Raw genomic sequence first — 115343 nt, 5'->3', positions numbered from 1 at the left:
AACCATCAAGAACTCAGGAAAAGAGATTGTCGAAATTTCAGAAGAGCAGATGCAGCAGTTTGCCGGGAACATGCTTCAGGTTCAGAATAGAGACGGACAGAAGTTTTTGGTGATGAGCCAGACGGCCTATCAATCCTTAACACCTGAACAGGTAGCTGCCATAGAAAAATACTGTGAGATCATTTACTCAGATCTGAATACCATTGAAGTGAATGGAGGAGGAAGTGCGAGATGTATGCTTGCTGAGGTTTTCCTTCCGAAAAAATAATAATTTAATAACAATGGATTTAAATATTCTTCCGGCCTTGTTTCAATGCCGGAATTCTTTTGATTGGTTTCATTTCTTCAAATTGAGACAAAAGACAAAAAAGTTACCTAAATTTGTTCTTTAAGGAAAAAACTATGAAGATACAGCAGTACTTTTTATCATTCGCTGTTCTGTTGGGAATATTCGTTGGTGCCCAGCAGAAAACATTCTGTAACCCGATTAACATTGATTACGGCTATACACCGTTCGAAGCTTTTTCAAAACAGGGAAAGCACCGTGCTACCGCTGATCCGGTGATTGTTAATTTTAAAAATAAGCTATTCCTTTTTTCTACCAATCAGGAAGGATACTGGTACAGCGATGACATGCTGGACTGGAAGTTTGTGAAAAGAAAATTTCTGAGAGATAATAAATATATCCACGATCTGAACGCGCCCGCTGTTTGGAAAATGAAAGATACTTTATATGTTTACGGATCTACATGGGAACAGGATTTCCCCATATGGAAAAGTACCAATCCTACCAAAGACGACTGGAAAATTGCAGTGGATACTTTAAAAGTTGGGGCATGGGATCCTGCATTCCACTACGATGAGGACAAAAATAAGCTGTACCTCTATTGGGGCTCCAGTAATGAATGGCCGCTTTTGGGAACCGAAGTAAAGGTGAAAAACCTACAGTCAGAAGGCTTTGTGAAACCTATTATAAAACTAAAACCTGAAGATCACGGTTGGGAAAGGTTCGGGGAATATAATGACAATGTGTTCCTTCAGCCGTTTGTAGAAGGTGCATGGATGACCAAACACAACGGGAAATATTATATGCAGTATGGTGCTCCGGCTACCGAATTCAGTGGATATTCCGATGGAGTTTATGTCAGCAAAAACCCTTTGGAAGGCTTTGAGTACCAGCAGCACAATCCTTTTTCCTATAAACCCGGAGGTTTTGCAAGAGGAGCAGGCCACGGAGCCACTTTTGAAGACAATTACAAAAACTGGTGGCATGTCTCAACGATCTTTATTTCCACTAAAAATAACTTTGAAAGAAGACTTGGGATCTGGCCGGCAGGATTTGACAAGGATGATGTAATGTACACCAATACCGCTTACGGAGATTATCCTACTTATCTTCCGCAATATTCACAGGGAAAGGATTTTTCAAAAGGTCTTTTTGCTGGCTGGATGCTGCTGAATTATAACAAGCCTGTTCAGGTTTCCTCTACTTTAGGAGGCTATCAGCCGAATTTAGCGGTAGATGAAGATATCAAGACCTATTGGAGTGCGAAAACAGGCTATTCCGGAGAGTGGTTTCAGACAGATCTTGGCGAAATATCGACCATCAATGCGATCCAGATTAATTACGCAGATCAGGATGTTGAATTTTTGGGTAAAACACAGGGTAAGATGCATCAATATAAGATCTATGGCTCAAACGATGGAAAGAAGTGGAATGTTGTCGTGGATAAGAGTAAAAATCCCAAAGATGTTCCCCACGATTATATAGAGCTCGAAAAACCTGTCAAGACAAGGTTCCTGAAGATGGAAAATCTGAAAATGCCTACCGGAAAATTTGCTTTAAGCGGCTTCAGAGTCTTCGGAAGAGGTGCAGGAGAAAAACCAAAGAAAGTAGAAGGATTTGTTCCTTTAAGAGCCGACCCTAAAAAATATGGTGAAAGAAGAAGCATCTGGATGAAATGGCAGCAGAACCAGGATGCAGACGGATATGTAATCTATTGGGGAAAATCTCCGGATAAATTGTATGGAAGCATTATGGTGTATGGAAAGAATGAATATTTCTTCACCGGAGCCGACCGGACTGATTCTTATTATTTCCAGATCGAAGCCTTCAATTCGAATGGAATTTCGGAAAGAACAGAGATTGTAAAATCTGAATAGAAAGTAAAACGCTTTGAGAATTTCAAAGCGTTTATTTTTTATCAGTTTGATTAAGGAAAACGGCAATTTTATCAATCAGAAATGCATCATTTGGAGCCTTGTCCCAGTCCAGATGTCCACCACTGAATTCATAGGTTTCATGCTTTACTTTATTCTGAACCAAAGCAGAATCTAATTTTATCTTTTGAGATAAAGGAACGACCTGATCCCTGTTTCCATAAAAGGAAATAGTAGGCGGAGATGTTTTATTGATCCAAAAAATAGGATTCGGAATATCGAGATGGGTAATATCTGTTGGAGTTGGCTTTGATAGATCCATCATATGTTTTTCAACGAAATAATAGTCATAATAATTTTTGAAATCAGCACTATTTAAATCTGCAGGCCCTACAATATTTACAATTGCTCTAACTTTTGTTCTATGTTTATGGTCGAAAATCCTATTATATCCGTATAACATTGATAGGTGTGCGCCTGCGCTGTTTCCAAGCAAAATAAATTCAGGTGTAAACTTCATTTCCACAGATTTTTTAACTAAAAAATCCAAAGCATTATCAATGTCTCTTGTTTGACCGGGAAGAATAAAGGAATCATTATCTGCCAATGTGTAATTCATATTGGCAAAAGCATAATCAGGAAATTTCTGCATCATAGAAAGGGTAAAGAATGTAAGTTGGGACTTATCTCCACTTCGCCAGCCACCTCCATGAATAATAATAAAAACACCTTTTATTGAGTCCTTATTTTTAGGAATATAAAGATCTAATTTTTCTCCGGAACCATCTCCATACCGGATATTTTTTTCTTTTTCAAAAATGATATTCTTATCCAGTGTTATTGTATTCTCTTTGCAGCCGGTCCAGAAAAGACATACAGAAAGAAAATACAGAATGATCAGACAACTTTTATGCATAATCATAAAGATAGAAAACCCGCCGGAATTCCGGCGGGTCTTACCACAAAATAATTGATATGAAGAAATGATAATTCTATCTTGTTCTGCTTTTAATGGCGTCAGAAGCTCCTTCGATGTCTCTTACCTTTTTCACTTTCTGGTTTCCGAAATTATAAGTAAGGCTCACAGTTACACTTCTTCTGTACTGATCATTTCTGATGTAGTTATAATTTTCATTGGCCTGAAAATCTTCAATTTCCACAACGTTTGTTCTCAGTACATCATTAAGATTCACGGCAAAAGTCCAGTTGTTCCAGTTTTTTTTGATGCTCAGATCCAGGCTCATCAGATTTTTTAGCATTCCCAGTTCAATTTGCTGTTTGTCAACAAAGAAATAATTAACACCCAGGAACCAGGTTTTCTTTTTATCCAGACGGAGCGTGTTATTACTGGTAATAATTAAACTTGTTGATTTTACATTATTAGTATATACCAGTGCATTTCCGTCTTTATCTACAAATGTATCACCTGTTGTCGGGTCTTCAGCAAGGGAGCCGTTGTTAATATTATGCTGGATTCCTGCATTGAAGTTCAACGTTAAATACTGTTTGAAGAACGTCTTTTGAATTCCAACCATCGCAGACATTTCCTGCTTGTCCCCAAAATTGGTTCTGATGTAGCGCAGTACACTTTGTTCACTCACTTTGCCCCCAGCTGTTTTAGTATACCCCTGTAAAGGAACCTGAGTAATCTGATCTTTGAAATATGAGTGATTCAGAATCAGGAAATATGAATTTTTATACATATACGTCAGCTCCTGGTTGTAAGTGGACGATGCCTTTACAAAAGGATTGTTTTGTGTATAATTATATTCTGTGATATAATTTCTTACCGGATTAAGCTCCCAGAAGCTTGGTCTTCTCATTCTGCTTGAGAATGAATAGGATATATTATTTTTATCATTAATGGCATAATTGAAGCTTAAATACGGCAAAAAATTGTTGTAATCTCTTTCAATGACCTGATGCCTTTGTGGTTCCACAGGATCTTTAGGATTGTAGCTGTCTGCTGTTCCTAAACTGTTGGTGATCTCGTATCTTGCCCCTACCTTTCCGGAAAATTTATCCGAGAATTTTTTTTCAAAGGTTAAATAAAGTCCGTAAATATTTTCATCATAGATAAAGTGATTAAGCTCGGGAGTGGTTTCTATTTTGGCCAGTTCTCCGTTAGCTTTATATATATAATCGTAGGTAAGGTTCTTTGTATCGTTATCAGTTTTTGTTTTATTAAAATTCCCTCCGGCAGAGAATGTGAAGTCATTTTTTAACTTTTGGATATAATCTACAGTTCCCGAAAAATTATTGATGATCTGTGGGATATCCTGAACAATTGTTTTTTTCGTCCTTGAAAAATCTTCCCAATTGGTTATTCCCGGAAGCAACGTGTTGTTTTTTGAAAACTGAAATCTTTTGTAAATGAGATAGGCTGCATTTACATTCAGCTTACTTCCCAATGAATCAAGTTTTAATTCATAATTTAAATTAACTGAGTTATTATAATTTCGGGCATCTTCTCTGTTTTTTGTTCTTGTATAAGAAGTTTCGATTATACCCTTATCGTTTGGCTGAATCAGCGTATTAAAAAGGTCGATCGTTGAATTATAGCTTCTATTGGCCCATGAGTTCCATGATAAAGCCAGATTGTTGTTTTCATTAAGCTGATAGTCAATATTTAGATAGCCGCCGATGTTTTTGTTTGGATCATCAATATCACCTACAGATTCATTTTTCAGTTGGCCGGTTCCGTTTCTTAGGATATAGGATTGAGGTGAGATATTTTCCCCGCCGTTCAGGTTACCGCTTATCCCCAGCTTATCCTTACGATAGTTCACTGAGAAACTTGCCTGGCTCGCATTATATTTATTTTGAGTATTAGACATCCGCATATTGCCGTTGGTGCCGTCACTTATCTTTTTCTTCATGACAATATTGATGATACCGTCTGAAGATTCTACCTGATATTCGCTGCCAGGAACGGTAATTACCTCAATTTTCAGGATATTTTCTGCGGGCGTGTTTTTGAGAAGCTGTACCAAAGATTCCGCATCCATATTTGTTTTTCTTCCGTTGATATAGATCAGAGCATTATTTTTTCCTGCGATCTTTAATGTTTTATCATCCGTTGAGGACAGAAGCGGAGTTTGTTTCAATAAATCAAAAGTGGTATTTCCTTTGGCAACGGGAGATGCTGCAACATCATATACAAAACGGTCGCTCTGTTTCTTAAAAACCTGTTTTGTAAGAGTAATTCCTTCTATAGATTTCGTTTTTACCGTGTCGGATTTTTTTTCTTGGGCAAAAACTACGCTTCCTGAGATAGCCGCTGCCAGTACAATGATCTTTTTCATGATTCTTCTTATTTAAATGCCGTTGTGAGACGGAGTGGTTGTGGAGGTTGTAATTTTTATAAAACTTAAGTTCTTGATTTTATAGCATCATTGGCGGATTTCATTTCTCTTGCTTTTTTCAGTTTCTGGTTTCCGAAATTGTAGGTTACCCCAATGTTTAGGATTCTTGGATATTCGAAATTGACAACATTATTATAACTTCCGTTAGGCTGTATTCCCTGTATGCTGTTATAGTTTTGGTTAAATACATCATACACTTCCGCTACAAAGGTCCAGTTGCCCATAATCTTTTTTAAGCTTACATCAAAGCTCTGTCTTACACCCAATGTTCCGCTTTCAATTTTTACTTTGCTACCATAGTAATAATTAACTCCTAAAAACCAGTCCTTATTCGAAGAAAGACGGACAGTATTATTGATATTACCGGATATGTTGAAGTTTTTGAAATTGATAATATAAGGTTCAACAACTTCTGTCTGGCCTGCAACAGGAACCGAGGTAGGATCTTCCGTTACCGAGCCTTTATAGATATTATACCCCAGGTTTACCGAATAATTGGTTGTCCAGATTTCCTTGAACCAGGATTTGTTCATTCCTAAAGTCAGTCCAAACTGCTTGTTGTCACCATAGTTTGTTCTTATATATCTTAAAAATCTTTTGGTGGCAATTATCGTGTTTCCATTTTCATCCTTTTCCGGCCCGGTTACAGTGCCCTGCAGAGGTATTTGGTTTGAAGCATCTTTTACATAATTGAAGCTCAGGTTGGCAAAAAAAGCACTCTTGTACATATAGCTGAGTTCCTGATTGTAAAACTTAGAAGCCAGTACGAAAGGATTGTTCTGTGTATAGTTATTAGGTGTGAAATACGTTCTTGAAGGATTCAATTCCCAGAATCTGGGTCTTCTGATTCTGCTCGAAAAGCTATAGGTAAGATTATGATCTGAGCTAATGGCATAATTTAAATTAAGATAGGGAAGCAGATTGTTATAATTTCTGTCGAAGCTTGTTTTACCAAGAATCTCGCCGCTGCTTCTGGTCATTTCATAACGGGTTCCTATTTTTCCTGACAATTTCTCGCTTAGCTTTCTTTCATAGGTAATATAAGCACCCAGGATTCTTTCCTTATAGATGAAGTGATTGGTCTGATTCTCATTATTAATGATCACCCCATTTTCAATATCATCCTGTCTCGTATCATTATCCGTATTGGTGTGGTTGTAGCTTACTCCCATCAGCCATGTGCTGCCTTTAGCTGTCTTTTTCAGATAATCAATGTTCGCGGCATAATTATTAATAATTTGAGGAACGGATTGCTGCAGCGCACTGTATATATTTTTCTTATCACTATTGAGCGGAAAACTTTCATTCATGCTCATTTTATCCCTGTTGAACCATAAATAAGAAACATTAGAAGTAAGCTTACTTCCGATAGAATCTGTTTTGATTTCATAATTCAGATTGAAAGAATGATTTCTTGTTTGTGCGTTCTCATTGTTGACGGTTCTGTTCACAAGTGCGCCGTTTTGCCAGTTCGTTACATCAAGAATTGAATTGAAACTCTTATTATACCTCATGTTATAGGTAAACCCTAAACTGTGGTTCTTATTGATCTCGTAATCAATATTCACGCTTCCACCCACATTCTTGTTTGGATCATCATTATATCCGAAAGATTCATTTCTGAAAGTAGAATCTCCGTTCGATAAAGTATATCTTTCACGGTCTGTCCAGCTTCCCGTATTGAAATTTGAATTCACAGACCATTTGCTTTTTCTGAAATTAAATGAAGCTCCCGCAGAAGGATTGTTGTAGTAAGCCTGTTCATTATTCATCTTCAAAGTTCCGTTGTAGCCATCACTTTTCTTCTTTTTCATCACAATATTGATTACTCCTTCATTGGACTCTACCTGAAATTCACTTCCTGGCGTTGTGATCACTTCAATTTTCTGGATATCTTCAGATGGAGTTCCCTTCAGCATTTCGATCAGTGCCTCAGCATCCATATTGGACTTTTTATTGTTGATATAGATCACTACATCAGATTTTCCCATGATTTTCAAAGATTTTCCGTCTACGCTTGAGAGCATCGGAGTCTGCTTCAGAAGATTGAAAGTATTGGTTCCTTTCGCAATAGGTGAGGATGCTACATCATATATGAAACGGTCGCTTTGTTTTTTGAAAACCTGCTTCTTGATATTTACAGCTTCAATATTTTTTACTTTCAGGGTATCTTTTGACTGCTGGGCAGCTGCCAGCCCGCTGAAAAATAGTGCGGCAATTAGAATCTGAGTTTTCATGGTCATTATTTTTTTGTGGTTTAATAGCTTGTATCTGTTATTATTTAACATAGCAAAGATATATAATAAAAACAGTATTATGCAATACAAAGTACTTAAAATATTTATATTATTAATTTAACATTCTGATTTACAGGGTTAAAAGTTTTAAATTAAAATTCAAATACTTTTGAGTTTCTACACAATAAGACAACTGTAACAAGAATTTTGTTACAGTAAAATGTAAATTTTATGGAAAAAAAATATTATTCCCGGTCGAATCGGGCCAGCTTTTTATCTATCCAGATGGTAGCAAAAGGGAAAAACGCGGAAATTAATGCAAAGACACTGTCTTCATCATCCCACGTGTATATTTTTCTTATCGCAGGTAGAAAGATCAGGTAAAGTGTAAAAAATAATCCGTGAATGCTGCCGATAGTACTGATATACACAATAGGAAAAACGCCTTCCGGATCAATGCGTATCCAGGTCATTGCGGTGAATAGGAAAAACCACGAAACAGCTTCAGCCAAACAGATTTGCTTAAACCACTTAATGACTTTTTCCTGAGGATATTTTGAGAAAAATTTTTCGATGAATTCCATGCCTTGAGTTAAGTTGAAAGATGATAATAGCAATTTTAAAACGATCAGTTTCTAACTTCTGATATCTAGTTTCTAATATCTATTTGTAAAATTACTTATAAAAACTGCTTCCGTCCAAATATTCAAAGACTTCCGGAGGAAGCATCGGACGTACATTTTTTCCTTCCTTGATCATATTTCTGATCTCCGTGGCGGAAAGTTCAATAACCGGAGCCTTAATAACAGAAATGTTTTCATGCTGCAGGTATTCGGAATCTTTCTTTTCTCCTTCAAAAACCCTTGGATAGACAATAATATGATGATTTTTAATCAACAGATCAGAATTTTTCCATTTATGAAGACTGTCCAGGTTATCTTCCCCCATAATCAGGCTGAAGGAATAGTTAGGATACTTTTCATGAAGATAGGTAAGCGTATCTATGGTATAACTTGGCTTAGGAAGTGAAAACTCTACATTCGAAGCTCTCATTTTCGGATAGCTTTTTACAGCAAGCTGTACCATATCCAGCCTGTTGTGATCTTTCAGAAGAGATTTTTTATCTTTAAAAGGGTTTTGGGGGCTTACAACAAACCACAGTTCATCCATGTCAGAATTTTCCAGGATATAATTAGCCAGAATTAAATGTCCGATATGGATCGGGTTAAAAGAACCGAAAAATAAGCCGATTTTTTTCATGTGTCAGGGCTTAGGTTTAAGAGATTAGGGATTAGGGTTGGATTGTAATTTTGTGATAATAGCGTTAAGCATTTTTGCTATTTCAGATGTTGCTTCACTTAGCTTTTGAAAATTTTCAAGGCTTAAGTAATTCAGATTTCTTGAAATAATGAGCTGCGTTTCCAGCTCTGCACAGCTTCCCCGGGCAATTTTTAAAAATTGAATGTAACCTAAGGTTGATCTTCGTGAATGCCCTTCTGCAATATTGGACGGAATAGAAACTGCAGAGCGCCGGATCTGATTGGTAAGAGCATAAATTTCTTCTTTTAGGAAATTTTTGGTATAGGTATAAATTTCAGTTACAAAATGTACTGACTTTTGCCATACCAATAATTCTTTATAATTCCCCATAAGCCCTAATCCCTAATCCCTGAATTTCACATCCTTTATATTCAAATAATGCGTTACATTTCCTTTCCAGTGATTTTCTTCTAAGGTAAAGGCAAGATCAAACTTTTTATTTTTAAAATCTTCTACATACTGCCCAAGTTTAAAGCCTACACATTCTATATTTCTACCCGTAGATTCCTGCTTGATGTAAAATTTCAGGTGATTGTTATCTTTCCCCATTGTTTTTACATATCCGGACAGTTTTTGGTCAGTCAGGGTAAGAATAGGTTTCATATTATGAGGGCCGAATGGAGCCAGCTTTCTATGGAAGTTGATGAATTCCCTGTTAATCTCATCCACTTTGATCTCAGAATCTATCGTGATAGAAGGTTCCTGCTGGTGTTCCTGAATCTTTTCAGAAACTATTTTCTCAAATTTTATTTTGAAAGCCTCAAATTTATCCTTTTCCATCGAAAGTCCTGCAGCGGCATGATGTCCACCGAATTTCAGGAAATATTCAGAACACATATCAAGCGCTTCATGAACGTCAAAATCAGAAACCGATCTCGCAGAAGCCACCATTTCCCCATTATTGCCGTCAGTAAATACTAAAGTAGGCTTGTAATAAGTCTCAATAAGTCTTGATGCCACAATGCCAATAACTCCTTTGTTCCATTCAGGATGATAAACAATGGTAGAATACTTCGTTTGCTGCTGAGATTCAACAATTTGGTTCAGAGCAGAAAGCGTGGAATTCATATCCAGTTCACGCCTTTCATCATTAAGATCCATAATATCACTTACGATCTGGTTGGCATGTTTCAGATTGTCAGAAACCATAAGTTCTACTGCCGCTTTTCCCTGTGAAATTCTTCCCGCTGCATTAATTTTTGGAGCAATTTCAAAAACAATATTTGAAATTTCAAAGTGAGAAAGTTTATCTTCCGGAATTAATAATCTTAATCCAAGGTTTCTTGTTTTTCTGAGGACTTTTAATCCCATTTTGGCCAATACCCTGTTTTCTCCGGTCATTGAGACAATATCTGCCGCTATGGAAATGGCCAAAAGATCGGTCAGTTCGAACAATTCGGCTTCAGGGATCTTATAGATGGTATTCAATCCCTGGCAAAGCTTAAAGCCCACTCCACATCCTGAAAGTTCTTTAAAAGGATATCTGCAGTCGTTTCTTTTCGGATCCAGAACAGCTACTGCGTTCGGAATCTCTTCACCCGGAAGGTGATGGTCGCAGATAATAAAATCAATCCCCTTGTCCTGTGCATATTTTACCATGTCAGTAGCTTTGATACCGCAGTCCAGAGCAATGATCAGGGAGAAACCGTTCTCTTTGGCAAAATCAATACCTTCGGTAGAAATTCCGTATCCTTCAGAATTCCTGTCAGGGATATAATAATCTAAATATTTCTTCTCAACAATTTTGCTGAGGTAAAGATACATTAAGGCAACAGCCGTAGTTCCGTCTACATCGTAATCTCCATAAACCAGTATTTTTTCGCCATTTTCAATTGCAGTTGCGATACGTTCTACAGCTTTCTGCATATCTGCCATTAAAAACGGACTGTGTATATCGTTGAGGTTGGGTTTAAAAAATTCTCTGGCCTTTTGATAATTGTCAATTCCTCTTAGAACGAGGAGCTTAGATTCAAAAGTACCAAAACCAAGTGACGAACTTAATCTGTCCACAACTTCCTCATCGGGCTCGGGCTTGTAAATCCATTTCTGACTCATTTCACAAAAATAAGGAAAAAAAATAGCATTTTGAAATGATTAATGTTGAACTTGATTTACTGATTGTTGAAAAAAATATCTATCTTCGCGGTCCAAATTAAAAATAATCATGAAAAAAATTACACTCTGCCTTTTATTCTTAGGCGCTATAAATGCTGTATCGGCACAGAAAATTAATCTTGGAAAAGCGGCAGGCGTTGTTTCAAAAGGAGCAAAAGCCCTTACCTTTACCAATGAAGACGCAGTGAAACTGTCAAAAGAATCTGTTGACTGGATGGACAAGAACAATCCGGTTGCAGGACCTAAAGATCCTTATACACTAAGACTTAACAAGCTTTTCGGAAAACACAAATCTCAGGACGGGCTTACTTTGAACTATAAAGTTTACAAAGTAAAGGATATTAATGCTTTTGCATGTGCAGACGGAAGTGTTCGCGTATTTTCTTCATTAATGGATATCATGACGGATGATGAATTATTAGCAGTAATCGGACACGAGATCGGACATGTAAAGAATCAGGACACCAAAGATGCCATTAAATCTGCTTACTTAAAAGCAGCAGCACTGGATGCTGCATCATCAGCATCAGGGACTGTAGCAACATTATCTGATAGTCAGGTAGGGCAGATGGCCAATGCTTTTCTGGATGCTTCACACAGCAAGAAACAGGAATCCGAGGCAGATACTTACTCTTATGATTTTATGAAAGCTAATAATTATAATGTAGTAGGGGCGTACTCTGCATTTAAAAAGTTGGCTTTGCTTTCAGAGGGGAGCACTCAGACCGGTTTTGAGAAAATGTTCAATTCTCATCCTGACAGTGAAAAAAGAGCACAGGCGATCAAGAAGAGGGCAGAGAAAGACGGTTTATGGAAAGATCCCGGAACGATTGCTATTCCTAAGACGAAGCTTACCAAATAATTCAATCTTCATTTAAAATAGAAAAATTCCTCAAAGTTGTCTTTGAGGAATTTTCTTTATCGTGAATTTAATGTGATCTTAAAAAATTAAGAATACATTTTTTCTCTAAGTTCTTTTACTTTTTTGTCAGCAAGATATTCATCGTAAGTCATTTCTCTGTCGATGATTCCTGAAGGAGTCAGCTCAATAATCCTGTTACAGACAGTCTGAAGCATTTCGTGGTCATGAGATGCTAATAAAAGATTTCCTTTGAAGTTAGACAGTGAATTGTTCAACGTTGTGATACTTTCAAGGTCTAAGTGGTTGGTAGGTTCGTCCAACAAAAGAACGTTTGCTTTCTGAAGCATCATTCTGCTGAACATACATCTCATTTTTTCACCTCCGGAAAGTACTTTACAGGATTTTAAAGCTTCATCACCTGAGAAAAGCATTCTTCCCAAGAATCCTCTTACGAATTCCTCGTGACGCTCTTCGTCGTTTTTAGTGAATTGTCTCAACCAGTCAACCAGGCTTACATCTTCCTGGAAGAAATTGGTATTATCTAAAGGCATATGAGACTGGTTTGTGGTAACTCCCCAAGCCACTGTTCCTTTATCTGCCTGAACATTTCCTGCCAGAATCTCAAAAAATTCTGTGATCGCTAGAGAGTTTTTAGACAACACAGCAACTTTATCACCTTTTTTAAGATTTAAATCAATGTTTGAGAATAAAAGTTCCCCGTCTTTTGTTTTTTCAAGACCTTTTACATCTAGAATCTGATCTCCGGCCTCTCTTTCCATTTCGAAAATAATAGCAGGATATCTTCTTGAAGAAGGTTTAATATCGTCGATGTTCAGCTTGTCGATCATTTTCTTTCTGGCAGTAGCCTGTTTTGCTTTTGCAACGTTAGAGCTGAATCTTGCGATGAAATCCTGAAGTTCTTTCTTCTTTTCCTCCGCTTTTTTATTAGCCTGAGCTCTCTGTCTTGTTGCCAGCTGAGAAGCCTGGTACCAGAAAGTATAGTTACCTGTGTAAAGGTTAAGTTTGGCATAGTCTAAATCTCCAATGTGCGTACAAACCGTATCCAGGAAGTGACGGTCGTGAGAAACAACAATTACCGTGTTTTCATAGTCAGCAAGGAAATCTTCCAACCAAGAAATCGTATCAATATCAAGGTCATTCGTAGGTTCATCCAGGATCAGCACATCAGGATTCCCAAAAAGAGCCTGAGCCAAAAGAACCTTTACCTTGTCCTTGTTCTCAAGTTCGCTCATCATCTGCCAGTGCATATCATCTTTAATCCCAACATTTGAAAGCATTGTCTGAGCATCAGATTCTGCAGTCCATCCTCCCATTTCATCATAGATCACACCAAGCTCACCTGCTTTGATCCCGTCTTCATCAGAAAAGTCTTCTTTAGCATATAAAGAATCCATTTCTTCTTTTATTTCGTATAATTTCTTATTTCCTCTTAAAACAGCCTCAAGAACGGTAAACTGATCATAAGCAAAGTGATCCTGCTCCAAAACTGACATTCTTTTCCCCGGCTCCAAAGATACATGCCCTGTAGTAGGATCCTGCTTTCCTGTTAATATTTTAAGGAATGTAGATTTCCCCGCACCGTTTGCTCCGATAATCCCGTAGCAGTTTCCTTTGGTAAACATAATATTTACCTCGTCAAAAAGAACTCTTTTCCCGAATTGTAAAGATAAGTTAGATACTGTTAACATATAGTTTTGTAAATTTGGCGCAAAATTACGAAAAGAATTTGGGTATTTCGTAATAATGTAATAGTCAAGTTTTTAAATATGGGGTATTTTTTCTATATTTCATTAATAAAATAAATAGAGCGAAGTCCCAAAGAGGCGGTTTAATGAAGATTGAACGTAACCCAATCAGTATAATCACGAATTTTTTACAATGAAGATCGAAAAAACAGTAAGTATATTAAACAGAAGAGCCCGTTTTGAATATGAAATCCTTGAAGAATTTGAAGCAGGGATGGTTTTGACGGGTACAGAAATAAAATCTTTACGCTCGTCCAAAGCATCTATTACAGAATCCTTCTGTCAGTTTATTGATGGGGAGTTATACATTATTAATATGATGATTGATGAGTATAAATTGGGAACTTTTTACAATCACAAAACAAAAAGGGAACGGAAATTGCTGTTGCACAAAAAAGAATTGCAGAAACTTGAAAAAAAGTTAAAGGATGCTGGTAACACAATTATACCTCTTAAACTATATATCACGGACAAGGGTAAAGCAAAGGTGCTCATTGCGCTTGGTAGAGGGAAAAAACTCTTTGATAAAAGGGAGGCGATAAAAGATAGAGAAAATAAACGTAACCTGGACAGAATATTAAAGAAAAGTTAAAAATCATTCAAAAAACTTTGTATATAAAGAAAAATTATATTTATTTTGCATTATCAATTATTTAATCATTTAATTCTATGAAAAATCTAAAATTAGGAATTTCAGCATTGGCGCTTACTGTTGCCTCTACTGTCTTTGCGCAGACTACCAATAATCCGTGGTTGATCGGAGTTGGTGCTCATGCGGAAAACCACAAGGCAGCGCAGACAAAATTCAGTAACACGTTCTCTGCTAATAATTTAACGAAGACGATGTTCAACATGAACAACTTCTCTATTACACCTCCATTATCTAAATTAACAGTTGCTAGAAACATCGGTAAAGGTTTAGTTATTGACTGGCAGACTTCCGTAGGTAATGTTGATAATCAGAGATTTAACATGGGAAAAGAATTTTTCCTAATGACAGGTCTTGGTTTCCAGGCTAAAGCAGCTGGTCTTCTATGGAATGAAGAATCTTGGTTCGATCCATATTTGAGAGTTGGTGCTAACTATCTAAGACATGACTACACTGCTCTTACTTTCCCAAGAAACGATTACAAAGGTGAATCTGTTTCTAATGGAGATGGTGGTAACGAAAATGGTAAAGCTAATCACTTTGCACTTGCTACAGGTGCTGGTGCTAACTTCTGGGTAACTAAGAACTTCGGTCTTGGTGTTCAGGGAGATTATGTATCAACTCCAGGTGACAAATCTACAGTGGCTAACTTCTGGCAAGCTTCTGCATCGATCTTATTCAGATTTGGTAACAGAGATAGAGATAAGGATGGTATCCTAGATAAAGATGATCTTTGTCCAGATACTCCTGGTTTACCAGAATTCCAAGGATGTCCTGATACTGACGGTGACGGAGTTCCAGATAAAGACGATCAGTGTCCAGATGTAGCTGGTCCAGTTGAAAACAACGGTTGTCCTTGGCCAGATACAGATGGTGACGGTGTTATCGACAAAGATGATGCTTGTCCTACAGTTGCAGGTCCTGCTGAAAACAACGGTTGTCCTTGGCCAGATACAGACGGTGACGGAATCTTAGATAAAGATGACGCTTGTCCTACAGTTCCAGGTCTTCCAGAATACAACGGATGTCCTAAGCCTAAGAAACAAACTGCTATTGAAACTACAGAGGCACTTAAAGGTATCTTCTTTGACTTCAATAAAGCGACTATCAGACCAGAATCTAGTGCAAAACTAGACAACGCTGCTAAAATCATCAAAACTGATGGAGGTAACTATTTAGTTGAAGGTCAAACTGATGCTAAAGGTGCTGCTGAGTACAACTTGAAACTTTCTAGACAAAGAGCTGCTTCAGTAGTATCTGCTCTAGAAGCTAGAGGTGTTGATGCTAGTTCTCTTAAATCAATCGGAGTTGGTGAAACTAAAGCTACAGTTTCTGAAAAAGCTTCTGATGCTGAAAGACAAGCTGATAGAAAAGTTATCGTAACTGCTGTTGAAGATGCTAACGAGTGGAACGCAATCAAGAAAAAAGATTACGAAGATGCTCCAGTGAAAAAAGCTACTAAAAAATCTACAGCTAAGAAAAAAGTAGTTAAAAAGAGAAAATAATTAATTTTTCTAAATAATTAATACCTCCAATTTTTTGGGGGTATTTTTTTTTTGTTGACTTTTAGTTAATTTTGTTGAAAATTTAAAAATTAAAATGGGAAGAGCATTTGAATATAGAAAAGCTTCTAAAATGGCCAGATGGGATAAAATGGCCAAAACATTCTCTAAGATCGGTAAAGATATTGCGCTGGCAGTGAAAGCAGGAGGTACAGATCCTGAAGCCAATCCTGCTTTAAGAAGATGTATCCAGAATGCCAAAGGTGCAAATATGCCCAAAGACAATGTGGAAAGAGCGATCAAAAAAGCAAGTGGTGCTGATGCGGAAAACTACGAAGAAGTTACTTATGAAGGATACGGACAGGGTGGTGTTGCCTTCTTTGTTGAATGTACGACTAATAATACTACCAGAACCGTTGCCAATGTAAGAGCCATTTTCAACAAGTTTGATGGTAACCTTGGTAAGAATGGCGAATTAGCTTTCATTTTCGACAGAAAAGGAATTTTCAGTCTGGATCTGGCTCAGATTAAGATGGATTGGGACGATTTTGAAATGGAAATGATTGATGGGGGTGCTGAAGATGTGGAAAAAGATGAGGATGAAGTAATGATTACTACGGCTTTTGAAGATTTCGGTTCACTGTCACATAAATTAGACGAATTAGGAATTGAGGCAAAGAGCGCAGAACTTCAGAGAATTCCGAACAACACCAAAGAAGTAAATGAAGAGCAGTTCAAAGCCAATATGAAAATGCTTGAGCGTTTCGAAGACGATGATGATGTGCAAAATGTTTATCATAATATGGAAATAACAGATGAGCTGATGAACTTACTGTAAAAAATAACATAGCATTCATATATAGTTAACTTTCAATTAGTTTCTTTGTATAAAACTATGAAAAGAAACGTTGAGTTAGTTGTTATATCGGATGTTCATTTGGGAACTTATGGATGTAAGGCTAAGGAACTGTTACGGTATCTCAATTCTATCCAGCCTAAAACGTTAGTTTTGAATGGTGATATTATTGATATCTGGCAGTTTAAAAAGTCTTACTTCCCTAAACCTCATTTGAAAGTGATCAAAAAGATACTTTCATTAGCTACTAAAAATACACAGGTCTATTATATTACAGGCAACCACGATGAAATGTTCCGGAAGTTTACGGATTTTGAATTAGGAAAACTAAAAGTCTGCAATAAGATCTGTCTTGATATTGATCAAAAGAAAACATGGATATTTCATGGAGATGTTTTCGACGCGTCCGTTCAGCATTCCAAATGGATCGCAAAACTTGGCGGGAAAGGCTATGACCTGCTGATTGTCATCAATAATGTTGTCAATTGGTTTTTAGAGAAAATGGGCAAAGAAAAATATTCGTTTTCCAAGAAGATCAAAAATAATGTAAAAAAGGCTGTTAAATATATCGGCGACTTTGAATTGACTGCTTCCGAACTGGCCATTGACAATCATTATGATTATGTAATCTGTGGGCATATCCACCAGCCTCAGATCCGCGAAGTCATCACTAAAAAAGGATCCTGTACCTATTTAAACTCAGGAGACTGGATCGAAAACCTCTCGGCTCTTGAATATCATGATAAAGCATGGAAGATATTTTATTATGATGACCACAAAGATTCACTTAAAGACGACGAAGTAGAAGAGATCCAGGATATGGACAGTTCCGAGCTTCTGAAAATGGTAACTAATTTTTCTTAAATGAAAGTACTGTATGCATTTCAAGGCACGGGCAACGGGCATGTTGCCAGAGCGCAGGAAATAATTCCCATCCTTAAAAAATATGCTTCGGTTGACACATTAATCAGTGGTCATCAATCGCAGTTAAAGGCTGATTTTGACATTAATTTCCAATATAGAGGTATTTCTCTTCTTTATAATAAAACAGGCGGTTTATCCTATCGCAAAACGTTTACCGAAAATAAATTTCTTGAAGCTGTAAAAACAATACGGGAACTGGACCTTTCACAGTATGGTCTGATCATTAATGATTATGAGCCTTTAACTGGCTGGGCCAGTAAGCTGAAGAAGCTTCCAATGATTGAACTGAGCCATCAGGCTTCCATGAGTTTTGCGGAAACACCAAAACCAGAAAAGAAAGATTTACTGGGTGAACTGATCCTTAAATATTATGTTCCCAGTGAAAGAAAAATTGGTTTTCATTTTGAAAATTACCATCCTCAGATCAAAAAACCGGTAATCAGGCATAAAATCCGGAACCTCAACCCGGATAAAAAAGGATATTATCTTGTTTATCTTCCCAGCTTTGCAGATGAGAATATCATCAAAGTTCTAAAACAGATTCCTGTACAGTGGAAAGTGTTTTCCAAGCACAGCAAAGCACAGGTTAAAGTTAAGAATGTAGAAGTTTTCCCGATTGATGAGGTTCAGTATCTGAAATATTTCGAGAGCTGTGACGGCATTTTATGCAATGCAGGTTTTGAGACTCCCGCAGAAGCTCTTTTTCTGGATAAGAAACTGTTTGTGATCCCTATTCATAACCAGTATGAGCAGGAATGTAACGCTAGTGCTTTAAATCTTATGGGTGTCTCAAATTCTAAAGTGCTAAATCTTCAGGAAATCATGGAATGGGTGGCTTCAGACCATCATTTAAAAGTAGATTATCCGGATGATATTGAGGAAATTCTGATAAATGAAGTTTTAGTTCTTTAGAAAAATATCATCTACATCACTCATTCTTGTCATCACGGCTCTTGCGTAAGAACAGTGAGGATATACTTTCCAGTTATTTTCCCGGGCAAATTTTATAGCTTCTTCAACCAAATATTTTCCCATTCCGCGACCTTCAAATTCCGGATGTACCAGTACAAAAGAAATAATAAACTTATTTTCTTCCGGAAAAATAGTATAGGTAAGTCTTCCGACTTCTTTTATTTCATTGTTCAATGTTAGAACACCGCCGTTTCCTGATTTATTGTTTTCAAATCTCATAATTCAAAGCTTTGTTTTAAAGATGCAAAAATTGCACCGACAGGATGATTTTAATGATAAATTATCAATTGTGAATTTGCTTCGCAGTCAATTTTTTAACTTTATTAAGTACAGAAAGTATTTTTTTAACATTACTAATTGAACGATTCACTTGCGAAGCAAAATTGACCATTGAAATATCAGTTGTCTTTCCCTGTATAGTAATTATAATCCTTAATCACCACATTGATAAACTGTCTCTCCGTCATCTTCCTGGGATCTATTTCCAGTTTTAAAATGCTTTTGATCTTATCAGAAAGCCGGCTGATGATCTGGCGGTCGCCTACTTTCAGAGCTTTGGTGTAATTATCTTTGATGATCCGCATATCGTTATCACTTAATGCAATAACCTGGGGAAATGAAGGAACATAGTCTTCATGAATATTTTCTAAGATGGTATGGGAAATATTAATATTATTCTTTAAAGAGATCACCGCAGTACCGGAAGCAATATCGCCCAGCCGCTGGTTATTTTTAGAAACAATCATGGAGATCAGGCCGACAACACCGGCTGCTGAAGTATCGATCAGTCTGAAAACCCAGCGGATCAGATAATCACCAAACCCAGCCTGGTAACCATCAATTTTTACAACCCGGATTTTCATCAGCTTTTTCCCGGGAGTCTGTCCTTCCATCAGACTTTCTAAAACAACGGGATAAATATAAACAGGAAATGTAAGAACAATATAAACCGCCATGACAGACCATTGATCTAGTCCTGCCAATAAATATCCGAGATCAAAAATATTGAAGAAAAGATAAAATATAATGACCGTATAAGCAACCTTTATCAAAAGATCGATAATGAAGGCAAGCATTCTTTCCCCAACACTGGCAATATTAAATTTAATATTTACATTTTGTGAGGTATTTATCGCAATTTGAGACATAATTTTTATTATTTTAGCCTTACAATTATGAGAGAGGTTTATTTCATTAAACAAAATAAAGAAAAATGGTTGGGAATTGAACAGGTTATTCAAGGTAAAATTAAAAAAAATCCTGATGACCTGTCTTCGCTGTATATCAACCTGATCAATGACCTTTCATTTGCACAGACCTATTATCCTAAAAGCAATACGACAGTATATCTGAATCACCTGTCTTCACAGATATACCAGAAGATCTATAAAACCAAAAGAGTAGAAGAGAACAGGTTCATCTATTTCTTCAGTACAGAAGTTCCCCTGCTGGTACATCAATACAGAAGATACCTTGTGTACGCCTTTCTGTTTTTCATTTTATTTACCTCAATTGGTGTACTTTCCGGAGCTTATGATAAAGACTTTGCGAATATCATTCTTGGAGAAGACTATGTTAATGAGACCATAGAAAACATTAAAAAAGGTAATGCTGTAGGAATTTATCAAAGCGGTTCTACCTGGGGAAGCACAATTGGGATCATTTTCAACAACATTGGAGTAGGGACGAAATTATATATCTATGGGATTATGGGAGGAGTAGGGACATTGTTTGCCCTGCTTTCCAACAGTGTTATGCTGGGATCCTTTCAGTATTTTTTCTATGATTATGGTGCTCTGAAAGACAGTGCAAGAGGAATCTGGCTTCACGGTGTTTTCGAGATCTTTGCAATGGTGGTAGAAGCCATGTGTGGTCTGATTTTGGGAGCAAGCATTCTGTTTCCAAGAACGTTTTCAAGATTCAATTCCTTTAAAAAAGGATTTAAGGACTCATTTAAGATATTCCTCAGTACCATTCCGTTTACCATTTGTGCAGGGATTATCGAAGGCTATGTGACCAGACATGCTTTGAAAATGCCGTTGATGCTAAATTTGGCTATAATAATCAGTTCACTTGCCATTATAGGATTTTACTACTTTGTTTATCCTTCATTGGTTTATAAAAAAAATAATAACCACAACCATCATGATGCAGTTTTATAAAAAAAGAGAATTTGGAGCTTTCATCAGTGACAGCTTTAATTTTTTCAAATTATATGGGAAGAACTATTTTAAAAACTATATTCTGATCAACGGACTGCTGTTAATCTTAACAGTTGCTGTAGTTGTTTTTGGCTTTAAAGAAATTTTCGGACAGCTTATCGGTTCCAATACCAGTGGAGAAATCTATTATTTTGAAAGGTATTTCTCAGAAAATGCAGGAATGCTGATCGTTGCCGGAATACTGGTTTTTGTACTCTTTGTCCTTTTGGGAATAGTCAATTATCTCTATCCGGTTTTCTATCTGAAAAGGATTACTGAAGGAGCTCAAAAGATCAAGGCAGATGAGATTCTGGGTGATTTTAAACGAAATGCCGGAAGAATTGCTAAAATGTGTATAGGGATGCTGTTTATCGTGCTTCCCATAATGATGATCCTGGTGGGGTTTTCTTATGTATTGATGCTGATTATTATTGGTTTCTTCCTGATGCTGCTTGTTTATCCTACAGCATTCAATGTTTCAGCATTTCTGATGTATGATTATTTTAATACAAAAAGAGGATTTATAGAAAGCCTGAGTTATTCCATAAGATCCCAGTTTTCTTATCCTAACGGGAACGAAAAATCTCCATACTGGAAATATTGGGGAGCATCTATTATCATGTTTGTTATTATGTACATGATTACTTCTGTATTTACATTTATTCCTTTGTTCTTTGTATATGGATCACTTCTTACATCTGCACCAAATGGGAGTTTTGAAGAGAACCCTTTTACAGGAATAGCTGGAATCATTTTGTTTATATTCTATGGATTTTCAATGCTTGCTTCATTATTACTTTCCAATTTGATGTATATCAATGCGGGACTGATGTATTATGACAGCAGGACGGATCTTCACCAGAAAGTTGAACTTGAAGAAATAGAAACCATAGGTATTAATGAATAAACTTCTTTTTTTTCTGCTGTTTTTTTTCTCCATTGGTCCTGTTCATGCACAGGGCAACGATGTGCCTGCAACGGTAGAAGACTATATTGTAGATTCTCTGGGAACGACGGGACATTACAGAAATATGCTCCGGGCAGATTCTGTACTGATCAGAAAACCGGTTTCAGAAAGTCAGATTTACCCAAAGAAGTTTAAAGAGAATATTCAGTCAAGATATAAAGGAAATGAATTTGATTATTCAGTTTCGAAGCCGAAAGAATCTTTTTTCCGGAAACTGATGAGGAAAATAGATAAGATATTGCAAAGTATTTTTGGAGAAGCCGTCTTTACCAATTCTGCAAAAATAACCACTATTCTTATTCGTCTCTTTGCAATTATTCTGGTAGGATTTCTTCTTTATTTTATTATTAAATATCTAATGGGGAAAGATGGAAATCTTTTCTTCGGCAAGAAAAATAAAAAAGTGGATATCAATGCAGAAGAGCTTCATGAAAATATCCACGAGATCAATTTTCCGGAAAGCATTGCAAAATTTGAGCGACAAGGCGATTACCGTTCTGCGGTCCGTTACCAGTTTCTGTTTGTTCTGAAAAAACTGAGTGATAAAAAGCAGATCAATTGGAATCCTGAAAAGACGAATAAGGATTATGTGTTGGAACTTAAAGCAGAACATCTGAAAAATGAATTTTCCGGGCTGTCCTATATTTTCGATTATGTTTGGTACGGAGAATTCACCATTGATGAACAGAATTACCTGAAATTTAAAGACCAATACCTGGCATTTAAGCCGTAATTAAACAATTAACCATGAAAAAAACCTTCAAAATATATGCTGTGATATTCATCGTTGTGATGCTTATTCTGGCGTTGCTTGAAGTCAATAAAAAAGAAACTACAGACTGGCGTAAAAATTTTAATATCAACGAAAAGTCACCGTTTGGTCTGTTTGTTTTTAATAATGAAGCCAAAGATCTTTTTAAAAATAATCTGAAAAAAACAGAAGAAACCCCTTACGACTATTATGGACAGAGAAAAAAAAGCCCACATAATATCCTCGTTATAGAAAAAAATCTGGATAAAGAATCCTGGAAAAAAATTCTGGACCAGGTATCAAACGGTTCAGATGCGATGATTCTGGTGAGCAGGGTTTCTAAAGATATTGCAGACAGTATTGGCTACCATAGCTCAGATATTTCTTTTGAAGAGGAAAATGTACTGAAACTTACGGATAAAGAATACCAGAACGATTTTATTAAACTGGATAAATTTCCCTCAGGCAGAGGATTCTCATACATTAAACCTAAAGTGGAAGTACTGGGAAGGACGGTGGAAAAAAATAATTCTGACCAGGCAAATTTTATTAAAACCAAGTTTGGAAAAGGAACGATCTATGTACACTGTGAACCCCTTTTCCTTACCAATTATTATCTTTTAAAACCTGGGAGTTTGAAATATACACAGGATGTTTTTTCGTATCTTCAGGATAGGGAAACCATCTGGTTTGTGGAAAATGACACCAAAGTTTCACGTTTCTTCATGAGGTTTGTTCTGTCCAATCCCGCATTGAAGTATGCCTGGTGGGTGTTTTTAGGCGGGCTTGTACTGTTCATTTTCTTTGATGCGAAAAGAAAACAGCGGATAGTTCCTGTTTTGGAACCGTTGAGAAATACTTCGGTGGATTTTGTAAAAAGCATTGGAAATCTTTATCTTCAGGAAGGAAATTTTCATGATATGATGGCCAAAAAAGCCCAGTATTTTCTGAATAAGATAAGAATGGACCTGCTTATAGATACTCAGAATCTGGATGCAGAATTTGCTAAGAAGCTTCATTTAAAAACGGGAAAACCAATAGAAATGATAGATGAAGCCATAGCTTTGATGAGAAAAGGACAGGATCCTTATGCCGGTGTCATGAAAGAAGACCTTGAGAGAATGAATAAACTTCTTGACGAAATACTCAAATAATATAGCAATCTAGTAATGTAACAATGTACCAATAGAGGATGAGCAGAAATATTGGCTGACGATAAAACTACTGACTGTTAAGTCGTTACATTGTTGTTGAAAAAAAATACTTATGGAAAACCTTGAAAATCAGAATGTAGAGAATCAAAGTTCTATCAATTTAAATAAAAACGAGGAACAGTTTCAATCGAGAATTGATATGATTGAGTTGCGTGCCAGTTTAGATAAAGTAAAATCCGAAATAGCCAAGGTTATTGTTGGGCAGGAAAGCATGGTCGAGCATCTTATTGCAGCCCTTTTATCAAACGGGCATGTGTTGATTGAAGGTGTTCCCGGGGTGGCGAAAACCATTACAGCCAAGCTTCTGGCAAAAACTATTGATGCAGGCTTCAGCAGGATCCAGTTTACACCGGATCTTATGCCTTCCGATATTCTGGGAACCTCTGTTTTCAGTGTAAAAAACTCTGAGTTTGAATTTAAAAAAGGGCCTATCTTTTCCAGCTTCATATTAATTGATGAGATCAACAGATCTCCTGCAAAAACCCAGGCAGCATTGTTTGAGGTAATGGAAGAAAGACAGATCACCATGGACGGAATCCGCTACATCATGGATGAGCCATTCCTGGTAGTAGCTACCCAAAATCCGATAGAGCACGAAGGAACTTACAGGCTTCCTGAAGCGCAGCTGGACCGTTTTCTCTTCAAAATCAATGTAGGATATCCGAATCTTGAACAGGAAATCGCCATCATCAGAAACCAGCACGAAAGCAAAAAAGAAGATAAAACTGAGGGCGTCAACCGTGTCATTACTGCCGAACAGCTGAAAAGCTATCAGCATTTGGTAAAAGAGATCATCGTAGAATCTCAGCTTATGGAATATATTGCTAAAATTATAGTCAATACAAGAGAGAACCAGTTTTTATATCTGGGTGCTTCTCCAAGAGCTTCATTAGCCCTGCTTACAGCTTCCAAATCTTTCGCAGCGCTTAGGGGAAGAGACTTTGTGACCCCTGAAGATATCAAGGAGGCAAGCTACGCGGTATTAAGACACAGAGTGATCGTTTCTCCGGAAAGAGAGATGGAAGGCCTTACAGCAGATGAAATTATACGCCAGATCTTAGAGGGAATAGAGATTCCGAGGTAGATCGTAGGAATTAGGATTTAGAGATTAGGGGATGAACATATTTGTTTCATCGCAATTTAGCCTCTAGTCTCTAAATCCTAAACCCTAATCCCTGAAAAAATGAAAAACCTATACATCAATACACGATTTTTCTTTTCGCTCATCGGAGTGGGGATACTGTATGTTCTCACATTTTTCTTTCCGGTTCTGATGTTGGCGGCCCATATTTTATTGCTGTTATGCTTTTTTGCGGTAATGGTAGATTATCTTTTACTGTTTAATCAAAAGAATGCCGTGCTTGCCCAAAGAATATTGCCGGAAAAACTGTCCAATGGGGATGAAAATTTTGTAAAAATCGATATTAAAAATAATTACGGTTTTAAGATCAGTACGAAAATCATTGATGAAATTCCGTTCCAGTTCCAGAAAAGAGACTTTCTGATTACAAAAAGTATTGAATCGGGCAGAAATACCTACTTCCAGTACAGCCTGGAGCCAAAAGAAAGAGGAGAGTACAGCTTTGGAAGCCTGAATATATATGCCACTTCACCATTAGGCTTTGTGGCCAGAAGGTTTAATTTCCAGAAAGATGCGATGCTGCCCGCCTACCCGTCTTTTGTTCATCTCAGAAAATATGAGCTGATGGCGCTGCAGAGCGAATTTATGCTGGGAGGGATCAAAAAGATCAGAAAACTGGGACATACCATGGAATTTGAGCAGATCAAAGAATATGTTCCCGGCGATGATATCAGAACAATCAACTGGAAAGCCACCTCTAAAACGAACCGGTTGATGGTTAATCAGTTTCAGGATGAAAAATCACAGCGTATCTTTATCCTGATTGATAAAGGAAGAACGATGAAAATGCCTTTCAATGGATTGAGTCTGCTTGATTACTCCATCAATGCAGCTATGGCTCTTTCCCATATTATCCTGAAGAAAGGTGACCGTGCAGGAATGATGACCTTCTCAAAAAAGACCGAAAATAAAATCGCGGCTGAAAACAAATCCGGACAGCTGAAAAAGATCTCGGAAGCACTGTACAATATTAAAACTGATTTTTTTGAAAGTGATTTTAACCGTCTGTACCAGGATGTAAAATATTCTCTGAACCAGAGAAGCCTTGTGTTGCTTTTTACCAATTTTGAAACCCTTGACGGATTAAACCGGCAACTGAAATACCTCCGTGGTATTGCCAAAAACCATCTGCTGGTTGTCGTGTTTTTTAAAAATTCAGAGCTGCATACTCTTATCCATAAAAATCCTGAAAGTATGCAGGAAATCTATGATGAGATTATCGCTGAAAAATTTGAGTTTGAAAAGAAGCTGATCATTCAGGAACTTCGGAAATATGGGATCTACACTGTATATACTCTTCCTGAAAATTTAAATATTGACGTTATCAATAAATATCTTGAGATAAAAGCGAGAGGAATTTTATAAAAACAGTTTAAAGACAAATAAAAAAATAATGGAACTAAAGCCGAGAGAAAGAGCAGGTGCGCTGTTAAAAATAGCAGCATTAAATGAGGGTGCAAAAGACTATATTCTTAACAGTCCTGAGCTCTTTAAATTGCTGTTGAAAGCAGCTAAAAGATACATCGGAGGTGAGAAGATAGAAGAAGCTATAGCAACTGCTAAAAGAATTAACGAGAAAGGGCTTCCTACTTCACTAGAGTTTATGGGAGAAAGCACCCGTTCAGTGGAAGAGTCAGAATCGGTAACTCAACATTTCCTTAACTTGATCAACAAAGTGAAAGAAGAGAACATTGATTCTATCATTTCTTTGGATTTATCACATATTGGGCTTGCCATTGATAAGGATCTGGCTTATAGTAATTTGGTATCACTAGCAGAATCAGCTCACAAAAAGGATATTGAAGTGGTGATTAGCGCAGAAGGAGTGGAAAGAACAGATGATATTATTAACACCTTTTGTAAAATATCTCCTGATTTTTCAAATGTGGGAATTACTCTTCAGGCTTATTTAAACCGTACTCCAAAAGACCTTGAACGAATATTAAATGAAACACAAGGGAAAATAAGAATTGTAAAAGGTGCTTTTGCTGTTCCTCCCGGACATGCTGTAGAGAGAGGAGAACACTTAGATGATCTATACATTAAATATATTGAAACTCTTTTCCTTAAAAATAGAAAATGTTCTATTGCTACCCATCATAATAAAATTCAAAATAGAGTTAAAGAACTCATTGGAAAATATGACGTTCCAAAATCTAAGTATGAATTTGAAATGTTATTGGGAATACAGGAAGGCCTATTGGATGAAATCCATAGAGAAGGTTACCCATGCAGACAATATATTGTGTATGGTGATGAATGGTATTTGTATATGTGTAACCGAATTGCAGAAAATCCGGATAATCTTTTTCAGGCTATAGTTGATATCATGTCTTAACCTAGGATTTAATGCATAAAGTTTTTTATATTTGAATAAGCATATTGAAAAATACTGAAATATAAATCCGTACAATGAAAATAACACTCAATAGGATAAACGACGATTTTTTATTTGAATGTACCAATTCCCAGGGAAATTCAATCCTTTTGGATAATACTTCACAACCGGGAGCCAAAGGCGTTTCCCCTATGGAAAGTGTACTCATGGCTGTAGCCGGATGCAGTGGAATAGATGTAGTAGCTATCCTCAAAAAACAACGTCAGGAAATCACAGGTTTCCAGGCAGAAGTAGAAGGAGAAAGGGTTCCTGTAGAAGATGCAAAACCATTCAAATCTATCAAAGTAAAATTTCTTTTAGAAGGCAACATAGATCCTAAAAAGGCATTAAAAGCAGCCCAGCTGTCTTTTGAAAAATACTGTTCCGTATCAAAAACTCTGGAGCCGAATGTAGAAATCGGATATGAAGTTCTTGTGAACGGAGAGAAAGTTTAGATATTTTTTAATTGATTATAAAGCTGCCGACCCATTTGGGCCGGCAGCTGCATTTTATACTGTCAATCTAGGTTTCATAAGCTTGGCTACCGTTGCCGTCCATCCTGTCTGATGGGAAGCTCCTACACCACGGCCATTATCTCCATGGAAATATTCAAAGAATGTAATATAATCTTTAAAATGTTCATCATAATTAAACTTGGCATTACCTCCGTTAAACGGTCTCTGCCCGTCTTCATCCTTTAAAAACAGCGAACATAATCTTTTGCTGATATTCTGTGCCACTTCATCCAGGTTTTTCTTCTCACCACTTCCGGTAGGGAATTCTACTTTTAAGCTGTTGCCATAATAAAAATGAAAACGCTGTAAACTTTCCACGATCAGGAAATTGATTGGAAACCAGATAGGTCCTCTCCAGTTACTATTGCCCCCGAACATTCGGCTGTCGCTTTCTGCAGGCGTATAATACACTACATTTTCCGTCCCGTGAACTGAGAATACAAATGGGTTTTCCTCATATACTTTTGACATGGCGCGGATCCCGTAAGAGCTCAGAAATTCATTCTCATCGAGCATTCTTTTCAAAACCTTTGTCAGCCTGTTCTTACGCAAAATGCTCATTAGGTGTTTTCTTCCTTGTCCTTCCTCATCCCAATGGGAAACCAGCTTCGTAAGTTCAGGTTTGTTTTTTAATACCCAGTCCATTCTTGCCTGGAAATTAGGCATTTTCTCTAGTAATTTATGGTCTACAATTTCCACGGCAAACATCGGGATCAATCCTACAATACTTCTTAACTTCAAGGAGACACTGTCGCCGTTACCGAGTTGCAGCACGTCATAGAAAAATCCGTCATCCTCATTCCATAAGCCATCCTTGCCGTCACCCAGGTTTTCCATGGCTTCAGCGATATACAGATAGTGTTCAAAAAATTTGATTGCCATATCCTCATATACTTGGTAGTACTGAGCAAGTTCCATAGCAATCCGCATCATATTAAGCGCGTACATGGCCATCCAGCTTGTTCCATCAGCCTGTTCAAGATGTTGCCCATCCTTCAGTTCCATATTACGGTCAAAAGCCCCGATATTATCCAGACCAAGGAAACCGCCACCAAAAATGTTCTTACCGTTTTTATCCTTTCTATTCACCCACCATGTAAAGTTCAGGAGAAGTTTCTGGAAAACTTTTTCAAGAAATAAAAGGTCAGGCTTACCGTTTTGTTTTTCATCAATTTTGAAAACACGGAAGCAGGACCATGCATGCACCGGTGGATTTACATCGCTCAGGTTCCATTCATAAGCAGGAAGCTGCCCATTCGGATGCATATACCATTCCTTGGTTAAAAGCAGAAGCTGTCCTTTTGCAAATTCGCCGTCAATAATAGAAAAAGGAACGCAGTGAAATGCCAGATCCCAGGTTGCATACCATGGATACTCCCATTTATCAGGCATGGAAATAATATCCTTATTATGAAGATGGTTCCATTCCGTATTTCTTACATACTCGTTGAAATTTCTGGGAGCCTCATGGTTCGGGTCCCCTTTCAGCCATTTCCCTACATTATAATGATAGAACTGCTTATTCCAGAGAAGTCCCGCAAAAGCCTGTCGCTGAACATTCCTTTCGTCTTCAGTTGTTGTTTCACTCTGGATATCATTGTAAAACTCATCGGCTTCGGCAGTTCTTGTACTGAAAATTTCGTCGAACTTATCGAAAGGTTCATCAGTTTCATCAGGACACAACCTGAAATCAAAAGTTTTGGATTGTCCCGCACCAATCATTTCATCAATAATGAAAGATGCTTTGGTTCCTCTCTTTTCCGGATTTACCGTGTTGCTGCCATAAATAATATGATCATTTATTCCATCCTTAAAATAGGTATTTCCCGGATAAGGTGCTCCGTATAATTTGGGAGTATTCGTTTCATTTTCACAGAAAGCACTTTTAGCGGCCAGATTTCTTGAATAGAACTTTTTAATCGAAATGCTGTCGTGGTTAATATCAATACATCCGTCGTATGAAGCATTCATCTGGGCTTTATATGTATTGTAGCCCCATTTCCAGTTGTTTCGGAACCAGGCAGTCGGAGCTATAACGATGGGAGCATCCTGCCGGCTTCTGTTGTGAACCGTTACCCTTGCGAGAATATCATTGTGGTCTGCCTTACAGTATTCAATGAAAATATCGAAATATTCATCGTCATTAAAAATTCCGGTATCAAATATCTCGTATTCAGGTTCCTTTTTGCTTCGTCTGCCGTTTTCGGCAACAAGATCATCATACGGAAAGGCATTGATAGGATATTTATACACCATTTTCATATAGCTGTGGGTAGGTGTATTATCTAAGTAATAAAAGAGTTCTTTGATATCCTCTCCGTGGTTACCCTGAGGATTGCTTAAACCAAAAAACCGCTCTTTTACAATTTTATCTTTTTTGTTCCAAAAGGAAAAGGCAAAACAGAAAATCTGCTTTACATCGGAGATTCCAGCGATCCCTTCTTCGCCCCATCGGTAGGCATAACTTTCTGCATTATTATGGTTGGCGTAATGCCAGGCATTTCCGTTCGGGCTGTAGTCTTCACGTACATTTCCCCATTGCCGGTTGCTGACGTATGGACCCCAGTTTTTCCATTTAGAATCTTGTAATCTTTCTTTTTCAACAGTCATATTTCATCAATTTCAAGTACGAAGTTAGTTTTTTTGAAAAATAATTCCAATTCCTTCCACCTGAAGAATTATTAACATAGCCTTGAAACACTTATTATTACACGGTTTTTTAATATTAAATATTTTTTCTTTTAAAATCTAAAAGAAAAGACTTATCTTTGCCGAGCGTTCATTCAAATATTGAAAATGTTATCAAGAAAGGTTGAGGGATTAGACCCTATGAAACCTTAGCAACCCTTTGTGCAAGCAGAGAAGGTGCTACGTTCTACCAATTTATTTTGGACAGATAACTTACTGAAGTTCTTTTCAGCCATTCCTGTGGCATTTTCAATTGTATTAAAATAATAGAATTGAAAACAGAACTAAACTATATTAATCTTTCGTATCGTACCTATTCCCAGAAGGAATACCATATCCCGTTGACTTATCAGATCTTCGGGAAAGACTTGTTTACAGCACCTGTTATATTGGTCAATCATGCTTTAACCGGAAATTCAAATGTTTCCGGTGAAAAAGGATGGTGGAAAAAGCTGATCGGTGAAAATCAGGTTATTGATACGACTCAATATACCGTTCTGTGTTTCAATATTCCCGGAAACGGATATGATCATTTTTTAATTGACGAATACGAAGACTTCACACCTTCAGATATTGCAGAAATATTCCTGAAAGGCCTTGAAGCTTTACATATCAAAAACCTATATGCCATTATCGGAGGTTCACTCGGAGGAGGGATTGCATGGGAAATGCTTGCCAAGCAACCACAGTTGGCAGAAATCTTTATTCCTATTGCCTGCGATTTTAAAACCCATGACTGGCTTCATGCACAATGCCTGGTTCAGAAATTTCTGCTCAACGGAAATGATGAGCCCCTGCAGAAAGCGAGAATCCATGCTATGCTGTGTTACAGAACACCTCAGTCCTTAAATGACAGATTCCAAAATAGATACGATCAAAAAAAACAGCGGTTAGAGTCCGAAGATTGGTTGGTTTATCACGGAAATTCATTAAACGAAAGGTTTAGTTTAAAATCCTATAAGCTGATGAATCACTTGCTGATGAATATGAACACTGAAGAAGAGCAGTTAACAAAAATCAGTGCCCGAATGCACTTAATTGCAGTAGACACAGATTTATTTTTCCCCGCTTCAGAAATTCGAATGTGCTTTGAGCAGCTGAAAGAGAAAAAGAAAGAGGTTTTCTATCATGAAATACAGTCAATTCACGGGCATGATGCCTTCCTAATGGAATATGAACAATTAAATACTATCATAAAAAATATTTTGTAGAATGAGAAATGCTAACGAGATAAAGTTTTTAAAAAACAGATCAATCATCAAGTTTGAAGGAGAAGATTTCCTGGGTGAGATCGGAATCGACGGAAGAATTTTTAAAGCGCTTACTTTGGCGCGCATCAGTGTAGGAGTGATCTCCCAGCAGGCCATCGAAAACGGAATATCTATTCTCGTAAATGAAGCTGATGCAGAAAAAGCAGTGACCTGCCTGATCGATGAGTTTGAAGCAGAAAGAAAATCAGGAAAAGTTTCACAGATTTACAGCATCAATAATGTTTCTGTACTCGGATTTGTAGCGGAAGATTTCAATAAAGTTCTTGCAGAGCTGGCCAGAAACAATGTCTTTCCACTTCTTCTCAATCAGGTGGCAGCCGAAAAGAGAGTGAATATTGTTGTTACCTCTTCCCAGGATGAGAAAACGAAAAATATCATTGAATCCGAAATTTTCAAAAAGCCTAAAACCGTTCATCTGGCAATCATTGGCCACGGTAACGTCGGGAAAACATTAATAGAACAGGTTTTACGATCGTCTGAAGAAATAAGGAGACGTAAAAAGATAGACCTTAAAGTCGTTGCAGTAGCCAATTCAAGAAAAATAGCTTTCAATAAAAAGGGTTTCAATGCAGACTGGAATGATGAGGTTTTAACAGCAGAACATTCGTCAAATGTAGAAGAGCTTATCAATTTTTCAAAAGAAAATCAGTTGGAAAACCTGATCGTGGTAGATAATACGGCAAGCAAAGATTTTGTAAAAAATTACCATGCGCTGGCTGAAAACGGTTTTGACCTGGTTTCATCCAACAAAATTTTCAATACTCTTCCCATAGAAGAATATCGTAAACTAAGATATACGTTGAGCAAAAATAACAGACGTTATCTTTATGAAACCAATGTAGGAGCAGGCCTTCCATTGATTGATACCATAAAACTATTACATCTTTCAGGAGAAAATATTACCAGAATAAAAGGAGTATTCTCCGGATCGTTGAGCTATATTTTTAATAATTTCTCTGTGAGAAACGATAAATTCTCAACCATTATCGGGGAAGCAATGGAAAAAGGGTATACAGAACCTGATCCGCGTGAAGACCTTTCCGGAAACGATGTAGCAAGGAAACTTCTGATTCTGGCAAGAGAATTAGATCTGATCAATGAATTCCAGGATATCAACATTCAAAATTTAATTCATGAAGATCTTCTGTCCGTAGATAAAAATGAATTTATCTCAAGACTGGATGAACTGGATGAAGAATACCAGAAAACCAAAGAAGGGCAGGAGCCTGGACATGTGCTTCGTTATGTTGGCGATCTTCACGGTGACCTTCAGAAAGACAAAGGTCAGCTTGATGTGAAATTGGTTTCCGTGCCTGGTAGTTCTGCTTTAGGTCAGCTGAAAGGTTCAGACTCTATTTTTGAGATCTATACAGAAAGTTATGGCGAAAACCCAATCGTGATCATGGGAGCCGGAGCCGGAGCTCAGGTAACGGCAAGAGGAGTTTTTGGAGATATTTTAAGAGTAAGTGAAACGAAATAATATTAATAATGTAACAATATAGCAATGTAACAGTCTAGCAATCATTGATACATTGTTATATTGATTCATTGGTACATTGATAATTAAACTATATGGAAAATTTTGAAACATCAGCAATAAGAACCCAGACTGAAAGAACCCAGTTTGATGAACATACAACACCATTATATCTTACATCCAGTTTTATATTTCAGGATGCAGAAGATATGAGAGCAAGCTTCGCTGAAGAAAAACCTAAAAACCTGTACAGCCGTTTTTCAAACCCGAATGTGACAGAGTTCACTGATAAGATTGCAATAATGGAAGGCGCAGAAGCCGGGTATGCATTTGCAACGGGAATGGCTGCCATTTATTCAACATTTGCGGCTTTATTGAATGCCGGTGATCATATTGTCAGCTGCCAGTCGGTGTTCGGATCTACCCATACCTTGTTTACCAAGTATTTCCCGAAATGGAATATCGAAACCACTTATTTTAAAGCTGGAGATGCAGAAAATGTAGAGCAGTATATTAAGCCTAATACAAAAATTTTGTATCTCGAAACTCCAACCAATCCGGCTATTGAGATTCTGGATCTTGAATTTTTTGGGCAGATTGCAAAAAAACATAACCTAATCTTCATTGTAGATAACTGCTTTGCAACGCCTTATCTGCAACAGCCCATTAAATACGGTGCAGATGTTGTTGTACATTCTGCAACAAAACTTATTGACGGCCAGGGAAGAGTATTAGGTGGAGTAGCTGTAGGAAAAGCCGACCTTATAAGAGAGATTTATCTTTTTGCAAGAAATACCGGACCGGCGATGTCACCTTTCAACGCATGGGTATTGTCAAAAAGCCTTGAAACACTAGCTATCCGTGTTGAAAAACATTGTGAGAATGCTTTGAAGGTGGCTGAGTTTTTAGAGAGCCATCCCAATGTAGAACTGGTAAAATATCCTTTCCTAAAATCTCATCCAAGTTATGAAATTGCTAAAAAACAGATGAAGTTGGGTGGAAATATCGTAGCTTTTGAAATTAAAGGCGGAATAGAAGGGGGAAGAAACTTCCTGGATAAAATAAAATTGTGCTCGCTTTCTGCCAATTTAGGAGATACAAGAACGATTGTAACCCATCCGGCATCAACTACCCATTCAAAACTGACCGATGAGGAAAGAAACGAAGTAGGTATTACCGCAGGTCTGGTACGCTGTTCGGTAGGTCTTGAGCATGTGGATGATATCATAGCAGATTTAAAGCAGGCCCTGGATTAATTCAATATATGTTTAATGAAATAACTTAAATGGCTTCAGCCGAAATTTATACAATGAAAAATTCAGAACAACTATACCAGGCAATATCCGAGAGAATATTAATTCTTGACGGCGCCATGGGAACCATGCTTCAGCGTTATAAGTTTGAAGAAGAAGATTATCGTGGCGAACGTTTCAAAGACTGGGAACATCCGGTAAAAGGAAATAACGATTTGCTTTCTTTGACCCAGCCTCAGGCAATCGAAGAAGTTCACAAAAAATATCTGGAAGCAGGAGCTGATATTATCGAAACCAACACTTTCTCAGGAACGACAATCGCTATGGCAGATTATCACATGGAAGAATTGGTTTACGAACTGAATTATGAATCAGCAAAAATCGCAAGAAAAGCCTGTGATGAGTTTACCGCTAAAAATCCCGATAAGCCAAGATTTGTTGCAGGCTCCATAGGACCTACCAACAGAACAGCAAGCTTAAGTCCGGATGTGAATGATCCAGGGTACAGAGCTATTACTTTTGAAGAGCTGAGGGTTGCTTACAAACAGCAGTGTGAAGCTTTGCTGGATGGCGGTTCAGATATTCTTCTGGTAGAAACCATCTTCGATACCCTGAATGCAAAAGCAGCTCTTTTCGCGATTGATGAGATTCAGGAAGAAAGGAATATAAAAATTCCAATCATGGTTTCTGGTACCATTACAGATGCTTCAGGAAGAACTTTGAGTGGACAGACGGCAGAAGCATTCCTGATCTCAGTATCACATTTAAATTTACTGAGTGTCGGTTTCAACTGTGCCCTTGGTGCTGATCAGCTGACGCCGTATCTGGAAACATTAGCCCATAATTCAGAATTTTATGTTTCAGCCTATCCGAATGCCGGACTTCCGAATGCTTTCGGAAAATATGATGAGACACCGGAAGATATGGCAAGACAGATTAAAGAATATGTAGAGAAGGGATTGATCAATATTATAGGCGGATGCTGCGGAACCACGCCGGACCACATCAAAGCCATTGCAGATCTGGTAGCAGAATATTCTCCAAGAAAATTGAAAAAATTTGTCTGATTTAATAGATTTTTTTAATTAAATATGGAGTAAGTGCTTGAGTATAAATGTTATCTTTAAATAAGTCACAAAATTTAACATTATGGAAAAGCCAGGTTACTTGAAAAATTCAGAGGATATAAGACTTTTTAATGAACTAAGAAATAAAGTGAATCAGCGGTTAGAACAAATTCCGGAGAACAGAGATGTTTATATACAGATCAAAGCGATTATCCTGCCTTTGGTCTATTTTGCGTTGTATTTCTTTGCTTTATTTAATGCTGACAAATCCTGGATATATATCGGAAGCTTTGTTTTAATGGGGATTTCTTTGGTGTTGATTTATTTAAACCTGATCCATGAAGCTGCTCACAATAACATTTATAAAAGTAAAAGACTGAACTCGCTCGTGCTGCGTATTTTTGACCTTGTAGGAGCTAATTCATACATCTGGAAGAAAAGACATATTGCCAGCCATCACGCCTACCCGAATGTGGATGGATGGGATACGGATATAGAGCAGAGTGGCCTGCTTTTAATTGTTCCATGGGTTAAAGCAAAAGGAATTCAGAAATATCAACATAGGTTTTTCTTTCTGGTATATCCTCTTTACCTGTTCAATTGGATGTTTATCAGGGATTTCAGGGATTTTTTTGATAAAGAAAGAGTAATTTTAAAGACTCAGGGTTCAATTCCTTTCATTGAAAAAATAAAAATGGTGATTTATAAGCTGTTCTATTTCTTTTATCAGATTATAGTGCCTATCCTGTTCTTTAAAGTATCCATAGGCTTAGCTTTGGGAGCGTGGGGCCTTCAGATCATTGCGGCGAGTATTTTTGCGCTGTTTGTATTACTGCCATTGCATCCGCTTCCTGATAATGCTTTTCCAAAATTAGATACAAAAAATGGACTTCCTTTCAGTTGGCTCCGTCACCAGTTTGAGGTAACCAATGATTTAAAAGAAAATAACTGGCTGGTGAGAAATATTTTGGGGAATTTTAATTTTCATGTGGCCCATCATCTTTTTCCGAATTACAGCTATATGTACTATAACGAGATCACAGAAGAGATCGAAGAATTTGCAAAAGAACACAACTTAGCTTATAAAAGATTTCCAATTTTTACTGCTTTAGGCAAGCATGTAGACCTGCTGCGGCAGAATGCAAACAACGCCTATTATATTTTAGAAGAATAAAAATTAATGAAATATTTAAGATTGTCGGGCCTTGAGCCTCTTATTATAACGCCGGAAAGTAATTTCATCAATGTTGGTGAGAGAACCAATGTTGCCGGCTCCAAAAAATTTTTAAGACTGATCAAAGAGGAGAAATTCTCTGAAGCACTCGATATTGCCCGCCATCAGGTAGAAGGCGGTGCACAGATCCTTGATGTCAATTTCGATGACGGTTTGATCGATGGAAAAGCTTCCATGATTAAATTTCTGAATTTAATAGCGTCAGAACCAGATATATCGAGAATTCCCATCATGATTGACTCTTCCAAATGGGAGATCCTGGAAGCCGGCCTTCAGGTGGCACAAGGTAAATGTGTCGTCAATTCCATCAGTCTCAAGGGTGGTGAAGAAGAATTTATCAAGCAGGCCAAAGCCGTAAAAAGATACGGTGCTGCAGTCATTGTAATGGCATTTGATGAATCAGGACAGGCAGACAATTATGATCGCAGACTTGAGATTTCAAAACGGTCGTATGATATTTTGGTTAATCAGGTAGGTTTCCCGGCTGAAGATATTATTTTCGACCTGAATATTTTCCCTGTGGCAACAGGAATGGAAGAACATAGAAGAAACGCTATCGATTTCATTGAAGCCACCAGATGGGTAAGACAGAATCTTCCCTATGCCTCCGTGAGTGGTGGTGTGAGTAATGTTTCGTTTTCGTTCCGTGGAAATGATACCGTAAGAGAAGCCATGCACTCCGTATTCCTTTACCATGCCATTCAGGCCGGGATGAATATTGGTATTGTGAACCCTTCTATGCTGGAAGTATATGATGAGATCAATAAAGAACTTCTGGAGCTTGTAGAAGATGTGATTCTTGACAAAAGAGAAGATGCTACAGAAAGACTTCTGGAGTATTCCGAAAAAAATAAATCCGTCAAAAAAGAAATCGTTGAAGATCTCGAATGGCGAACAAGGCCTTTACAGGATAGAATTACCCATGCTTTGGTAAAAGGAATCGACCGTTTTATCGAAGAAGATGTAGAAGAGGCCAGAAAACAGGCCGCAAAACCATTGCATGTTATTGAAGTTAATCTTATGACCGGAATGGGCGTTGTGGGAGACCTTTTCGGAAGTGGGAAAATGTTCCTTCCACAGGTGGTAAAATCGGCAAGGGTAATGAAAAGAGCAGTGGCTTATCTGCAGCCTTTTATTGAAGCCGAAAAAGACGGCACAAGGCCAGCTAACGGAAAAATTCTGATGGCGACGGTAAAAGGTGATGTTCATGATATTGGAAAAAACATCGTAAGTGTGGTATTGGGCTGTAACAATTATGAAATTGTGGACCTTGGAGTTATGGTGCCTGCAGAGAAAATTATTCAGACGGCTATTGAACAGAAAGTTGATGTTATCGGATTAAGCGGATTGATCACACCAAGTCTTGATGAGATGGTATATATCGCTTCTGAATTGGAAAGACAAAACCTTAATTTTCCTCTGTTGATTGGCGGTGCAACCACATCAAAAGCCCACACCGCTGTGAAAATCGATTTGAAATATAAAAATGCAGTAGTTCACGTTAATGATGCCTCAAGGGCAGTAAACGTAGTGAGCTCCTTGTTAGGCGACAGAAACAAAGATTATGTTTCAGACCTGAAAGACGAATACTCTGATTTCCGTGAGAAGTTTCTGAACAGGCAAATTGATAAAGACTATGCTTCCATTGAAGAAGCCAGAAAAAATCATTTCAGTATCGATTGGGAAAATGAAGAAATTTTTACACCGAATAATTTAGGGGTAACCGTCATAGAAGACCAGGATCTGAACGAATTGCTTCCGTTTGTTGACTGGTCGCCATTCTTCAGAAGCTGGGACCTTCACGGGAAGTACCCGAATATTTTAGAAGATGAGGTGGTAGGAGCCCAGGCTAAAGAATTGTTTAAAGATGCCCAGGTTATTTTAAAAAGAATCCTTGATGAAAAACTGCTGAAAGCAAAAGCCATCTTCGGAATTTTCAAGGCCAACTCCAATGATACCGATGATATCTTAATCTTTGACGAAAATAATGAAGAACAGGCCAGATTCTTAACCTTAAGACAACAGGCCCAGCGTTCAAAAGGGAAAGAATATTTAGCATTAAGTGACTTTATTGCTCCTCAGGCTTCCGGTAAAACAGATTATGTAGGAGCTTTCTGTGTAACTACAGGTTTTGGTACAGACGAACTTGCAGAAGAATATGAAAAAGCCAATGATGATTACAATGCCATCATGGTAAAAGCTTTGGCTGACAGATTCGCAGAAGCTTTTGCAGAATTTTTACATAAAAAAGTAAGAACAGAATATTGGGGCTATGCCAACCAGGAAAATTTAAGCAATGAAGAACTGATCGCAGAAAAATACAAAGGAGTCCGTCCTGCACCCGGATATCCCGCATGTCCGGACCACCTGGAAAAGAAGACCATCTGGGATCTTTTAAAAGTAGAAGAGAACACCGGAGTTTTCCTTACCGAAAGTCTGGCAATGTTCCCAACGGCCTCCGTTTCCGGATATTATTTCGGAAGCCCGCATGCTAAATATTTTGGACTTGGAAAAATAACCGAAGACCAGCTAAAAGATTATGCAGAAAGAAGAGGCTGTAGCATTCAGGAAGCAAGAAAGTGGTTGTCACCCAATTTAGCAGATTAAAAAATATCAACAGGCACTTCCTTACAAGCTAAAAATATAACTAAACTATAAAATGAAGATCACTGAACACATAAAAAATGCAAATGGCAAAACCTTATTCTCTTTAGAAGTGGTTCCGCCCCAAAAGGGGATCGGAATTGAAGATCTGTATACCAATATAGATCCGCTTATGGAGTTTAAGCCCCCTTTTATTGATGTAACCACTTCCAGGGAAGAATATATTTACATTGATAAAGGAAATGGCCTGATGGAACGCCGGATTACCAGAATGCGTCCCGGAACCTTAGGTATTTGTGCCGCCATCCAGCATAAATATAATGTAGATACCGTTCCCCATCTCCTTTGCGGAGGCTTCACCAAAGAAGAAACCGAATACCTTCTGGTAGACTGTATGTACCTGGGAATAGACAATATAATGGCCCTGAGAGGTGATGCCATGAAAGGACATCAGTATTTTGAACCTACACCTGGAGGCCATGCCAGTGCCATGGATCTCGTTCATCAGATTAATGATCTGGGAAGAGGGAAATACCTTCACAATGATGAAAAAGCCTGTGATGAACTCAATAAATTCTGCATAGGAGTAGCCGGTTATCCGGAAAAGCATATGGAAGCACCCTCCATGAATTACGACCTGAAATGGCTGAAAGAAAAAGTGGATGCAGGAGCAGATTATATCGTTACTCAAATGTTTTTTGACAACAAAAGATTTATTGAATTTGTGACGAAAGCCAGAGAAATGGGAATTACCGTTCCTATTATCCCGGGAATTAAACCCATTGCCACCAAAAAACACCTGAAAATCCTTCCGCAGGTCTTCAAAATAGACCTTCCTGAAGAGCTGATCAATGAAGTGGAAAATGCTAAAAACAATGAAGCGGTAAAACAGATTGGAGTAGAGTGGGCTATCGCCCAATGCAGGGAATTGCTTGATTTTGGAGTTCCTGTGCTGCACTTTTACTCTATGGGAAAAAGTGACAATATTAAAAAAGTAGCCGGAGAGTTATTCTAATAAAATTCAAAATGAGAGGAGCCCTGCCATTATTAATAGCAGGGTTTTTTATTTAAAGGATAGGATGTCTTTCAAACTCCTTATTGCGGTCAAATAAATATCGGTATGTAGCCAGTTTTCTGGTCACAGTCGTGTCAAGACTCTCAGCTATTTTTATCATTTTAGGATTAAAATCTCCGATCCACTGGAGCTCCGTAGTTTTAAAATCCGTATGCTTTCTCAGGTGCTGCGTTCCTTCCCAGATCATATAGCCGTCAATACCTTTCTTCTGCCATTCCGGAACAACACCAAATACCAGTCCCACCATTTTTTCATTCTTTTTGAATTGCTTTATCCACAAAAGTTTAAGCTTTTCAACAATCCCGAATTTACCGTTCAGATATTTGAACCATTGGTTCACATCCGGAAGATTCATCCACATGGCAATAGGTTTTTCATTTTCATACACAAACCAGGAAATATGCTCATTGATGATAGGCTTCATGGTTTTGAACATTTTGAGGACCTTTGCTTCTTCCAGCTGCTTGCCTTCGCCATGGGCTGCCCATGCCTGATTATATATTTCTGTAAAATCTTTTGCAAACTTATGCAGATCATTCTTTTTCATCGGTCTTGCAGAGATGGCCGGGTTTCTGCTGTGCTTGGTATGCATTAGGGTAAAGATCCTTGAAACCTCCGCAAAAATCGGTCTTGAAAAACAGAGCTGTTCAAAATATACTTTGAAGCCATAATTTTCAAACAGGTCTTTGTAATATGGAAAATTGTAATTCATTCCGAAAAGCGGTTCAGCGAAGCCTTCAGTCAGAAGTCCCCAGAACTTATCCCGTTCCCCGAAATTAATCGGACCGTCCATAGCTTCCATGCCTCTTTTTTGAAGCCAGTTTTTACAATGATCAAAAATAAAATCTGCTGTTTTCTGATCATTGATACAGTCAAAAAAACCAATTCCTCCGGTAGGTTGTTTCTGCTCATAAAGAGTAGAGATGAACACAGCTACTTTTCCAACCGTTTCATTCTCTTTATTTTTAAATAAGAATCTGGCACACTCCCCATCCAGGAAAGATTTATTCTTTTCAGGATCAAAAATCTCTTCAATATCCTGATTTCTGGGTCTTATATAGCTTTTGTCATGCCGGTAAAGTTGGGCAGGAAATTCTAAAAATTTCTTTTTCTGGTTGTCACTCTGTACTTCTTCGACAATAATCATAAGGCTAAGTTGAGAAAGGATAATGTTTTTCGTCCAAAATGAAATTGATGAACAGATTTTATCCGTATTTTTGTTGCAAATTAAATAAAAATGGTTGATTTTACCGATAACGACGATGATATTTTCACAGGAAAAGAACATACGCCTATTAGGAAAGATGCTTTTGATAAATCGCCACAGGAAAAAATAGAAAAAATTACCGAACTTTTCGGTGAGATTATGGAAACACTGGGGATGGATATGACGGATGATTCTTTAAAAGATTCACCAAAGCGTGTTGCCAAAATGTATGTGAATGAAATTTTTGGAGGGCTTCTTCCTGAAAATAAGCCGGGAATTTCCACGTTCTCCAATAAATATAAATACCGCCAGATGCTGGTGGAGAAAGATATCACGGTATATTCTTTCTGCGAACACCACTTTCTGCCCATCATCGGAAGAGCGCACGTTGCCTATATTTCAAACGGCGAAGTGATTGGCCTTTCCAAGATCAACAGAATTGTGGATTATTATGCAAAAAGGCCACAGGTTCAGGAAAGACTGACCATGCAGATCGTAGATGCTTTGAAAGAGGCACTTGGTACCAAAGATGTAGCCTGTATTATCGATGCCAAGCATTTATGCGTCAACTGCAGAGGAATAAAAGATACGGCAAGTTCTACCATTACGGCGGAATTGAGTGGTATTTTCAGAACCAACCCTATCACCAGACAGGAATTTCTGCATTATGTGGGAAGTCATGCTAAACTTGATTATTAGTAAATAAATGGACTATCAGGTTTTAAGAAATATTGTTGATGCCGAACTTCAGAGATTTGAAACAATTTCAGAAGAAGAATGGTCCTATAAAATTTCACCGGAAAAGTGGTCCAAAAAAGAAATTTTAGGCCATCTTTGCGATAGTGCTCTTACCAATATCAGAAGATTTGTGGTAACACAATACAAAGAAAATGATACTATTGTATATGATCAGGATTTTTGGGTAAAAGCGCAGAATTATCAGAATATTCCGGTTTCGGAAGTGATCAGCCTTTGGAAGTCTTTGAATTTTCAGATTGTTCATACTGTGGGAAATATTCCTGACGAAGCTTTGAAAAGAACTTGTGATACAACAAAAGCAGTTCCTCAAACCTTTACTTTGGAATACATTATTCAGGATTATATTGATCATCTGCAATATCACTTGAAAGCAATTTAATAATGGTAATATTTAAAAAAGTTTCAAATAAAATTTTTCTCACAACAATTATCTGTTGTGGTTAGAATTATTTTAACTAATTTTTAAATCCTTTAATCATTGAATCTTTTAACTTAAAAAAATGCAATTAAAACTATATAACTCCCTTACAGGAGAAAAAGAAATATTTAAACCCATTTTAGAAGGAAACGTCGGAATGTATGTCTGCGGACCTACCGTGTACAGCAATGTGCATTTGGGAAATGTAAGAACATTTCTTTCCTTTGATTTTATATACCGTACCCTGATGCATTTGGGGTACAAAGTAAGATATGTCAGGAATATTACAGATGCAGGCCATCTTACAGACGATGGGAACGTAGATAACGACAGATTCGTAAAACAGACGCGTCTTGAAAAGTTGGAACCCATGGAAATCGTACAGAAATATACGGTCGATTTTCACAAAGTGTTGGAAATGTTCAACCTATTGCCTCCCAATATTGAGCCGACAGCGACAGGCCACATCGTGGAGCAGATCGAATTGACCCAGAAACTTATTGAAAGAGGTTTTGCCTATGAAAGCAACGGTTCCGTATATTTTGATGTTCTGGAATACAATAAAAGAGGCTTGAATTACGGTGAACTTTCAAAACGTAATATTGAAGAGCTTTTTGCCAATACCCGTGATCTTGACGGCCAGGGCGAAAAGAAGAATCCGCAAGATTTTGCACTATGGAAAAAAGCATCTCCTGCTCACATTATGAGATGGAATTCCCCTTGGGGTGAAGGTTTCCCGGGTTGGCACCTTGAATGTACTGCCATGAGCACGAAGTATTTAGGTGAAAAATTCGATATCCATGGCGGCGGAATGGACTTGAAATTCCCGCACCATGAATGCGAAATCGCACAGGGGAAGGCATGCAATGATACAGCTCCGGTTAATTACTGGATGCACGCCAACATGCTGACGATGAATTCTCAGCGTATGAGTAAATCTACAGGAAATTACATTTTGCCGATGCAGCTGGTTACAGGAGAAAATGATTTCTTCGAAAAACCTTTTCATCCGTCTATCGTCCGTTTTTGTTTCCTGCAGGCACATTACAGAAGCGTATTGGATATTTCCAATGATGCAATGATTGCCAGTGAAAAGGGTTTCATCAGGTTAATGGAGGCTCTTAAAGCATTAAACTCTGTCACTCCGGATAATGAAAAACAATCTGAATTCAATCTTCAGGAATGGAAAAATAAATGTTACGATGCTTTAAATGATGATTTCAATTCTCCGATCCTGATCGCTCATTTATTTGAAGCTGTGAAATATATTTTTGCTTTAAATGATGGTAAGGAAACAATTTCTGCTGAGGATCTTGAAGATTTAAAGTCAACACTACATGCCTTTATATTTGATGTTTTAGGACTTCAGAATATAGAAGAAAATAATAACGAAAAGCTCGATCAGACTTTAAAAGTTTTAATAGAACTGAGAAACCAGGCAAGAAAATCAAAAAACTTCGACCTTTCAGATCAGATCAGAGATAAGCTGCTTGCTGAAGGCATTGAATTAAAAGACGGAAGAGACGGAACAACTTACGTTCTGAATTAATCCAAAACACATAAGGACAGCTCCCGCTGATGACGTGGATTCTGCAGGTAAAATCTGTTGCAGTCCGTGTGATCAGCGGGAGTTCTTTTTTTGATGAGGTACAGGCAAATCTACCTTTACGGTTAACTTGCTATAATTATCCCGCAGATTTTTTTGTTTCTATTCCCTTAATTCTTTTGAACTCGGCAGCTCTACTCATGTCGGCAGAGCCAACGATCTTTGGTCATTTAAATTAATTCAGCTTAATGATCAGCCTTGAATTAAAAAAAACATAAATATCATTAATCTTTGCTATGCCACGAATATTACTGTCATGCAGTAGTATTATTTGTGAAAACATTTGTGCAATTTGTGTTTAAGAAAAATGTTGATTTATCAAAACCTTAGTGTTTAGATTAAATGATTATAAATATTATGTAAATAATAATATTTTTTTGTGATTCAATTTGTAAATTATGTAACTTAGTTATAACTAAAATGATCACGAATCTAAATTCTACATTGTATGAAAAAACATTTATTCCCTCTTTTCCTGCTTGTGTTCGGTGCAAATGTTCAGGCACAGCAGGATCTTCTTGCTATTGCCGGAAAAGATAACTCCGGTATAGTTTTTAGTGATTTCCGTGCCATGGATGCAGCAAGTGGAGCTTCCGGAGAAAAATTGTTTTCGGCAGATACTGTGGCAAAAATATTTTCTCAGGACAGAAAAGGCATTGTATCAGAAGATAAAAATTCTTATAATCATTCCCAAGCGGTTACTATGGCAGCTCTGGCTTACGATTCATCCAACAACAATCTGGTGTATATGCCGATGTTTTCCTCTAATGTTTATGTTTTAAATGCTAAAACTAAAGAAATTACTTTGGTGGAGAATACTGTGGCAAGAGTAACTTCCTGTGATATCAATTCCCACATCACAAGAATGGCTACAGGGTATGACGGAAATATTTATGCTCTTAATAATGCAGGAACACAATTGCTTCAGATCAGCAGAAAAGGAAGTCAGTATACAGTCAGTGACCTTGGGATTATTAAGGATGATATTTCCAATGGGAAAAATTCATTTACGGCGATGGAAACCGGTTTTGGTGGAGATATGATAGCAGATGCTGAAAATAATTTTTATGTTTTTTCTGCATCAGGAAATGTTTTTAAGGTAACTACAAAAGAACTGAAGGCAAAATTTGTAGGCAAGATCTCCGGTATTCCTGAAAATTATTCAGTGAACGGATCTGCTGTCAATGCTAAAGGAAAAGTAGTTATTGCAAGTGCAAAAGGAGACAGTTTATATGAAGTAGATTTGTTAACCCTGCAAGCGAAGGTTCTTCCCGGTGGAGAAAAACCTCATATTTATGATCTTGCGAGCAGATATTTTGCCAATGACAGAAATTCTTCAGTAAATACACCGGCTAATATTGATATTTATCCGACCAGAGTAGATGAACATTTTATCAACGTTAATATAAATGATAAAACTGTAAAAGGGAATTTAAAGCTTAGTGTTTTTGATATTTCCGGTAAAAATGTGATGGAACAGAATCTGTCTGTAAAAGATGGCTCGCTCAATCAGCAGGTGTATCTCAAAAATTTAGTCAATGGGGCTTATATTGTAAGCATTACAAATGAATCCGGAAAATCAATATTAAGTAAAAAAATTATTGTTACAGAATAACAGGTTAGATTATTAATATAAATTCCTTTAACTCTAATAAAATATAAAGCCTTTTCAAGTTATTTTGGAAAGGTTTTTTTAATGATTATTTGATCTTCAATAAGTTTTGTTTTTCGATATTAAAATGTATTTTTATAAAAAAAATATAGATGAAGCTATACTTTAATGTAGGATATAATGCAAGGGCCGGACAGAATCTGCAGCTCGTGATTGTGGATGAAGAAGGTGCTGATGTCCAGGCTTATATCCTGTTTTATGCAGAAAATGGCATCTGGAAATGTGAAGTGGATTATTTCTCAAAATCAATCTCATATAAATATCAGCTTACCGATGAAAAAGGCAATCTTCTTAGAGAGGAATTTGTGCTGCACCGTCTTAATTTCCCTCATAACTACAAAGAGTTTATTATTTTCGATGAATGGAATAATAAGAATTTTCCGGAGAATTATTTAAACAATAAAATCCTTCATAATAAGCTTAACCAGTTTGTTCCCGAAAAAGCAGCTGTTTTAAAAAAGCATACCCATTTATTCAGAATTGAAGCACCTGTTTACAATCCCGACTGGGAAATTGCCCTCTTCGGAAGTACAGCTTCTCTGGGAAACTGGAATTATGATAAAGCGATCCGTCTTTCTCAGACAGATTTTGGAATCTGGGAAACCTCTGTTGAAATTCCTGAGAATGAATTTATCCAATTTAAATATTGTCTCTACAGCAAAAAAGAAGGAAAAATTATTGATGTTGAAACCGGTGAAAACAGATTTACGGTTGCTAATCAGTTGAAAGATGTGCTGCAGATTGTTTCCAATCATTATTTTAAATTCAAGTCTTACCAGATGTATCATGATGCCGGTGTGGCAGTTCCTGTATTTTCTTTAAGAAGTGAGAACGGTTTTGGAGTCGGAGAATTTTCCGATCTTAAAAAGCTGGCCGACTGGACGAAGGAAACTAACCTGGGGATTATCCAGATCCTTCCGATTAATGATACTACAGCCAATTATTCCTGGACAGATTCTTATCCTTACGCAGCTGTTTCTGTTTATGCATTACATCCGCAGTATATTTCCTTAGAAAATCTTGATTTCGCTTTACCGGAAGAATTAGTTTCTGAATATCAGTCTGAAAAAGAAGAATTAAACGCTCTTGACCTGATTGATTATGAAAAAATGATCAAAGGCAAATGGAAATTTTTAAAAGCGGTTTTCAATGCGGAGAAAGAGAAAATCTATAAAGACAGGAACTTTAAAAAATTTATAAAAGATAATGATTACTGGCTGACTCCTTACGCCGCATTCTGTGTCCTTAGAGACAAATATAAAACCCCGAATTTCAACGACTGGAAAACTCATAAAAAATATATCGCAGGAAAAATTTCACAGTTTTTCACTACAAAAAGTAAAGATTATGATGCTTCCATGCTTCATGCCTGGGTGCAATATCAGCTTCATTTACAGTTGAAAGATGCCGTAGATTATACCCACAGCTTAGGAGTATCCTTGAAAGGAGATCTTCCGATAGGTATTTACAGACATTCTGTGGAAGCATGGACAGAACCTGAGCTTTTCGGAATGGATTTCCAGGCCGGAGCACCACCGGATCAGTTTACAGAGCTGGGGCAGAACTGGGAATTCCCGACATACAATTGGGAAGCGATGAAGGAAGATGATTACCGTTGGTGGAAAAACAGGTTTAAAGCACTCGAACAGTATTTCGATGCTATGAGAATAGACCATATCTTAGGGTTTTTCAGGATCTGGAGGATGCCAATTTCTGCTACACAAGGGATTTTAGGCTACTTTTATCCTGCGGTTCCAATTGTTCTGGATGAATTTAAAGCAAGGCATATTCCTTTTGACTTCAACAGATATTGTAAGCCTTTCATCAATGAACGAATTTTGTGGGAATATTTCGGGGAAGACAGCAGTAAGGTTTTTGAATTTATTAACAGCAATGATGACGGAACATATTCATTCAAAGAAGAATTTGATACCCAGAGAAAGCTGGCAGAATTTTTCAAAAAGAACCCAAAAGGCTCCGTAGAAGAAAAACTTATCTCTTTATGTGCCAATGTTTTGTTCCTTACTGAAGAAAGAAATGGCGAAACAGTATATCATCCAAGATTTAATGTGTTTAATACCCACTCCTATACATATCTTTCAGAATGGGAAAGGAAGGCGATTTATGAGCTGTATCATGATTATTTCTTCAGAAGACAGGATCATCTCTGGTACGAGAAAGCGATGGAGAAACTTCCGGTTATTCTTAATGCAACAAAAATGCTGATTTGTGGTGAGGACCTGGGAATGGTTCCTGCCTGCGTGCCTGTTGTGATGGATGAATTGGCGATTATTGCTTTAAAAGTACAGAGAATGCCTTCGGATAATATTCCGTTTTACAATCCTAAAAAAGCCGATTATATGAATGTCGTAACGGCTTCTTCGCATGACAGCTCAACACTGAGACAATGGTGGAAGGAAGATCCTGCACTCACACAGAAATACTTTAACCAACAGTTGGTTCAATATGGAAAAGCTCCGGAAGAAATGGATTCTCATCTTGCAGAGATTATTATGAAGCAGCATCTTTACACAGAGGCGATGCTGGCTGTTTTTCCGATCCAGGAATTTCTGGCAACGGATCCTGAGCTGACCAATCCGAACATGGATAATGAAAGGATCAATAATCCTGCAGTGTTTCCGCATTACTGGCGCTACAGGATGCATTTAAAGCTGGAGGATTTAAAAGCTAAGAAATCTTTCAATGAAAAAATAACCTATTGGATAAAAGATAGCGGAAGATCATAAATTTAACATTTGATTATCAATTGTTTAACTATAAATTAAAAGAAGTTTGATCTTAGGATTTAACTTCTTTTTTTTATTTACATCCAAAAGATAGAATAGAGATATTCTGCTATATACTAACCAATTAACGATTAGAGATGAAAAAAATACTTTTGGGATTTGCCTTGGGACTGGCAGCTTTGTCTTCCGCCCAGCAGTATCCAAATAACGGATGGGGGGATAACGGATATTATCAGAATGGAGATGGCTATTATAATGATGAAGATGACAGAAATTATTTCCCGGACGATTATTACTATAACTATCCTCAGGATTATTATCCAAGCGATTATTACCAGGGATACTATAATGACTACAGAAACAGTGTTGTAAATATCAACTGGAATGTATTCTTCAGAGATAACAGGCTGAACCGATGGCAGATTGATCAGATCTTAAGTCTTAATAACCTGTATGTGAATTTTTCTACCTGGAATAATTTTTACAGATACAATCCTGACAGATGGTATTATGACAGATTCTATGCATTGGAAAGAATTTTAGGACCAAGAGTATTTGTTGTTTTCCAGAACAATTATTACCGTGGAGCAAGCCCGATTGTTTACTTTCAGAATTACAGAAGAACCTATTATGCACCGAGATATGCAGTAATGCCGAGATACAGGAATGTAAGTATCAATGTGTACAGGGTAGATAGAGCGAAGTTCCGAAGAATGGACAACCCGACTTTTAATGTAATCAGAAGCAGCAGATCTGATAATGGATTCAGAGGATCCAGAGATAATAATAATTACGGAGGTTTCCGTAAGCCGGCTGATCAAAACAACGGTTTCCGCAATGAAAATAATGGGGTAAGAAATAACGGAGGATTCAGAGGGAATTCAGAAAATAACGGAACACGTGGAGGATTTGGAAATAATGGTGGTAACGGAGGTTTCAGAGGAAATAATGAAGTAAATAGAGAAAGAGCTCCAAAAAGAGAAAATAGTGGAGGGTTTAGAGGAAACAGTGGAGGTTCCAGATCTGAAAATTCACCGAGACCACAGAACGACCGCGGCAGTGAAAACAAAGGGGGTGGTTTCAGAGGCAGATTGGTAAACAGATAATTATATAATTTTCATATATTATATTTAAGTGGTGTGAAGGGCAGATTTTAGGATCTGTCCTTTTTTTATTTTATGTATTATTATTTTAATATTAAAATTTAACATTTTTTATGAATATTTCGGTTTAACTTATCTTTTAACTAATAATCAAAAAGATGTATAACAATTAATTAAATATTTTTTAAGATGAAAAAATTAATTTTAGCAATAGCATGTATCGGAATAGGAAGTTTTGCAATGGCACAACAAACAACAACTCCACAGGATAAGCAAGCCAGAAAAGCAGAGAGGCATCAAAAAATGCAGCAGAAGCATCAGGAGCACCTTGATCAGATGCAGAAAGATCTTAATCTGAACGACTCTCAGGTAGCACAGATTAAAAGTCTTCATGAAAAAAGAAAGTCTGAAATGAAAGCTGATTTTGACAAGAATAAAGATGCAAGACAGGCTAAAATGGAAGAAATGAAAGCTAAAAGAGCTCAGATGGATGCTGATATGAAAAAAATCCTGACTCCTGATCAATATGATAAATGGCAGGCTGACAGAAAAGCAAAAATGGAGCAAAGAAGGATGGCAATGAAGGATAGAAAAGTGATGAAAAAGACTATGAATACTGCTGCTCCGAAAGCAAAATAACAGCTCATAATTTTGATTTTTTAATGTGTGAAGGACGGGTTTTTTACCGTCCTTTTTGTATTAATTTTCATTAAAACTTTTGATTTCGGGCTTTTATTGCGTATTTTTGAATATAAATTTATACTTATGATCAGCGAAAAAATTGCAACGTTAATTAACGAACAGATAGCTCACGAACAATATGCCGCACAATATTACCTTTCAATGTCTGCCTGGTTTTCAGGAAAAGATCTTGACGGAATTGCAAACTACTTCAGAGTTCAGAGCAAAGAAGAATTGATGCATGCAGATAAAATGTTTGATTTTTTAAATGACGTAGGCGGTGAAATCATCATCGGAGAAATTGCCAAACCTCCACATGAGTTCGAAAATGCTACGGATATTTTCGAAAAAGCATTGGAACACGAGAAAAAAGTAACCAGAAGTATTTTCAACATTGTAAAAAATGCCAATGATGAAGGTGATTTTGCAACAACATCTTTTATGCAGTGGTTCATCAATGAACAGGTGGAAGAAGAGGCTAATGCTTCACAGTATGTTACAAAAATCAAGATGGTATGTGACAATCCATCTGCACTCTATCTTTTTGATCAGGAATTGTCTCAGAGAGTTTTTGTACCGGCTACAACAGCTTAAATACATTATATTGTAGAAGCCGCCCCGGCGTTCGGAGAACGCCGGGGCGGCTTTATTTTATTATCAGGTTATCCACAAACATTTGTAATATTTCTTTCTGATTATTGACAAATATGCTCTTTGAATTTTATGATATGTTTTTGTTAATCAGTTTATTGTTAAGATATTTTAAAGTTATTAACATTGTATTGTGGAAAACATTGTGGAAAAAGATAATCGATTCCGGCTATAAATAAATCAGCTGAGTCTTTAATACCTTTCTTCCCAGACTTTCCAGAATATGTTTATAATTCTCAATTTGTCGCTCATTCTTTTCCGTTTCTTCACCCGTTTTAAAATCCACAATTACATAGCCTTCTTCATTTTTCAGAATACGGTCAGGCCTGAAAATATGACTTTGTCCTCTTTCTGAGATCATAATATCTTTTTCATTGATCACTTCCCATTTCTCGTCAAAAAATTCAGCGTATTTTCTGATGATCTGAACTAAAGTTTTCTGGATATCATCTTTCTCTTCCAATGTGATCTGTCCGTCCAGAACATAGCTTTCCAGGACTTTGGCTGTATCTTTCTCCGTATTGATTTTCGAAAGTAATTCATGGACAAAAAGCCCGATCCTTACCTTTTCGTTCCGCACCTGGTAATTTTTGGAGGGAGTTGCAATCTTGATGGACGCTCTATTTTCATTGATATTTTTAAGGTTCTGAATATCCTTGGTCTTAAATAATGATGTTTTATCTTTAGAATGCTTTTTCAGCATTTCCGGATGTACCTCATACAGATCGAATTCATCAGACTCTTCCGTATTTTTTCCGTTGAAGAATTCCAGTAGTTCAAGATTATTGGATGTTTTATTCGCTTTCTGAAGATAGAAAAACAGCTGCTCAACAGGGCGGGTAGTCGCTACATACTGAAGACATAATCTGTCAATAAGGTTCTTATAAGAATTTTTCTTATTAAATGCCTCTATTTCTTCATCATAAACCTCAAGGTTTTTGCTGAACTGATTGATGTTGACTGATTTCAAAGCATCATCATTATTGGTATCAAACCAGTTCGTAAATTCACTGTCCCGGTTCTTGTTCATCATCGGGATAAATACGATTGGGAATTCCAGTCCTTTAGATTTATGGATTGTCATGATCTGTACGGCATCAATATTTTCCGAAGCCTGGATTGTATAAGCAGAAGCCTCTTCATCCCAATATTTCAAAAATTCTTTCGTGCTGGCTCCAGCATTCTGTGTAAAGTTGAAAAGCATTTCAAGGAAATTCAGGAGAAAATCTGTTTCCTTGTGTTCCACAGCAAATTCATTGATGTAATATTCCACAAAATTATACAGATTGAACCTCGGAAAATTTTCCTGTTTCAGTTTCAGGGAATAGGTATTCTGAATAAACTGAAGAATTTCCTCATGCGTTTCTATCTCCAGGATTTTGTTCATTTCCAATGTGAAATCTGCCATCTGAATTCTTCCCAAAGCATTCAGATAATACATCATCATGATCAGATTGGGTTTGTTTTTAGGATTGATTTCCCATCGAAGAAATTCAATAACTGCCTTTAAAGTATTGGAAAGTTCAAGTGTCAGGCCTTTGTCAGAAATTGTTTTAATATTCGTTTCTTCTCCATGGTAGTTCACTTTCAGATTTCCCAGTTTTTGAGAATAGCTGAAAATATCAAAATTACCACGGCATAAGATCGTAATATCCGAAAATTTGAAGCCATTATCCAGGCTTTCCTGAATGTCCTTCCGCATTCTTTCCGAAGTGTCATTATAAAAATCCTCATTCGTAAGATTTTCGATCAGGCTGACTTTTACACGGCCTTCAATCTGGGATTTCGAGCTTTGTTCAGCATCTTCCCCGAAAATATTCCGGTGTTCCTCCTCCAGACCTTCAGAATGATACCGGTACAGCTCATTATTGAACTGTACAATATTTTTAGCACTTCGCCAGTTGTCCTTTAAGACAAGAAGAGTTGCTTCCTTTGGTGAAAATTCTTTTTTGTTGATAATATCCAGCATCAGCTTACTTTCTCCACCCCGGAATCTGTAAATACTCTGTTTAGGATCTCCCACAAGAGTAAAAGAAGTATTTTCTGTAGAAACACTGTGATCACGTAACGGAATAAAATTCTGCCACTGCAGTTCCGAAGTATCCTGAAATTCATCAAAGAAATAATGCTGAAACTGTGATCCTACCTTTTCATAAATAAAGGCCGATGGCTCATTCTTAAGATTTTCATTGATCAGGATATTAAATTTTGAGAGCAGGACAAGATCATTTTCTTCCTCAATTTTTTTTAATTCATCCTGAATGTCTTTATTCACCTTTAACGGAAGAAGGGCAGATAGGATCTTTTCCTTCTTTTGGGTTTCAATGTATAAAAGGATCAGCTGCATTCTGTTGTCAAGAAGCTGGTCCAGAATCTCGAAGATCTCGGGTTCCTTATTTTTGGATTTCGAAGAAGCTCCCTTCCTGTAATTGTTGACTACAGATTCTTCCTGCGTTGTGGGAAATGGAAATCCCGGTCTTTTCTGATTGTAAAAATCCTGAACCTTAGTGAAAAATCCTCCGAGTCCGTTTTTTCCCTGTGCAAAATCTTCTATATCAATATTTCTGGACCGGAAAATCTCAATAGATTGGGCCGCAAGCTCGGCGGACCGTTTTTTATTCTGGACGATTTCTTTTCTAAGCGTATTTTTTATATTCTCGTAATTCGTGTCATCAAAGCTTTTGTTGCTTTTCAGATGTTCATAGTGAATATCCTTTACAAACTCTTTTGCAGAATCATAAAGATTTTTATTAAGATTGATCCTTTCATTATTTTCCAGACTGTAATCCACATAATCCATGAAAGAATTGGAAATGTTTTCATTCTCACCGATTTGGTCCAGCATTTTATCCACGGCTTCGATCAGAAACGGTTCAGCTTCAATTTCAAGATTAAAGTTTTTGGCTAAACCCAATTCGTAGGAAAAGCTTCTTACCAGTCTTGAATTAAAACGGTCAATTGTTCCGATGCTCAGCGTTGAATAATTATGAAGCACATAATCCAGCAGTTTCTTGGAACGGTTATGGAGCTCATCAATCGTTATTTTCAGCCCATCCGCCTCAAATGCTTTCTGAATGTTCTTCAGATCACTGTTTTGTGCAAAATTATCCGCTGAAAAGTTTCCCAGCCAGGATAAAATTCTTTCCTTCATCTCATTGGCCGCTTTGTTGGTAAACGTAAGCGCGAGAATATTCCGGATCGACTGCTGCTGATTGGGATAGCGGAGACAGATCATCAAAAGCCTCTGGACAAGGGCATATGTTTTCCCCGACCCGGCTGAAGCATTGATCACTGTATAAGAATTTTGCATTGCTGAATTTAGAATTGAGACTGCAAGTTAGCTAATTTTTAAGTGAAATTTTAACAATTCAGAGGAGTGATTTAACAGTTTGCTGAGCAAAAATCAAAAAGAAATCCTAAAACACGTTAACTGTGGTTAAACTTATCATTTACTTTAAAAATAATTTTAGATTTGCTCTATAAAAAACTTGTCCGTGAAATTTAAACTACTCTTTTTTTTAACCATCCTTTTTTTCGTTAATACCCAAGCCCAGAATTATATTTTTGGGAAAGTGACTTCTGAAGACAGCTCGGAAATTCCGGATGTAACTGTAATTAATATCAGAACGGATGAAAGAACAACGACCAACCGGGACGGACATTTTATGGTTTCGGGAAGGGCGGGGGATGAGCTTCGCTTTGTAAAATCAGGCTATGATCGTCTCGTTAAAAAAATTTCCAGAGAAAATATAGAATCTCCTATTAATGCCACTTTGGAAAGAACTACCATATTGATTCCCGAAGTAGAAATCAGGCAGGGAATTACCGAGGACCTTAAGATTGATGCAAAAAACCTTAACAGACCCAAAAAGGTAGAGAAACTGGTAAAAGATATAGATAATTATATTTCACAGAAATCAGATCCAAGAATACTGGCTGCAAAACCCGGAGAATTTGTACAGCCGAAAGGGCAGGGCTTTTCTATTGGAAAAGTCAAAAACAAATGGGATGATATTGATTTGGGTAGCTATCTGAAAACAGCGCTTGGTGAGGAATACTTCACGGATTTAAAAATTGAAAAGTCCCAGATAGATCATTTCATCAGCTATGTTCTCGCAGGTGGTTTTGAAAGGAAAACGATTCTGAAATATGGTTTCTGCAGCGATGCTGATCTCTACAGGTTTCAGCGTTTTGTACTGACGAGAATTTCCTCTTACCGCGCTCCACAGACTCAAAGATAAAAGGAGATGAGAACTTATATTAAACGAATCTTTTACACCATTCCTTTTTTTGTTTCGGCAGGATTTTTTTCTCAGCAGCAGATAACCGGAACAGTGACAGAGAACAGCAAAAAAAATATAACCCCGGTTTTAATTATCAATGTTTCTAACAGGAAAAGCACATTGAGTGATACTTTAGGAAACTTTACGATAGAAGTATCGGAAAATGATGAACTTAGATTTGTAAAAGAAGGATATTACCGTTTTGATAAAAAAATAAAACAGGAAGATTTTAGATTTCCCCTGATGATAAGTCTTGACAAAACTGAAATAGAAATCCCTGAAGTAAAGATTACTTATAAGCCCACGGGTAACCTGGAAAGAGACAACAGGCATCTTAATGAATCCAGAAAAGTAGTTTCTTTAAGATCAGAGTTGGATGAATATATGAAAAGTCCGCTGAATGAAGCTTTACCGGATAATACAGTTTCAAAGACCTTTAAGCCGGATTATAATGCCGGACATGTAAGTATTTTAGGCGTTTTGGATGCTGCTGTAGGTTTGTTCAAAAAAGCGACAGAACTTAAAATTACCAAAGCCAATTATACAGAAACACAGGATTTTATCAAAAAAGTAAAGGAAGAAATAGACTTAGAGTTTCTGAGAAAGTATGGCATGAATGAAGAACAGATAGATCATTTTTTAATCTATGCCAATGATATCCGTATGATGGCGAAAAAATACAGAAAAAATTTTAAGGCAGATACTGTAGAATATGAATTAAAGATAGCTTTTTCCGAATACAGAAAAATCCGTAAACTGGACAATCTTTAATTTTAATGATTAAGTATATGAACTTTGTAGGTGGAAATACAGGCATTGATACCTGGAAGAAAGTTTCGTTTCTCCTTGTTTTTGTGTTTAATAATTTTTTTTCACAGCAGACAGTTACAGGTCGTATTACCGATGACAGTGGCGAGAGTCTAAGTTCAGTGACCATTATTAATATGTCTACCGATCAAAAAACGTATTCCAATTCTATGGGGATGTTTTTTATTGAAGCGGTTCCAAATGATGAATTGAGATTTGTAAAAGCAGATTTCAGGAGAGTTTCAGCCATAGTTCCGGCTAATGGATTCAGTGCCCAGCTTTTGGTTGTTTTGATTCCGATTCCAAAAGAAATTGAGGAAATAAAAGTCGTTAAAAAACCGACCGGAGACCTTGCAACGGATTCCAGACTTGCATCAAAAGTAGATAAAGGTGAGATTGTACAGCAGGCAGTAGGTTTACCCCAACCTGTTGGAAAAATGAGAGAAAAACCGGCAGAAGTGAAGCAGGTACTTATTCCGATACTTTTAGGAAGCCTGGATGTACAGGGAGCTTATGATCTGATAAGCGGAAAAGCAAGACGCCAGAAAAGACAATACAGGTACGATGATCTGCAGGAACATATTGCATGGGTAAGAAACAGAGTGGATAATGAATATTTTACTAAAGCAGGAATTCCAGAAGAAAGAATTTCAGAGTTTATACAATATTCTTTTGAAGCTAAACCCCAGGTCCGCACCTACGTAAAAGCAAAAAACTTATCCGGAGTATTATTGAGATTGGAAGAAGTCATGCCTGTTTATCTGGAAAGATTAAAGCAGAAAAAATAAAGGAATAATGTTAACGAATTCTTAAAATTCGGAATAGAAATTGATGTACTATTATTTAAAATTAATCCATCACAATTTCTATGAATAAAAATATTATTGCGGTAGCAGTCGGAGCACTTGGATTTGTCCTTGGGCTTGGCTTTTTAGGAAATGCCATTAAAAACAGAAATAAATCTGAAAATACTATTTCCGTTACAGGATTGGGTACCAAACAGTTTACTTCCGATCTGATTACGTGGTCCGGAAGTTTTTCCAAAAATAATTCTGATCTGAAAGCAGCGTATGATGAGCTGGCCATCGACAGAAAGGTGATCAATGATTATCTTGTTTCAAAAGGAATCAAGCAGAACGAAATCGTGTTTTCTTCTGTAGATATTCAAAAACAGTTCAGAAGCTATAATGATTCTAACGGAAACTATGTTCAGGGTGAATTCTCCGGCTACAACCTTACCCAAAAAGTCTCTATTGAAAGCAAAGAGGTTGTAAAGATTGAGAATCTGTCCAGAAATATTACAGAGATCATTAACCGGGGAATCGAGTTTACTTCTTCGGCGCCCTCTTATTTTTATACCAAACTGGCAACAGTAAAACAGGAAATGATTGCCAGTGCAACCAAAGATGCCAAAGAGAGAGCTGAGAAAATTGCGGAAAATTCGGGAAGTAGCCTGGGAAACCTTAAAAAAGCTACGATGGGTGTGATCCAAATTACAGAGCCAAATTCCAATGAAGACTATTCCTACGGCGGGACATTCAATACTTCCTCCAAAGAGAAAGAAGCCAATATTACCATAAAACTGGAATACGAAGTCAATTAAAAATCTCTGTAAATAACCGTCTATCTATTCCCCTCCTCCGGAGGAGGGGTGGCAGATCGAAGATCTGACGGGATGGTCAAAAAATAAACCGCCGGACAATTGCCGGCGGTTTTTATATTTTAATGATACACGACATCATAAATTTCGTCTTTTACACGTTTCAGATCTTCAGGAAAATAGTTGGCCAGCAGCCAAAGATCCAGGGATTTTTTCCCTTCTCCATAACTCGGCTGTACATACATTTCATCGATCAGGGTAAATCCGTTTTTCTGATAAAAAGAATAGCGTCTTTTCGCATCGTCACCCAAATGATCAGGTTCTATTTCCAGGATAATTTTGGGATAATTTTTAAACAGATATCTCGTAATATGCGATCCCAGTTTCTGACTTCTGAATGCCTCGAAAACTTCAAAATGCTCTACAAAAACATAAGAACTCAGTTCCCAGATAATAAGATAGCCAATAGCCTGGGATTCATGAAGTACTGAAATTACTTTCACATGAGGGTTTGAAAATAAGGCGGTAAATTGTTTCCAGTCCCTTTGCTCATCCGTAGGAAAAGTGCTGGAGTAAGACGTATAAATGTCCTGGACTCTATAGTCTTCGGCAGAAGTAATCGGTAAAAATTCCATAATTATAAATCAAAAACACTAGGTCTTCTTGTAATAAAAATATCTTTGATCCAAAGCGTGAATGCCAGCCCCAGATAGATTAAAAAGAAAAAACCGGCAGTTGCAAAAGTAGAATAGATGAAGAAGACCCTTAATTTGGATACAGGGATTCCCAGTTTAGCTCCCATTCTTGTAAGGACACCAAACCATTCTCTTTCCATTTTGTGGCGGATATTATCAAACATTTGAAGATTCTTTTAAAAGTTTAAATCCAATACTGCAATTTAAGCAATTTTTTTCTTCACACGAGGTTTTATGATGAAAAATAAGGCTCTGGCTTTCCAGTGCATTTTTAACCTTTAGCCCAAGCTTTCTCCATCCGGAGGTTACAGAATTTTTTTCAGCGGTCAAGTTTCTGTACAGCTCCAGTATCTCATCCGCAATTTCTTCATTATGGTATTTGTGATAAGTATATTTTAAGGGAAGTACAGTATTTAGGATCACCAGTTGAATGAAATCTCTGCTCAATGTTTTAGGCTGGAATTTTGAAATGGTTCCAAAATTAAAATGAAAATCCCAATATTCCGAAGCTTTTACCGGTTCAAAAACTTCGTAAAGTTTATCTATATTATCAGCTTTAATGATCTTTGAAAACAGATTCTGATGTCTGTAATAAAGATTTGCCAGCTGGGAGAGACGGATCGTAGGGAAGTTGGGCGGGCGGAGCCTTAAAAACTTCGGATGTAATGTGAGATCCGGTATGCTAAACTTTTTCCTGATGAATTCAAATTCCCTTTTCCACATTGTCATTTTTTCATCTTTTGGATGATTTAGCCATCCTGAAATACCAAATAATAAGGCTTCCAGCTGTGATTCATTCTGGCGGATTTTGTTGATGACACTGAAATCTATGGACTCAGCAATCTGTCTGAACATATGGGCATTTACTTTTAATCCGAAAGAGTAGGCAAGGCTGTGAAAAAGTACCGCTTCAAAATTGTTCTTATACTTTTCTAAGCTTTTTTCCAGTTCCTGAGACTTTTCATCCAGCTTTTTAAGAACATTGGTTTCATGAAAACTAAGAGGAATTTTATTGGGATCAAAAATATTTTCGCAGGGAATAAACTGAGTCCCATTGATCATTTTTTCGTATTTCCAGAGAATATCCTTGTCAATATGGTCTTTCAGTTCCAGTGTAGGAACGTTTTTAGAGATAAGGTCATCGATCTCAGCATCATTCTGGTAAACAACGTGGAGGATAATATTTTGGTAATTGGGGTCTTGGGAATGGTTATGGAAGACCCAGTCAGAGGCTCGAAGGTGCAATTCGATATTTCCGGCAATAACCAGATCTTTTGTTTTAATTTTTGCATCGAGGAAATCCGGACCCGCATTCGTGTTCCACTTTCCAAAGCTAATGATCTCAACGGAATGCCCTTCAATATCCTTGAAGTCGAAATGTTTGAAAACCTTATAGTTCCAAAGATATTGAAGCAGTTTTTCCGTCATAGTGACGATAAATATAATAGAAATATTATACTTTCGCCGGCTCTTTTTTGAAATTTTCTATAGTCGTTCTATACATTTCCTCATATATAGGAAGAATGTTTTTCAAATCGAATTTTATAGCCTGATCTTTCGCATTTTTCTTCATTTTGGCTAAAAGTTCATCATTGCTTAGCAGCTTGATGGTGTAATTGCTCATAGCCTCTACATTTCCAATTTCAGCTAAGAATCCTGTTTCTCCCTGAATATTCACTTCAGGAATTCCACCCGCATTGGAGCTGATCACCGGAGTGTATGCTGCCATCGCCTCAAGAGCCGCCAGACCGAAACTTTCCTGCTCGGATGGAAGTAGAAATACATCAGACAGCTGCAGGATCTTATACAGATCATTTACTTTTCCTAAAAGACGGATTTTTGAAATAAGCTCAGGATTTTCTTCTAAAAACTGATTCACTTTTTCCATATCCGGTCCTTCACCGATGATGATCAGTTTTGATTTTACCTTTTTTTCAACGCTCTTGAATATCTGCAATACTTCCTCTACACGCTTTACAGGACGAAGGTTGGAAACATGGATCAGAATTTTTTCGTCAGGATTGGCAAACTGTGTTCTCTGGCATTCCGTACAGTCATCAAATTCAGAATTATCAATAAAATTGGTAATCACCTGTATTTCTTTTTTGATATTGAAAAACTGCAGGGTATCTTTTTTCAGACTTTCGGAAACCGAAGTAATGGCGTCCGACTGGTTGATCGAAAATTCTACAGCATGTTTATAGCTCGGATGCTGTCCTACAAGAGTAATGTCTGTTCCGTGCAGCGTAGTCACCAACGGAATGTCATTATTATCCTCTTTCAGCATTTGTTTGGCTGTAAATGCAGCGTAGGCATAGGGTATGGCATAATGAGCGTGTAGCAGATCAAGCTTATAAAGATTCACTACACGATAAATCATCGAGCTTAATGCAATATCATAAGGCTGATACTGGAAAAGCGGATAGGTCTGTACATTCACCCTGTGAAAAAAAATATTCGGGTTGGTAATGTCTAGTCTTGCGGGGAGCGCTGAACTTATAAAATGGACTTCATAGCCCTTATTGGCCAGGGACATTCCCAGTTCTGTTGCTACGATTCCGCTTCCGCCGTATGTTGGATAGCAAAGTATGCCTATTTTCATTAGATTATTGTTGTTTTGGTGTTGTAAAAACTGTTGTATTCATATTTGAAGCAGAAGCCGGAATACTGTCGATTCCCATACCTGCTTTCAGCTGATCATTGACCAGAACGGGCAGTCTGCCCCATATCTTTGTTTTTCCGTTCAGAGCATTGGCTGCTGCCGTCATAGAATCATCATTATTTTCATAAGCGACAAGGACAGTAGATACTTTTGTAATATCAATGTCTTTTAAAGCATAAGCACTTCCGAAAACATTTAAAATAACGTTTTGGTTTTTAGTAAGATCAGCGAGAACTTTCTTAGATTCTGCCGAAATCTTATAAGGCTTATAGGCTGTTGAATTATCTTTGTGGAATCCTACGATTACGGTAGAACCTGCAGGAATTGTATTAATCTCATTTGCTTTTTTGATCATAATATTTTGTCCCAGCTGATTGGCGAAAGTCTGATAAGGTGCTTCTTCCAGCGGAACATAATAAATCTGTTTTCCAGTAACAGGAAGCAGTTTTTGATCATCTTTTAATAAAGTCAGTGCATTAGCATAAAGATTCTGTACCAATATTTTATGAGAATCATTGTTCAGGTCGTTGTTGATATTTACGGGATTTTTCGGAGTGTATTGATTAAGCCCCAAAAAATATTTTGTAAGTAAAATTTTCTTTACGCTTTCTTCCACTCTTGATTGTGGAATTTCACCATTTTCAATCGCTTTCTGAATTAATTTTTTCCCTGCCGAAACTCCCTGGGAGAAAAGCATAATATCATTTCCGGCCTTAAAAGCAAGGGCATCCAGTTGGCCCGGCTTATATTTATTGGCTACAGCACCCATATTCAGTGCATCAGTAATGATTAACCCCTTGTAACCCAGTTTTTCTTTTAAAACGCCTGTAATAATATTTTTAGAAACCGAAGCAGGAATTCCTTTGCCGGATTCAAGGCTCGGGACATATAAGTGGGCTACCATCACACCGCCGATCCCTTTATCCATTAAAGCTTTAAAAGGTGCCAATTCAACGGTATTCAATCTTTCTAAACTATGTGAAACCACCGGCAGGTCCAAATGAGAATCTGTACTGGTATCACCGTGTCCAGGAAAATGCTTGATGGCGGCAAGAATCGTATGATCCTGAAGACCGTTGGAATAAGACAAAGCAGAACTGATCACATTATCAACTTCTGAACCGAAGCTCCTGTTTCCGATAATAGGATTATCCGGATTGGTATTTACATCCACAACCGGTGCAAAATCCCAGTTGATCCCCATTCTATGGCAATCTTCCGCGATTTTGGCGGCCATCTGGTAAATAAGGTTCTTATCCTGGATCGCTCCAAGGGTCATGGCCCATGGAAATTTATGAGCTGTGGCAATTCTTTGGAACAAACCCCATTCTGCATCCATCCCGATCATCATCGGAATTTTTGATTTCTGCTGAAATTCGTTGACCAGGTTGATTTCTCTGGCGGCATCGTCCTGCATTAAGATTAATCCTCCGATCTTATCATTAATCACAATATTTCTGATCTGATTAATATAGTCTTCCCCTTTATTTGTGTAAAGTGCTACAATAAACAGCTGCCCCAACTTTTCATCCTGAGAAAGTGACCTGTAGGTTTTGTTCACCCAGTGATGAGCCTTTTTCAGGTCTTCTTCGGAAATGTTTTTGGGCTGATACTGAGCTTTGGCTGTAAAGCTTATTAATGAAAAAATAAAGAGGGAAGTATATAACAATTTCTTCATGATCTTTTGAATAAGAACAAAAATACAATTAAAAAAATGATGAAAACAAAGTTTTTGCAATTTTTGGTATATGATTTGAATACGCTTTATAAATAATAACTAAACTTTTCTAAAAATGAAAAAAATACTTCTCTTTTTATTTCTGGGTGCTGTAGGTTTTACTGCTTATAGCTGTGACAATGATGATGATGTTGTTGTACAGAATCCAGTGGACTACGATACCTATTCAACAGCTTATGATATTAGCCCTAGCTTTACCAGAGTAAATGATAACCTTTACAGATTTAGTGATGATTTCAACAGTCCGCTAGTAGAATCTGATGTAGTGCTTATTTATATGCAAAATGGTACTGATGGCGGCGCACCGGTTTGGAAGCTGCTTCCGTACACTTATCATGTAGGAAATTTAGCTAACGATGCTGTGGATTACTTATTTGATTTCAGCAAATTTGGAATTACGATTAACATAAACTCTACAACTGCTTTTAGCTTAACAGCTAATCCTAGTTATTACCAAGGTAAAAACTTCAGAGTAGTAGTGGTTCCTGCAAAAACAGGGAAAAGTGCAAAAGCAGCAGTTAACTATGAAGATTACAACAGCGTGATTAAATATTACAATATTGACGAGTCTAAAATTCAGACTAAAGTCACTAAATAAGAAATATCTTTTCAGTTTTTTATAATTATTAAAAAGCTCCGGGAGAAATTCCGGAGCTTTTGTTGTATTTTAACCCGAGTTCAGGGTAAAGTGATTTTTTTAATGTTGTTAAGAAGTAAGCCTGAAGTATGAAATTGTTGAAGAGAAAACATAATATAGAATAGTTGTATTATTTAAACTACCTCGAGTTCGGGAAAGTATCCTTGTCAAGGTTTTAAACCTTGACAAGGATCTCGCATTACTCTTCATCTATCAGTCGTATTATTAATTTTCTTAACCAAAGGAATTTGTGACTAGTTATGAAAAAAGCTCCAGAATTATCTGAAGCTTTTTATTTAGTTATCATTGTCATCCAGAAGATGTCCAAAGAAGTCTTTTTTTGTCTTTAAATAGCCTTTACTCGTCTCATTGGCCGGAATCTGTAAAGGAACCCTGGAGTTGAGGTTAATATTGCTGTTTAGCACATATTTTACCTTTTCAGGGTTATTGGTCAGAAGATTGATATCTTTTACCTCTAAAAGGTTAAGAATTTCGATAGCAACTCCAAAGTTTCTGTCATCTGCGGGAAGTCCAAGCTCTAAATTGGCCTGTACGGTATCAAAACCTTTTTCCTGAAGCGAATAGGCTTTCAGCTTATTGATGATCCCGATATTTCTTCCTTCCTGACGGAGATAAACAATAATCCCTCCGTGGTCATGGGTATATTTCATTGCGGCATCCAGTTGCTGCCCGCATTCACATTTTTTTGAATGGAAAACTTCTCCGGTAATGCATTCGGAATGGAAACGTACGTTCACCGGTTTTGAAAAATCTGTATTTTCTGCTACGATGGCCATATGCGGCATCCAGTCGTTTTCGTTTTCAGAGAAAGCGATCATTCGGAAAGAGCCGTGCTCCGTAGGAACATTAGCTTCTGCCTGAATTTTAATCATTAATAATGGTTCGTTTTTTAATTTCCTTTTAAAGAATCTTCGATTACAGAAATATTGGTTTTTAGACGGACTAGATATCTGTTAAGAACTTCATCGTCATCTTTGTCAAGCTGCTGTCTGAGTTTCTGAATTTTCTTGTATGATTTTTCAAAGCTTTTAATGGCTCTGCTCTTTCCCGGCGAATTGTTGGCATCAATGGCATATAAATAATTCTGAAGGCTGTATTTCAAGCTTGTTATTTCATCATTCAAACTGTTATTCTTAAACTTTGGAAAAGTAGAAATCAGATTTGAAATTTCAGAAGCGTTTACATTTTCTTTGATATTGATATCAAAGCCTTTTTTTGCCCCTCTGTCGGAATCAGAACCCTTAGTTTCGCTATAAAAATTATTTGACAACGGGGAAAGATTAAGCTTTTCCGTTGCGCAGGAAGTTATGATTAATAGTAGTACTCCAAAAAAAAATAGTTTTCTCATTTCTGTTGCCCCTTTTGATAAAGGATCGGGTTAAGACTATCATCGTTATACATTTTCATTTGTTTGTATACTTTCATCTTAACATTACCGCATTCAATATCAGTAAGCAACTGATTAATAGAAGTTGACAGGTCTTCTTTCTGAGTAAGCAGTACATCCAGTTTAGCCTGGCAGTTGGCACGGTGCTCTTCAGAAGCGGATTCCCTATTGGCCTCTAATGACATATGATAAACCTTTAATGCAAGAATTGATAATCTGTCTACAGCCCAAGCGGGTGTTTCTGTATTGATTTTTGCATCAGGTTTGGGAGTTATATTTTCAAACTTTGTAAGGAACCAGCTGTCGATAAATTCTACCAGATCTGTTCTTTTCTGGTTGGATGCATCTATTGTTCTCTTCAGTTGAAGAGCTTCAGCAGGATCAATATTTTCATCTCTAATAATATCTTCCAAATGCCATTGAACGGTATCAATCCAGTTCTTTGCATACAAAATCCGTTCCAAACTGTCTTTTTCGAAAGGGTTATTAATTAGAGTGTTAACGTCATCGGACACGTGATAATCTTCAATAGATTGATTGAAGACTTTCCATGCAGTCTCAGTAAAATTCATTATTGCTGAAGAATTTTAGTTGCTGGGAGTATTATTGTTGGTAGAAGAGGTTTTGTTTTCAGAACCTGGTTTGTCTTCTTCCTTCACCGCATCTTTAAATTCTTTGATTCCTGAACCAACTCCTCTCATTAATTCCGGAATTTTCTTTCCTCCAAACAGCAATACCAAAAGTATAGCTACGATAAGGATGTGCTGCCAAGATAAGGCAAGTATTGTTAGTGTGTTCATCTCTTAAGATTTTTGCAAAGTTACGCTTTTTTTAATATGAAATCCAACCTAATGGATCAACTGGCGTATTTCCGTTCCATACCTGAAAGTCAAGGGTATAAGAACCGTCGAAATCCTGAGCTACCGTACCTACAGGAGTGCCGGAAGAAACCTGCTGTCCTTTGGATACACTTACGCTTCCCAAGTTGGAGTAGATTGTAAAATAGTTTCCGTGTTTTACCATTACAGTTTTGGTTCCGTCACTATTTGCCAATACTGAAGAGACTGATCCCGGATATACAGATTTTGCACGGGTGCCGGATGGAACTGATATTTTAATCCCTGTATTTTCCTCAACAATATTTTTGAAAACCGGGTGTGGCTGTCTTCCGAATCGGTGGGTAACCTGTCCCGCTCTGTCTGCAGGATATCCAAGTCTTCCTCTGCTGTCTGCAAAACTGCTTCCCGGAGTTGTAGTCACTCCATAGCTGGTCATTGCTTTAGTTTCAGCGGCCTTTTTCTCTTCTTCTTTTTTCTTGTTCAGTGCGGCTTCTGCAGCTCTTGCGGCAACAAGTTTATCTGTGGCTTCTTTTGCTCTTGCGTTAGCTTCATCAGATGCTTTCTTAGCGGCCACTCTTCTGGCTTCATCTTTTGCACTGGCTTCTGCTCTTGCAGCCTCTTCATTACGTTTTTTCTCTTCTTCAGCTCTTTTAGCGGCTAGATCTGCGGCTTTTTTGGCTTCAATTTCTGCCAGTTTTCTTTCTCTTTCCAGTGCTTCTGCTCTGGCTTTTGCTTCAGCTTCAATTCTGGCTTTTTCTCTTTCTGCAATCAATTTAGCCATACGGATTTTTTCTGCTTCCGCTTTTTTTCTGGCTTCTTCTTCCGCTTTTGCTATTCTGATTTCTTCTGCAATGATGGCTCTGATCTGTCCTTCTAAGGCTTTAGACTGTACCTGCTTCTGCTTAAGTTCTACGGTAAGCTTAGCTTCGTTTTTCTTGAAATCTGCCAGCAACTGTTCTTTCTGTGCTCTTTCTGCATTAATGGTTGCCAGATCTTTCTGCTGGTTGGCCAGAAGATTTTCTTTCTCTCTTGCAGAGTTCTGTTTCTGTGCGATTGATTTTTTGATCTGGGCCGCAGCGTTGCTTATCTCTGTGGCTTTTTTATCCTGATAGTCAGCGTACTGTTTCAGGTACTGAACTCTTCTGATGGCTTCCCCCAAATTTTTGGACGAAAGAATGAAGGTTACTTTATTCTGTACCCCTTTGTTTTTGTATGCATTGACAAGAACTTCAGCATAATTTTTTCTGAGAACTGCCAGTTCTTTGTTTTGACGGTTTATTTCCAGTTGGCGCAGATAGATCTCATCTTCAATAAGCCTTTTTTCCTTCTGAGTATTGGTATATACCTTTTCTCTTAAAGTTAATTTTTTATTGACATTATTAAGATAGGCTACTGAAAGCTTGGATTCAGTTCTGGTTTTCGCCAGGTCTGTATTTATCTGTACAATTTGTTTTTTAAGATCGGCATTCTGTTTCTGAAGCTGTTCCTTGTTCTGCTGTCCATAATGAAGGCCGAACAGTAGAATACCTATTAAAAAGCTAAATTTTTTAATCATTTAATCTCAATTTTCTTATAACTGGATGGTACAGAATAAGCTGTTTCCATCCTCGAAAAGTCAAATTTCGTGTTTTCCAGTAAAATTTGGCTAGATTTTGAACCTTTTATAATTATTTTAACATTTTTTGGGAGGCGGATTTCATTGTATTCATCCCAGTTGCTATATGAGATTTCCAGTTCATCAGGAGATAAAACATCCTTTAATTTCACATTCAGAAGATCATAATTGGTATCATACTGAAGCTCAATTTTGTACTCTCTGGTTTTTTGGTCAGTGGTAATTTTCTGACTGGTATTGGAAACCATCTTAAAGCCCTGCATATTTTTGGTGAGGGTAAACTGGGAATCACTGATTTTCACAAAGGTTCTCCCCATAAGTATTTTTTCCAGCGATTTGTAATCGATGAAATTTACATTCAACAAGTTATTTAAATATTCAAAATCTGAATCAATGTAAGTCTTGCTGGTTTTGTCCTGCCCTTTGATTCCTTCAGGGGTAGCAATACCTCTTGCTACAGTAAATAAAAACGCCTGAAGATTCATCCATACTTTTTTATCATTCTCAATATAAATGACAGCGTCAAGGGTTGGGATAAAGTTTCCGGTTTCCACATTTACTTTACTGTTGATTTTGATCTGATCAAATTTCGGTGGAAGAAGCACATGCTCGTAGAAGGTAAGTTTGTCTTTCACCGGTTCATTGACATCTTTAGGATTTCTATAGTCTTCTGCTATGGCGGTACTATCCTGATTGCTGCCATTGTTTTTAGCTGCATTTCTTGTTTTACAGGATGATAAGGTAAGCAACAGGAGAAGTATCGGGATCCAGTTTTTCATGTATTTTGTCTTTCTATTAAAAAAAATACGCTGCAATATTAACGCCAAACCACACAACAAATGTTATGTGGCTTGGGTGTATCTTATTTTATATTAATTATTTCTGATCTTATTTAGATAAAAAATCTAAAACTGAGTAGTCACCCAAAGAGATCTCTCTGGAAACTCCAAAGTACTGTGCAGAATTTCCAATCATTGAATTGGAAAGGTTCCCGTGGTTGATTCTTGTATTTTCCTGGATCAGGGAATTTTCAATGTTAGAATTGACGATGATCGTATTGTTTCCCAGTGAAACGCCAGGGCCAATCTTTGAGTTGGAAATTTGTACGTTTTCACCGATAAAGCAAGGCTGAATAATCAATGAGTTCTCAATAACTGCTGATACCGGATGAGTAAGCATTGCTTCTCTTTCATACTCAAGAATTTTACTGTTGGTTTCTACGGTGGCATTTTTGTTTCCGCAGTCCATCCAGTCATTCACTTTTCCTAAAGTGAATTTTGCTCCTTTTGCTCTAAGGTTTTCCAAAGCTGTTGTCAACTGGTATTCGCCACCGTTTTTTATATTATTATCCATAATATAGTTGATCTCGTTCATCAGTTTTTCAGCACTGTTGAAATAATAAATCCCGATGATGGCAAGATCTGAAACAAAAGTCTGAGGTTTTTCAACGAAGTCGGTAATAAAACCGTAGTTGTCTAATTTTACTACCCCGAAAGCTGATGGATCTTCAACGCTTTTTACCCAGATCACCCCGTCTGAATTTTTATCCAGCTGGAAATCTGCACGGAAAAGGGTATCTGCAAAAGCAATTACCACATCTCCCTGCATGGAGTCTTCCGCACATTTAATGGCATGTGCTGTTCCAAGCGGATCGTTCTGGTAGTATATACTGCCTTTTGCCCCCAGTTTTTCGGCTATCTGAAGGAGAGATTTTTCAATCTCCGGTCCGAAATCTCCAATAATAAATGCTACTTCTTCAATTTTTTCACCTGCTACTTTAGCAATATCTTCTACTAGTCTCTGTACAATAGGTTTCCCTGCAATCGGGATAAGAGGTTTTGGAACTGTCAGTGTATGTGGACGTAATCTGGAACCACGTCCAGCCATAGGAACAATTATTTTCATAAATAATATGACAATGTTTATTTGTTAGTTTGATTAGGTTAAAGGTAATAATTAAAATCATTGCTGATCATAATATTTATCATCTTTATAAACCCATGTTTAATTTTTTAAAGAACTCAATAGTATCAAATTAGAGGCCATATTCTAAGATCTCTTCATTATTTTAGATAAAATAGGCTTCTCTTTATAGGCTACCAGAGCAATAAAAAGGAGTAGAAGTAAATTTCCTACCACATAATTAGTTCTGAAAAAATAAAAGGATACAAGTGAGCATGTGATAGTAAAGATCAGATAAAGAGCAATTTTCCCTGTATTATAATGAATAGGATATTGCTTCTGTCCCCAGACGTATGAAATGACCATCATTGACATAAAAGTGATCAGCGCAGCCATAGCACTTGCCCAGTACCCATATTCCGGAATAAAAAAGAAATTAATGAAAACGGTAATACAGGCACCTATTACTGAAATATATAAGCCGACTCTTGTTTGGTCGGATAATTTATACCAGATGGAAAGATTAAGGTAAATCCCCAGGAACAAAGCACCCAGCATCACAAACGGTATGATTTCAATACCTTCATAATAAAGAGGGTTGTTCAGGTATTTTTCTGAGATCCACTGAAGATTCACCATCAATCCCATATAAATAATACAGCTGCATATCACAAAAACATCCATTAATACAGCATAGGTTTTATGTGAATCTTTATTCTTAAAACTTGAAAAGAAATAAGGTTCAATACCCAGCTGGTAGGCCTGCCGGAAAACTGTGATAAAGGTTGCTATTTTATAAACAGCACCATATACTCCGATCTGGTGACGTGCTTCGTCAGGAGGAAGCAGATATTTCAAAAACTGCCTGTCAAGAGTCTGGTTAACAATTCCTGCCAGCCCTGCGATCATCACAGGCCAAGAATAGCTCATGATTCTTTTCCATAATTTAAAATCGAATTTAGAAATACTGAAACTGAAAAATTCTTTTCCTACAATAAGTAATGTAATAATACTCTGGACCAGATTGGCGATAAATACGTAGCCTACCCCCAATTGAGGATCATATTTTAAACCGAGAATTCCTTCCGGATATTTTGGAAGCCATTGGATGAAAAATATAACCAATAGAAAGTAAACCACAGATCCTGCTACTTTGGAAAACATATACTTGAAAGCTTTTCCCTGTAACCTTAATATGGCCGAAGGAATTGTAGAAAAGGCATCTAAAGAGAGTATGAATAAAAATATGACTAGATAATTGACTTGATCCGGAGTTTCAAAAGCTACTGCTAATTCGTTCCGGAAGACATATCCTAAGCCAAGATAAATCAGGGCAATGCTTATAATGCTTACTGAGCATGTTGAAATCAAGGTTTTCTTGTCAATACTTTCTTCCTGTGCAAACCGGAAAAAAGAGGTTTCCATACCATGGGTAAGGAGTACTGTAATCACTCCCGCGATGGAATACCAGTCTACAAAAGGCGATGAAGCAGCAGGCCCGAAAGCCTTTGTCACGATAGGGGCAATGATGAACGGGAAAATACGGACTAATACTGAACTAAGCCCATATATGGCGGTTTGGCCGAATAACTTCTTATACAAACTCGAAAATTTTATGCAAATGTAAATATTTAGAAATTGATTTATAATCAGCGACATTAAAATTCATTCATAAACCTTAATTTTGTTTTTTTAATAGAAGTTAGAAACTAGATGTTAGAAGTTAGTGATAGCATTTTATGGATCACTGATGATTTTTAACTCGAAGCTTTTTCTAACTTCTAATTTCTAACATCTAATTTCTAAAGTAAAAATGAAGACCCTAATCAAGAATGTAAAGATTGTGAACGAAGGTAAGATCTTCGAAAGCGATATCTTAATAGAAAATGACCTTATCTCTACAATAAGCCCCAATATTTCTGAGCAAGCAGATCAAATTATTGATGGTTCCGGAAAATATCTTCTGCCGGGTGTAATAGACGACCAGGTGCATTTCAGGGATCCGGGACTGACGCACAAAGGAGATATTGAAACTGAGTCCAGAGCCGCGATTGCAGGAGGTGTTACAAGTTTTATAGATCAGCCCAATACAGTTCCTAATGCCGTTACCCAAGAATTATTGGCCGATAAATATGAAGTAGGGGCTCAAAAAGCATACGCGAACTATGGTTTTATGATGGGCGGAACAAACGATAATCTGGAGGAAGTTTTAAAAACAAATCCCAGAAATGTTCCGGGAATTAAATTATTCTTAGGGTCTTCTACCGGAAATATGTTGGTAGATAATCCTGAAACACTGGAGAATATCTTTGGCAGCACAAAAATGCTGATTGCTGTTCACTGTGAAGATGAAGCAACAATCAAAGCCAATACCCAGAAATATATTGACGAATACGGGGAGGATATTCCTGTGAAGTTCCACCATCTGATCAGAAGTGAGGAGGCCTGTTATAAATCTTCTTCCAAAGCAATTGAACTGGCGGAAAAAACAGGAGCAAGACTTCACGTATTCCATCTTTCAACAGCAAAAGAGATGGACCTGTTCAGAAATGATATTCCTTTAAAAGATAAAAAAATTACAGCTGAAGTATGTGTCCATCATCTGACGTTTACCAATGATGATTACGAAACTAAAGGCTCTCTGATCAAATGGAATCCTGCCGTAAAAACACAGAAAGATAAGGATGCACTTTGGGAAGCTCTTCTGGATGACAGAATTGATGTAATTGCTACGGATCATGCACCACACACGGCCGAAGAAAAACTGAATCCATATACAAAATGCCCTTCCGGTGCGCCTTTGGTACAGCATTCGTTACCCGTAATGCTGGAAAATTATCACTCCGGAAAAATTTCCTTGGAAAAAATCGTTGAAAAGATGTGTCACAATCCTGCGATACTTTTCAGAATTGAGAAAAGAGGTTTTGTAAGAGAAGGGTATAAAGCAGATCTTGTTTTGATTGATTTAAATGCAGACTGGACTGTTGCTAAAGACAATCTTCTTTACAAATGTGGTTGGAGCCCGCTGGAAGGAATGAGTTTACATTCTAAAGTGACCCAGACTTTTGTGAATGGACATCTTGTGTATGATTATGGAAAGATCACGGAAGAAAAGTTCGGGGAGCGATTGCTTTTTGAAGTTCAGGAATAAATTGAAATAAAATTTTCACAACAATTATAAATAGGAACGGGCTTTAGCCCGTTTTTTTAATTTGAAAAGTCAAAGTGGCTTTAGCCAAAACTTATTCATAAAAAGACTGCAAATCAGCAGTCTTTTTATGTTTTTTCTCTCGCAGATAAAGTAGATCTCTTAATGTAATCATCTGCTGAATTCGTTCTATCTGTGAGAGTTTATTCCTTGAAATTAAATTTAATTAAAAGATTGTCGGAATTCCAAAGGCGACATTTTGGTTTTCTTTTTAAAAAGTGTACTAAAAGATTGAGAATGTTCAAAACCTAAAATATAAGCAATCTCACTTACAGAAAGATCGGTGTTTGAAAGCTTTTCTTTTGCTTTATTAATCAGCTTTTCATGAATATGCTGCTGTGTATTCTGTCCGGTATGAATTCTCAGAAAATCACTCAGATAATTGGGAGAAAGATTCATTGATTCTGCAATCTGATGTACGGTTAAAAGTCCCTCTTCTGCTGATTGTTCATCATCAAAATAATTATTCAGAAAACGCTCAAATTTTACCAATAACTGATGATTATTGTTTTTCCGGGTGATAAACTGTCGCTCGTAAAAACGGTTGGAATAGCTGAGAAGCAGCTCAATTTGAGATAAAATAATTTCCTGTGTATGTCTGTCGATATACTGACATTCTTCATCGATTTTCTGTAAAATTTCGATCAAATTATTTTCTTCATCTTCAGATAAATGTAAGGCTTCATTCACAGCATAAGAGAAAAAGCCGAAACCTGAAATTGTATTTGCCAAAGGATGTTTCAGTAAAAAATCTTCATGGAAAATTAATAAGTATCCAGAACCGCATTCCATATTCTGCAAATCTAAATATTGGACTTGATTGGGCGCTGTAAAGCTTAAAACTCCCTTGTCATAATCATAATGCTGCTGTCCGTATCTTATTTTTCCTTTCACTTCTCTTTTTAAAGCCACACAATAAAATCTGTTAACAAAACCCTTCCAGACTTCATCTTCCAAAAAAATACTTTCGGATAAATTGATGACACTTACTAAAGGGTGCTTTGGTTCGGGCAACGAAAGTAACCGGTGAAATGCTGAAATCGAAGAAATTGTATTCATCAGTGTAAATGATAGTTTAATAATCTAAAAGTCCCATACTGAATTCGTCATAAGGAGCACCCGTATCTGTTCCTAAAGGTACGATGTTTTCTATTCTTTGAAGTTCGGCTTCACTTAAAACAATTGTACCGGCTTCAATATTTTGCTCAAGATATTTTCTGCGCTTAGTTCCCGGAATCGGTACAATCCCTTTGCTGATGATCCATGCCAATGCCAATTGTGTTGATGTAATATTCTTTTCTTTCGCAAGGTTTTCAATGGCTTCCACCAATTCAAGATTTTTATGAAAATGTTGCTCCTGAAAACGGGGAATTCCTCTACGGAAATCATTTTCAGGTAAATCATCAATAGAACGGATCTGTCCGGATAAAAAACCTCGTCCCAAAGGCGAATATGCCACAAAACCGATGGCCAATTCATTTAAAGTTTTGATCACACCTTTTTCTTCTACTGTTCTTTCAAATAAAGAAAATTCACTCTGTACAGCAGTAATCGGATGAACTGCATGCGCTTTTTTTACCGTTTCTGAAGATACTTCCGACAAACCGATATAGCCAACTTTTCCTTCTTTCACAAGATCACTCATTGCCCCCACTGTTTCCTCGATCGGAGTATTTTTATCCAAACGGTGCATGTAATAAAGATCTATATAATCTGTTTTAAGATTTTTAAGTGATCGCTCGACTGCTTTTTTTACATAATTTTTGCTTCCGTTGATCGCCCAGGTCACCTTATCATTATCATCGATTTCCCAGCCAAATTTTGTGGCAATGATATATTTGTTACGATCTGTTCCAATGGCTTTTGCAATAAGCTGTTCATTTTTAAACGGGCCATACAAATCAGCCGTGTCCAGAAAATTCCCACCCAATTCCAAAGAACGGTGAATGGTTGCAATTGCTTCCTTTTCATCGGCCTTACCATACATATTGGCATCTTCAAAACCTGTCATGCCCATACATCCCAAACCGATATTCGGAACGTGTAATCCTTGATTTCCTAATTTTATTTTGTTCATATTCTGTTGATTTTTAACAGGACAAAATTCAGCAGAAATTAGCAGGCCGATGTATGCAAAATGATGATTATCGTATGCAAATTACGGATTACACTTTTATTAATCCTTCTAAAGGTTCAAAACTTTGCAAGGATTATTTTCTAGCCTTAGCACTCATATAAAAACTCAACTTTCCACCATTCATAATTTCAGAATGTTTCAGTGTGAAGTTTTTTATTTCTTTGCCATTGAGCAGAATTTTTTCAACATACACGTTTTTCGAACTCTGATTAACGGCTTCAATTTCAAATGTTTTTCCGTTTTCCAAATTCAGAACTGCATGGTCCACAGCCGGACTTCCAATAGCATAATCTTCAGAACCGGGTGCTACAGGATAAAATCCGAGCGAGCTTAAAATATACCAAGCACTCATTTGTCCCGCATCATCGTTTCCACCGAGCCCATCTGGTGTAGCTTTATACTGCATTTCCAGAATACGGCGGATCTGCGCCTGGGTTTTCCAGGGCTGTCCTGCCCAGTTGTAAAAATAGGCAACGTGATGAGCCGGTTCGTTTCCGTGAACATAACCGCCGATAATTCCTTCTCTTGTAATATCTTCTGTGTCTGCGAAAAACTCGTCGGGAAGATGCATTGTGAACAGTTCATCTAATTTTGAAGCGAAATTTTTCTTTCCGCCCATCATTTTCATTAATTCATCCGGATTTTGAGGAACAAAAAAGCTGTAGTTCCAGGAATTTCCTTCAATGAAGCCCTGTCCATGAGTACTCAACGCATTAAAATCTTTTTTGAAGCTGCCGTCCGCTAGCCGGGGACGCATGAAACCTGCTTTAGGGTCGAAATTATTTTTCCAGTTTTCAGAACGTTTGATGAATTGATTATAAATTTCTGTTTCGCCTACATGTTTTGCGAGTTGGGCAATCGCCCAGTCATCATAAGCATATTCCAGGGTATTGGAAACTGAAGTTCCGTTTTTTTCAGCAGGAATATACCCCATATCTATATAATATCCAATGCCTTCATAATCTCTTTTATTAGCTGTTGCAATGCATGCTTTCAATACTTCTTTGGGATCGTCGTTATAATTTCCTTTGATCACCGCATCGGCTGCTACACTTACACTGTGATAGCCACTCATACACCAGTTGTCGTTGGCATAATGGGACCATATCGGAAGCATTTTCATGGAGAACTGATCGTAATGGGCCATCATGGATTTCACCATATCATTATTCCGTTTTGGCTGAATGACATTAAAGAAGGGATGAAGGGCGCGGTACGTATCCCAGATGGAGAAAGTGGTATAGTTGGTAAAACCTTCTGCCTTGTGGATATTTTGATCTAAACCTTTATATTCCCCATTGATATCCATATAAGTGGTAGGGCTGATAAAAGTGTGATACATTGCCGTATAAAAGTTCATTTTTTCTGTTTCAGAACCTTTGATAACGATTTTATTGAGTTCTTTATTCCAGTTTTCCTGGGCTTTCGCCTTTACCTGATCAAATGACAGGTTTCCGGTTTCTTTTTCAAGGTTTTCTAATGCATTGGTCTGGCTTACGGGAGAAATGGCCAGCTTTACTTCGACAGCTTCGTTCTCTTGAGTATCGAAATCAAAATACATTTTCAGGTTTTTGCCGGCAATCTCAGGAAAGTTTTTATTCTGATCGAATTTTCTCCAGAAGCCTTTGTACACCTGTGGTCCGTCAAAGTTTTTCTGACCGTATGATTTAAAAGGTTTTGAAAATTTCATCGCAAAATAAACGGTTCTGGTTCTTGCCCAGCCATTGGTTTGGCGGTAGCCCGTCACCGTACCGTTATTTTCTACACGTACGTAAGTCCATACATTTTTACCTTCATAATTATAGATTCCTGCAGTCAGGTCTAAAATAATATGCGCCTGATCAGATTTTGGGAAAGTATATCGGTGCACTCCGGTTCTTGTTGAAGCTGTCAGTTCTGCAAGAATATTATGGTCGTCGAGCTTTACTTTATAATATCCGGCTTCAGCCTTTTCGTTTTGATGGGAGAATCTACTTCGGTAGCCGTTTTCAGGATGTGAGGCTGTTCCCGGATTCAGTTGTAGTTTCCCTACCGTTGGCATAATCAGAAAATCTCCGAGGTCAGAATGTCCGGTTCCGCTGAAATGGGTTGAGCTGAAACCTACAATGGTTTTGTCTTCATAGCGATATCCCGCACAGTATTTATACACTTCACCGTTGTATTTTCCATTGAGTTCATACGAAATGGTATCAGTTTCCGGGCTCAGCTGTATAGCTCCGAAGGGAACGGTAGCACCAGGATAGGTATGGCCCATTTTTTCAGTTCCTATTAACGGATTTACATATTGATAGAGTTTTTCGAATTGTTGAGCTTTAAAATTTAAACTAAATAATAAAAATAGTAGAAAAACAGAAGTTCCCGAATTTTTCATGAATAAGTAAATTTTCGAATGATAAAAGTAATCAAAATCAAAGAATAATTTACAAATCTTTGTATGCTTTGCGTTTAATTATCACAAGGATAGACCAATATTTTTGGAAAGCAATCTGTTAATTAAAGATAAATAAAGGCACTTGGTTTACATAGGTAAGACAAATGATATTTAATTTATTTTTCAGAAAGGCGGAACCCAATTCCGTGTAGATTTTCAATGATTATATTGTGTTCGTCAGCAAATACCTTTCGTAATCTGGAAATAAATACATCCAGACTTCGACCCATAAAATAGTCATCATCTCCCCAGATTGCTTTCAGTATGTCCTGTCTTTTGACAACTGTATTTTTGTGAAGGATAAAATATAAGAGCAGATCAGATTCTCTTTGGGTAAGGGTAATGGTATTTCCTGTATCCTGCAGAGTGTAGTTCTTAGGGTCAAAATAATATTTTCCCACCTTGTGTTTTAGCGGAGAAATATCAGCTTTTCTGCTGCGTTTCAGGAAAACTTCAATCTTTAAAATTAATTCTTCTATACTGAACGGTTTTACCAGATAATCATCAGCGCCTATCTTGAGCCCTTTGATTCTATCCTCTTTCAGGGCTTTTGCAGAAATAAAAATAATAGGAATTTCAGAGTTGTTAGTACGAATGTGCTGTGCCAGCTCAAATCCGTTGAGCTCGGGCATCATAATATCCAACAGGCAAATGTCAAAACTTTGGCTGTTGAAAGCTTCAAGAGCAGATTGCCCATCCGGGTAATGATTTATATCATAATAGCTTTCCAGGCTATCCTGTATGAGGAAAGCTATAGTTGTATCGTCTTCTGCATATAGAATTTTAGATTTTTCCATTGCTTACATTATTAAATTTTAAACGGAAAAAACAGAGTGACGGTAATTCCCTTATCCGGATTATTTTCAACCGAAATTTTCCATTGATGCTGCTGGACAATTTTTTTTACATAAAATAGGCCTAGCCCAAAACCATTGACTTCATCACTTTTCTTTGTACTGACCCTGTAAAACTTGTCATAAATATGAGGGATATTTTTAGCAGGAATTCCCATTCCGTTATCTTTAAACTTTAAATATAAACCTTTTGAATCTTTATTCGATGAAATAGTAATATCAGGCTTTGTATCACAATATTTAACAGAGTTATCCAAAATATTGTAAATGATATTGGTAAAGTGAAATTCGTCAGCAATAATTGAGAGATCGTCTTCAATATCTATATGGAGCGTAAGGCTTTCATTCTTTTGACGTAAGGTATCTGCAATTTCCTGAATAAATGGGAGTAATATAATTTTCTGAGGCTTTAATGACAACCCTGAAGCGTCATTTTTCGCAATATTCAATATTTTTTCAATGTGGTTATTGAGCTTGTAGCTTTGATTGATAATGATGGAGGTATAGGCTTCCAGTTTGGAATTCTCCTGAATTACATTTTGTTTATTAAGAGCTTCTGATGCTAAAAGTATTGAAGATAAAGGGGTTTTGAACTCGTGGGTCATATTATTGATAAAATCCTTCTGCAGTTCTGAGAATTTTTTTTGCTGGATAATCGTGTATAAAAACCGTAATGAACTTATCAGGTAGGTCGTTTTATCGGGAAAACGTATGGAAAAATAATAGATCAGATTTTTATGTTTTGGAAAATTAATAACCTTATCACTAGGGGCTTCTTGGTTTTTTAGCAGTTTTGGCATTTTCTCCGTTTTATGCCAGTGTATTTCCTGTTGAAAACAATTCAGTAGTAAAAATGATTGCTGATGCTGTTAAATGGAAATCAGAATCTATAGACGTAGGAACTATTCCTCAGGGAAAACCTAAGCTGATCAGATTTGAATTCACCAATACCTCTTCAAAGCCGATCGTTATTGAAAATGTAGCTCCTTCATGCGGATGCACAACAGCAGATTATACTAAAACACCAATTCTTCCTGGGAAAAAAGGATTTGTAGAAGCAAGTTATAATGCAGCGAGCAAAGGGGCATTCATGAAAACAGTGAGTGTTACCACAAGCGATAGCAAAACCCCGAAAACACTTTCGTTCAAAGGAGTAGTTTCATAATAAAAGTTTTACGAACAGACCCTTATAAAAAATAACCTTGTATCTGTTACAGGGTTGTTTTTTTTGATTTTAAACACAGTAGGAGAATAACTATTTATAACATTATTATTTATCTCATGATTTTAAATGGCATCCATTCAATATTTAGTATTTTTAGGAAAAAATAAGATCATATGAATTTATATACACAGCCAATGTTGCGCGAAGGTGCATTACAGGATAAAGTAGCAATTGTTACAGGAGGCGGGAGCGGCCTTGGAAAAGCAATGACCAAATATTTTCTGGAGCTGGGAGCAAAAGTGGTGATCACTTCCCGAAATCTGGAGAAATTACAGGGAACGGCAAAAGAACTGGAAGAGGAGACTGGCGGAAAAGTCCTGTGTGTTGCCTGTGACGTGAGAAACTGGGATGAAGTGGAAGCTATGAAAGAAGCTGCCCTGAAAGAATTCGGAAGAATTGATATTCTGTTGAACAATGCAGCCGGAAACTTCATTTCTCCAACGGAAAGACTGACACATTCAGCTTTTGATTCTATTTTGGATATTGTTTTAAAAGGAACGAAGAACTGTACTCTTTCTATCGGAAAACATTGGATCGATTCCAAAAGTCCGGGGACTGTTTTAAATATTGTAACAACCTATGCATGGACCGGATCTGCTTATGTAGTTCCTTCAGCGTGTGCCAAAGCAGGAGTTCTGGCAATGACCAGATCTTTAGCGGTAGAGTGGGCAAAATATGGGATCCGCTTCAATGCAATTGCGCCAGGACCTTTCCCTACTAAAGGGGCTTGGGACAGACTGCTTCCGGGAGATCTTCAGGAAAAATTCGATATGAGGAAAAAAGTTCCTTTGAGAAGAGTAGGAGAGCATCAGGAGTTGGCTAACCTTGCCGCTTACCTGGTTTCAGATTACTCTGCTTATATGAACGGGGAAGTAGTGACTATAGACGGTGGCGAATGGCTTCAGGGAGCTGGGGAATTCAATATGCTTGAAGATATTCCAAAAGAAATGTGGGATGCACTGGAAGCGATGATTAAAGCTAAAAAGACAAATTAATTAAAAAATTTTATAAAGATGCCCGGACTTGTAACGATTCCGGGTTTTTTTATTACTTATCACAGAAATAATATAACTTATTCCAATGAATAAACTTCCAAGCCTTATCGCAGCAGCGGCAGTATTCCTGTTTTCAGGATCTGCTTTAGCGCAGGATACTCCGAAATACAGTTATGTGGAGGCATTCAAGCCTTTCTTTTATCCCCAGACCGGCACAGAAACCCGTTCTGCAAGCGGACAGCCGGGACATGCTTACTGGCAGAACTCGGCAGATTATGATTTGAATGTAAGTCTTAACGATGCAAAAAATGAAATTACAGGGACTGCTGAAATTACTTATACGAATAACAGCCCTGACCGGTTAAGTTTTTTATGGCTGCAGCTTGACCAGAATTTATTCGCAAAAGATTCCCGTGGTAATGCAGTTGTTCCGCCATCAGGAAGTAGAAACGGAGCTCACGGTGAAGAACTGGATGGAGGCTATAAAATTAAATCTGTAAAGCTTGATGGTAAAGATGTAAAATACACGATTAGCGATACCAGAATGCAAATAGATCTTCCTAAAGAACTGAAATCTAAAGGCGGTATTGCTAAAATAAAAATTGAATATTCATTTACTTCTCCAGAATATGGATCGGACAGAATGGGAGTTGAAAAAACGAAGAACGGTAAAATATTTACAGTCGCCCAATGGTATCCAAGGATGTGTGTATACGATGATGTAATGGGCTGGAATACTCTTCCTTATATTGGGGCATCAGAATTTTATCTGGAATACGGTCGTATTTCCGCCAATATTACGGTTCCGGCTAATCATTATGTAGTAGCATCCGGAGAGCTTCTGAATTATAAAGAAGTGTACAGTAAAGAAGAGAATAACCGTTGGGAACAGGCAAGAAACAGTGATAAAACAGTTATGATCCGTCCGGAATCTGAAATCGGTAAAAACCAGGCTTCAGGGACAAAAACATGGAAATTTAAAATTGACCAAACCCGTGATTTTGCATGGGCTTCATCATCTGCATTTATTCTGGACGCCGCAAAAATAAATCTTCCGAGTGGTAAAAAATCTGTAGCTATATCTGCTTATCCTGTAGAAAGTGCAGGCGAAAAAGCATGGGGAAGATCTACAGAATATACAAAAGCTGCTATCGAGCATTATTCCCATAAATGGTATGAATACACGTATCCGGCAGCAACCAATGTGGCAGGAAATGAGGGTGGAATGGAATATCCCGGAATTGTGTTCTGTCATATGAATGCTGCAGGTGAAGGCCTTTGGGGAGTAACGGATCACGAATTCGGACACAACTGGTTCCCAATGATTGTAGGTTCCAATGAAAGGCTGTTTGCATGGATGGATGAAGGCTTCAATACCTTTATCAATGAGTTGTCCACAAAAGCTTTTAACAACGGAGAATATTATAAGAAGCAAGATATCGCCAAGAGTGGAGGCTTTATGATGGGGGATAATATCGAGCCCGTTATGGTTGGTCCGGACAATATGAAGGAGAGGAGCATAGGAGTTCTGGCTTACTTTAAGCCGGGAATGGGACTGCAGATCTTAAGAGAGACCATTTTAGGCCCTGAAAAATTTGATAAAGCGTTCAAAACCTATATTGAGCGATGGGCTTTCAAGCATCCCACCCCTTGGGATTTTTTCCATACGATGGAAAATGTTTCCGGAGAAGAACTGAACTGGTTCTGGAGAGGATGGTTTATGAATAAATGGAAGATCGATCAGTCTGTAAAAGATGTACAATACATTAACGGGGATTTTAAAAACGGTGCCCAGATCACTGTTGAAAATCTTGGTCAGCTTCCGATGCCTACAACAGTTCAGGTGAAATTTAAAGATGGTGCCAAACAGGTTGTAAAAATTCCTGTTGAGGTTTGGAAACGCAATACAGAATGGCTGTTCAACATCAATTCAAATAAAGAAATTAGTGAGGTAATGCTTGATCCGGATTCTGTGGTTCCTGATGTTAATCCGAAAAATAATATCTGGCCTTCAGCGCAGACAAAGCCCGTTGAAAAGATTAATACAAAAGATTTTGCAGGAACATATGGAATTGCAAGCGACCCGATCAAACTGGTGTTTAGTGATAAAAACGGTCAGCTTTATCTTAAAGCAGGAAACCAGCCGGAATTTCCCCTGGAATATACAGGAAGCAATCAGTTTACTTTTAACGAAGCCGGAATATCATTGATATTTAGCAAAGATAAAAAGGATCTTGTTTTTAAACAGGCCGGAAGAGAATATAAATTTACCAAAGAATAAATGGTATATTGACCTTATAAAAACCGAAACTTCAGATTTATGAAGTTTCGGTTTTTTTGTTTGGAAAAGAACTGGAAGGAAGAGAAAAGTCTGAAGATGGAAGCTCTATTGGTTCTTCATCGAGAATTAGGTTCATTGATAAGCATGATTAAATTTAAATAGGTATAAAACAACCTTTAATTACTTCTTTCGGCTACATGGACTTCCATCCTCCCTCTTCCTGCTTCCATCCAAAAATTAACAATAATGTATCCCTCCATCTTCATTGTCTCTCAAAAAGATATTCTATTTTTGTTATTCTAAATTAAATAGGATTATGAATTTCAGATTTTCAATTGTATCCCTTTTGTTCTTTGTACTGGGATTTTCGCAGGACCTTAAAGTAATGAGTTTCAATATCAGGCTGCAGGTTACATCAGATAAGGAGAATGCCTGGACGGAAAGAAAACAGGATGCAGTGGATCTGCTAAATTATTATCATCCCGATTACTTCGGAGTTCAGGAAGCGCTTCCCGAGCAGATGAAAGACATTAAGGACGGCCTTATGAATTATGATTATATAGGAGTAGGAAGAGATGACGGAAAGGAAAAAGGAGAGTTCTCAGCTATTTTTTATGATACAAGCAAGCTTCATGTGGTGAAGTCCGGGACATTCTGGCTTTCGGAAACACCGGAAAAGCCTTCCAGAGGATGGGATGCAGCTCTTAACAGAATCTGTACCTATGCTGTTTTTAAAGATAAGAAATCCAAAAAAGAATTTTTGGCCATGAATCTTCACTTTGATCATGTCGGGAATGTGGCGAGAGTGAAATCCTCAGAGCTTATTCTGAAAAAAATCAAGGAAATGAATCCTAAAAACCTTCCTGTAATCTTAAGTGGTGATTTTAATTTAACGGAAGATTCGGAGCCTATAAAAATACTTTCCCAGAATCTTAATGACAGCTTTTATCATTCCGAAAAAAAACCTTACGGACCTAAAGGAACCTTTACGGCTTTCAATGTGAATGAAATTCCTAAAGACAGAATCGATTATATTTTCGTAAAAAGATTCAAAATAAAATCCCAGAGGCATATCAATGACAGAAGAGAAAATTTGTTGTATCCATCGGATCACTTTCCGGTATTGGCAGAGCTTTCTTATTAATTCGGGGGGTCAGCTTACCGGGAAATCAACTTCAAATCCAATTCCTCTCAGGAATTGGATTTTGATTGTTAGTGGGATTAGTAATTTAAAACGGGTGGATCTTGAATGATTGAAAGTTATGCATTAGCTAAATTATAAGTGGTTTTAATATTTCTGTCTTTGTACCATCTTCATTTCTTATAAAGTAAAAAACTAATATCCATAAAACATTATTATAAGAGAAATTTCTTTTCTGTGTGACATTTTCGCTAATTTTGACATTTATTTTTAAAAATTAGAGATATGAAGCAATTTCTTTATGCTCTGGTAGTTACTGTTTCAATGCAGCATATTGCTGCCCAGGAGCTGTATATGCCGAGAAATATTAAAAAGGCCTATGAAAAAGGAACCCGTGATGTTTCCGGGGCTCCGGGCAAAAACTATTGGCAGAATAAAGGAATTTATAATGTTGACGTAAAAGTGGATGCTGTGACCAAAACGGTTTTGGGAAAAGAAACAATCACCTACACTAACAACAGTCCGGATGAACTTCAGGAGCTGGCTATTAGATTTGTTAATAACCTTCATAAGCCGCAGTCACCGAGATCGGGTTTCGTAGCCAAGGATTTTCTGTCTTCAGGGCTTTATATCAAATCATTGATCATCAATGGTGAAAATTATACGGTAAACAGTGATGATTGGGGAACGGTAGAAAAAGTAAAGCTGAATAAAGCGATTAAAGCCGGAGCTAAGGCTGACGTGAAAATAGAATGGGAATATCCGCTTTCCGTACAGAGCGGAAGGGAAGGGCAGATAGATACTGAAACTTTTTATGTTGCTTATTCTTTCCCGAGGATTTCCGTATATGATGATTATAATGGTTGGGATATGCTTCCCCATTCTGATAGACAGGAGTTCTATAATGATTTTAATGATTACATTTTTACCATTTCTGCCCCCAAGAATTTTGTAGTATGGGCTACCGGTGATTTTCTGAATCCTGAAGCAGTACTTCAGCAGGAATATTTAAAAAGATATAAAGCTTCTCTTAAAAGTGACAAGGTGATCCGTATTGCTTCTGAGCAGGAAATGAGATCCGGGAAAGTGACCAAGCAGAACAAATGGAATGTCTGGAAATTCAAAGCTAATCATATTACGGATTTTTGCTTTGCATTAAGCAGTCATTATGTTTGGGATGCAGCAAGCGTTCAGTTAAAAACAAAAAGAGCAAGTGTCCAGGCCGGATATAAAGCCGGAGCAAAAGACTTTGAGCAATATGTAGACTGGATGCGTTATAATCTGGATTGGTTCTCAAAGAAATGGCCGGGCGTGGAATATCCTTATAATGTGATGACCGCGATTCAGGGATATGCGGATATGGAATACCCAATGATGATTAATGACACCAGTATTACTGATGATCTTCGCGATGCAAGGCTTACCGCAGATCATGAGATTGCTCATACCTATTTCCCTTTTTATATGGGAATCAATGAAACACGTTATGCTTTTATGGATGAAGGCTGGGCAACTACGCTTGAATATCTGATCGGGATTGATGAAAACGGTGAAGCTGCAGCAAAGGAATTCTATAAAAATTTCCGTGTCAAAAAATGGATCAATGACCCATCTGCGGAGCAGGACCAACCTATTATTACAATGAGCACACAGGTAAGTGGCGCTGGATATGGAAACAATTCCTACGTAAAAGCATCCCTGTCTTATCTTGCCTTGAAAGATTATTTAGGAGACGAGGTGTTTAAGAAAGCTCTTCTTCATTATATGGACAACTGGAATGGAAAACATCCTGTACCTTGGGATTATTTTAATTCAATGAATACCGGTTCCGGAAAAAATCTGAACTGGTTTTTTCAAAACTGGTTCTATACCAATAATTATATTGATCTGAAAATAACTGATATTTCACAGCTCAACGATCTCCTTACAGTCAATGTTGATAATGTTGGGGGTTTTGCAATTCCTTTCGACGCTGTTCTAAATTATGAAGACGGTTCTGTTGAAAGACTTCATTTTTCACCTTCCCTATGGGAAAAGAACCAGAAGCAGGCAGATCTTGCTGTTCCCATCAAAAAGAAAGTAAAATCTGTGACACTGGATGGAGATATTTTTATGGATTATACACCAGATAATAATACGAGATCCCTATAAAAGAAAAGCCTGAATAGAAAATTCAGGCTTTTATTGAAATCGATTTAAACTTAATAAAGTCTTAATCCGGATCTTGCTCCTGAAGAAGCAACTACAGATTGCATTCTGGTTTTTTGTCCGGAAGAGAACATGAACATTGCTGCATCATCCACATAATCCATATAATTCATGAACATAACGGATCTTTGAACTCCACTACAAGTGTTATATAATGGATAAGTTGGTTTTCCGTAATTAGCAGTTGTTTGTGTAGGAGTATCTGCTACCAAATCATTTCCACAATTAGCATCTCCCCAAATGTGTCTAAGATTCAAATAATGTCCTACTTCATGAGTAGCAGTTCTTCCTAGGTTATAAGGTGCAGACGATGTATTTCCGAAATATTTAGCTGCAACTACTACCCCGTCATTCCAAAGTCCTGAAGATTCTGGAAATGTAGCATAGCCAAGTATTCCTCCCATATCACTAACTACCCATATATTAAAATAATGTGTAGGATCGGTAGCGTCTATTCCTTTAGTTGATGATTTTTTCATCGCATCATTTGTTCTCCAGCTTCTTACAGTTGTGGATTTTCTGTTAACCGTTACCAATCGGAATTTAATACCGGTATTACCTGATGCGGTAGAAGCGAATTCTGCCGGAATTTTGTTAATATCACTATTAGTAGCAGAGAAATCTGCATTTAATGTATTGATTTGAGATTGAATCTGAGCATCAGAAATATTTTCTGTAGAAGTTCTATACAATACATTAACAATAACAGGGATTTCTATGGTTCCGTCTGCCAGAACTTTTCCCATTTTTAAATCGTTGGCAAATTTTTCGGTATTTGCTTCCAGTTTAACGAATCTTTGTCTGAGTTCCGCGTTGTTTTTTAATGCTTCCTGTCTTACTTCTTCAGAGGCACAACCTCTTTTGAACATATTAGCTGAAGATATGTCTTCCTTTGCAGGGTTTTCGCTTTGGTTTGACATGTTATCGCTGTTACAAGCTGACATGAAGCTTAATACAATTGCTCCAAATAATAATTTTTTCATAAGCAGTTATTTTCTATATTTTCTGATGGTGAATTTATATTATTTGAAATTACTATGCAACATATTTTTGATATTTTATTAGAAATATATCAGTATTTAGTTTTAATCGTTATGTATTTCATATTATATTTTATGAAGTATTGATTTATTTGTAATTGTTAAAATGCTAAATTAATCGAATTATTTTTTTTAAAATACAACGTAATTTTAATTTGTGCCTATTTTGAATAAATTATTTTATTTATTGTTGGGCTATTAATAAAATATACAATGAGGTGGCTTTAACCCATGGGCTATTTTGGAAACGTTTTGTTCTGATCAATACGCAATATTATAAAAAACAGCTAGCCTGAATTAAATTTTAATTCAGGCTAGTTTATTTAAGTTTATTAGATATTTATTGTCTTAGTCCTGCTCTTGGACCAGCTGCAGCTACTACTGCCTGCATTCTTGTTTTTTGGTTTGCAGAGAACATGAACATAGCTTTATCATCTACATAATCCATATAATTCATGAACATTTGAGAACGGCTAACTCCTCCACAAACTCTGTTTAAAGGATATGATGGCGTTCCGTAGTTAGGTCCTGGAGAAGCAGGAGTGTCATTGGAGTAATCAGTCTGACAACCTGTATTGGATGATCCCCAAAGGTGAGGCAGATTTAAATAATGACCTACTTCATGCGTAACTGTTCTTCCTAAATTGAATGGAGCAGAGGCGCCTGTCTTTCCTATGTATTGATATCCTATTACAAGACCGTCGTACCAAAGACCGGCAGATTCAGGATAATAAGCATATCCTAATGTCCCGGGCTGACTATTCTCATCGAGGATAGAATTAACCACCCAGATATTCATGTTTTTGGTTGGGTCAGTTGCGTTAATACCTCCTGTAGTTGATTTTTTCATTTCTTCCAGATCAGATCTCCATCCTGTTTTTGTGCTTTGTTTACGGTTTGTTGCTACCAGCTTAAAACTGATTTTTACATTCCCGGCAGCTGAAGGCTGAAATGCTGAAGGTATTTTAGTGATATCAGAATTAGTAGCAGCGTAATCTGCATTTAATACTGCAATTTGCTCTGCGATTCTTGCATCAGAAATATTTTGGGTAGAAGTGTTATAAATTACATTAAAAACAACCGGGATTTCTACCGTTCCGTCCGGAAGCACTTTACCCATCATAATGTCTCTTGAAAATTTTTCTGACTGTAATTCATTAGCCTCAAATCTTGCTCTTAATGCCGGATCACTTTTCAGTGCTTTTTCTCTGATGATGTCAGAAGGACACGTTCTTTTTGATGCTATTGCATTTGAAAGATTTCCCGGATCCTGAGATACATCCTCCTGGTTGGAAATATTATCACTGGTACAAGCTGACATGAAGCCCAGAACGAGAGCTCCGAATAGTAGTTTTTTCATAATATATTTTAAAATGGTTTGCTCTCCAAATTTATATTATAAAAAATTAATATACAAAATATTTTCACCAATAATTGAATAATTTATATTGGATGCCAGTGTTTGTTGGGTATTTCTTTGGTTTTATTGATATTGATTGAATTTAAACTATACTGATTGTTTTTATTCAATTTTTTTCAATTTATAGTTCTTTAAATTAATATTATTTACTCGAATTATTTAAAATGAATATATTTTTAAGTTTGTTTCTTTTTTTTAATCAGCTGGCAAAGCCATTTTTAATAGCAAAAACGGCAAGCCCTACCCGGGTTTTAAGATCTAATTTGTCGCATAACTGATCACGGTAGCTTTCTACGGTTCTTGGGCTGCAGCACATTCTGTCTGCAATTTCCTTATAGCTCAGCTCGGTGACGGTGTATTTCAGGAATTCTCTTTCGCGGTCCGAAATTCTTACGGCATTCTCTGCTTCCTTATCTTTGTTCAGGTTGGAAAATATAATTTTTGAAGCCCATTCCGGATAGAAAAAACCGTCAGAATTTAATTTTGTTAATGCAGTTTCCAGATCCTTAGGATGTGTGTTTTTTAATAAGTAGCCTTTTGCTCCGTTTTTGATCATTTTAATAACACTGTTATCATCGCCCTGCATGCTCAGTGCCATTACTTTAATCTCAGGATGATTCTGTGTAAGCCAGGCAGCAGTCTCGAAACCGTCCATAATCGGCATGCTGATGTCCAGAAGGATAATGTCCGGTATTTTACCGTTGTCTACAAGCTTCTGGATCAGGTCTTTGCCATTCTCACAAACATAAATAACTTCAAAATCATTAAAATTATCAATAATCCCCTCCAGTGCTTTGGCGATTAATACGTGATCATCAACAATTACTATAGTTTTTTTCATGGCTGTTTTTTTAAAATAATTTTGAGTGTAGTTCCTGTATTTTTCTGACTTTCAAGACTGAAATCTGCACCTATGATGGCTGCTCTGTTCTTCATGTTGGTCAGCCCAATACCGTTGGACTTTATCTCCGTATTGTCGAATCCAATACCGTCATCCCTGAGATTAAGCTCCCAGAGTATGTCTTCGGAAGTATTCAGGTTTATAAAAATATTTTTACAGTTTGCATGCTTGATGCTGTTTTGAATAAATTCCTGTATGATCCTGAGAAGTACATTTTTGTGGACAAACCCAAGATCAAGCTGCTTAAAATTATGTTCAAAACTCACATGGCATCTTTTGAAAGCATTGGTATTGTCTACTTCTTCCTGAATCAAAGTTACAATTTCCTTTTGGTTTATATTATCGTCTGTCAGTGTTTTTGAAAGGTTCCTGAGGTCTTGTAACGACTGATTTATAATTTGGGAAACCTGGTCAATTCTTTCACTTACTTCAGGAACCCGATTTTCATAAAGTAGTTGTTGGGTATAGAGACTCACAAGCGTCAGTTTCTGGCCAATATTATCATGAAGCTCACGCCCTATCTGCTGCATGGTGGCTTGCTGGATCTCAAGCTGTGTGGCCAGAAGTTCCCGTTTGTGGATTTCATTTTTTATTTCAATTTCATTCATGTATTCTCTTTTTCGCTGCTTGTATTTTCTGATATATACCATCACAGCAGCTACAAACAACACAAAGAAGATGTTGAATAGAATAATCGTTATTAAGAGCTCCGTTTTCCCCATACGAATGAAATTGAAAATAAAAGATACATTGTAATTCCGGATATCAGAAAATAATTGAAATACATATCCCACAATTCTTTATACTTGGCCAGAAGACTGAAAAACGTCCAGAATGGCAGGGTTCCAATATAGAACAGTGTAACGCCAAGATTAATATAGAACATTTTATTTCTGCTGAAGTTTAAAATTTCCGAAGAGTTAATCTGTTTGTAATACTCCATAATAACCAGTACCATTAACATAAGGCATCCAAATGTATAGTTGAAAGAGAAAATTATTTTTTTCGTGGTAAAGAAAATCTCGCTTGGTAAAAATGATAGTAAATAGAGGAGTGATAGGGTATAAAAAAGTTTTGGTCTTGCCAGTGATTTGGCGGCATAGAGCCAGTAAAAAAAAAGAAACTCGATAGGAATTACAAAGTAATTAAAAAACTTCGGCTTGTTATATTCTATAAGCAGATGTCCCCATTTGCCTATTACTTCACACAAAAACATAAGAATAAGATAAAAAGAAAAATATTTCCAATATGTGTCTGTATTGCCACGATTATAGTAAATTATGGATATTATGGCAGCAAGTCCTTCTACCCAGATTAAAGACCCCTGAAGTATATTCTGAAAATCAGTCATGTTTATTGTGGGATAAAATAAATATTGAATTAAGGAAATTGTTCAATTTTTGTATCGTGTGGTGGTGAAAGTGTTCCGTGATTTTCTGCAAGAGTTTCAGTGCCGGCTGGCTTTCCTGTTTTTGAGGCCATAGCTAATATTGATCCTGAATCAGACGGGCAAAAATCATAATTAAGCAATTCTCCGGTTTCATCTGCTTTTTTCATGGTCGGGATCATTACTAAAGTATGCCTTTCTGCATATTCTTTTTCTACAGGATGGCTTTCCATAATGGCCCAGTCTTCAGCTTTTGGATAAGCAGCATAATAGAATCTGATGCCTAAATCCTCTTCAGTAACGCCAGGATTTGCTTTTGTTGCTTCATTCTCTACACATGCTATAAACTTTTTCAATTTAGGAAGATCAAACCATATCGCATGAGAATCGGTAATCCCCAATTCTTTATTAACAGCCTGCATCTGATTGTTTCTGTAGTTGCCTATTAATTGCTGGACAAGCTCTGAAGTCATGGTGTTTGTGCCTGAAACAGTCTCAAGTATTCCGGCTTCTGAAGTAGGTTTTGTTTTCATAACGTTAGTTTTATAAAAGAATGTTAGTTAGTAATGCAAATCTCGTAAAAATTTCAAGGTAAATGGATGGGTTTTTTCCTGTTTATTTTCCGTGTTTTTACGGATGCTGTATAAGCTGTAAAATAATAAGGCCCCCAAATCATTTGGGGGCCTGTATTTTTATAAAGATTGTGTTTTATAATATCCTCAACCCGGCTCTTGGTCCGTTAGCTGAAATAGATGCCTGCATTCTGTCGTTCTGGTTTTTTGTAAACATGAATAAAGTAGTTTCGTCAGAATAATCCATGTAATTCATGAACATCACAGATCGTGACACCCCTCCACATGTTTCCATTTTAGGATAAGAAGGAACTCCTCTGTGAAGCGTGATCTGTTGTGGAGTGTCATCAACGAAATCGTTTCCACAGTTAGCATCACCCCAGATATGTCTCAGGTTCAGGTAGTGTCCTACTTCGTGTACTGTTACTCTTCCTTTGTTGTGAGTAGCGATAGGTCCCCCTGCACCTACGTATTCATCCATCATTACTACACCGTCATTCCAAAGACCTGCAGATTCAGGGAAAGTAGCATAGCCTAATACATATCCGGTTTGGTAAGGCATATAATCTACCACCCAGATGTTTAAGTATTTGGAGGGATCAGTAGCGTCTACTCCTCCGGACGTTGCTTTTTTCATTTTATCGTCAGGAGCCCATCTGGATTTGGTTGTAGATTTCCTGTTGATCTGTGCAAGTCTGAATTTGATTTTTGTATCTCCGGCGTTCACTGTCTGAAATGCTGTAGGAATATTGGAAACATCGGCGTGTGTCGAAGCAAAAGCTTTGTTCAGTACATCAATCTGCGAGTTAATTCTTGCATCTGATATATTGTTACTTGTATTGGTGTAAAGCACATTAAAGATTACGGGGATTTCAACACTTCCGTCGGCGAGAACTTTCCCCATCTTTTTTTGTTCAATAAACTCAGCTGTGCTGTTTTCAATTTTGAACATACGCTGTGCCGCGTCAGGGTTTTCTGAAAGAAATTTTTGTCTCACAACATCAGAGCCGCAAATTGCTCCTTTATCCGCCATTGCAGGTTGGTCTGTGTTTGCATTTTCAGTGTTGAGATTTTCTGTTTCATTAGCACACGAAACAAAAAGAGTAATCAATACTCCTAAAACTGTTTTTTTCATAAATTTATCTTTTGTAGTTTGAATGTGTGGCAAATGTATAAAAAATCTGTATTATCTGATTATTATTTAAAATTTTAACACTTTTTATTGTTGATATTGTATTTTTATGGTTGTTTATATTATTCGTTAATTTATATATTTTATTGAAATATTTTAATTGTTTTATTAATATATAAAATTGATAGACTATATCTTTTAAATTACTCGAAAAATATTAAGTATGATTAAAGCAAAAAAAAGCCGGAGTAAAAATCTCCGGCTTATAACTAAATCTACATACAGGGATATCTTTTGGGATCTCTGCAGATATATCCTGTTGAACAACAAAGTCCCGTAGGGCAGTTCATATCGATATCGCATTCTGTGAGACTAGTCGATACGCCACCACTGATTCTCTTCAGATCATTTCTTCTTAACTTTTTCATACCATCGTTTTTAGAGGTTAGTCAATAAGTGAAGGCCTGCATTCAGCCTGTCCGCAATTGATGTTGATCTGTGAGCATCTTTCCGTAGCACACGTTCCGCTCGTAGAGCCATCAGGGTAAATCAATATATTGCAACGGCAATCAATTTTTCCCCCTAAAATAATTTTCAATGAACTTCTTTTTAACTTTTTCATACTGATTTTGTTTTAGTTAGTGATTTATTTTGAATGATAAATATACTGATATTTCACATGATTTTGATAAAAATACAGTAAAAAAAAATAAGTGATGCAGATTGGGCTGCACCACTTACTTACAAAAATAATATATATGAAAAAAACTACTTACTGATCTGTCGGTCTGAAAACCAATCCTGTTTCCTCAAAATAATCTAAAGTGATTCTGTCTCCGTCGTTTACTTTGCCGGCGAGGATCTCTCTTGATAATTTATTTAATACTTCCTGCTGAATTACTCTTTTCAGCGGTCTTGCCCCAAAAGAAGGATCGTATCCTTTATTCATCAGATAATCTACCGCATCCTGAGTCGCTGTCATGATGATGTTTCGTTTGCCTAGCATCTCATTGAAGCCTCTCAGCTGATACTGAACAATTTTTCCGATTTCTTTTTTATTTAGAGGCTGGAACAGTACTACCTCATCAATTCTGTTCAGGAATTCAGGACGTAATGTCTGTTTCAGAAGATCAAAAACTTCATCTTTTGTCTTGTCAACGATCTCATCCTGATTATCCTCAGTGATATTTTCAAAATTCTCCTGAATAAGATGTGAACCCAAATTGGAGGTCATGATAATGATTGAATTTTTAAAGTTAACCACACGTCCTTTATTATCTGTCAGACGTCCATCATCCAATACCTGCAGCAGTGTGTTGAAAACATCAGGATGCGCTTTTTCAATTTCATCCAGAAGAACCACAGAATAAGGTCTTCTTCTTACCGCTTCAGTCAGCTGTCCGCCTTCATCATAGCCTACATATCCCGGAGGAGCACCTACCAGTCTGGAAACACTGTGTCTTTCCTGGTATTCACTCATGTCGATCCTTGTCATATTATTTTCATCATCAAACAGGAATTCTGCTAATGCTTTGGCCAGTTCAGTTTTACCGACGCCGGTAGTTCCTAAAAATAAAAAGGATCCGATCGGCTTTTTATCATCACTTAATCCAGCTCTGTTTCTCCTGATGGCATCCGCCACTGCTCCTATTGCCTCATCCTGACCTACCACCCGGTGATGAAGTTCAGTTTCAAGGTTCAGAAGTTTTTCTCTTTCAGACTGAAGCAACTTGGTAACAGGAATTCCCGTCCATTTGGCAATCACTTCAGAGATGTTTTCAGATGTAACTTCCTCTTTAATGAGTTCATTCTGATGATTCTGCATCTCTAATTCGAGTTTCTGCAAAGCATCTTCCTTTTCCTTGATTTTCCCGTACTGGATTTCTGCTACTTTTGCATAGTCTCCTGCTCTTGAAGCTTTTTCAGCTTCCAGTTTCAGAGATTCAATATCTTTTTTAATCTGCGTTAAATCCTCAGATTTTTGTTTTTCTTTCAGCCACTTGGCATTGATTTCATTCCTTTCCTCAGAAATCTTTGAAATATCTTCTTTTAAATGGTCAATTTTAGTCTGGTTGCCTTCTCTCGAAATAGCGGCCAGCTCAATTTCCAGCTGCATTAATTTTCTGTCTAAAACATCCAGTTCTTCCGGTTTTGAATTGATTTCCATTCTCAATTTAGCTGAAGCTTCATCAATAAGGTCAATCGCTTTATCCGGTAAAAAACGGTCTGAAATATATCTCTGAGACATTTCCACCGCAGCAATAATTGCTTCATCTTTAATTCTTACTTTATGGTGAGCCTCATATTTATCTTTAATCCCACGAAGAATAGAAATTGCAGATTCCGTATCCGGTTCTTCTACCATTACTTTCTGAAAACGTCTTTCCAATGCCTTATCTTTCTCAAAATATTTTTGGTATTCATTTAAAGTAGTAGCACCGATCGCTCTTAATTCTCCTCTTGCTAAAGCAGGTTTCAGGATATTGGCTGCATCCATAGCGCCTTCACCGCCTCCGGCTCCTACCAGTGTGTGGATCTCATCGATGAAAAGAATGATCTGTCCTTCAGACTTGATCACTTCATTCACCACAGATTTCAAACGCTCCTCAAATTCACCTTTGTATTTAGCTCCGGCAATTAGTGCACCCATATCTAAAGAATACAATGTTTTGTCCATCAGGTTTTCAGGGATATCTCCTGAAATAATACGGTGGGCAATACCTTCAGCAATGGCTGTTTTACCTACACCCGGTTCTCCGATAAGGATAGGATTGTTTTTTGTTCTTCTTGAAAGGATCTGCAATACTCTTCTTATTTCTTCATCACGTCCGATTACCGGATCCAGTTTTCCTTCCGCTGCTAATTCGTTAAAGTTTTTAGCATATTTATTTAGGGACTGATAAGTTTCTTCCGAACTGGCAGAAGTAGCTTTGCTTCCTTTTCTTAATTCTTTAATGGCACCTTCCAACAGACTTTTCGTTACCCCCATATCCTTAAGCATTTTGGATACTTCAGAACTGGTTTCCAGTAATGAAAGCCATAGATGCTCAATCGTTACATATTCGTCACCCATTTTTTTGGCAACATTCGGGGCGTCCAGCAAAACTTTGTTGGCTGATTGCGAAAGGTAAATATTTCCTCCCTGAACTTTTGGAAGCTTCTCTATATTTTCCCTGTTCCGTTCCCTTACCAGATTGGCATCTGCTTCAGATTTTTTTAGCAGGAAAGGCGAAATATTTTCATCTACCTGAAAAATACCTTCAAGTATATGTTGTGGTTCAATACTCTGATTACCAAACTCCATAGCAGTCTGCTGGGCTGCCTGGATGGCTTCTTGTGACTTTACAGTATATTGGTTTAAGTTCATATTTTTTATGTTTTTGGTAATAATTTGTTTTGGTTCAGTTTTAAAAAGACACCAAGAAACCAAATTTTCAGGCCCGGTTTCTTAATGCCATCAAGTTATTTAATCATTTAATCGATCAGTTTACCTCAAAAACTATTCAATTATTAAATTTACAAAAAATATGGACAAAATTTCCGAATTATCTATTTTTAACGTTAAATTAACTTGACAAAATTTCCGATTCTTTTATTTAAGCTTTAAAATAATGGAATAACCGTCACATTAAAGAAATATTTAAAATTAAAAGAAAGCGAATTTTAGTATATAACAGCTTCTTTGTATTAATTTACCGGAATTCCCCGCTTCTGTGTTTTAAAATGATAGCTTTAAATTAACATATTAACCTCAAAATAATTACTTTTGCATTTTACCAGATGGAGCTTAAAGAAAAACAAAGGAAAATTTTAGACGTAGCAGTGGAGCTTTTCAAAGAGAAAGGGTATATGGGCAGCTCTGTGAGAGATCTTGCCACAAAGCTTAATATCAAAGCTGCGTCACTCTATGCTCATATTCGTTCAAAAGAAGAGATTCTGGAATGGATATGTTTCGGGATAGCACAGGAATTTTTTGATGAGCTGCAGGAAGTAAAAAGTACCGACATCGCTCCAAAAGATAAGCTTAACTTATTTCTGGATAAACATCTCTCTGTTGTTTTGCAAAACCGTGATGTCACACATATCTATTCCAACGAATGGAGACATCTTGAAGAAAGGCTCCCTGAATTCATAGAACTGAGAAAGAACTATCAGGATGAGGTAGAACAGTTAATCTCTGAGATCTATAAAGCAGAAAACTGGGAGCTGAAATCACCGACCTTTACGACGAGATTCATTCTGCACACGCTCAATAATTCCTATTTCTGGTTTAAAAGGAACACAGAATCTACTTCTGAAATTACCGATGAAATCCGGGCTAAACTTTTGTATGGGTTATTAGGTAACCATGAATAAGTTTTCCTCTATAAAAAGTTGCAAAAGATTAAATTAAAACTAAAGTCTTATTGTTGAGAAGCTTCTTATATGCTTAATATTTTCTATAGTCAACTTATTATTTAGAATCATTCAGAAAGTGACAAAAATCATAAAAATTTGGTCAGGATAGAAATTCTTTTTAAATTTACGCCTAACAAATGTTAGTTAGTAGGATATGGATTTTTCAGTTGAATATGTAAAGCTAGACCAGTTGAGACGGCTTCAGTCTGACCGGTTGACGGAATTGGTTGGCTACCTTGGAGAGAGATCAGAATTTTATAGAGGGAAATTTAATGAATCAGGAATAGCTCCACAGGATATAAGGTCGATTGAAGATATCACGAAACTTCCGATTACCTACAAACAGGACTTGAGGGATAATTATCCGTTTGGACTTTTTACCGTTCCGAAAAATGAGCTGCAGAGAATTCACTGTTCCAGCGGAACTACAGGAAAACCTACAGTAGTGGGCTACACAAAAGAAGATGTTGATCTTTTCAGTGAAGTAGTTGCCAGATCATTATATGCAGCAGGAGCAAGACCGGGAATGCAGTTGCATAATGCTTATGGATACGGGATTTTTACCGGAGGACTGGGACTTCATTACGGAGCAGAAAAATTAGGAATGAGTGTTCTTCCGATTTCAGGAGGAATGACGGCCAGACAGGTAGATCTGATTTTGGATTTCAAACCTGAAGTGATCTGCTGTTCGCCTTCTTATGCATTAACGATTGCTGATGAATTTGCCAACAGAGGGATTGCTGGAGATCAGATCAGTCTGAAATATGCTGTTTTAGGCTCTGAGCCATGGACGGAAATTATCAGAAGCCATATTGAGGAAAGATTGGGACTTCATGCGACTAATATCTACGGATTAAGCGAGATCATCGGCCCCGGAGTATCCATGGAGGATTTTGAAGAAAAAGGAGGATCTTACATCTGGGAAGATCATTTTTATCCCGAAATTTTAGATCCGCTGACGAAACAGCCGGTTCCGTTCGGAGAAGAAGGAGTTTTGGTGATTACTACTTTAACGAAAAAGGCCATGCCGCTTTTACGGTATTGGACCAATGATATCACCAGCCTTTACTATGATGAAAACGCCAAAAGAACCATGGTGAAAATGAGACCCATCAAAGGAAGAGCAGACGATATGCTGATCGTAAGAGGGGTCAATGTTTATCCAAGCCAGATTGAAGAAGCATTTTCACACGTAAAAGGAGTGGTTCCGAACTATTATCTTACCCCGGTTGAAAAAGAGCAGATGTGTGTAGCATTGGATATTGATGTAGAAATTGATGATGAGCTGGTGAAACTTCAAAAAATAGATGCTCATACCGATGATTATTTTAATTTTGTCGGCAGCTTTGGAAAAAATATAGAAAACGAAATAAAAAAGAGGGTAGGAATTACTACAAAAGTAAAAATTCATGCCCAGGACAGCCTGCCGAAATGCGAAGGCGGAAAAATTAATAGAATACTTAAAAAATAATGAATTCATTTTATAAACTTAAAACGGTAAAGGTTCAGAAAGATACTCCTGATGCGGTAAACGTAGCAGTGGAAGTTCCTGAGGAGCTGAAGGATAAATTCAGGTTCAAGCAGGGGCAGTATCTTAATTTCCGTATGATGATCAATGGGAATGAAGAAAGACGTTCTTATTCTATCTGCAACGCTCCGAGCGAAAAAAGCAATACACTGGAAGTGCTGGTGAAGCTTTTGGAAGGCGGAAAGGTTTCAGGATATTTCAATGAGCATCTTCATATGGATGAGCTGCTGGAAGTAATGCCTCCGATGGGTGGTTTCAATACTTCTTATCACCCTACCAATGTGAAAACCTACGTAGGTCTAGCGGCAGGAAGCGGTATCAGCCCTGTTTTATCAAACATTAAGGAAAGTCTTTATCAGGAGCCGAACAGCTGCGCTTATCTTTTCTACAGCAACAGGAGCATGAATCATGTGATGAAAAAAGGTGAGATCGATAAATTGGTGGAACATTTCAACGGAAGACTGAAAGTTATTTACTTGGTAAGCCGCGAAAAGCATGAAGATCCAGTATTTGAAGGAAGAATTTCTGCCGAAAAATTGGAGCAGTTATTTGAAAGATATACAGATATTGATGTAAAAGAAGCCACTTATTTTATCTGTGGTCCTGCAGAAATGATTAAAGGGATTTCCGATTATTTAAAGAAAGATAAAAAAGTACCTGCCATTCAGGTTTTATTTGAATATTTCACTGCTCCTGATGATGAAAATTCTGAGGAGATGAGCGATGAATTTAAGGCTATTGCTAATATAGAAAGTATGGTGACGGTGATCATTGATGATGATGAATATTCGTTCCACCTTAATTCTAAAAAAGAGAGTATCTTAGATAAAGCATTAAAAGACAATCTTCCTGTACCTTTTGCTTGCAAGGGAGGAGTTTGTTGTACGTGTAAAGCGCAGGTTCTGGAAGGAGAAGTTTTCATGGAGAAAAATTTCGCGCTTACCGAAGACGAAGTAGCCAGAGGCTACGTTCTGACATGTCAATGTCACCCGACTACGAATGTGGTGATGCTTAATTATGACGTTTAAATTGTATTAATGACTTAATGTAAGATGTATTCATGAATACATTAATACTTTTTACATTTTACAAAAACAAAAGAAATGGATTTAGAAAAATTTGTTCAATACGTTCACGACGAGAATAAAGTAGAACCAAAAGATGTAATGCCCGATGATTACAGAAAACTATTGGTTCGCCAGATTTCACAGCATGCCCATTCTGAGATTGTCGGAATGTTGCCGGAAGCCAACTGGATTTCAAGAGCACCTTCACTGAGAAGAAAAATGGCTCTTTTAGCAAAAGTTCAGGATGAGGCAGGCCACGGTTTATATCTTTATTCTGCAACTGAAACTTTAGGAAACGGAACCATAAGAGCGGACAGAGATGCCACTTACGAAGATATGTTGGAAGGTAAAGCGAAATACTCAAGTATTTTCAACTATCCGACATTAAGCTGGGCAGATATTGGCGCGATCGGTTGGTTGGTTGATGGTGCTGCAATCATGAATCAGGTAATGTTGATGGGTAATTCTTATGGGCCTTATTCAAGAGCGATGGTGAAAATCTGTAAAGAAGAATCTTTCCACCAAAGACAGGGCTACGAAATTCTGATGGCGCTTTGCCGTGGTACAAAACAGCAGAAAGAAATGGCTCAGGCTTCGCTAAACCGTTTCTGGTGGCCGGCTCTAATGATGTTCGGTCCAAATGACGACAGCTCGCCCAACTCTAAAATCTCAATGAATTACAGAGTAAAAAGAGAAAGTAACGACAGCCTTCGTCAGAGATTTATCGACGTTACCGTTTCTCAGGCTGAATTTTTAGGATTAACCATTCCGGATAAAGATCTGAAGTGGAATGAGGAAAGACAGCATTACGACTTCGGAGAACTTCCTTGGGATGAATTCATGGAAATCCTAAAAGGAAACGGTCCTTGTAACAAGAAAAGATTACAGACCAAAGTAAAAGCACAGCAGGAAAACCTTTGGGTGAAAGAAGCAGCGATTGCTTTTGCAGAAAAACAGGGAAAAATTTCAATGTAACAATATACCAATGTAAAAATGTAACAATCATTGTCATTCTCAGTAAAGCGAAGAATCTCATTGGTAAACTGGTACATTGATACATTGTTAAATTAATTTTAATTATGGCAAATTTAGATATGTGGGAAGTGTTTATTCAGACTAAACCGGGATTATCTCACAAACACGTAGGAATAGTGCAGGCACCAACAGCAGAAATGGCTTTGCAGAACGCAAGAGACGTTTACACAAGAAGAAAAGAAGGGACCTCTGTATGGGTAGTTCCAAGTAAATATATTGTGACTTCAGAAGGAGTAGACAAGGAAGCTTTCTTTGATCCGGCAGATGACAAACTTTACCGTCACCCGACATTCTACAATATTCCTAATGATGTAAAAAACATGTAATTTTCTGTAAAAGGTAGGCTGTAAAAAGTACAAAGTACAACCGACATTTTACGTTTTACAAAAAAAATAAAACAATGAATCCACTATATAATTATTTATTAAAGTTTGCTGATGACAGCTTCATCATGGGGCAAAGACTGTCTGCATGGTGTGGGGAAGGGCCTTATTTAGAGGAAGATATTGCATTGACAAACATTGCATTAGACGAACTTGGCCAGGCCAATAACTTTTATGTGTATGCATCAAGAGTTATTGATAACGGTAAAAGTGAAGATGATTTAGCCTTCTTAAGATACGAGCATGAATATGTGAACGCCCATTGGGTTGAGCTTCCGAACGAAGATTACGCACAGACTATTCTTAAAGTATATGTATTCTCCATATATCAGAAACTGATGTATGAAGCATTGTCAAATTCCGCAGATGAAGAACTTTCTGCACTCGCCCAGAAATCTTTAAAAGAAGTGAGATACCATTATACACACGCTTCTTCCTGGATGAAAATTTTCGCTCAGGGAACAGAAGAAAGCCGTGAACGGTTAGTAAAATCTCTTGATAATATTTGGGAATATTCAAAAGGATTATTTGCGAAAGTTGAAGGGGAGGATGATTTAATTGCTTTAAATATCGCCCCGGACGGAGACGAATTGTACAAAGAATTCTTAGCCATCACACAAAAAGATTTTGCAGAATATGGATTGGAATACCCGGCAAATCCATTCATGCAGCCTAAATCCAGAACAGGATACCATACAGAATATTTCGGATTTATTCTTTGCGAACTTCAGTATATGCAGAGAGCGTATCCGGGATGTACGTGGTAATTCTAAATGTAACAATGTAGCAGTTTAGCAATGTAACAATTAGTTGCTAGACTGTTAGATTGATAAATTGGTACATTTTAAAAATGAAAAATCCTTTAGAAATATTAGAAATGGTTCCCGATCCGGAAATTCCGGTGATCAATGTTGTGGAATTAGGTATTGTAAGAGAGGCAAAAGTTACCGGGGAAAATACCTGCGAAGTAACCATTACGCCTACTTATTCTGCCTGTCCCGCCATGTTCACCATTGAGGAAGATATCATGAAGATCATGAAGGAAAACGGCTGGGATGCGAAAGTGGTAACCAAAATGTTCCCGATATGGACAACGGACTGGTTGACAGATGAAGCAAGAGAAAAACTTCGTATTTACGGAATCACACCTCCTGAAAAAGGAGCAGACGAACATCACATCGGAAAACCGAAAAAATGTCCGCGCTGTGGTTCTATGAATTCAAAACAGATCAGCAGATTTGGGTCTACCTTGTGTAAAGCTTCTTATCAATGCTTAGACTGTCTGGAGCCGTTTGATTATTTTAAATGCCACTAATTAATGTGCCAATGTATGCCGGAATAATTGTTACACTGTTAGATTGATACACTGTTAGATTATTGATGTTATGCAGAACTATTGATTATTACATTGTAAAACTGTTAGAATGTTATATGAGAAGGATTGCCACATAATTTTATATTGTTAAATTAGAGGAGTGTAAATTTTCAATTCTTTAACCATTTAATTTTAAATTTTAAACCATGTATACACAACTTGATATTGAAACGCATTTTGAAGGAAAACTGAAAATTGCTTACCTCAATCAGCCGGAAACAATGAATGCACTTACAAAACCATCTTTATCAGATCTGAAAGATTTTGTTAAAGAATGTAGTGAAGACCCTACCGTAAGATGTGTGGCGATTTCGGGAAGAGGAAGAGCTTTCTGCTCCGGTCAGAATCTGGATGATGCTTTCGTACAGGGTAACGAACACCATGATAACGATATCATCAGAAAAATTGTAGTGGATTACTACAATCCTCTGGTTACAGAGATTACGCGCTGTAAAAAACCTGTTGTGGCATTGGTAAATGGTCCTGCTGTAGGTGCAGGTGCGATGTTGGCATTAATCTGTGATTTTGTTTTAGCAGTAGAGAAATCTTATTTTTCTCAGGCTTTCTCCAATATCGGACTAATTCCTGATACAGGTGGAACTTACTTCCTTCCCAAATTATTAGGAAGACAATTGGCTAATTATTTAGCATTTACAGGGAAAAGACTTTCAGCGGAAGAATCTAAGTCTTACGGTTTAGTGGCCGAAGTGTTCACTGAGGAAGAATTCACTCCTAAATCTATGGAGATTCTTGAGAAAATGTCAAATATGCCGACTGCGGCTCTTAAATTAACCAAGAAAGCCTTTGCTCAGTCTTATACCAACACATTAAAAGAGCAATTGGAACTGGAAGGTGATCTACAACAGGAAGCTGCAGAAACAGAAGACTTCATCGAAGGTGTAAATGCCTTTTTACAGAAAAGAAAACCTGATTATAAAGGGAAATAAAAGATTTTGTACAATGTAAAAAGTACAATGTACAGAGTACGTTGCTGTGATCATACTTTTTACATTGTACATTTTACACAATACAGAACATGAACAATATCGGAATTATTGGGGCAGGAACCATGGGCGTAGGAATTGCTCAGGTGGCTGCAACAGCGGGATGTAAAGTCGTTTTATTCGATGCAAATGCTCCGCAGATAGATAAAGCACTATCAGGCTTAGAGAAAACACTTCAGAAATTAGTGGATAAAGCTAAAATTTCTCAGGAAAAAGCCACAGAAATCAGAACAAATATCGTTAAAGGTGAAGCTTTACAGGATCTGAAAGATTCTGATCTCGTGATCGAGGCCATCATCGAAAACAAAGACATAAAAACCAAAGTATTTACAGAGCTTGAAACCTATGTTTCAGACGACTGTATCATCGGTTCTAATACATCATCCATTTCTATCACCTCTCTTGGTGCAGAATTAAAGAAACCTGAGCGTTTCATCGGAATTCACTTTTTCAACCCGGCGCCATTGATGCCTTTGGTTGAGGTGATTCCATCTTTATTAACAGAAAAATCATTACCGGAAAAAATCTACAACCTCATGAAAGATTGGGGTAAAATTCCAGTGATTGCTAAAGATATTCCCGGATTTATCGTCAACAGAATCGCCCGTCCTTACTATGGCGAAGCATTGAGAATTGTTGAAGAAAATGTCGCAACTCCGGAACAGGTAGATGAGGCGATGAGAACATTAGGAAATTTTAAAATGGGACCATTTGAATTAATGGACCTAATTGGTGTTGACGTGAATTTTGCCGTAACCACAACCGTTTACAAAGACTATTTCTACGATCCGAAATACAAACCTTCTCTGCTTCAGCAAAGAATGGCCGAAGCTAAACTTCACGGAAGAAAAACAGGAAAAGGGTTTTATGATTATGCAGAAGGTGCAGAGAAACCAGTTGCTCAGAAAGACGATGCATTATATCAGCAGATTTTTTTAAGAATTATTTCAATGCTGATCAACGAAGCCGTAGAAGCTAAAAGATTAGGAATTGCCAACGATGAAGATATCGAGCTGGCGATGCAGAAAGGAGTCAATTATCCAAAAGGCTTACTAGGCTGGGGAAAAGAAATCGGCTACTCAAAAATCTCCGAAACTCTGCAAAATCTTTACGGAGAATATCAGGAAGAAAGATACAGACAGAGCCCTTTACTTAAAAAATTAGAAAATACGATGATGTGCTAATTTGACGATTAATCAACACATCAACGAATCAACATATTGAATTTATGAATCCAAGACAAGTTGCAGATTATATGTTCGGTCAGGATTATTTTTCCCAGTGGATGAATATCAAAATGATCGAAGTCAGAGAAAATTATTGTTTAATAGAAATGCCCATCAAGAAAGAGATGATTAATGGGTTGAAAACGGTTCACGGAGGAGTTACGTTTGCTTTTGCAGATTCTGCGCTGGCATTTTCGTCCAACAACACCGGAGATGCAGCTGTAGCCCTGAACTGTATCATCAATTTTACCAAAGCTGGAAAAGAAGGCGATGTTTTCAGAGCAGAAAGCATTCTGGTCAATGATACCAGAAAAACAGCCGTTTACGACATCAAGATCACCAATCAAAACAATGAGCTGATCGCAAAATTCGTTGGAACGGTTTACAAAATCGGAAAAAAAGTAACGGAGTTGTAAGCTCAATGTAGCAGTGTAATAATTTACCAATCTAACAATTAATAATGATGATCAATTTTGAAAATAATCCATTAATAACTAAAACGATTCAATTTTCATTAGATATTATTGAATATTGTGAATTGTTAGAAGAAAAAAGAAAATTTGTTATTGCGAAACAATTATTACGTTGTGGAACAAGCATTGGAGCCAATGCATTTGAAGCACAAAACCCTCACAGTAAAAACGATTTTATCAATAAGATAAAAATTTCAGCCAAAGAATTGGAAGAAACCAAATATTGGCTATATCTGTGTAAGCATTCCAAAAATTATCCTTTTGATGAAAAATTAGAAGGTCAAATTATAGAATTGGGAAAAATTATTTATAAAATATTAAGTACAAGTTTAAATAAAAATCCATCAATTTAGCATTGTTAGACTGTTACATTGCTAAATTTTTACATTAAAAGTATTATGAACAACGTATACATCATAGACTACGTAAGAACACCAATCTCAAAACTACAGGGCGGATTATCAGATGTAAGAGCTGATGATCTGGCAGCAGTGGTTATTAAAGAAGTTATGGCCAGAAATCCTGAAGTTCCTGCTGAGGAAATTGAGGACGTTATTTTCGGATGTGCCAACCAGGCAGGAGAAGATAACCGTAACGTAGCGAGAATGGCTCTTTTATTGGCCGGACTGCCCTATAAAATCGGAGGGGAAACAGTAAACAGGCTTTGTGCTTCAGGCATGTCTGCGGTGGCTAATGCTTTCCGTTCCATTGCTTCCGGAGAAGGTGAAATTTATATCGCAGGTGGAGTAGAGCACATGACCCGCTCGCCTTACGTAATGTCTAAACCCGGTACTGCTTTCGGAAGAGACAGCCAGATGTTTGATACGACTTTCGGATGGCGTTTTGTTAATCCGAAAATGAAAGAAATGTATGGGGTAGACGGAATGGGAGACACCGCTGAAAATTTAGCGGATATGCACAACGTCAGCAGAGAAGATCAGGATAAATTTGCCCTTTGGTCTCAGCAGAAAGCTACAAAAGCTCAGCAAAGCGGAAGACTGGCGGAAGAAATTGTAAAAGTTGAAATTCCTCAGAAAAAAGGCGAGCCTAAAATTTTTGATCAGGATGAATTTATTAAACCTACGTCTTCCATGGAAGGGTTAGGAAAACTCCGTCCTGCTTTCAGAAAAGAAGGAACCGTAACCGCGGGAAATGCTTCGGGAATGAATGACGGAGCAGCAGCTCTTATTTTGGCCAGTGAAGAAGCCGTAAAAAAATATGGTTTAAAACCAAAAGCTAAGATCTTAGGATCTGCCGTAGCTGGGGTGGAACCCAGAATTATGGGAATCGGACCTGTAGAAGCTACACAGAAACTATTAAAAAGATTAAACCTTTCACTGGACGATATGGACATCATTGAACTGAACGAAGCATTTGCAGCACAGGCATTAGCTGTAACCAGAAGCTTAGGTTTAAAAGATGATGATTCAAGAGTAAATCCAAACGGAGGAGCTATTGCCATTGGCCATCCACTGGGAGTTTCCGGGGCGAGAATCATTGGCTCTGCCGCTATTGAACTGGAGAAACAAAATAAGAAATATGCATTGTGTACCCTTTGTATCGGTGTCGGACAGGGTTATGCAATGGTCATTGAAAAAATGTAATTTTTTCAATAATGTAACAATATAACAATGTATCAGTATAACAATTAATATGATCTCGGAATGTTCAGATTGATACATTGTTACACTGATACATTGTTAAATTAAATTTTTAACAAAAATTTTATGAACATCTACTCATACCACGGTATCCGCCCCATCATCAAGCCCTCTGCCTATATTCATCCGCAGGCGGTGATCATTGGGAATGTGGAAATCGGTGAAGAAGTATATATCGGACCCAATGCTGTGATCCGCGGCGACTGGGGGAAAATTATCATTAAAGATGGAGCCAATGTTCAGGAAAATTGTACCCTTCATGTTTTCCCGAATATCGAAACCATACTTGAAGAGTCTGCGCATATCGGGCATGGTGCCATCATCCATTCCGGGCATATCGGTAAAAACTGTCTTGTAGGAATGAACTCCGTAGTAATGGACAAAGCTGTTATCGGTGATGAATGCATCATCGGAGCATTGGCTTTTGTTCCGGCTAATTTCACCTGCGGACCAAGAAAACTGATTGTGGGAAGTCCTGCAAAAATTATCCGGGATGTTTCCGATGAAATGATCCACTGGAAAACAGAAGGAACCAAACTGTATCAACAGCTGGCAAGAGAAGGAAAAGAAGCTATTCTGCCATGTGAACCGTTCTCAGAATATGTAGAACAGACCGCTACCAAAACTGTGGATTACAGTATCTGGGCGGATTTAAAATAAACTTTTAAACCTTATGCAAAGTTATAAGGTTTTATGATATAATGAAAACGAATATGATCAAAAAGATGCTCATTGTCTGTAGTATACTGTTTGCTTTTCAATTCATGGTTTTAGCCCAGAATGAAAAAGTAAAACCTTTGACTATCGGAGAGGTAAGGACATTTAAATCTAAGATCTTAAATGAAGACAGAACTTTAAATATTTATCTGCCACAGGGTTTTGATAAAACAAAATCATACCCGGTGATCTATCTGCTGGATGGCTCAATGAATGAAGATTTTATCCACGTTTCCGGTTTAGTACAGTTCTTTAATCAAATGTATGCCATGCCGGAAACCATCGTGGTAGGAATCGCTAATATCGACAGAAAGAGAGATTTTACCTTTCATACAGATCTGAAAGATTTACAGCAGGATTATCCTACGACAGGGCATTCAGATAAGTTTATTGATTTTCTGGATAAAGAACTACTTCCTTACATAGGAAAGCAGTATAAAACAACAGAGAAGTATGTATTCGGACAGTCACTGGGTGGGCTTCTTACTACAGAAATCCTTTTCAAAAAGCCGGAAATGTTCAATAATTATTTTATCATCAGCCCAAGTTTGTGGTGGGATGATCAAAGTTTATTGAAACAGGCTCCGCAATGGCTTTCCAAAATCCCGGATACGAAGAAATTTATTTACGTTTCTGTAGGAAAAGACGAACATCCTGTAATGGTAAAAGATGCAGGATCTCTTTATGATGTATTGAAGCAGGCAGGTAAAAAGAACTGGACCGTGGAATATAAAGTAATGGAAACAGACAATCATGCTACCATTCTTCACAGAAGTTTGTATGAAGGTCTGGTAAAATTATTCCCGTATAAAGAGCCCAAAAAGTAACCATTAAAACACGAATCATGAGATATTTATTTTTTGCCATTTTCTTTTCAGTTTTGATCAATGCTCAGAAAAAGCAGGATAAGGAAATTAATGTAAAGCTTAAAAATGAATTGGCCACGATTCAAAAAGATGATCAAATTTACCGTGAACTGATGCAGTCTGACGTTTCCCAGGAGCAAAAGGAAAAGGTCATGAAAGAAAAAAATCTCAGTAAGGAAGATATTACGGATAGATTATGGTCACTGATGGACGAGCAGGATAGGATCAATCTTGAAAAAGTTGAAAAAATCATTGCTGAATATGGATATCCCGGAAAATCTCTGGTAGGGGAACCGGAAAATGAAACCATATGGTTGGTTATTCAGCACTCCCCTAAAATCAATCAATACATGCCCCTAATTAAAGCGGCAGCTGATCATAAAGAAATTCCGTTCAGATTGTATGCCACGATGCTGGACAGACAATTAATGAATGATGGAAAAGAGCAGATCTACGGAACTCAGGGGTTTTCTTCTCACGACGGAGAAAAAGAAAGCGAGCCTATTATCTGGCCTATTAAAGATGTTAAAAATGTAAACAAACTCAGGAAAGAAGCCGGTTTTGACGATACGGTGGAACGTTATGCCAAGCGTCTTTACGGAAAGAGTTTTGTTTTTAAAAATTATACTTTGGATGAAGTGTTAAAGTTTGGAGGTGATAAGAAAACTGAAGAAAAACCACTCAACCTTGAGCTCAAAAAAGAGCTTGCGCAGATCTATAAAGACGATCAGATCTACCGTGAGCTGACACAATCCAACATTACACCCGAAAGAAAGGCAGGAATCATAAAAGAGAAAAACCTCTCTACAGAAGACGTGAGTACGGGGCTTATCAAATTGATGGACGATCAAGATCAGAAGAATCTTGTTAAAGTTGAGAAGATCATTGAAAAATATGGCTATCCCGGAAAATCTATGGTGGGTGAACCTGAGAATTATGCTGTATGGTATGTTATCCAGCATTCCCCTAAAATTGAGAAATACCTTCCTCTGATCAAAAAAGCAGCTGATGAAAAAGAACTTCCGTTCAGACTTTATGCTATGATGATGGACAGAAAGCTGATGTACGAAAACAAAGAGCAGATCTATGGAACGCAGATCCGTTCCGTTTTTTCAACAAAAAACGGAAAAACGGAAACCCTTTCATTTGTATGGCCGATAAAAGATCCGGAGTATGTCAACGAACTGAGAAAGAATTCCGGATTTGGGAGAACTATCGAAGATTACGCTAAAGATGCAGGAGGCATCGAATACAAAAAATATACATTGAAAGAAGCCTTGGAGCTTCTTCAGAAAAAGAGATAAATGATAGATCGTCTAAAGAAATATTGGATTTTCCTGTTGATTGCCGTAGTCGGGATCAATTATGCGGGGTTCTATCTGTTATGGAAATCAATGGGTATTTCCGATGCACTGGAACATGTAGAATCAGAACAAGTGATCAGAAAGCTGAAACAGGAGGATTTTTTATATACCCTGTTTGTGGATGCAGTCCTGATCCTGGATTTTTCCCTTATTCTGTTGTTACTGTTTGTTGCAGGAAGGAAAATAGTACAACTCATTGTTAAAAAATAAACTTTAGAATTAATAAAGAAGAAATGACCATCGCAGAGCATTTTGAGTCCGGATATATTTATCATATATACTCGCATGCCAACGGAAAAGATTTGCTATTCGTAGAGGATAGTAACTATCAGTATTTTCTGGCTAGGTTATTAAAATATATTATTCCAGTAGCAGAAATCTATGCTTATTGTTTGATGCCAAATCATTTTCATTTATTAATAAGATTTAAAGACTTAGTTGCTGATAATATTGATGATGAGCATCAATATTTAATGAAGCCATTCAGTAATTTTCTGAATAGCTATGCTAAAGCCTACAACAAAAGGTATAATAGGAAAGGGGACTCTCTTTCTAGATTTCCTGAGAAGGAAGAGAGTTCAGGATGAAAAATATTTGCTTAAATTATTGCATTATATTCATAATAATCCTGTACATCTTGGTTTTGTCAGTCAGGCTGAAAAATGGAAATACTCTTCATATAATTCTTACACAAATGTGGAAAAGCCTAGTAGCATTGAAAGAGAAGAAATGTTGAAATACTTCGATTCAAAAGAGGACTTCCTTGGTTATCATAAATCTAGTGTAGAATATGATTTTATGAATTTAGAATAAATGGTTCGCAAACCTTATAGGTTTTTAAAACCCTATAAGGTTTAAAGAAAAGTAGGATTTTTAAGACATTAAAAAGAAATAAAAAGTTAAAAATAATATGGAAAAACTGAAAAATTACATCTACGGAGAATGGGTAGAAGGTACCGGAAACGGAGTTCCTTTATACAATGCCGTTACAGGCGAGCAGGTTGCTGTTTCAGATACAGAAGGGCTTAATTTTGAACAAGCTCTTGACTACGGAAGAACAGTAGGCTACAAAAACCTTTCTTCCATGACGTTTTATGACAGAGGAGAGATGCTGAAAAAAGTGGCTCTTTATCTTTTGGAAAGAAAGAAAAAATATTACGAATTATCATATAAAACTGGAGCTACCCACGCAGATTCATGGGTAGATATAGAAGGAGGTTTCGGTACTTTCTTTACCTATTCCGGATTGGCAAAAAGAATGCTTCCCAACACTCCGTTCTGGGTGGATGGCGAAACTCAGAAAATCTCTGCCAACGGAACTTTTCTGGGAACTCACATTCTTACACCAAGTGAAGGGGTTTCTATACAGATCAATGCCTACAATTTTCCGGTTTGGGGAATGTTGGAAAAATTATCAACATCCCTGTTGGCAGGTGTTCCTTCTATTGTAAAACCATCTCCTTACGGTTCTTACCTGACGAATGCTGTTTTCCAGGATATGATCGAAAGTGGAGTACTTCCGGAAGGTGCCCTTCAATTGGTTTGCGGTGAGCCGGGAAATATACTGGATTATGTTCAGGATGGTGATTCCGTATTGTTCACCGGTTCTGCCCATACTGGAAGAAAACTGAAATCAATGCCATCTATCGCAGGAAATGCAGTGCGTTTCAATATGGAAGCAGATTCCCTGAACTGTTCCATTTTAGGTTTGGATGCAAAACCGGGAACTCCGGAATTTGATCTCTTCATCAAAGAAGTACGTAATGAAATGACCACAAAAGCAGGTCAGAAATGTACAGCGATCAGAAGAATTATTGTTCCTGAACACCTGATCGGAGATGTTCAGAATGCCTTATCTAAAGCTTTAGATCAAACCAAAATCGGAAACCCGTTGAGCAGAGAAACCAGAATGGGGTCACTGGTAGGAAAACAGCAGTACGATGAGGTCGTTAGAAAAGTAAATATTTTAAAATCAGAAACAGAATTAGTTTACGACGGAAAACATGAACTTGTAGATGCAGACTATGATAACGGTGCATTCATGAGCCCGAAACTGTTCTTAAACGATAAACCTTTCGAGAAAAACATCTCTCACGATGTAGAAGCGTTCGGACCGGTTTCTACGTTAATGCCTTACAAAGATGCCGAAGAAGCTGCGGCTCTTGCTAAAAGAGGAAAAGGAAGCTTGGTAGGATCTATTATTTCCCACGACGAAACCTTTATCGCAGAAACTTCATGGAAAATGGCTTCCCAGCACGGCAGAATTTTTGTTCTGAACAGAGATAACGCCAAAGAAAGTACAGGTCACGGTTCACCGCTGCCTACACTGATGCACGGTGGTCCCGGTAGAGCTGGTGGAGGCGAGGAGATGGGCGGACTGAACGGTCTTCATTTCTTTCTTCAGAAAACAGCGATTCAGGGTTCTCCGGATGTATTGAAAGCAATTACAAAAGTATATCAGCAGGGTGCAGAGAAAAAATTCTCAGACAAGCATCCGTTCCAGAAATATTTCGAAGAAGTTGAGGTAGGAGATTCATTGGAAACGGCCGGAAGAACGGTTACTGATGCAGATATCGTTAATTTTTCCAACGTTTCTTGGGATCATTTCTATGCCCATACCGATGCTACAAGCTTAACCGGAACTATTTTCGATAAAACAGTAGCCCACGGATATTTCATCCTTTCTGCAGCAGCAGGGCTGTTCGTTTCAGGAAAAAAAGGACCTGTTATTGCAAACTACGGTTTGGAAAACTGTTCATTCTTTAAACCGGTATATGCAGGAGATACGATCACCGTTTATTTAACGGCAAAAGAAAAAATAAACAGAGGCGTAAAAGGAAGAAACATTCCTTCCGGCGTTGTAAAATGGTTGGTGGAAGTGGTAAACCAGAGAGATGAGATCGTTTGTGTAGCGACGATCTTAACATTGGTGGCAAAACAATCTCCTTTCATCGATCTGAATGTGAAAAATGTTCAGAAAATATTGGGTGGTTTAACAGAAAGCGCACCGACAAACTGGGGAAAAATGTCTCCTCAGCAAATGATTGAACATCTGGAACATGGAGTTCTGGTAAGTTTAGGCGAACCGGAAGCTGACAAATGTTTTACACCGGAAGAGCAATTGGAAAAATGGCAGGACTCTCTTTATAACCATAGAAAAATGCCGAAAGATTTCCCTGCTCCATTCCTGGCTGAAGATGAAACCTTACTGGAATTAAAGCATAAAAATCTGGATGCTGCCAAGCAGTCTTTCCTGGATAACTTACAGAGATTTACAGTCTATTACAGAGAAAATCCACAGGCTGAGCATATGAACTTCGTGTTCGGAAAACTGAATAAAGAAATGTGGGAGCTGATGCACAAAAAGCATTTTACGCACCACTTCGAGCAGTTCGGATTGATTTGATTTAAAATATAACTTAAATTTATAGTCCCTTTTGGTTTTTACTGAAAGGGATTTTTTATGGTCCTTGTCAAGGTTCAAAACCTTGACAAGGGTTAAGAAGTCAACTGCTTAAAATAAAGTTTATATTAAAATTAGTAACTTTAATAGGCGAAATCCGAAAAGCATATAGAGTAGGAAAAAAACATTAAAAACTAATTGCTATGAAAAATTTAAAAAAACTTTCAAGAAACCAATTGAGATCTGTTAAAGGTGCCGGTCCAAACTGGGCTTGTTTGCCCAATTCTTGCCCTCCGGGAAGTTGTTGTCTCCCTGGAAGATGGCCGGATATTCCAAGAGCATGTTATATATGTGCTGATTCTTAAAATAAAATATAAATTTATTGTCCCTTACGGTTTTACTGAAAGGGATTTTTTTTATTATCCTTGTCAAGGTTCAAAACCTTGACAAGGATAAAAGAATTAAGGGTTAAACAAAAACACAAAATACGATGACAAATATTAGAACTACTCCAATAGAAGCAGATCGTTTTTATCACATTTATAATCGTGGAATCAACGGAGAGAATATTTTTAAAACAGATCGGAATTACTTGTTCTTTCTCAGTAAAATATCTGAATTTCTTATTCCCGTTTGTGATGTGTATGCGTATTGTCTCATGCCTAATCATTTTCATCTTTTAGTTAAGGTAAAATCTAACTTTGAACTAAATAAGCTTGTTAAGGTTCAAAACCTTGACAAGGCCTGCAACGGACTTTATTCACCTCGGAATATTTTCTCAAAACATTTTGCCCGGGTTTTCAATTCTTATTCTCAGGCTTTTAACAAAGAAAATAAAAGACACGGAGCTCTTATTGAATCTCCATTTAAAAGAAAATTGATCATGTCGGATCAATATTTAATTAATGCAGTGAGGTATATTCATCAAAATCCACAAAATCATTTTTTAACGAGTGAGTTTTCAAAATACAATTTTTCCTCTTACCCATCTATTTTGAGTGATTCGAAAACTTTATTGAAAAGGGATGAGGTTATTGAATTATTTGATAACAGAGAAAATTTTATACTGTCACATCAAAAGGTTGTTGATCTTGATTATGAGTTTTAATCTAAGTTTCTTGGAATCCTTGCCAAGGATATTTGCTGCATTAAAAATCTTAGTCCAGGAAAAGGTTTTATTAAAAATGATAATTACTTTTACAGTACAATCAAAATCTTACTTATTTAAGACAAAATATGGAACTACAATTTTTCAAAGACTTTGACTTTACGGATTTCTGGAACGAAAGCAGCTATTCTGTAAGAGATTATATCGAACCGTTTCCGGATGATGAGCTCATTGCTTCCGTAGAAGAAGAGCTTGGCTACAAACTTCCGGCTTCTTATATAGAACTGATGAGACTGCAGAATGGCGGATTGGTTGATAAATCCTGCTTTCCTACATCAGAAGAAAATTCATGGGCGGATGATCATATTGCGATTACCGGAATTATGGGTATCGGAAGAGAGAAAACCTATTCCATCTGTGGAGAACTTGGAAGTCAGTTTATGATTGAGGAATGGGGATATCCTGCAATCGGTATTTACATCTGTGATTGTCCTTCGGCGGGGCATGATATGGTTTTGCTGGATTATTCCAAGTGCGGAAAAGACGGTGAGCCGGAAGTGGTTCACATTGATCAGGAAGCTGATTATAAAAAGATATTTCTGGCCAAAGACTTTGAAACTTTCATAAAAGGGTTGAAATCTGAAGAAGAATTTGACGGTGAATAAATAAACAGGTACTTTTAAACTTTAAATCAGATCACAAAAAATAAAAACAATGAACGAAAGCTGGATGCAAAAATGGGAAGAGGTAAAAGATATTCTTACCTGTCCCGTAGATTTGGAAACTTATTTTACCTCGGATGAAATTCTGGAGCAGAAAATGGAAGTCATGGAGATCGGGAATGTTTCCCTGCCGTCCGGAAAAGTAATTGTAAGAGATCCGTTGGTCTTTTTAAATGCAGGAGAAAAACCCTATTTCGTACAGGCCCCGAAAGGAGATTTTCCTGTGAAAATTGCTGTGGTAAAATCAGAAGAATGGGGCAATCGTTATGCTGCTGTGAAAGTGGAATTTACCAAAGAAAAGCCGGTTCTTTACAGAGAAGCGCTGATCGGGATAGAAAATCTTGAAGATTTAAATGAAGGCGACTACTTCGGATTCATGGTAGATGCGGGATTGGGATGTATTACCGATGCAGAAGTGCTTCCTCATTTTGATAAGTTTCTTACCGAAGTGAATGTAGAAAATGTTTACGATGATTATTTTGCCGGGC

General features: G+C 37.3%; 104 protein-coding genes and 1 riboswitch (2 of these 105 cut by a window edge). Of the genes, 64 read left to right on the top strand and 40 right to left on the bottom strand.

The features are described from left to right. Positions 1 to 268, top strand: partial view of a citrulline utilization hydrolase CtlX gene (gene ctlX / locus DRF60_RS10410; RefSeq protein ID WP_116012083.1) — the 3' end only. It extends 656 nt beyond the left edge of the window; 268 of the gene's 924 nt are visible here — the last part of the coding sequence; its start codon lies beyond the left edge, outside the window; it ends in the stop codon at positions 266 to 268. 134 nt (positions 269 to 402) lie between these two features. Next, positions 403 to 2163 carry a discoidin domain-containing protein gene (locus tag DRF60_RS10405; protein ID WP_238640173.1) on the top strand — a complete coding sequence of 587 codons (1761 nt, stop codon included), beginning with the start codon at positions 403 to 405 and terminating at the stop codon, positions 2161 to 2163. 31 nt (positions 2164 to 2194) lie between these two features. Here DRF60_RS10405 and DRF60_RS10400 read toward each other — a convergent pair whose 3' ends face one another. The 7 genes from DRF60_RS10400 to recJ form a co-directional block, all read right to left on the bottom strand. Next, on the bottom strand, positions 2195 to 3076 hold the full coding sequence (locus tag DRF60_RS10400) for an alpha/beta hydrolase (RefSeq protein ID WP_116012019.1): 882 nt from the start codon (positions 3074 to 3076) through the stop codon (positions 2195 to 2197). Between the two features lie 76 nt (positions 3077 to 3152). Continuing rightward, positions 3153 to 5465, bottom strand: a complete 2313-nt coding sequence (locus DRF60_RS10395; protein ID WP_116012018.1) for an outer membrane beta-barrel family protein — start codon at positions 5463 to 5465, stop codon at positions 3153 to 3155. A 65-nt stretch (positions 5466 to 5530) separates the two neighbouring features. Continuing rightward, a complete protein-coding gene (locus tag DRF60_RS10390) occupies positions 5531 to 7762 on the bottom strand; it encodes an outer membrane beta-barrel family protein (RefSeq protein ID WP_116012081.1) in 2232 nt (743 codons plus the stop codon). A 245-nt stretch (positions 7763 to 8007) separates the two neighbouring features. Next, positions 8008 to 8346 carry a DUF3817 domain-containing protein gene (locus tag DRF60_RS10385; RefSeq protein WP_116012017.1) on the bottom strand — a complete coding sequence of 113 codons (339 nt, stop codon included), beginning with the start codon at positions 8344 to 8346 and terminating at the stop codon, positions 8008 to 8010. A gap of 91 nt (positions 8347 to 8437) precedes the next feature. After that, positions 8438 to 9022, bottom strand: a complete 585-nt coding sequence (gene nadD, locus DRF60_RS10380; RefSeq protein ID WP_116012016.1) for a nicotinate (nicotinamide) nucleotide adenylyltransferase — start codon at positions 9020 to 9022, stop codon at positions 8438 to 8440. Between the two features lie 24 nt (positions 9023 to 9046). Further along, the gene (locus tag DRF60_RS10375; RefSeq protein ID WP_116012015.1) at positions 9047 to 9412 is read right to left on the bottom strand and encodes a four helix bundle protein; all 366 of its coding nucleotides are present in this window, start codon (positions 9410 to 9412) and stop codon (positions 9047 to 9049) included. Positions 9413 to 9424: 12 nt separating this feature from the next. Then, positions 9425 to 11137, bottom strand: coding sequence for a single-stranded-DNA-specific exonuclease RecJ (gene recJ, locus DRF60_RS10370; protein WP_116012014.1), 1713 nt, complete (start codon positions 11135 to 11137; stop codon positions 9425 to 9427). A gap of 109 nt (positions 11138 to 11246) precedes the next feature. Between recJ and DRF60_RS10365 the strand changes: the two genes are divergently transcribed. Next, a complete protein-coding gene (locus DRF60_RS10365; protein WP_116012013.1) occupies positions 11247 to 12059 on the top strand; it encodes a M48 family metallopeptidase in 813 nt (270 codons plus the stop codon). A gap of 86 nt (positions 12060 to 12145) precedes the next feature. Here the strand turns inward: DRF60_RS10365 and DRF60_RS10360 are convergent, their stop codons facing one another. Then, positions 12146 to 13768 carry an ABC-F family ATP-binding cassette domain-containing protein gene (locus DRF60_RS10360; protein WP_116012012.1) on the bottom strand — a complete coding sequence of 541 codons (1623 nt, stop codon included), beginning with the start codon at positions 13766 to 13768 and terminating at the stop codon, positions 12146 to 12148. A 190-nt stretch (positions 13769 to 13958) separates the two neighbouring features. On the opposite strand from DRF60_RS10360, the gene smpB reads away from it, so the two are divergent. The 5 genes from smpB to DRF60_RS10335 all read left to right on the top strand — a co-directional run bounded on the left by smpB (position 13959) and on the right by DRF60_RS10335 (position 18668). Then, the gene (gene smpB, locus DRF60_RS10355; protein WP_062650837.1) at positions 13959 to 14417 is read left to right on the top strand and encodes an SsrA-binding protein SmpB; all 459 of its coding nucleotides are present in this window, start codon (positions 13959 to 13961) and stop codon (positions 14415 to 14417) included. 77 nt (positions 14418 to 14494) lie between these two features. Beyond that, entirely contained in the window at positions 14495 to 15979 is a 1485-nt protein-coding gene (locus DRF60_RS10350; protein WP_116012011.1) for an OmpA family protein, read from the top strand. Between the two features lie 94 nt (positions 15980 to 16073). Then, positions 16074 to 16814 carry a YebC/PmpR family DNA-binding transcriptional regulator gene (locus DRF60_RS10345; RefSeq protein WP_116012010.1) on the top strand — a complete coding sequence of 247 codons (741 nt, stop codon included), beginning with the start codon at positions 16074 to 16076 and terminating at the stop codon, positions 16812 to 16814. A 57-nt stretch (positions 16815 to 16871) separates the two neighbouring features. Next, positions 16872 to 17696: a UDP-2,3-diacylglucosamine diphosphatase gene (locus DRF60_RS10340; RefSeq protein ID WP_116012009.1), complete on the top strand. Its 825-nt coding sequence runs from the start codon at positions 16872 to 16874 to the stop codon at positions 17694 to 17696. Further along, positions 17697 to 18668: a glycosyltransferase family protein gene (locus tag DRF60_RS10335; RefSeq protein WP_116012008.1), complete on the top strand. Its 972-nt coding sequence runs from the start codon at positions 17697 to 17699 to the stop codon at positions 18666 to 18668. Here DRF60_RS10335 and DRF60_RS10330 read toward each other — a convergent pair. Then, a complete protein-coding gene (locus tag DRF60_RS10330; RefSeq protein ID WP_116012007.1) occupies positions 18657 to 18947 on the bottom strand; it encodes a GNAT family N-acetyltransferase in 291 nt (96 codons plus the stop codon). The two genes, DRF60_RS10335 and DRF60_RS10330, sit on opposite strands and share 12 nt — an antisense overlap. Positions 18948 to 19126: 179 nt before the next feature. Further along, positions 19127 to 19876 carry an RDD family protein gene (locus DRF60_RS10325; protein WP_116012006.1) on the bottom strand — a complete coding sequence of 250 codons (750 nt, stop codon included), beginning with the start codon at positions 19874 to 19876 and terminating at the stop codon, positions 19127 to 19129. Positions 19877 to 19903: 27 nt separating this feature from the next. Between DRF60_RS10325 and DRF60_RS10320 the strand changes: the two genes are divergently transcribed. The 8 genes from DRF60_RS10320 (at position 19904) to DRF60_RS10285 (ending at position 27834) form a co-directional block, all read left to right on the top strand. Next, on the top strand, positions 19904 to 20890 hold the full coding sequence (locus DRF60_RS10320) for a stage II sporulation protein M (protein ID WP_116012005.1): 987 nt from the start codon (positions 19904 to 19906) through the stop codon (positions 20888 to 20890). Next, a complete protein-coding gene (locus DRF60_RS10315; protein ID WP_116012004.1) occupies positions 20874 to 21836 on the top strand; it encodes a DUF4013 domain-containing protein in 963 nt (320 codons plus the stop codon). The genes DRF60_RS10320 and DRF60_RS10315 overlap by 17 nt, the downstream gene beginning before the upstream one ends. Further along, positions 21829 to 22629 (top strand): DUF4129 domain-containing protein, encoded by an 801-nt coding sequence (locus DRF60_RS10310; protein ID WP_116012003.1) that lies wholly within the window; start codon positions 21829 to 21831, stop codon positions 22627 to 22629. Before DRF60_RS10315 ends, DRF60_RS10310 begins: the two co-directional genes overlap by 8 nt. Before the next feature lie 14 nt (positions 22630 to 22643). Beyond that, positions 22644 to 23801: a hypothetical protein gene (locus tag DRF60_RS10305; protein WP_116012002.1), complete on the top strand. Its 1158-nt coding sequence runs from the start codon at positions 22644 to 22646 to the stop codon at positions 23799 to 23801. Positions 23802 to 23913: 112 nt separating this feature from the next. Continuing rightward, positions 23914 to 24945, top strand: a complete 1032-nt coding sequence (locus DRF60_RS10300; RefSeq protein WP_116012001.1) for an AAA family ATPase — start codon at positions 23914 to 23916, stop codon at positions 24943 to 24945. Positions 24946 to 25044: 99 nt separating this feature from the next. Then, complete coding sequence (locus DRF60_RS10295) at positions 25045 to 26367, top strand: DUF58 domain-containing protein (protein WP_116012000.1); 1323 nt, start codon at positions 25045 to 25047, stop codon at positions 26365 to 26367. A gap of 28 nt (positions 26368 to 26395) precedes the next feature. Further along, on the top strand, positions 26396 to 27340 hold the full coding sequence (locus tag DRF60_RS10290; protein ID WP_116011999.1) for a proline dehydrogenase family protein: 945 nt from the start codon (positions 26396 to 26398) through the stop codon (positions 27338 to 27340). A 74-nt stretch (positions 27341 to 27414) separates the two neighbouring features. After that, a complete protein-coding gene (locus tag DRF60_RS10285) occupies positions 27415 to 27834 on the top strand; it encodes an OsmC family protein (protein ID WP_111957185.1) in 420 nt (139 codons plus the stop codon). A gap of 54 nt (positions 27835 to 27888) precedes the next feature. Here the strand turns inward: DRF60_RS10285 and DRF60_RS10280 are convergent, their stop codons facing one another. Continuing rightward, on the bottom strand, positions 27889 to 30504 hold the full coding sequence (locus DRF60_RS10280; RefSeq protein WP_116011998.1) for an MGH1-like glycoside hydrolase domain-containing protein: 2616 nt from the start codon (positions 30502 to 30504) through the stop codon (positions 27889 to 27891). Positions 30505 to 30690: 186 nt separating this feature from the next. Continuing rightward, positions 30691 to 30797, top strand: a riboswitch (SAM riboswitch). A 57-nt stretch (positions 30798 to 30854) separates the two neighbouring features. On the opposite strand from DRF60_RS10280, the gene DRF60_RS10275 reads away from it, so the two are divergent. From DRF60_RS10275 to metF, 7 genes are all read left to right on the top strand, one after another. Next, entirely contained in the window at positions 30855 to 31793 is a 939-nt protein-coding gene (locus DRF60_RS10275; RefSeq protein ID WP_116011997.1) for an alpha/beta fold hydrolase, read from the top strand. Position 31794: 1 nt separating this feature from the next. Next, positions 31795 to 33333, top strand: coding sequence for an ACT domain-containing protein (locus tag DRF60_RS10270; RefSeq protein WP_116011996.1), 1539 nt, complete (start codon positions 31795 to 31797; stop codon positions 33331 to 33333). Positions 33334 to 33425: 92 nt separating this feature from the next. Further along, positions 33426 to 34586 (top strand): O-succinylhomoserine sulfhydrylase, encoded by a 1161-nt coding sequence (locus DRF60_RS10265; RefSeq protein WP_111957194.1) that lies wholly within the window; start codon positions 33426 to 33428, stop codon positions 34584 to 34586. 53 nt (positions 34587 to 34639) lie between these two features. Beyond that, positions 34640 to 35650: a homocysteine S-methyltransferase family protein gene (locus DRF60_RS10260; RefSeq protein ID WP_116012080.1), complete on the top strand. Its 1011-nt coding sequence runs from the start codon at positions 34640 to 34642 to the stop codon at positions 35648 to 35650. Positions 35651 to 35732: 82 nt separating this feature from the next. Continuing rightward, positions 35733 to 36824, top strand: a complete 1092-nt coding sequence (locus DRF60_RS10255; protein WP_116011995.1) for a fatty acid desaturase family protein — start codon at positions 35733 to 35735, stop codon at positions 36822 to 36824. A gap of 6 nt (positions 36825 to 36830) precedes the next feature. Next, positions 36831 to 39491, top strand: a complete 2661-nt coding sequence (gene metH / locus DRF60_RS10250; protein WP_116011994.1) for a methionine synthase — start codon at positions 36831 to 36833, stop codon at positions 39489 to 39491. 52 nt (positions 39492 to 39543) lie between these two features. Then, positions 39544 to 40503, top strand: a complete 960-nt coding sequence (gene metF, locus DRF60_RS10245; RefSeq protein ID WP_116011993.1) for a methylenetetrahydrofolate reductase [NAD(P)H] — start codon at positions 39544 to 39546, stop codon at positions 40501 to 40503. A 52-nt stretch (positions 40504 to 40555) separates the two neighbouring features. On the opposite strand, the gene DRF60_RS10240 is transcribed toward metF, so the two are convergent. Then, positions 40556 to 41710, bottom strand: coding sequence for a hypothetical protein (locus tag DRF60_RS10240; RefSeq protein WP_116011992.1), 1155 nt, complete (start codon positions 41708 to 41710; stop codon positions 40556 to 40558). A gap of 90 nt (positions 41711 to 41800) precedes the next feature. Between DRF60_RS10240 and folE the strand changes: the two genes are divergently transcribed. The 8 genes from folE to DRF60_RS10200 all read left to right on the top strand — a co-directional run bounded on the left by folE (position 41801) and on the right by DRF60_RS10200 (position 51350). Beyond that, the gene (folE, locus tag DRF60_RS10235; protein WP_034725871.1) at positions 41801 to 42469 is read left to right on the top strand and encodes a GTP cyclohydrolase I FolE; all 669 of its coding nucleotides are present in this window, start codon (positions 41801 to 41803) and stop codon (positions 42467 to 42469) included. A gap of 7 nt (positions 42470 to 42476) precedes the next feature. Next, entirely contained in the window at positions 42477 to 42908 is a 432-nt protein-coding gene (locus tag DRF60_RS10230; RefSeq protein WP_116011991.1) for a DinB family protein, read from the top strand. A gap of 121 nt (positions 42909 to 43029) precedes the next feature. Further along, positions 43030 to 44496 carry a cysteine--tRNA ligase gene (gene cysS / locus DRF60_RS10225; protein WP_116011990.1) on the top strand — a complete coding sequence of 489 codons (1467 nt, stop codon included), beginning with the start codon at positions 43030 to 43032 and terminating at the stop codon, positions 44494 to 44496. A gap of 505 nt (positions 44497 to 45001) precedes the next feature. After that, the gene (locus tag DRF60_RS10220) at positions 45002 to 46168 is read left to right on the top strand and encodes a T9SS type A sorting domain-containing protein (protein WP_116011989.1); all 1167 of its coding nucleotides are present in this window, start codon (positions 45002 to 45004) and stop codon (positions 46166 to 46168) included. 149 nt (positions 46169 to 46317) lie between these two features. Then, positions 46318 to 48972, top strand: coding sequence for a 4-alpha-glucanotransferase (locus DRF60_RS10215; RefSeq protein WP_116011988.1), 2655 nt, complete (start codon positions 46318 to 46320; stop codon positions 48970 to 48972). 137 nt (positions 48973 to 49109) lie between these two features. Beyond that, positions 49110 to 50078, top strand: coding sequence for a hypothetical protein (locus DRF60_RS10210; RefSeq protein ID WP_116011987.1), 969 nt, complete (start codon positions 49110 to 49112; stop codon positions 50076 to 50078). 186 nt (positions 50079 to 50264) lie between these two features. Then, complete coding sequence (locus DRF60_RS10205; RefSeq protein ID WP_116011986.1) at positions 50265 to 50714, top strand: hypothetical protein; 450 nt, start codon at positions 50265 to 50267, stop codon at positions 50712 to 50714. Between the two features lie 126 nt (positions 50715 to 50840). Next, positions 50841 to 51350: a ferritin gene (locus DRF60_RS10200; RefSeq protein WP_116012079.1), complete on the top strand. Its 510-nt coding sequence runs from the start codon at positions 50841 to 50843 to the stop codon at positions 51348 to 51350. Between the two features lie 226 nt (positions 51351 to 51576). On the opposite strand, the gene DRF60_RS10195 is transcribed toward DRF60_RS10200, so the two are convergent. Next, on the bottom strand, positions 51577 to 54732 hold the full coding sequence (locus tag DRF60_RS10195) for a UvrD-helicase domain-containing protein (protein WP_394337453.1): 3156 nt from the start codon (positions 54730 to 54732) through the stop codon (positions 51577 to 51579). A 169-nt stretch (positions 54733 to 54901) separates the two neighbouring features. Between DRF60_RS10195 and DRF60_RS10190 the strand changes: the two genes are divergently transcribed. The 4 genes from DRF60_RS10190 to DRF60_RS10175 all read left to right on the top strand — a co-directional run bounded on the left by DRF60_RS10190 (position 54902) and on the right by DRF60_RS10175 (position 58100). Next, positions 54902 to 55648: a carboxypeptidase-like regulatory domain-containing protein gene (locus tag DRF60_RS10190; protein ID WP_116011984.1), complete on the top strand. Its 747-nt coding sequence runs from the start codon at positions 54902 to 54904 to the stop codon at positions 55646 to 55648. Between the two features lie 6 nt (positions 55649 to 55654). Further along, a complete protein-coding gene (locus tag DRF60_RS10185) occupies positions 55655 to 56461 on the top strand; it encodes a hypothetical protein (protein ID WP_116011983.1) in 807 nt (268 codons plus the stop codon). A 5-nt stretch (positions 56462 to 56466) separates the two neighbouring features. Next, positions 56467 to 57285 (top strand): carboxypeptidase-like regulatory domain-containing protein, encoded by an 819-nt coding sequence (locus tag DRF60_RS10180; protein ID WP_238640171.1) that lies wholly within the window; start codon positions 56467 to 56469, stop codon positions 57283 to 57285. Between the two features lie 80 nt (positions 57286 to 57365). Then, positions 57366 to 58100, top strand: a complete 735-nt coding sequence (locus DRF60_RS10175) for an SIMPL domain-containing protein (protein WP_111957240.1) — start codon at positions 57366 to 57368, stop codon at positions 58098 to 58100. A 119-nt stretch (positions 58101 to 58219) separates the two neighbouring features. Here the strand turns inward: DRF60_RS10175 and DRF60_RS10170 are convergent, their stop codons facing one another. Genes DRF60_RS10170 through DRF60_RS10150 form a run of 5 tightly spaced genes read right to left on the bottom strand, consistent with a single transcriptional unit; the run spans position 58220 to position 63132 of the window. Beyond that, positions 58220 to 58732, bottom strand: coding sequence for a GNAT family N-acetyltransferase (locus DRF60_RS10170; RefSeq protein WP_116011981.1), 513 nt, complete (start codon positions 58730 to 58732; stop codon positions 58220 to 58222). Between the two features lie 2 nt (positions 58733 to 58734). Then, the gene (locus tag DRF60_RS10165) at positions 58735 to 58956 is read right to left on the bottom strand and encodes a PspC family transcriptional regulator (RefSeq protein ID WP_034712816.1); all 222 of its coding nucleotides are present in this window, start codon (positions 58954 to 58956) and stop codon (positions 58735 to 58737) included. Next, entirely contained in the window at positions 58949 to 60220 is a 1272-nt protein-coding gene (locus tag DRF60_RS10160; RefSeq protein WP_116011980.1) for a DUF2851 family protein, read from the bottom strand. Before DRF60_RS10160 ends, DRF60_RS10165 begins: the two co-directional genes overlap by 8 nt. A gap of 25 nt (positions 60221 to 60245) precedes the next feature. Continuing rightward, on the bottom strand, positions 60246 to 61394 hold the full coding sequence (gene bshA / locus DRF60_RS10155) for an N-acetyl-alpha-D-glucosaminyl L-malate synthase BshA (RefSeq protein WP_116011979.1): 1149 nt from the start codon (positions 61392 to 61394) through the stop codon (positions 60246 to 60248). A gap of 4 nt (positions 61395 to 61398) precedes the next feature. After that, positions 61399 to 63132: a glycoside hydrolase family 3 protein gene (locus DRF60_RS10150; protein ID WP_116011978.1), complete on the bottom strand. Its 1734-nt coding sequence runs from the start codon at positions 63130 to 63132 to the stop codon at positions 61399 to 61401. A 115-nt stretch (positions 63133 to 63247) separates the two neighbouring features. Here DRF60_RS10150 and DRF60_RS10145 point away from each other — a divergent pair, with 115 nt between their 5' ends. Continuing rightward, a complete protein-coding gene (locus tag DRF60_RS10145; protein WP_116011977.1) occupies positions 63248 to 63790 on the top strand; it encodes a hypothetical protein in 543 nt (180 codons plus the stop codon). 335 nt (positions 63791 to 64125) lie between these two features. Here DRF60_RS10145 and ribA read toward each other — a convergent pair whose 3' ends face one another. The 8 genes from ribA to DRF60_RS10105 all read right to left on the bottom strand — a co-directional run bounded on the left by ribA (position 64126) and on the right by DRF60_RS10105 (position 71195). Then, entirely contained in the window at positions 64126 to 64722 is a 597-nt protein-coding gene (gene ribA, locus DRF60_RS10140) for a GTP cyclohydrolase II (protein WP_116011976.1), read from the bottom strand. Positions 64723 to 64739: 17 nt separating this feature from the next. Further along, a complete protein-coding gene (locus DRF60_RS10135; protein WP_116011975.1) occupies positions 64740 to 65198 on the bottom strand; it encodes a hypothetical protein in 459 nt (152 codons plus the stop codon). Continuing rightward, positions 65195 to 65809, bottom strand: a complete 615-nt coding sequence (locus tag DRF60_RS10130) for a DUF4254 domain-containing protein (RefSeq protein ID WP_111957254.1) — start codon at positions 65807 to 65809, stop codon at positions 65195 to 65197. Before DRF60_RS10130 ends, DRF60_RS10135 begins: the two co-directional genes overlap by 4 nt. A gap of 15 nt (positions 65810 to 65824) precedes the next feature. Then, positions 65825 to 66037 carry a twin-arginine translocase TatA/TatE family subunit gene (locus DRF60_RS10125; protein ID WP_111957255.1) on the bottom strand — a complete coding sequence of 71 codons (213 nt, stop codon included), beginning with the start codon at positions 66035 to 66037 and terminating at the stop codon, positions 65825 to 65827. 31 nt (positions 66038 to 66068) lie between these two features. Beyond that, positions 66069 to 67631, bottom strand: a complete 1563-nt coding sequence (locus DRF60_RS10120) for a peptidoglycan DD-metalloendopeptidase family protein (protein ID WP_116011974.1) — start codon at positions 67629 to 67631, stop codon at positions 66069 to 66071. Next, on the bottom strand, positions 67628 to 68470 hold the full coding sequence (locus tag DRF60_RS10115; RefSeq protein WP_116011973.1) for a DUF4292 domain-containing protein: 843 nt from the start codon (positions 68468 to 68470) through the stop codon (positions 67628 to 67630). The genes DRF60_RS10120 and DRF60_RS10115 overlap by 4 nt, the downstream gene beginning before the upstream one ends. 109 nt (positions 68471 to 68579) lie before the next feature. Next, positions 68580 to 69596, bottom strand: a complete 1017-nt coding sequence (locus tag DRF60_RS10110) for a sugar phosphate nucleotidyltransferase (RefSeq protein WP_116011972.1) — start codon at positions 69594 to 69596, stop codon at positions 68580 to 68582. Positions 69597 to 69740: 144 nt separating this feature from the next. Continuing rightward, complete coding sequence (locus DRF60_RS10105) at positions 69741 to 71195, bottom strand: lipopolysaccharide biosynthesis protein (RefSeq protein ID WP_116011971.1); 1455 nt, start codon at positions 71193 to 71195, stop codon at positions 69741 to 69743. 211 nt (positions 71196 to 71406) lie between these two features. Here DRF60_RS10105 and DRF60_RS10100 point away from each other — a divergent pair, with 211 nt between their 5' ends. Next, positions 71407 to 72744 carry a dihydroorotase gene (locus DRF60_RS10100; RefSeq protein WP_116011970.1) on the top strand — a complete coding sequence of 446 codons (1338 nt, stop codon included), beginning with the start codon at positions 71407 to 71409 and terminating at the stop codon, positions 72742 to 72744. A 219-nt stretch (positions 72745 to 72963) separates the two neighbouring features. On the opposite strand, the gene DRF60_RS10095 is transcribed toward DRF60_RS10100, so the two are convergent. From DRF60_RS10095 to DRF60_RS10075, 5 genes are all read right to left on the bottom strand, one after another. Next, the gene (locus DRF60_RS10095; RefSeq protein ID WP_116011969.1) at positions 72964 to 73860 is read right to left on the bottom strand and encodes a helix-turn-helix domain-containing protein; all 897 of its coding nucleotides are present in this window, start codon (positions 73858 to 73860) and stop codon (positions 72964 to 72966) included. 16 nt (positions 73861 to 73876) lie between these two features. Continuing rightward, entirely contained in the window at positions 73877 to 74878 is a 1002-nt protein-coding gene (locus DRF60_RS10090) for an aldo/keto reductase (RefSeq protein ID WP_116011968.1), read from the bottom strand. Positions 74879 to 75011: 133 nt separating this feature from the next. Continuing rightward, entirely contained in the window at positions 75012 to 77309 is a 2298-nt protein-coding gene (locus tag DRF60_RS10085; protein WP_116011967.1) for a GH92 family glycosyl hydrolase, read from the bottom strand. A 176-nt stretch (positions 77310 to 77485) separates the two neighbouring features. Continuing rightward, positions 77486 to 78166, bottom strand: a complete 681-nt coding sequence (locus DRF60_RS10080) for a response regulator transcription factor (protein WP_116011966.1) — start codon at positions 78164 to 78166, stop codon at positions 77486 to 77488. Between the two features lie 11 nt (positions 78167 to 78177). After that, complete coding sequence (locus DRF60_RS10075; RefSeq protein WP_238640169.1) at positions 78178 to 79023, bottom strand: sensor histidine kinase; 846 nt, start codon at positions 79021 to 79023, stop codon at positions 78178 to 78180. Between DRF60_RS10075 and DRF60_RS10070 the strand changes: the two genes are divergently transcribed. From DRF60_RS10070 to DRF60_RS10050, 5 genes are all read left to right on the top strand, one after another. Then, positions 79017 to 79388, top strand: a complete 372-nt coding sequence (locus tag DRF60_RS10070; RefSeq protein ID WP_116011965.1) for a DUF1573 domain-containing protein — start codon at positions 79017 to 79019, stop codon at positions 79386 to 79388. The genes DRF60_RS10075 and DRF60_RS10070 overlap by 7 nt on opposite strands. 173 nt (positions 79389 to 79561) lie before the next feature. Further along, entirely contained in the window at positions 79562 to 80443 is an 882-nt protein-coding gene (locus DRF60_RS10065; protein WP_034703011.1) for an SDR family oxidoreductase, read from the top strand. An 85-nt stretch (positions 80444 to 80528) separates the two neighbouring features. After that, positions 80529 to 82724 carry a M1 family metallopeptidase gene (locus tag DRF60_RS10060; RefSeq protein ID WP_116011964.1) on the top strand — a complete coding sequence of 732 codons (2196 nt, stop codon included), beginning with the start codon at positions 80529 to 80531 and terminating at the stop codon, positions 82722 to 82724. Between the two features lie 316 nt (positions 82725 to 83040). Next, positions 83041 to 83868, top strand: coding sequence for an endonuclease/exonuclease/phosphatase family protein (locus DRF60_RS10055; RefSeq protein ID WP_116011963.1), 828 nt, complete (start codon positions 83041 to 83043; stop codon positions 83866 to 83868). 282 nt (positions 83869 to 84150) lie between these two features. Beyond that, a complete protein-coding gene (locus tag DRF60_RS10050) occupies positions 84151 to 86016 on the top strand; it encodes a M1 family metallopeptidase (RefSeq protein WP_116011962.1) in 1866 nt (621 codons plus the stop codon). A gap of 50 nt (positions 86017 to 86066) precedes the next feature. Here DRF60_RS10050 and DRF60_RS10045 read toward each other — a convergent pair whose 3' ends face one another. The 9 genes from DRF60_RS10045 to clpB form a co-directional block, all read right to left on the bottom strand. Next, a complete protein-coding gene (locus DRF60_RS10045) occupies positions 86067 to 87056 on the bottom strand; it encodes a zinc metalloprotease (RefSeq protein ID WP_116011961.1) in 990 nt (329 codons plus the stop codon). Between the two features lie 397 nt (positions 87057 to 87453). Next, positions 87454 to 88473 (bottom strand): zinc metalloprotease, encoded by a 1020-nt coding sequence (locus DRF60_RS10040; protein WP_116011960.1) that lies wholly within the window; start codon positions 88471 to 88473, stop codon positions 87454 to 87456. Between the two features lie 259 nt (positions 88474 to 88732). Continuing rightward, positions 88733 to 89374 (bottom strand): response regulator transcription factor, encoded by a 642-nt coding sequence (locus DRF60_RS10035; protein ID WP_116011959.1) that lies wholly within the window; start codon positions 89372 to 89374, stop codon positions 88733 to 88735. Further along, positions 89371 to 90156 (bottom strand): sensor histidine kinase, encoded by a 786-nt coding sequence (locus DRF60_RS10030; protein ID WP_116011958.1) that lies wholly within the window; start codon positions 90154 to 90156, stop codon positions 89371 to 89373. The genes DRF60_RS10035 and DRF60_RS10030 overlap by 4 nt, the downstream gene beginning before the upstream one ends. Continuing rightward, positions 90135 to 90785 carry a hypothetical protein gene (locus tag DRF60_RS10025; RefSeq protein WP_116011957.1) on the bottom strand — a complete coding sequence of 217 codons (651 nt, stop codon included), beginning with the start codon at positions 90783 to 90785 and terminating at the stop codon, positions 90135 to 90137. The genes DRF60_RS10030 and DRF60_RS10025 overlap by 22 nt, the downstream gene beginning before the upstream one ends. Positions 90786 to 90814: 29 nt before the next feature. Beyond that, positions 90815 to 91354, bottom strand: a complete 540-nt coding sequence (locus DRF60_RS10020) for a hypothetical protein (RefSeq protein ID WP_116011956.1) — start codon at positions 91352 to 91354, stop codon at positions 90815 to 90817. A gap of 175 nt (positions 91355 to 91529) precedes the next feature. Then, entirely contained in the window at positions 91530 to 92528 is a 999-nt protein-coding gene (locus DRF60_RS10015; RefSeq protein ID WP_116011955.1) for a zinc metalloprotease, read from the bottom strand. A gap of 442 nt (positions 92529 to 92970) precedes the next feature. Continuing rightward, on the bottom strand, positions 92971 to 93147 hold the full coding sequence (locus tag DRF60_RS21370) for a hypothetical protein (protein ID WP_167443725.1): 177 nt from the start codon (positions 93145 to 93147) through the stop codon (positions 92971 to 92973). 150 nt (positions 93148 to 93297) lie between these two features. Beyond that, positions 93298 to 95892 carry an ATP-dependent chaperone ClpB gene (gene clpB, locus DRF60_RS10010; protein WP_116011954.1) on the bottom strand — a complete coding sequence of 865 codons (2595 nt, stop codon included), beginning with the start codon at positions 95890 to 95892 and terminating at the stop codon, positions 93298 to 93300. A gap of 413 nt (positions 95893 to 96305) precedes the next feature. Here clpB and DRF60_RS10005 point away from each other — a divergent pair, with 413 nt between their 5' ends. The 22 genes from DRF60_RS10005 to DRF60_RS09900 form a co-directional block, all read left to right on the top strand. After that, positions 96306 to 96881 (top strand): TetR/AcrR family transcriptional regulator, encoded by a 576-nt coding sequence (locus DRF60_RS10005; protein WP_116011953.1) that lies wholly within the window; start codon positions 96306 to 96308, stop codon positions 96879 to 96881. Positions 96882 to 97077: 196 nt separating this feature from the next. Beyond that, positions 97078 to 98394: a phenylacetate--CoA ligase family protein gene (locus tag DRF60_RS10000; protein WP_116011952.1), complete on the top strand. Its 1317-nt coding sequence runs from the start codon at positions 97078 to 97080 to the stop codon at positions 98392 to 98394. Then, positions 98394 to 99479: a 2Fe-2S iron-sulfur cluster-binding protein gene (locus DRF60_RS09995; RefSeq protein WP_116011951.1), complete on the top strand. Its 1086-nt coding sequence runs from the start codon at positions 98394 to 98396 to the stop codon at positions 99477 to 99479. Before DRF60_RS10000 ends, DRF60_RS09995 begins: the two co-directional genes overlap by 1 nt. A 75-nt stretch (positions 99480 to 99554) precedes the next feature. Continuing rightward, complete coding sequence (gene paaA, locus DRF60_RS09990; protein ID WP_116011950.1) at positions 99555 to 100493, top strand: 1,2-phenylacetyl-CoA epoxidase subunit PaaA; 939 nt, start codon at positions 99555 to 99557, stop codon at positions 100491 to 100493. Between the two features lie 104 nt (positions 100494 to 100597). Then, on the top strand, positions 100598 to 100879 hold the full coding sequence (paaB, locus tag DRF60_RS09985) for a 1,2-phenylacetyl-CoA epoxidase subunit PaaB (RefSeq protein ID WP_116011949.1): 282 nt from the start codon (positions 100598 to 100600) through the stop codon (positions 100877 to 100879). 74 nt (positions 100880 to 100953) lie between these two features. Continuing rightward, the gene (gene paaC / locus DRF60_RS09980) at positions 100954 to 101703 is read left to right on the top strand and encodes a 1,2-phenylacetyl-CoA epoxidase subunit PaaC (RefSeq protein ID WP_116011948.1); all 750 of its coding nucleotides are present in this window, start codon (positions 100954 to 100956) and stop codon (positions 101701 to 101703) included. A gap of 83 nt (positions 101704 to 101786) precedes the next feature. Further along, entirely contained in the window at positions 101787 to 102251 is a 465-nt protein-coding gene (gene paaD / locus DRF60_RS09975) for a 1,2-phenylacetyl-CoA epoxidase subunit PaaD (protein WP_116011947.1), read from the top strand. 206 nt (positions 102252 to 102457) lie between these two features. Next, on the top strand, positions 102458 to 103258 hold the full coding sequence (locus tag DRF60_RS09970; RefSeq protein ID WP_116011946.1) for an enoyl-CoA hydratase/isomerase family protein: 801 nt from the start codon (positions 102458 to 102460) through the stop codon (positions 103256 to 103258). Positions 103259 to 103347: 89 nt separating this feature from the next. Then, complete coding sequence (locus DRF60_RS09965; protein ID WP_116011945.1) at positions 103348 to 104499, top strand: 3-hydroxyacyl-CoA dehydrogenase NAD-binding domain-containing protein; 1152 nt, start codon at positions 103348 to 103350, stop codon at positions 104497 to 104499. A gap of 44 nt (positions 104500 to 104543) precedes the next feature. Next, on the top strand, positions 104544 to 104957 hold the full coding sequence (locus tag DRF60_RS09960; RefSeq protein WP_116011944.1) for a PaaI family thioesterase: 414 nt from the start codon (positions 104544 to 104546) through the stop codon (positions 104955 to 104957). Between the two features lie 47 nt (positions 104958 to 105004). Continuing rightward, a complete protein-coding gene (locus DRF60_RS09955) occupies positions 105005 to 105367 on the top strand; it encodes a four helix bundle protein (protein ID WP_116012078.1) in 363 nt (120 codons plus the stop codon). 45 nt (positions 105368 to 105412) lie between these two features. After that, positions 105413 to 106618: a 3-oxoadipyl-CoA thiolase gene (gene pcaF, locus DRF60_RS09950; protein ID WP_116011943.1), complete on the top strand. Its 1206-nt coding sequence runs from the start codon at positions 105413 to 105415 to the stop codon at positions 106616 to 106618. Between the two features lie 123 nt (positions 106619 to 106741). Then, a complete protein-coding gene (locus tag DRF60_RS09945) occupies positions 106742 to 107335 on the top strand; it encodes an acyltransferase (protein WP_034725774.1) in 594 nt (197 codons plus the stop codon). A 41-nt stretch (positions 107336 to 107376) separates the two neighbouring features. Continuing rightward, positions 107377 to 108219: an alpha/beta hydrolase gene (locus DRF60_RS09940; protein WP_238640167.1), complete on the top strand. Its 843-nt coding sequence runs from the start codon at positions 107377 to 107379 to the stop codon at positions 108217 to 108219. A 17-nt stretch (positions 108220 to 108236) separates the two neighbouring features. Next, positions 108237 to 109562 (top strand): DUF6624 domain-containing protein, encoded by a 1326-nt coding sequence (locus tag DRF60_RS21610; protein ID WP_238640165.1) that lies wholly within the window; start codon positions 108237 to 108239, stop codon positions 109560 to 109562. Next, positions 109563 to 109832 carry a hypothetical protein gene (locus tag DRF60_RS09930; protein WP_116011942.1) on the top strand — a complete coding sequence of 90 codons (270 nt, stop codon included), beginning with the start codon at positions 109563 to 109565 and terminating at the stop codon, positions 109830 to 109832. 294 nt (positions 109833 to 110126) lie between these two features. Next, entirely contained in the window at positions 110127 to 110435 is a 309-nt protein-coding gene (locus tag DRF60_RS21605; RefSeq protein ID WP_238640163.1) for a hypothetical protein, read from the top strand. Between the two features lie 97 nt (positions 110436 to 110532). Continuing rightward, entirely contained in the window at positions 110533 to 113028 is a 2496-nt protein-coding gene (paaZ, locus tag DRF60_RS09920; protein WP_116011941.1) for a phenylacetic acid degradation bifunctional protein PaaZ, read from the top strand. Positions 113029 to 113228: 200 nt separating this feature from the next. Then, the gene (locus DRF60_RS21940; RefSeq protein ID WP_157967948.1) at positions 113229 to 113390 is read left to right on the top strand and encodes a bacteriocin-like protein; all 162 of its coding nucleotides are present in this window, start codon (positions 113229 to 113231) and stop codon (positions 113388 to 113390) included. A 125-nt stretch (positions 113391 to 113515) separates the two neighbouring features. Next, positions 113516 to 114133, top strand: a complete 618-nt coding sequence (locus tag DRF60_RS09910) for a transposase (protein WP_116011939.1) — start codon at positions 113516 to 113518, stop codon at positions 114131 to 114133. Between the two features lie 128 nt (positions 114134 to 114261). Further along, positions 114262 to 114798: an SMI1/KNR4 family protein gene (locus tag DRF60_RS09905; protein ID WP_116011938.1), complete on the top strand. Its 537-nt coding sequence runs from the start codon at positions 114262 to 114264 to the stop codon at positions 114796 to 114798. Between the two features lie 49 nt (positions 114799 to 114847). Then, positions 114848 to 115343, top strand: the 5' portion of a protein-coding gene (locus tag DRF60_RS09900; RefSeq protein WP_185144584.1) for a DUF4241 domain-containing protein. It continues 236 nt past the right edge of the window; only the first 496 of its 732 coding nucleotides appear in the window; it begins with the start codon at positions 114848 to 114850; its stop codon lies beyond the right edge, outside the window.

Source organism: Chryseobacterium elymi, from assembly GCF_003385495.1.
Lineage (GTDB): Bacteria > Bacteroidota > Bacteroidia > Flavobacteriales > Weeksellaceae > Chryseobacterium > Chryseobacterium elymi.
The sequence above is the reverse complement of the archived record's forward strand: the minus strand, read 5'-3'. Positions and strand labels throughout refer to the sequence as shown.

Bases quoted from the DNA above. Each gene is read 5' to 3' on its own strand.
- folE (WP_034725871.1), top strand. From the start codon at position 41,801: ATGGTTGATTTTACCGATAACGACGATGATATTTTCACAGGAAAAGAA.
- paaA (WP_116011950.1), top strand. From the start codon at position 99,555: ATGGATTTAGAAAAATTTGTTCAATACGTTCACGACGAGAATAAAGTA.
- paaC (WP_116011948.1), top strand. From the start codon at position 100,954: ATGAATCCACTATATAATTATTTATTAAAGTTTGCTGATGACAGCTTC.
- DRF60_RS10080 (WP_116011966.1), bottom strand. From the start codon at position 78,166: ATGGAAAAATCTAAAATTCTATATGCAGAAGACGATACAACTATAGCT.
- DRF60_RS10095 (WP_116011969.1), bottom strand. From the start codon at position 73,860: ATGAATACAATTTCTTCGATTTCAGCATTTCACCGGTTACTTTCGTTG.
- DRF60_RS09945 (WP_034725774.1), top strand. From the start codon at position 106,742: ATGAACATCTACTCATACCACGGTATCCGCCCCATCATCAAGCCCTCT.
- bshA (WP_116011979.1), bottom strand. From the start codon at position 61,394: ATGAAAATAGGCATACTTTGCTATCCAACATACGGCGGAAGCGGAATC.
- DRF60_RS10360 (WP_116012012.1), bottom strand. From the start codon at position 13,768: ATGTTAACAGTATCTAACTTATCTTTACAATTCGGGAAAAGAGTTCTT.
- DRF60_RS10295 (WP_116012000.1), top strand. From the start codon at position 25,045: ATGAAAAACCTATACATCAATACACGATTTTTCTTTTCGCTCATCGGA.
- smpB (WP_062650837.1), top strand. From the start codon at position 13,959: ATGAAGATCGAAAAAACAGTAAGTATATTAAACAGAAGAGCCCGTTTT.
- DRF60_RS10120 (WP_116011974.1), bottom strand. From the start codon at position 67,631: ATGATTAAAAAATTTAGCTTTTTAATAGGTATTCTACTGTTCGGCCTT.
- metH (WP_116011994.1), top strand. From the start codon at position 36,831: ATGAAATATTTAAGATTGTCGGGCCTTGAGCCTCTTATTATAACGCCG.
- paaB (WP_116011949.1), top strand. From the start codon at position 100,598: ATGGCAAATTTAGATATGTGGGAAGTGTTTATTCAGACTAAACCGGGA.
- recJ (WP_116012014.1), bottom strand. From the start codon at position 11,137: ATGAGTCAGAAATGGATTTACAAGCCCGAGCCCGATGAGGAAGTTGTG.
- DRF60_RS10210 (WP_116011987.1), top strand. From the start codon at position 49,110: ATGAAAAAAATACTTTTGGGATTTGCCTTGGGACTGGCAGCTTTGTCT.
- DRF60_RS10110 (WP_116011972.1), bottom strand. From the start codon at position 69,596: ATGAAAATAATTGTTCCTATGGCTGGACGTGGTTCCAGATTACGTCCA.
- DRF60_RS10290 (WP_116011999.1), top strand. From the start codon at position 26,396: ATGGAACTAAAGCCGAGAGAAAGAGCAGGTGCGCTGTTAAAAATAGCA.
- cysS (WP_116011990.1), top strand. From the start codon at position 43,030: ATGCAATTAAAACTATATAACTCCCTTACAGGAGAAAAAGAAATATTT.
- DRF60_RS09940 (WP_238640167.1), top strand. From the start codon at position 107,377: ATGAAAACGAATATGATCAAAAAGATGCTCATTGTCTGTAGTATACTG.
- DRF60_RS10075 (WP_238640169.1), bottom strand. From the start codon at position 79,023: ATGCCAAAACTGCTAAAAAACCAAGAAGCCCCTAGTGATAAGGTTATT.
- metF (WP_116011993.1), top strand. From the start codon at position 39,544: ATGAAGATCACTGAACACATAAAAAATGCAAATGGCAAAACCTTATTC.
- DRF60_RS09910 (WP_116011939.1), top strand. From the start codon at position 113,516: ATGACAAATATTAGAACTACTCCAATAGAAGCAGATCGTTTTTATCAC.
- DRF60_RS09970 (WP_116011946.1), top strand. From the start codon at position 102,458: ATGTATACACAACTTGATATTGAAACGCATTTTGAAGGAAAACTGAAA.
- ribA (WP_116011976.1), bottom strand. From the start codon at position 64,722: ATGATTAAAATTCAGGCAGAAGCTAATGTTCCTACGGAGCACGGCTCT.
- DRF60_RS10400 (WP_116012019.1), bottom strand. From the start codon at position 3,076: ATGCATAAAAGTTGTCTGATCATTCTGTATTTTCTTTCTGTATGTCTT.
- DRF60_RS10285 (WP_111957185.1), top strand. From the start codon at position 27,415: ATGAAAATAACACTCAATAGGATAAACGACGATTTTTTATTTGAATGT.
- DRF60_RS10270 (WP_116011996.1), top strand. From the start codon at position 31,795: ATGAGAAATGCTAACGAGATAAAGTTTTTAAAAAACAGATCAATCATC.
- DRF60_RS10230 (WP_116011991.1), top strand. From the start codon at position 42,477: ATGGACTATCAGGTTTTAAGAAATATTGTTGATGCCGAACTTCAGAGA.
- DRF60_RS21370 (WP_167443725.1), bottom strand. From the start codon at position 93,147: ATGAAAAAGTTAAAAAGAAGTTCATTGAAAATTATTTTAGGGGGAAAA.
- DRF60_RS09995 (WP_116011951.1), top strand. From the start codon at position 98,394: ATGAATTCATTTTATAAACTTAAAACGGTAAAGGTTCAGAAAGATACT.
- DRF60_RS10090 (WP_116011968.1), bottom strand. From the start codon at position 74,878: ATGAACAAAATAAAATTAGGAAATCAAGGATTACACGTTCCGAATATC.
- DRF60_RS09930 (WP_116011942.1), top strand. From the start codon at position 109,563: ATGATAGATCGTCTAAAGAAATATTGGATTTTCCTGTTGATTGCCGTA.
- DRF60_RS10015 (WP_116011955.1), bottom strand. From the start codon at position 92,528: ATGAAAAAAACAGTTTTAGGAGTATTGATTACTCTTTTTGTTTCGTGT.
- DRF60_RS09905 (WP_116011938.1), top strand. From the start codon at position 114,262: ATGGAACTACAATTTTTCAAAGACTTTGACTTTACGGATTTCTGGAAC.
- DRF60_RS10065 (WP_034703011.1), top strand. From the start codon at position 79,562: ATGAATTTATATACACAGCCAATGTTGCGCGAAGGTGCATTACAGGAT.
- DRF60_RS10005 (WP_116011953.1), top strand. From the start codon at position 96,306: ATGGAGCTTAAAGAAAAACAAAGGAAAATTTTAGACGTAGCAGTGGAG.
- DRF60_RS10200 (WP_116012079.1), top strand. From the start codon at position 50,841: ATGATCAGCGAAAAAATTGCAACGTTAATTAACGAACAGATAGCTCAC.
- DRF60_RS10310 (WP_116012003.1), top strand. From the start codon at position 21,829: ATGAATAAACTTCTTTTTTTTCTGCTGTTTTTTTTCTCCATTGGTCCT.
- paaD (WP_116011947.1), top strand. From the start codon at position 101,787: ATGAAAAATCCTTTAGAAATATTAGAAATGGTTCCCGATCCGGAAATT.
- DRF60_RS10240 (WP_116011992.1), bottom strand. From the start codon at position 41,710: ATGATTATTGTCGAAGAAGTACAGAGTGACAACCAGAAAAAGAAATTT.
- DRF60_RS10025 (WP_116011957.1), bottom strand. From the start codon at position 90,785: ATGACTGATTTTCAGAATATACTTCAGGGGTCTTTAATCTGGGTAGAA.
- DRF60_RS10375 (WP_116012015.1), bottom strand. From the start codon at position 9,412: ATGGGGAATTATAAAGAATTATTGGTATGGCAAAAGTCAGTACATTTT.
- DRF60_RS10030 (WP_116011958.1), bottom strand. From the start codon at position 90,156: ATGGGGAAAACGGAGCTCTTAATAACGATTATTCTATTCAACATCTTC.
- DRF60_RS10020 (WP_116011956.1), bottom strand. From the start codon at position 91,354: ATGAAAACAAAACCTACTTCAGAAGCCGGAATACTTGAGACTGTTTCA.
- DRF60_RS10135 (WP_116011975.1), bottom strand. From the start codon at position 65,198: ATGAGAAAACTATTTTTTTTTGGAGTACTACTATTAATCATAACTTCC.
- DRF60_RS10330 (WP_116012007.1), bottom strand. From the start codon at position 18,947: ATGAGATTTGAAAACAATAAATCAGGAAACGGCGGTGTTCTAACATTG.
- paaZ (WP_116011941.1), top strand. From the start codon at position 110,533: ATGGAAAAACTGAAAAATTACATCTACGGAGAATGGGTAGAAGGTACC.
- DRF60_RS10035 (WP_116011959.1), bottom strand. From the start codon at position 89,374: ATGAAAAAAACTATAGTAATTGTTGATGATCACGTATTAATCGCCAAA.
- DRF60_RS10085 (WP_116011967.1), bottom strand. From the start codon at position 77,309: ATGAAAAATTCGGGAACTTCTGTTTTTCTACTATTTTTATTATTTAGT.
- DRF60_RS10100 (WP_116011970.1), top strand. From the start codon at position 71,407: ATGAAGACCCTAATCAAGAATGTAAAGATTGTGAACGAAGGTAAGATC.
- DRF60_RS09960 (WP_116011944.1), top strand. From the start codon at position 104,544: ATGAATCCAAGACAAGTTGCAGATTATATGTTCGGTCAGGATTATTTT.
- DRF60_RS10045 (WP_116011961.1), bottom strand. From the start codon at position 87,056: ATGAAAAAATTATTATTTGGAGCAATTGTATTAAGCTTCATGTCAGCT.
- DRF60_RS10040 (WP_116011960.1), bottom strand. From the start codon at position 88,473: ATGAAAAAACTACTATTCGGAGCTCTCGTTCTGGGCTTCATGTCAGCT.
- DRF60_RS10345 (WP_116012010.1), top strand. From the start codon at position 16,074: ATGGGAAGAGCATTTGAATATAGAAAAGCTTCTAAAATGGCCAGATGG.
- DRF60_RS09955 (WP_116012078.1), top strand. From the start codon at position 105,005: ATGATCAATTTTGAAAATAATCCATTAATAACTAAAACGATTCAATTT.
- DRF60_RS10185 (WP_116011983.1), top strand. From the start codon at position 55,655: ATGAGAACTTATATTAAACGAATCTTTTACACCATTCCTTTTTTTGTT.
- DRF60_RS10150 (WP_116011978.1), bottom strand. From the start codon at position 63,132: ATGAAGAAATTGTTATATACTTCCCTCTTTATTTTTTCATTAATAAGC.
- DRF60_RS10405 (WP_238640173.1), top strand. From the start codon at position 403: ATGAAGATACAGCAGTACTTTTTATCATTCGCTGTTCTGTTGGGAATA.
- DRF60_RS10060 (WP_116011964.1), top strand. From the start codon at position 80,529: ATGAATAAACTTCCAAGCCTTATCGCAGCAGCGGCAGTATTCCTGTTT.
- DRF60_RS10130 (WP_111957254.1), bottom strand. From the start codon at position 65,809: ATGAATTTTACTGAGACTGCATGGAAAGTCTTCAATCAATCTATTGAA.
- DRF60_RS10170 (WP_116011981.1), bottom strand. From the start codon at position 58,732: ATGGAATTTTTACCGATTACTTCTGCCGAAGACTATAGAGTCCAGGAC.
- DRF60_RS10340 (WP_116012009.1), top strand. From the start codon at position 16,872: ATGAAAAGAAACGTTGAGTTAGTTGTTATATCGGATGTTCATTTGGGA.
- DRF60_RS10205 (WP_116011986.1), top strand. From the start codon at position 50,265: ATGAAAAAATTAATTTTAGCAATAGCATGTATCGGAATAGGAAGTTTT.
- DRF60_RS10165 (WP_034712816.1), bottom strand. From the start codon at position 58,956: ATGTTTGATAATATCCGCCACAAAATGGAAAGAGAATGGTTTGGTGTC.
- DRF60_RS10255 (WP_116011995.1), top strand. From the start codon at position 35,733: ATGGAAAAGCCAGGTTACTTGAAAAATTCAGAGGATATAAGACTTTTT.
- DRF60_RS10265 (WP_111957194.1), top strand. From the start codon at position 33,426: ATGGAAAATTTTGAAACATCAGCAATAAGAACCCAGACTGAAAGAACC.
- DRF60_RS10145 (WP_116011977.1), top strand. From the start codon at position 63,248: ATGAAAAAAATACTTCTCTTTTTATTTCTGGGTGCTGTAGGTTTTACT.
- DRF60_RS09965 (WP_116011945.1), top strand. From the start codon at position 103,348: ATGAACAATATCGGAATTATTGGGGCAGGAACCATGGGCGTAGGAATT.
- DRF60_RS10350 (WP_116012011.1), top strand. From the start codon at position 14,495: ATGAAAAATCTAAAATTAGGAATTTCAGCATTGGCGCTTACTGTTGCC.
- DRF60_RS10050 (WP_116011962.1), top strand. From the start codon at position 84,151: ATGAAGCAATTTCTTTATGCTCTGGTAGTTACTGTTTCAATGCAGCAT.
- DRF60_RS10325 (WP_116012006.1), bottom strand. From the start codon at position 19,876: ATGTCTCAAATTGCGATAAATACCTCACAAAATGTAAATATTAAATTT.
- DRF60_RS10320 (WP_116012005.1), top strand. From the start codon at position 19,904: ATGAGAGAGGTTTATTTCATTAAACAAAATAAAGAAAAATGGTTGGGA.
- DRF60_RS10160 (WP_116011980.1), bottom strand. From the start codon at position 60,220: ATGACGGAAAAACTGCTTCAATATCTTTGGAACTATAAGGTTTTCAAA.
- DRF60_RS10300 (WP_116012001.1), top strand. From the start codon at position 23,914: ATGGAAAACCTTGAAAATCAGAATGTAGAGAATCAAAGTTCTATCAAT.
- DRF60_RS10395 (WP_116012018.1), bottom strand. From the start codon at position 5,465: ATGAAAAAGATCATTGTACTGGCAGCGGCTATCTCAGGAAGCGTAGTT.
- DRF60_RS21610 (WP_238640165.1), top strand. From the start codon at position 108,237: ATGAGATATTTATTTTTTGCCATTTTCTTTTCAGTTTTGATCAATGCT.
- DRF60_RS10055 (WP_116011963.1), top strand. From the start codon at position 83,041: ATGAATTTCAGATTTTCAATTGTATCCCTTTTGTTCTTTGTACTGGGA.
- DRF60_RS10315 (WP_116012004.1), top strand. From the start codon at position 20,874: ATGATGCAGTTTTATAAAAAAAGAGAATTTGGAGCTTTCATCAGTGAC.
- DRF60_RS10115 (WP_116011973.1), bottom strand. From the start codon at position 68,470: ATGAAAAACTGGATCCCGATACTTCTCCTGTTGCTTACCTTATCATCC.
- DRF60_RS10000 (WP_116011952.1), top strand. From the start codon at position 97,078: ATGGATTTTTCAGTTGAATATGTAAAGCTAGACCAGTTGAGACGGCTT.
- DRF60_RS21940 (WP_157967948.1), top strand. From the start codon at position 113,229: ATGAAAAATTTAAAAAAACTTTCAAGAAACCAATTGAGATCTGTTAAA.
- DRF60_RS10365 (WP_116012013.1), top strand. From the start codon at position 11,247: ATGAAAAAAATTACACTCTGCCTTTTATTCTTAGGCGCTATAAATGCT.
- DRF60_RS10335 (WP_116012008.1), top strand. From the start codon at position 17,697: ATGAAAGTACTGTATGCATTTCAAGGCACGGGCAACGGGCATGTTGCC.
- DRF60_RS10280 (WP_116011998.1), bottom strand. From the start codon at position 30,504: ATGACTGTTGAAAAAGAAAGATTACAAGATTCTAAATGGAAAAACTGG.
- DRF60_RS21605 (WP_238640163.1), top strand. From the start codon at position 110,127: ATGCTAAAGCCTACAACAAAAGGTATAATAGGAAAGGGGACTCTCTTT.
- clpB (WP_116011954.1), bottom strand. From the start codon at position 95,892: ATGAACTTAAACCAATATACTGTAAAGTCACAAGAAGCCATCCAGGCA.
- DRF60_RS10125 (WP_111957255.1), bottom strand. From the start codon at position 66,037: ATGAACACACTAACAATACTTGCCTTATCTTGGCAGCACATCCTTATC.
- DRF60_RS10385 (WP_116012017.1), bottom strand. From the start codon at position 8,346: ATGGAATTCATCGAAAAATTTTTCTCAAAATATCCTCAGGAAAAAGTC.
- nadD (WP_116012016.1), bottom strand. From the start codon at position 9,022: ATGAAAAAAATCGGCTTATTTTTCGGTTCTTTTAACCCGATCCATATC.
- DRF60_RS10260 (WP_116012080.1), top strand. From the start codon at position 34,640: ATGAAAAATTCAGAACAACTATACCAGGCAATATCCGAGAGAATATTA.
- DRF60_RS10215 (WP_116011988.1), top strand. From the start codon at position 46,318: ATGAAGCTATACTTTAATGTAGGATATAATGCAAGGGCCGGACAGAAT.
- DRF60_RS10220 (WP_116011989.1), top strand. From the start codon at position 45,002: ATGAAAAAACATTTATTCCCTCTTTTCCTGCTTGTGTTCGGTGCAAAT.
- DRF60_RS10390 (WP_116012081.1), bottom strand. From the start codon at position 7,762: ATGAAAACTCAGATTCTAATTGCCGCACTATTTTTCAGCGGGCTGGCA.
- DRF60_RS10180 (WP_238640171.1), top strand. From the start codon at position 56,467: ATGATTAAGTATATGAACTTTGTAGGTGGAAATACAGGCATTGATACC.
- DRF60_RS10175 (WP_111957240.1), top strand. From the start codon at position 57,366: ATGAATAAAAATATTATTGCGGTAGCAGTCGGAGCACTTGGATTTGTC.
- DRF60_RS10305 (WP_116012002.1), top strand. From the start codon at position 22,644: ATGAAAAAAACCTTCAAAATATATGCTGTGATATTCATCGTTGTGATG.
- pcaF (WP_116011943.1), top strand. From the start codon at position 105,413: ATGAACAACGTATACATCATAGACTACGTAAGAACACCAATCTCAAAA.